This is a genomic window from Bacillus cereus group sp. BfR-BA-01310 (genome assembly GCF_022664325.1).
GTDB classification, from domain to species: domain Bacteria; phylum Bacillota; class Bacilli; order Bacillales; family Bacillaceae_G; genus Bacillus_A; species Bacillus_A paramycoides.
Genome location: NZ_JAKUHD010000004.1, coordinates 230,687 through 346,029, shown reverse-complemented (window position 1 = coordinate 346,029; position 115,343 = coordinate 230,687). Strand labels below are relative to the sequence as shown.

Here is a 115,343-nt window from a genome sequence, read left to right as displayed (position 1 = left end):
AGAAGGGAAATAATAGTATTCTCATTTTCTGTGAAATTATGTAAAATGTAACTTGAGAGAATTCATATATTAGATTACTAGATTTGGAGTGGTTACATGCAGCCATTGAGAAATGAAATTCACCCTGACATGGTCAAGGTGTGGAAAACGCGTTCCTTAATTGAGCTAGGAATTAGTATTATAGTCATTTTGGCATATCTTTTCCTTATGATTAAGTTTAATTGGTGGGCTTGGATTTTCTATGTGCTCATCGGATTAACAATCGTGTATACGCCGTTTGATTACTTTACGTTTCCGAAATTGCGTCAGCGTTATTATAGCTATCAATTAAATGAAGAAGAGCTTGAAATTCAACACGGTCTTTTCGTTGTAAAACGTGTATTAGTTCCGATGATTCGTGTACAGCACGTAACGATTGAGCAAGGGCCAATTATGAGACAATACGGATTAGCAGAACTGCATATTTCAACGGCGGCAACTTCTCATAGCATCCCAGGTTTAACGATGTATGAAGCAGAGATGCTAAAAACGAAAATCGCAGAATTAGCGAAGGTGAGTGATGAGGATGTATAAGAGGCAGCATCCCATCACGATGTTATTAGAATTAAAAGTAACAGACTTTTTACCATTAATTATTTTCATGTTTAGTTTAAACGGAAAGTTCCCATTTTGGTATTTAGTTCCCGCTGGATTCGCCTTAATTACGATTTTTTCAGTGATTGAAAAATGGTATTACACAGTATACTGGGTCGAAAATAACGTATTGCACATTAAGCAAGGTCTCTTTGTGAAAAAGGAGAGTTACTTAAATAAAGAACGTGTTCAAACGATTAATACAAGTTCGAGCGTTTTATATCAAATACTCGGTTTAAAGAAAATTAAAATCGAAACAGCTGGCGGAGGAAATGATCCGGAAGTTAGTTTAGCTGGTATTACGATAGAAGAGGCGACAGAGCTCATTGCGATGCTAAATGAGCCAGCTAAGGCAGTAAAAACAGAAGAAACAGAAGAAACATCAGAAGAAGTAGTAGAAAAAGAAATTATTACAGAGGAAAAACAAGCGACAGAATACAAATTAACTTGGAAAGAAATTTTGTTAGCATCTGTTACATCGGGCCAATTTGGATTACTATTCTCTTTAATACTTTTCGTTTATAACCAAGTGGATGAGTACATTCCGAAATGGATAAAAAATAGAGTAGAGTCGTATGTAATGGATCATGATATATATGGCTGGATTTACATGGTAGCCATTTTCCTCGTCGTTTCTTGGATTATATCCACAATCGGTTACGCGTTAAAACATGGGAATTTCACGGTGAATCGAAGAAATGATGAAGTCCGTATTTCTCAAGGTTTGCTTGAAAGGAAAGAACTTGTACTAAAGTTACACCGCATTCAAGGGATTACAATAAGAGAAGGTATTTTACGTCAACCGTTCGGTTACTGTGCTGTGCAAGTAGAAGTAATTCAAAGTGAGGGAAAAGAGGAAAAGGTTACGCTGCATCCGATCATTCGAAAAGATCGTGTGCAAGATTTACTTGCGCATTTACAATTACCATATGAACTGAATACAAACATTACATCATTACCAAAAGCAGCGTTGCGTCGTTATTTAATAGATAGTTTTCTACTCTTCGCCATGCTGGCAATTCCGATTACGGGAATAAGTATATACTTTGAAAAGTACGTCATTATGTGGGCTTTATTACCGCTCGCTATCCTCATCTTTACACTTGGATATGCAACATTTAAAACAAATGGTTACAGCGTCAACGGAGAGCAAATTACAATTGTGTATCGCAGTGTCGGGAAATATACAGGGCTTGTAAGAAGAAGACACGTTCAATCAATTGAGAAGACACAATCATATTTCCAGCGCCGAGCACATTTATGTACGTACAAGTTTTCTAGTGCATCATCGAGTTACAAATTAGAGCATATAAGAGTAAAAGATGCGGAGAGAATGCAAGATTGGTATAAGAAGAGAATAAGTGAGAGTTAATTGAATGGCTCGTCTTTCGTGGAAGACGGGTTATTTTTCTATGTAAAAATGGTAGAAAATAATGAATAATATATGTGAAGCAAAAAAGTGAGGTGAATGAGATTGAGAATGAGCAAATTTTTAATTCCGTATTCATTTTCTATATTAAGTTTATTCGTTTCAGTAATGGTACTTCAGTTATATGATAGAATGGAAAGATTTAATGAGGAGACTTCGACCATACTTGGAAATTTAATTCAAGCTACTTCGCAAATGGGAGTCCTTACATTGTATTTTGGAGCACCTATTATTTTAGGTGGATGTCTTCTTGGAGAGTTATTGTTTAGATTTATCATTTTACCATTTAAATTAAGCTATATTATATCTTTACTAGTATATCTTCTTTTAGCCTTTAGTATTGTTTTTATTTTTTGTTTCTTAACGATAGGAATTCCAACTGTATATGAAGATTCTCGTACTTTTCAAGTGATGTGTCTCATGGGGCTAACTATGATTTGCGCTGTTACATTTTTTGTGAGTCGGAATATATGGGAGAAAAAATAAGTTGATAATGGAGTGACCAAATGAAATACACTTGCCCATGCTGCGGATATAAAACATTAGAAGAAGAACCACCAGGTACATATGAAATTTGTAAAATATGTTATTGGGAAGATGATCCTGTTCAGTTTAAAGATCCTGACCTTGAAGGCGGCGCAAATGAAGCTTCGTTAAGACAAGCGCAGAAAAATTTCATTGTGTTTGGTGCTTGTGAAAAGCGATGTGCTGGATTAGTTAGAAAACCGACTAGTGAAGATATAAAGGATGCTAGTTGGAAGCAAATTTGTTAAGTAGTTTATAAATAAAAATGTTATTACTTAAATAAAGAGAAGTAATAACATTTTTTTATTTAGTGAATAAAGAATTACCGCCGTCTTATAAGGTAAAACATTCACAACGATAGAGAAAACTAGTAAGCATGTTAAATAACTAACGGCAAATTTTTTCAATGGGATCATCCTCTTACTATATAAGTTATGTAAAATGATATAAAAAAGGCATCTAGCAAAAGAACTAGATGCAAATAAAAAACACAAGGGAAGACAAAATTCTTCCCGTTTCCCGTATGTAATTATATCAAAAAATTTATAAAAAACTAGCTTTATTTTTAATATAATTTATGTGCGAGGCTATGATGTTGTAGGATTACACTATTTTTATAGTGTTTTTTATTAAAAGGAGTGAATTATAGTGCTCGAAGTAAAGTTTTATGATTGGAAAAAACAACGTCCTAAAAAACATTATTTGCGTGTGATAGAAGAAATGATTTGTAGAAAGAAGAGCTGCTATCAGCTCTTCTTTCTTTATAGATTACATCCGGCTTCAAGTGTATTCAATTAATGAAGGGAATTTTAAAGAAGTTCTTGATACGATGTAGAAAAGTATAAATTTACAAAAATGTATATAACAACTAATATGTAATTAATAAATTCATATAGTTGGAGTGATGTCATGCAACCGTTAGAAAGAGAGATTCATTCTAATATGCTTAAAGTGTGGAGAATTCACGCTTTAATTGGAGCAGCAGTTATACTAGCAGTCGTAATTGCATATTTCTTTTTTATGATTAATTTTCATTGGTGGGGCTGGTTGTTTGGATTGCTAGTAACGGGAGCCATTATATACATACCGCTTGATTATTTTGTATTTCCCAATTTACGTCAACGCTATTATAGTTATAGGTTAAATGAAGAAGAGATTGAAATTCAAAAGGGCATGTTCGTTGTAAAGCGAGTACTTATTCCAATGATTCGTGTGCAGCACGTTACGATTGAACAGGGGCCAATTATGAGAAAGTATAATTTAGCAGAATTACACATTTCAACAGCGGCAACTTCTCATAGTATTCCTGGTTTAACGAAAGAAGAAGCAGAACAGTTGAAAAGACAAATTGGAGAACTGGCGAAGGTGAGTGATGAGGTTGTATAAGAGGCAACATCCAATCACGATATTATTAGGTATTAGGGTTGCGAGTTTGTTGCCACTTATTATTCTTGTTTTATTTAAACCTGATGAACAAGTGGAACCTTGGTATTTATTTTATCTTTTCCTTTTGTTTATTTTATGCATTATGGCTATTTTTTCAGCAATTAAATGGTATTTTAAAGTGTACTGGATTGAGAATAATATTTTACATATAAAGCACGGTGTCTTTGTAAAGAAGGAAAGCTACTTAAATAAAGACCGTGTGCAAAATATCAGTACGTCTTCTAACATCATTTATCAAATACTTGGACTTACGAAGTTAAATATAGAAGTAGCGGGCGGCGGTAGTGAGCCAGAAGTGATGTTAGCGGGTATTAAGGAAGAGGAAGCAAAACATTTAATCTCTTTATTACATAAGAAAGAAATTACCGTAAATGAAGAAATAGAAGAGGAAGAAAGCAAGACGGTTTATCAGTTAACATCGAAAGAAGTTTTAGCAGCAGCGATTACATCTGGTCGGTTCGGACTAGTGTTTTCTGGACTAGTACTTCTTTACACAAAGTTTGATTATGTTCTTCCGGTAAGGTTCACAAATAAAATAGAAGCGTATGTGATGGGGAATGGTGTCTATAAACTAATTTTGATTGCAGTAATTTTAATGGCGATTTCATGGATTATTTCTACGGCTGGATATGTGTTAAAATATGCAAACTTTAAAATTGAGCGAAAAGGGGAAGAGATTTGTATCGTTCAAGGGTTATTTGAAAAGAAAGAGTTTGTCTTAAAATTGCACCGCATTCAAGCGATTACTGTGAAAGAAGGTATTCTTCGCCAGCCATTTGGTTATTGTGCTGTTGAAGTGGAAGCAATTCAAAGTATTGGAGCAGCAAGTAACGAAGTGATGCTACATCCTTTTATGAAGAAAAAATATGTACAGCACCTGCTCGCATATTTAGAGTTACCTTATGAAATCGAAGAGGAGATCGTTCATTTACCAAAAACAGCGTTGCGTCGTTATGTCATTATGGGCTGGTTAATAAGTATCATGCTCACTGTTCCAATTGTCGGCGTGAGTATATACTTTAAACAATATATTGCGTTATTCGTTATTTTACCGTTATTTATCGTGTTTTCGTTACTTGCGTATGCTAGATATAAAAGTGGCGGTTATGCAATAAGAGAAAATCAACTAACGGTCGTGTACCGTGATTTTTCGAAATATACAGGAATGATGCGACGAAGACATGTTCAAGCAGTAGGCTATAATCAATCGTATTTTCAAAGAAAAGATAAATTATGTACAACTCCCGTAGCGGTAGCTGGGCGCGGTTATGAAGTAAAGCATATGCGAAAAGAAGATGCACTTCGTATATATAATTGGTACAAAGAAAAAGGAAACACCGGTGTGTAATGGTGTTTCCTTTTTGTGTGTCGTGATTTGTTGATAAGTCGATATATTCGAAAAATCGCTAATATAATTTCATGTACCGCGGTCTCTGTACCCCAAATCACGTACTCAAAACCTAAACTAACACATCAAAAGTAGTCACGAAAGATGGGCGAGAGAAAATGCTTTTTTGCTGCTCGGCATGTGGATGCGTCTGTGCTTCTGCTTGTGCAGGGCGTTTTTTATGAGCATTTTCGAATGAACGTGATTCTGTCCAGTCTTTAAAGTTTTGCTCTGTTTCCCACATCGTTAAAATGACATATGTATCATTACTTAATGGGCGAAGAACGCGGATTGCTTGGAAACCAGGTTCGTTTTCGATAAGGCCTGCGCGATTTTTAAAACGGTTTTCAAATACAGGGCGACCTTCGTCTGTTACAGAAATGTTGTTACAAACGATAAAGCCAGGTTGTCCTTTAAATTCTCCAACAGCGTCTAATACGTCATACTTAAGTGAACCTTCTACAGATTCTTCTGTATTTTCTTTATAAAACATATCTTTTTCATTATTTTTTGCAGTGAAATGTGCTTGTTCTAGAGGTGTTTCGTATGAAATAATAGCCTTCATTTTAATGCCCCCTTTTTGGTTTGTCTCTATTATATCAATTCCCTTAAAAAACTTCGAAGATTATATACATAAAGATAGTCCTTTTTCAAATAATAAATGTACCATCATTTGGAAAGAAGGCCGATGTATGAAGAAAGTAAAGTGGACTTTATTAGGCGGGGTAGCAACGTTTGTAGTAGCAATTGTACTCTATAAACTTATTGTGTTAGCTGGTGGCTATATGATGGATGAAAAGCAGCTCGTTTTCCACTCTTCATCACGTATCGTTGACCAGAAAGGAAAAGAAATTACGAAATTATATGTAGAGAATAGAGAGCTCGTACCGATTGAACAAATTCCAAAGTACGTGCAGCAAGCATTTGTGGCTGTGGAAGATTCTCGTTTTTATGAGCATCAAGGAATTGACTATCCTTCTATATTTCGGGCGCTCTATAAAGACACGTTAGCTGGAGAGAAGGTAGAAGGCGGTAGTACGATTACGCAGCAACTAGCTAAAAATGTCTTTTTAACTCGAGAAAAAACATTTACGCGCAAATTGAAAGAGGTCGCAATATCTCTTCAATTAGAGCAAAAATATACGAAACAGCAACTTCTTGAAATGTATATGAACCATATTTATTTCGGCCATGGAGCTTACGGTATTCAAGCGGCGGCCAAATTGTATTTTAATAAAAATGTAGAGGATTTAACAGTAGAAGAAGGGGCGATGCTTGCTGGGCTTCCGAAAGCACCAAATGGCTATTCGCCGTACTTATCTCTGGAAAAGAGTAAAGAGCGCCGTGATCTTGTTTTGTCACTTATGCATAAACAAGGCTATTTAACAGCGGAAGATAGTGTTCGTTATCAAGGGAAGACAATCGCTCTTTATAAAAATGTAGATGAACGCGAACTTGCATATATGCCGTATATCGATATGGTTGTCGATGAAGCGGCACGTATATATGGTTTGTCTCATCAAGAAGTACTGCGCGGAGGATATACATTTGTTGTACCGATGGATGAAAAAGTTCAAAAGGTAGCATATAACCAGTTTCAAGATGTAAGCAATTTCCCTGGTAAAGAAAACGGGGCGCAAGGTGCATTTTTATTAATGGATAATCGGACTGGCGGAATTAAAGCGGCGATTGGAGGAAGAGAGTATGTTCCGAGAGGGTTTAATCGTGTCTTTGCAAAGCGGCAACCTGGTTCTGTTTTAAAGCCGCTTATCGTATATGGACCAGCTTTAGAGACGAAAAAATATAATCCGTATTCTTTATTAACGAATGAAAAAAATTCTTTCGAAGGCTATGAACCTCGAAACTATAATCATCAATATACGAAAGAAATGACGATGTATGATGCAGTGTTAGAATCGGCCAATGTACCAGCTGTATCTTTATTAAATGAGCTAGGGGTAGAAGAAGGAAAGCAATATTTAGAGAAAGGGAATGTTCATATTGCGGACTCTGGTTTAAGTACAGCACTTGGTGGATTGAAAAATGGCGTTTCTCCATTTGATCTTGTTAAAATGTACCGCTCTTTTTTAGCGAATGGGAATATAATCGAACCGCACGTTATTGATAAAGTGCTAAATAGACACGGTGCAGTCATTGGTGAATCATCAAAATCTGAAACGAAAGTCTTTTCAAAGCAAACGGCATGGTATATGACAAAGATGCTTGAAGGAGTTGTGAAAGAAGGTACAGCGAAAGCAGGTGTATATAACGGAGCGCTAGCAGGAAAGACGGGTACAACTTCGCTTCCGAATGACGATCATGGCGCAAGGGATATGTGGTTTGTTGGATATACGCCGAATTTAGTTGGAGCGGTTTGGATTGGCTATGATCGCACTGATAAAGAGCATCAATTACAAGATGGAAATGCATCTGCAACGATTTTATTTAAGAAGATTTTAACGAAAGCCAACATACAAGATACAGCAAGTTTTCAAAGGCCAACAGGCGTTGAAACAATCGGACTACCGATTCGCTTACATAAGATTAAAAACGTGGAAGCAAAACTATCATTTAGTCCTTTCGGTTTATTTGCGATGAAACTAAGCTGGACACCGCTTCCTGATGAGCGAATTATGTATCGAATTTATAAAGTGGAAAAAGGAATTCATACTCATGTTGGAACAGTAAAAGGAGCGGGGAAATATGAGGAAAAGTTTATTAATATATTCTCAAAACCGAGTTTTTACGTTGTGCCATATAACACACAAACGAATCGTGAAGGAGAAAAGTCAAAAGTAGCTAAACCGTAGTTTTTCTCTGTGCTATAATAAGAATGTTGTGAAAATAGTAAGCGGTTTTACGAACGTTTGTGTCAATTTAATGAACAACGTACATAATATTATGCATTTTGTTTTTACAAGCTGTATAGTAAAAAAAGATAAATATCGGAATAGAACATATTTAAAGTAAAAGTATCGGTAAGGAAGGGAGCAAGGGTCTTGGTAAGAAATATAAATGAGACATTTTTAAAAGCATGTAGGGGGGAACGCACAGAGTATGTACCAGCATGGTATATGCGTCAAGCAGGTCGTTCACAGCCGGAATATAGAAAGATAAAAGAGAAATATTCTTTATTTGAAATTACACATAATCCAGAGTTGTGCGCTTATGTTACAAAATTGCCAGTTGATCAATATAACGTAGACGCAGCAATTCTATATAAAGATATTATGTCACCACTACCTGCAATTGGTGTTGATGTTGAAATTAAATCTGGTATTGGCCCAGTAATCGATAAGCCAATTCGCTCTTTACAAGATGTAGAAAAATTAGGGGAAATCAATCCAGAAGATGACGTACCGTACATACTAGATACAATTCGTTTATTAACGACAGAAATGTTAGATGTTCCGTTAATCGGTTTCTCAGGAGCTCCATTTACGTTAGCGAGCTATATGATTGAAGGTGGTCCTTCACGTAACTATCATAATACGAAAGCGTTCATGTATGCAGAGCCGAAAGCTTGGTTCGCTTTAATGGATAAGCTTGCAGATATGGTTATTACATATTTAAAAGCGCAAATTAATGCAGGAGCAAAAGCTGTTCAAATTTTCGATTCTTGGGTTGGAACAGTAAATGTAGCAGATTATCGCGTATTTATTAAACCAGCGATGGAGCGTATTTTTGCGGAAGTTCGCACGATGGGTGTTCCAATGATTATGCACGGTGTTGGTGCAGGACACTTAGTGAATGAATGGCACGACTTACCTCTTGATGTAGTAGGTTTAGATTGGCGTTTACCGATCGAAGAAGCACGCGCACGCGGTGTTCATAAGGCGGTACAAGGAAATATGGACCCTTCGTTCTTACTAGCACCTTGGTCTGTCATTGAAGAACATGTAAAAGGTATTTTAGACCAGGGGATGAAACAACCAGGTTACGTATTTAACTTAGGTCATGGTGTATTCCCAGAAGTAAATCCAGATACATTAAAACGTTTAACTACATTTATTCATGAATACTCTAAAGAACAGTTAGCGAAGTAAAGGAGAATAGCTGTATGAAAAAGAAAATTGGTTTGCTTGTAATGGCATACGGAACGCCATATAAAGAAGAAGATATTGAGCGTTACTATACACATATTCGTAGAGGAAGAAAGCCAAGTCCTGAAATGCTAGAAGATTTAACAGAGCGTTACCGTGCAATTGGTGGTATTTCTCCTTTAGCTACTATTACATTAGAGCAAGCTAAGAAGTTAGAGACGCGTTTAAATGAAGTGCAGGATGAAGTGGAATTCCATATGTATCTTGGTTTGAAACATATTGAGCCGTTCATTGAAGATGCAGTACAAGCTATGCATAATGATGGAATAGAAGATGCAATCGCATTAGTTCTTGCGCCTCACTATTCTACTTTTAGCGTGAAATCGTATGTAGGACGAGCGCAAGAAGAAGCAGAAAAACTTGGAAACTTAACAATTCACGGCATTGATAGCTGGTATAAAGAACCGAAATTCATTCAGTATTGGGTCGATGCAGTGAAGGGTATATATAACGGTATGTCAGAAGCAGAACGTGAAAAAGCAGTGTTAATCGTATCTGCACATAGCTTACCAGAAAAGATTATCGCACTCGGCGATCCATATCCAGATCAATTAAATGAAACAGCTGACTATATTGCACGTGGTGCAGAAATAGCAAATTATGCAGTGGGATGGCAAAGTGCCGGAAATACACCAGACCCTTGGATTGGTCCAGATGTACAAGATTTAACGAGAGAACTAAATGAAAAGTACGGCTACAATTCATTCGTATATGCACCAGTTGGATTTGTTGCTGAACATTTAGAAGTTTTATATGACAATGACTTCGAGTGTAAAGTTGTAACAGACGAAATTGGCGCGAAATATTATCGTCCAGAAATGCCAAACGCATCAGCAGCATTTATTGATTGCTTAACAGATGTTGTATTAAAGAAAAAAGAAGAAGTATTGTAATACTAAAAGGGAAGGGGAAACTATTTTGAGGAAAAAAGTTGTGATCGTCGGCGGTGGCATTACAGGCCTATCGACAGCGTATTACTTACAAAAAGAAATTCGCGAAAAAAACTTGCCGTTCGATACATTGCTTATAGAAGCATCGGGTAAACTTGGCGGAAAAATTCAAACCGTTCGAAAAGATGGATTTACAATTGAACGTGGACCGGATTCTTTCTTAGCGAGAAAAGAGAGCGCAGCTAGGTTAGTGAAAGAATTAGGACTAGGCGATGAACTTGTAAATAATGCGACCGGTCAATCGTTCGTTCTCGTAAACAATCGGTTACATAAAATGCCGAGCGGATCAATGATGGGAATTCCAACGCAAATTACTCCGTTTCTATTTTCCGGATTGTTCTCCCCAATTGGTAAATTAAGAGCTGGTTTTGACTTATTAATGCCTAGATCAAAACCAGTTTCTGATCAATCACTCGGGCAATTTTTCAGACACCGTCTAGGAAATGAAGTGGTTGAAAATTTAATTGAGCCATTATTATCTGGTATTTATGCAGGGGATATTGATGAAATGAGTTTAATGTCAACATTCCCTCAAATTTATCAAATTGAACAGGAGCACCGTAGTATTTCACTCGGTATGCGTACGCTCGCTCCGAAAGAAGAGAAGGCTGAGCTGAAAAAAGGAATCTTCCAAACTGTAAAAACCGGTTTAGAATCTTTAGTAGAATCTCTTGAAGGGAAGATTCATGAAAGTACGATAATGAAGGGAACGCGTATTGAGAAAGTTGCAAAACTTGGTGATGGCTATACGATTACTCTTAGTAACGGAAAAGAAATGGAAGCAGATGCGATTGTAGTCGCAGCTCCGCATAAAGTATTGCCGTCTATGTTTGCGCAGTACAAGCAGTTTCGTTTCTTCCGTAACATTCCGTCTACATCAGTTGCGAATGTGGCATTAGCCTTTCCAAAGTCTGCAATTCAGCGTGATATTAACGGAACGGGATTTGTCGTATCACGTAATAGTGACTTCTCCATTACAGCATGTACGTGGACTCATAAAAAGTGGCCGCATACAACACCAGAAGGAAAAGCACTCCTTCGCTGTTACGTCGGACGCCCTGGTGATGAAGCAATCGTCGAACAAACGGATGAGGAAATTGTGCAGCTCGTATTAGAGGACTTACAAAAGACGATGGATATTACAGCAAATCCAGAATTCACAATTGTGAGCCGCTGGAAAGAAGCGATGCCTCAGTATACAGTAGGCCATAAAGAGCGAATGAAAAAGCTCACAACATTTATGGAGAAAGAATTACCAGGTGTATACTTAGCCGGAAGTTCTTATGCTGGTTCTGGTCTTCCTGCGTGTATTAATCAAGGAGAATTAGCGGCAAAGCATGTATTATCTCATTTGGAGAAAGTAATGGAGACTGAATTAGTCGCACAGTGAAATATTTCAAACAAAACGCCTTCAATTATATTGAAGGCGTTTTGTTTATTGAATAAAATACCTGTTAGCCAATAAACATATATAAGTTATTTGGTTTTATAACTGCATCTCCAGCATATATAACCCACTCAGTTAAATTTTCAAAATCTAAATGATAAGAATTACCTTCGTTCATATCTTCAATAAAATACGGTTCATTAATGAGTATTCCTTGAATCATATCTTCCGTAATGTCTTGTATGTCAAACCACATATGTTCACTTTTTCCCTCTTCGTAGGAGACACCAAACTTAGCGAGAAAACGAAAATCTTCATTCGATTGCTCAATGTGAAAAATGTTGCTGAAATACCCGAAAGTATTTTTCGCATTATAAGCCATACGATCCGTTTCACTATTTGTTTTATAGAACATGAGCCCTGTAGCTTCCTCGTGTTCTTTGAAAAAGCTTTCGATATATTCTTCGGTAGTATTACATTTAAACAAGAGAACAGATGGAGATTGATGGTATTCATCTCGGTCATCCATCCCCCCGAGAAATACGTTTTGTGCATCGATTGGCTGTAGCTTCACTTCTTCATCCTCAATTGAAGATAAGTGATCCATACTCGTTTTATGTCCAATGTAAGGTAAACCTTTTTCCCACGGAACGGCTACTGTATGTATGGAACCTTGCTGACTATGTGCGATAACGATAGGCTCATTCATTGGGACTTGGCCATTCTCAACGGCATTATTAGCAAATGTTTGAAAAAGATCGCCAATGCCGTAGTAGGAAGAAATGCGATTTGGAATAATTAATTCTATTTCTGTTACGCCTGCTCTTAAAAGGCCGTGTGTATGAAACCAATATTGCGTAGGCTCGCCTTCTGTATCGTCTTCATAAACAGAATGAATAACGTATAAGTCAGGAATGTCAGGTAATAATTCATTCTCAACGTGATATTCAATATAGTTTCTAGATATGACCTTCATGGCTGCACTAGAATCGATTACAAATAACAAGTCCGGTGCAAGGTGCCATAAAAATTGCAACTGATGGAAAAAGCAGCTGAGTACATCGCCTACAAATAGTGTACGTGTGAAAATCTCAGTGCCAAAAGCAGCATCTTCAAAAGTATGATCTACGATTGTGGAATCTTGTCTATTGTACATTTTATATTCTTCTGGATCATCCGTTTCATCTATGTGTAGCTCATATGGTATGACTTTTTCATTCAGATGTAACTCTACAATAAGGCTTGTCTCATCACTATAGACAATTTTTAACTCATCAACTTTAGTAGAGATAGTTTCTAGCCGTTGTTTTAACTGATCAATTGTAATTCTAGTTGGTATAACAGCAATCATATCTGAAAAATGACGTTCTAATGTTCCATTCATAGCTGCGCGGTATGTTTCGGTTTGTGCTTGCATCCAATCACTCCTCTTCAAATGAATCCATTTTACATGCCAATGAACTTTCGATATTTTCTGCTTTTTATCTCTTTAATATTATAAATCGCATTCGTGGAAGGTGTAAAATTATTATTTTGTATTATAGTTTGAAAACTTGTAAATTAAATAAATTTTTTGTAAAACTTGTCGAAATATCATTCTATATAACGAATCATTTGTTATGATAGAAATGCTGAGAAAATATGAATTAAGGAGAGGAAAATGGCTGTGAAGAAACTCTTAAGTGTCTTTTTATCATTGATACTATTGCTTTCATTTACTGGAACTTTAGCGCAAGCAGAAGAAAATACTTCTATGTCGGTAGAAAAAGCAATTCAAGTATTTAAGCAGCAAGGGAAAACGAAGGGGATAGTGGAAGGATATATTGTCGGATATACGCAAAGTCCTTCTAAATACACCAAGGACCCGGCTAAGTTTGACGACACAAATGTGGCAATTGCCGATTCGCCAAACGAAACGAATCCAGACAAGATAATGCCTGTTCAATTGCCAAAAGGCGATGTGAGATCGGCAGTAAATGTGAAAGATCACCCTGAAAATATCGGGAAGAAAGTTCAATTAACAGGGACTCTTGAATTATATTTTAGTAGTCCAGGTTTAAAATCAGTAACAGCTTATAAGTTTCAAGGGGAAGAACAAAACCGTGTTAGCGATGTAGTGGCTTCACCAAACGGCGGGGAAGTTGCAAAAGGAACAGCGGTAACATTAACAACGAATACAGAAGGAGCAACAATCTACTATACGTTAGATGGGGCTAATCCTACAAATAAAAGTGTTCGTTATAACGGACAAATTATAGTGAATGAAAATAGTGTAGTGAAAGCAATCGCAGAAAAAGAAGGGCTTACTTCTTCAGCGGTTTCGACATTTTCGTTTATTATCGTAAAAAATGAACCAGTTCGTATTCATGATATTCAAGGGAAATCACATATTTCTCCTTATAACGGGAAGAAAGTAAACAATGTGGAAGGCGTTGTCACAGCGCTTGATAAAAATGGTTTTTATATAGAAGATAATCAACCGGATAATGACCCAGCTACGTCAGAAGGTATTTATGTATACAAAAAAGATACGAATGTAGCGGTAGGAGATCTTATTCAAGTTGATGGAGAAGTAGAAGAATATGTTGGACCTGGATATGCAGAGCGATTTGAAACAGATTTAACGACGACAGAAATTAAGGCGAGTCGTATTTCAGTACTTGCAAATAATCAAGAACTACCAGCACCGATTGTACTAGGGGAAAATGGTGTGAAAATCCCTGATCAAATTATTGATAATGATGGATTTGGTTTATTTGATCCGAATGAAGATGCGATTGATTTTTATGAGAGCTTAGAAGGTATGCGTGTGACGATGCCAACACCAAAAATTATCGCTCCTCAGAAAAATGGTAACTTATACGTAACGGTTAAAAATGGTGGCAATAAGGTGGTAACACAATTTGGTACACCACTTTTAGATGAAGATCAATTAAACCCAGAACGTCTTTCTGTAAAGGTACCTCGTGATTATGTAGCGAAAGCAGGAGATACTTTCACTGGAGATATAACAGGAGTAGTAGGATATGACTACGGTTCATACCGCATTTCGCCAGTAACGGAATTACCATCTGCAACGGACGGTGGATTTAAGCAAGTAGGGGCAAATATTCAGCCACGTCTTGATAAGTTAACAGTTGCTACATATAATATTGAAAACTTCTCAGCGAATAAAAAAGAAACATCAGATGAGAAAGTAAAAGCGTTAGCTTATTCTATTAAATACAATTTAAAAATGCCAGATATTATCGGTGTAGAGGAAATGCAAGATAATAATGGAACAATAAATGACGGTACAACAGATGCTTCTTTAAGTGCAAAACGTATCATTGATGCCGTATTAGAAATTCGTGGACCGAAGTATGAGTATGTAGAAGTTGCGCCGAAAGACAATCAAGACGGAGGAGCACCTGGAGCGAACATTCGCGTCGGTTTCTTCTATAACCCATCACGTGTAAAATTAGCGACAGTACCGAAGTTATTAGATAAAAACGTAGTTCGCATCGGAGACGAAAATGCATTATTTGAAAGTACACGTAAACCATTAGCGGCAGAATTTACGTTCCAAGGACAAAACATCGTTGTAGTTGCAAATCACTTAAATTCAAAATTAGGAGATGCAACGCCATTTGGAAAAGTACAGCCGCTCGTATTAAAGAGTGAAGAGAAACGAGTACAATTAGCACAAGAAGTGAATCGTTTTGTAAAAGGTATTCAAGAAAAGAACACGAATGCGCCAGTTGTTGTCCTAGGTGATATGAATGATTTCGAATTCTCAAAACCACTAAAGGAACTGCAAGGAACGATATTAAAAGATATGTTAAATACAGTGCCGAAAGAGAACCGCTACACGTACATTCATGAGGGGAACGCACAAGTGCTAGATCATATTTTAGTAACGAATAATATCGCACCGCACACAATTATAGACCCTGTACACTTAAATTCAAACATTATGAAAGAACATGGACGTGTAAGTGACCACGATCCAGTACTTGCTCAAATTGATTTGAAGAAGGCTTCTTAAAGTGAGAGAACGCTTAGGTATCTAAGCGTTCTTTATTTTGTGGAAAGAGGCCCGAGCAATAGTATATAACTAATTTTTAGGATTATATATAGAAAATCCTTTTTTTGTAAGTTTTATGATAAAATTAATTGAATATTTATTTTTTTGTGGGGGGAGGGGACAAAAGATGTTAGCTCGATTAAATGGGAGATTAATGAATCAGCTTGGTATTTTTTTCAGTCTTGTTGTACTGTTTCAGTTTGTAGCAGATATAACAGGGCTTATGCAACATTTAGATACGTTGTATTTTGCAATAAACAACGCAATTTCTTATATAACCTTTGGTTTGGCAGTTATCTTTACTGTATTAGGTGCTAAAGAGGAATTAAGTAAATACGCAATTATTTTATTATGTTTAGTAGTAGGTGCTAGAGCAATTTATTATGCAGCTATTGTTATTCTGTGGAGTTTGGCTGGTACACCTTAAAAGTGCAGTATCGCATTTAGTTTTTTTAAAATAATAAAACCTAATTTCCTATGTAACATAAGGAAACTAGGTTTTTATAATGGCTGAAACGCCTTTCTACATCGATCGCGCCTTTGAAGTCTTCTCATATACCTTTTTTTGTCCCGTTGTAAACCTTTTATATACATGAATAAGCCGATAAGGAAGAAAAATGCACATTGCATAATTAAAATGTACGGTGACATTCCCTGTAATGGTTGTTTCGGATCATACAAATGAATAGGTGCTCCGCCAATTGTAGGGAATATTGTATTTATTAGGACGTAAGGAATGGAAGTAACTGCAAATGGAAACAGAATTGCCATGTAATCCTTTTGTGACCATGTGGACGCTGCTAAACCTAAGAGGGCCATTAAACCAGCGAATAAAAAATTAATCCCAATATATATAGAAATATAAGTAAGGGGAGAAGAATAATATAACTCTGCGAACATCCCGTTGTCGTTTATCATGCCAGTACCGGCGGTTGGTTCTCCATTTGGAATTGTTAATTTGCAAAATAATAAAGAAAGAATGAATGGTAAAGTATAAAGAAATCCCCCACAGAAAAATGTAGCGATATACTTTGTAAAGGAATACGAGAAGATGGAAACGTCGTTACTTATAAAAGCTTTGAAACCATCGGATTTATCGGAATTATAACTTGTACTAAATGGTAAACTTGCAATAACTGGCATTAATAATAAATAAACATCCATTTCATTATCCCTAAATCCAATCCATTTAACAGCTGTTGTTATCGACCCATTCGCTACATCTCCTAAATAACGAATAACATAATAATAATGATAAATAGAAATAAGAGCTAATCCACTAAACATAATAATTAAAGAAACACGATTACCAAAAGCTTGCTTTATATTTAAACGAAGCGCACGCACCATGACTGAAAAAGCCTCCACTATTTTTATAAATATGTCTATGTTCTATATTACTATTAATTGTAAAGATTTTCTTGTTTTTTTATTTGATTATTAGAAAAAGAGAAATTTATGTGCTGTTAAGTAAGGTTTCACCGTAGAAGAGGATTGTCAGAGTGAAAGGAAAAGAGAGGGCATATTGAATTCTAGTTTAGACAAACTAGAAAAAGCACTATTCGATCATATACATAAAGAAGAGTTAGAGAGAATTATGCTTTCTATGTTGAAATAGTAAAACGGTGATGTTGAGATTTATATCTTAAGATCACCTTTTCTTTTTCTCTTTTCTTCTGATACACTATGACAGTATTATATAAATTGACTGGAATTTTTTCATACTGGGAATAACTAAAAAAGAGAACTTGTATAGAATGTAAGCGTGTGGTAATATCAAATATGTACCGGTTGACTATATTATCCAATTGGTCATTTTTGGAGGTGACGATGTGGCTATAGATCGAAAACGTTCTATTATTGAAGCTGCAACAAAGTCTTTTTCAGCATTCGGTTATAAGGCGACGACGATGGATCAAGTTGCGAAGTTAGCGAATGTAGGAAAAGGAACAATTTATACTTTTTTCAAAAATAAAGAAGAACTATTTGGCGAAATTATTTCTAATTTAATTACAGAAATGAAGCAAGTTGCAAAAGACGCAATTCGTTCAGATATTTCATTTTTTGAAAATGTGCATAAGGCATTATATAGCATTTTAGAATTTAGAAAAGAACATCAGCTCATGATTAAACTAATTCAAGAAGAGCGTGATATGGGAACGAAAGAAGTACAAGAAGTGATGCAACAAGTAGATGTGGAAATCGTTTCTGTCATTCAATCTTATTTAGAGATTGCGATTGAAAAAGGTGAAATTAGCAAATGTGATCCAGAAATTACAGCATTTATTATGCTTCGCTTATACGTATCCCTTATTTTTGATTGGGAAAAGAATCATGAACCGTTAGAAAAAGAAAAAATCGCAGAATTATTTGAACTTTATTTACTAAAAGGATTGTCAAATTAAGATAATCCTTTTAATTTTATAAAAAATGACTAAATGAACAAATTGGTCATATGTTTAATTTAGGGGGATAATAGAAAATTTACAATTATATTGAGAAAAAGTTGCATAGTAATAAATTCGGGGATAAGGCATATGTATGAACAGAATATAGCCTTTTTGTTTGTGTAAAAATGACCGAATTAAGATTTTGGTCATTTTGAAAAGGGGGAGAAATTATGAGAGGGTATAAGTTGCTTAGTAAAGAATTTGCAGAGATTATAAAAAGTAAAAAAATATTAATCCCAATTATTGCGGTTTTATTTGTGCCGATTTTATATGCGGGTATGTTTTTATGGGCTTTTTGGGATCCGTATGAACAGTTAGGAGATTTACCGGTCGCGGTAGTCAATTTAGATAAAGGTGCAGTATTTGATGGGAAACCAATTGAAGTTGGGAAAGGGCTCGTTGATAACTTAAAAGATAATAAAAGTTTTAAATGGGAATTTGTAAGTGAAAAAGAAGCGAAAGAAGGAATGGAAAACAGGAAGTACTACATGTTAGTACGTATTCCTGATAACTTCTCTAGCAATGCTACAACGTTATTAAAAGACGATCCGAAACCATTAAACTTAGAATATATTCCAAATGAAAGTTTAAACTTCTTATCTTCACAAATTGGCGGAACAGCAATCGAAAAAATTAAAGGTGAAGTATCAAGTACGTTAACGAAAACGTATGCAGAGAAAATGTTTGATTCCATAAAAGATGTTTCAAAAGGATTAGCAGATGGAGCGGATGGAGCAAATAAGTTACATGACGGAGCAAGTGAATTGCATGACGGTTCAAGTAAAGTGACGGATGGACTCTATACACTTCAAGGGAAATCTGGTGAGATGAAGGATGGAGTTGGAAGGTTAGTAGATGGATCTAATAAATTAATAGATGGGTCTGGAAAAGTAACAAATGGTTTAAATACGTTAAATAGCAAAACGGGTGAGATGCAGACAGGTATAGGGAAATTAATAGATGGATCTGGAAAAGTAACAGCAGGTTTAAATACGTTAAATAGCAAAACAGGTGAGATGCAAAAAGGAATTGGCGAATTGCGAAATGGATCTGAGCAAGTAACCAACGGTTTGAACACATTGGTAAGTAAATCAGGTGAATTAAAAACGGGAACAACTGAACTATCAAATGGTATGGAAAAACTTGTTGGGGGACAAAGTCAATTAGAGAGAGGGTCCCAAGAGATTCAAAAGGGTTTGCAGGAGTTAAATAATAAAGTACAAAATTCTGTTGCAGGTCTAGAGGAAATGCAGTCGAAAGTTCCTTCTATATTAAATACAGTAAATCAGAAAATAGATGGAGCTGGAGAAAATGTAAATCAGTTAAATGAACTCACTCAATCCACAGCAGGGGATGCAAAAAATGCGGCACAAGATGTAGCTAATTTGCAAAAGCAAATTGAGAGTTTACCAAAAGAATATCAAGAGCAGTTACAACCATTTATAACAAGTGCGGCAAAAAGTACAGCGACAGTGCAACAGAAAGCCATTGGAGTAGCAGGTGGAACAAATAAATTAAATGAAGAAGTAAAACAATTAAAAGGTGAAATACATCAAACGACAAGTGGAATGCAAAATAAACTACCGAATCCAAAAGAGTTTAAAACTTTAACGGGTGGTATTGAGAAATTAAAGGATGCACAAAACGAATTTGTTAGTAAGTTTCATGGATTTGGTGAAGGGTTAAGTGATGCTAAAGTAGGTGTAGATAGGTTAAAGAATGGCTCAAGTCAATTAATTGATGGAGTAACTCAATTACAAAGTGGATCTGGAAAAGTAACAGCAGGATTAGGTCAATTATCTGTAGGAGCAAATCAACTGTCAGGTGGAGTAACTCAATTAGCAGAAGGCTCAAGCCAAGTAACAGGCGGTTTAGGAACGTTATCTGTAGGAGCAAACCAAATGTCAGGTGGAGTAACTCAATTAGCAGAAGGCTCAAATCAAGTAACAACTGGCTTAGGCACTCTAAATGGTGGTCTAAATACAATGTCAACTGGCTCAACCCAACTAATCGACGGAGTAAATAAACTAGCTGACGGATCAGGAAAAGTGACAGATGGACTCGTAAAAGTAAACGATGGATCTAGTGAACTTGCTGAGAAACTTGGTGAAGGGGCAGAAAAAACAGGTGCAGTAAAAGGAACGGATAAAACGTATGATATGTTTGCAAGCCCAGTAAAAGTGAAAACAGAGAAAATGGCGGAAGTACCAAACTACGGAACAGGATTTACACCGTACTTCTTATCGCTCGGTTTATTCGTTGGGGCACTACTATTATCTATCGTATATCCATTACGTGATACAGTAGGCGTTCCGAAATCAGGATTTAGCTGGTTTATTAGTAAGTTTGGGGTTTTACTATCAGTAGGGATTATTCAAGCAATAGTAGCAGATTTCATATTATTGTTCGGATTAGGTGTAGAAGTACAAAGTATTCCATACTTTATACTCTTTAGTATTGTTACGAGTTTAGCATTTATTTCATTAATTCAGTGTTTAGTAACAGCGTTTGGTGACGCAGGGCGTTTCATCGCTATCTTAACATTAATTATGCAGCTTACAACAAGTGCTGGAACATTCCCGCTAGAATTAATTCCGAAGTTTTTACAACACTTTAATGCCTGGTTACCGATGACATACTCTGTATCAGGCTTTAAAGCAGTAGTATCGAGCGGAGATTTTAACTTCATGTGGCAAAATATAGGGATATTAATGATCTTTATCGTTTTATTATCACTCGGTACAATCGCTTCGTTAACTTGGATGCATAAACGACAATTTAGAAATATTGCTGAAAATCAATCGGTTGAAGCTTAAATAAGGAAAATAAAAAAAGGCACCGAAATGGTGCCTTTTTTTATTTGTCTTGTTTTATTGGTTGAGAAAGTTCATTTGTTTTTCTATTTTTCCGGAACAAGTATATAACAATACTTATAAGAATAATTGTAGCTACAATCCAAATAAATGGGCCATATCTTTCAGCAAAAGTATATAGTTTCATGTTGCTGGCAATGTCCTCTTTTGTTTTTCCTATTAGAATTTCAGAGCCACTATAACCTTCAAGTGTATCTCCTTTTTTTATACCAAAAATAAGAGTGTCTGATTTGTTTTCTATTCCTGTGTATCGGTATCCTTTACCTTTAATTGTTAATTGAGTATCATCTTTTTTTAGTGTGTAGTCTTCGGCGGAAATATCTTTGCCTGACAGTGTAATTGGTTCCATTGAGAAGCGGATTTCTTTTAATGCAGGAAGAGCTTCATTGTTTAGTAAGAGCTGCTTTGCAATATGCTGCTCGGTATCAATGTTTTTCCAATTTGCCTTTCGTCGTTTATATGTATTAATTTCAAGAAGTGCGAATTCTTTATTTTGAAGTTTTTCCTCTGTAATAGGTTGTGTAGTAGTTAACGTGCCTTTTAATAAAATCACACCGTCTTTTGCAGATTGAAAGGAAGAGACTTCCTTCGTTTCTTTTAATGTATTGATAGCACCTCTATAATCTTCTTTTCCTAACAGAACAGCTCCTGTATGTACAGTTAAAATAAGATATAGGATGCTTAATACTATAATAGCTTTTTTCACTATTTCCCCTCCAAAATATGTATAAGTTAATTATAACATAATTTTCCATATGGGTTTTTTCAATTTGAATAATAGGTTACAGACATAAGAGTGATAAGTAAATTAAGAGAAGTGTGGATGAAAGGAGTAAAAATGAAAAAGAAATACAGTTGTAAGAAAGGTGAACTGTACTTCTCTTTTAGCTGAACAGTATTTTATTCCGTAAAAGCCCGAATGGTGTGGGCTAATAATCAGTGGGGGATGAATGAACCCCCACCGATGAAAGTTTCACTTTATTGAATTCTTTTTCTCTGTATTACATTTAAAAACCCTTCAATATTCGAGCTTAAAATTTGTCCCACCGTTATATAATCGTCTTCATAGTAAAATATTAGTTTTTTATCAAAGAATGTTTTTTTCGTCTCTATGGATAGGATTTTTTTATATTCAAATTCCGCAATCAATGCATTTTTACAATATTTGAATGATTGTCCATAAAAAATAACCCTCCTATTAGTGGCAAGTAACAATCCGGAACGAGGGACATTATGCGTAATAATATAGCCAGTAAGTGAACATCTTAAAGTGGATAAAATGTTTTCTTCATGATGTAATAGTTGTTTTGCATCCTCTAAAGTTTGATTCATTGCATATAATCCTTTTTTATTTAAAATACAATCTATATGGATATTATTATAGCAAGAAAGACCATACACCAAATATGCAACATTGCATATTTGGTGTATGGTCTTTTGAATATTACGCAGCATTGTTATTACTTTCCAAAGAATATCTTTTCCTTAATTTTACTATATTTTATGTGTAGACTAAACGAAAGAAAGGAATCACAACAATTTGGATAGAATCATATTACAGGGGAGTGGATATGATGAAAGGAAATCTTACGTATTATTTTATCCCGCATTAACGGGCAGTAAGACTCCCCCTCAAAATTCGGCTGAAGCAAAGAAGTTAGGTGGGAGATCAACTGCCCGTAAAAGCCCGATTGGTTCAACTAATAATCAGTGGGGGATGAACAAAACCCCCACTGATTAAAGTTTCACTTTATCTTATATCCACTGATCTTCTTTCTTGTTTTCGCCCTATCACCTATATTGTTTAATAAAAAAGAATATACAAGTATGAAAGATATATTTGGAATGCTTGCATTCTACTATGTGTTAATTAGTGGATATTACCTTATTGATATTTTAAGTGAAAGAATAAAGAAAAACGGTAAAGAAAAATAGTAAAGTTTTATTATATAAAAACTGATGGAGGGTAACAAAATGACCGAAAGCGAAATGAAATTTCGAGATACGACCATTCGTAACTTTTTTGATAAAGAGGATCGTTTAAAATCGATTCCAGGTCAAAAAAAGAAAAAGTTAGTGTTATTAGAGCATTTAGTTAGCAAATTAAATACAGAGAATCAATATACAGAGAAAGAAATGAATACATTCATTAAACAATATCATGAAGATTTTTGTACAATTAGACGAGAGTTTATCGTGCATGGGTTTATGGATCGCGAGGATAATATGTATCGTGTAAATGAGAGAGAAGTGTGGACGAAGTGGGAAGAGTTATAAATGTAATGAGGAAGGGGAATTTTCTTGCAAGCTAGTAGTCTTATGCATGAAAAGATTTCGGGAAAACCATCGGTTTTTGGGATATTCACTTCGCCAACACTGCAATTCGAAAGGATGAAGAATCAAAGAAATATGTTCTTTCCATTAGCTCTTTTAATTGTACTTATTATAATTTCAAGTGCCTTAATGTCTTGGAATTCTTTAAATAATCCCGTACTTAGTATGTTTCATGATAAAACGGGATTTACTGTTCCAAAATACATAACTTTCTTTACTACATTTGGAATTTCAGCAGTCAGCGGAATCGTAGCTATACTTTTTGCACCTATATTCTATAAGAACATTATGATTTTCTTTGGAGTTGATATTAACTATAAAGAAACATTCCCGATAATTATTTATGCTTCGTTTATATTAAGATTAGGGATGATTTTAAACGGATTAATTGCATTTTTTCTAAGTGGATATGAGATATCTTATACAGGTTTAGGTGCAATAGCAACAGATAATATGATTTTACATACAATCGCTCAAAGAATAGATATATTTAATATTTGGTATTACGTTTTATTAGGGATAGGTTTAAAAACGATAACTAATTTAAAAAAAGACAAACTGATTCCTCTTATTCTTGTACTTTTCGTTTTTACTAGCTTATTAGCGAGCATGGCTGGATTGATGCAGGAAATATCTAAACCGTAAAGATATGTGGGAAGTATAATTATACGCTTATATGAAAAAGGTGGTTTGGGTATGGACAAACCACCTTTTATCCCGCTATTTGTGGGCAGTAAGACTCCCACCTCAAAATTCGGCTGGAGCAAAGAAGTTAGGTGGGAGATCAACTGCCCGTAAAAGCCCGATTGGTGAAGGCTGATAATCAGTGGGGGATGAACAACCCCCCCACTGATTAAAGTTTCACTTTATAATTCTTTACACTAAAACTTTTGTCTCCAATCTTTCTTTCTGACGAAGATGATGTGCAAAATGCATAGAAATAAGCTGGAACCATTCTGCCGCATTTAAGTAACCAAGCCCGGGGTGCTCTACTTTACAATCATTTGGAATAGAAGTAAGTGTTGGCTCAATGTTTTTAACAACTGTAATTAATTCCAGAAAACGTTCTTGTACTTCCTCTTTGTTAGTTGGATTTTCGGGTGTATATCCCGGATGATCTGGTAATTTTATTTGTATGTCAGGGAAAGCACCCATTATATATACCTTTTCACCCATATCCGTTTTTTTGTTAGTTACAGATGGCGTTTCAGTTTTACATTTCGCGATTGCATCTAACTGCATATATGTAGCCGAAAGCAAATGATTATACATTTGACCAAGAGACCATTCTTCTGTAGAAGGTTTCATTCTAAATTGTTCGAGAGAGTACTTTTCTAATTCCTCAATGTAATACGTCGCTAAATCCTCAAATTTGTTCATATTGTTAGCTCCTTTTTATGAAAATGTATTTGTTGATACTTACTATAAAGGAGGGATACTGACAACATTATGTCAGTAGTGAAATAAAAAAATTAAAGTTTTAACATTTTTTTTGCTTCCTCATGTATTTTCTCAGAAAGAATTTTTGGCTCTAGTACTTGCACTTGGCTCCCCCAGCTTAATACCCATTGAAAGACTTCATCTATATTTCTTGATTTCAAAAAGACATGAAAACTATTATCTTGATGTTCGTATGAATCTATAAAAAAGTACCGTGATTCAATAATTTTATGTGCAATATGGGGTGGGAATAATAAATGAATCGTAACAGTTCGATTGTTTTCAGGTTGATAGTCTTGTAAGGAAAAGTCTTCAGGTTTTGTAAAGAAGGCTTGTTCTTGTTGCAATTCATCCATTCGATCTAAACGAAAATTACGTATTTGTTTTCGAAGTAAACAATGAGCAACGATGTACCAAATTCCTGAAATGTTGACTAAGCCATAAGGGTGAACAGTTCGTTTTATTTTCGTAGTTTCACGCGGCTTAAGATAAGAAAAAGAGATAGCTTGCTCTTTCTGAATAGATTCTTGCAATAAGAAAAGTAGGTTTTCTAGTTTTTCTCGCTCAGGTTGCTGATGTGAAAATATAGGAGAAAGGAAACGGAAAGTTTCTCTCAGCTCTTCAATTTTCTTTTGTTGATCAGTAGGGAGGACAACCTCAAGTTTTTCTTTTGCTGATTGCGCATGTACAGAAAAAGAAGAAGTGAAAGTTTTCACAATATAATCACCGCCTAATAAAAGAGTAACGGCTTCTTCGGGCGTAAGCTGAATGGGTGGTAAGAAATAACCATCCATTAAGGAATAACCGTGACCAGGCATTGAAAAAATGGGAACGCCGGATTCACTGAGTGCGTCCATATCTCGATAAATTGTTCTTTTACTTGTCTCAAATTTTTCGGCTAAACTATGTGCTGTAACAGTTTGTTTTCTTTGTAGTTCAATTAATATAGCTAATAAACGATCCATCCGATTCATGAAATATCATCCTTTATTTAATAAATATTTTAATTGTGAAATTCTAAAAGTAGTATATATCTTTCTGCAATTAACAGACTTTTTCCTATGTATAATATTAATATAGTAAAATCATAAGAACCCATATTGCAGTTTCCAATAATATACTATATAATCAGGATAAGAAAACGTTTTCATGCAAAGGGGGAGAATTTCGTGTCGACTATCGAGGACGTGGCGAAATTAGCGGGGTTATCAAGGACAACGGTTTCTAGGGTGATCAATAATCATCCATATGTTTCAGATGAGAAGAAAAAAAGGGTTCAATTAGCGATGAAGCATTTAGGCTTCGTTCCTAATTCTGCGGCGAGAAGGCTTCGTAAACAAAAAACGGAAACAATTGCGGTGCTAGTTCCAAGGATTACAAATCCTTTCTTCAGTAGATTTATTGAAGCAATCGAGATTGCTGCTTCTGAACATAAATATAAACTGATTATTTGTCAAACAAGATATTTACCGGAAAAAGAGATGGAGTATTTACAATTATTATCTACGAAACAAGTAGATGGGATTATTCTATGTTCACTAGAAAATCCGTGGGAGGATGTAGAGCCATACTTACAACACGGTCCAATCGTGTTATGTAATGAATATATTGAGGAAGCAAATATTCCAACAGTGAAATTTGATCATGCGCAAGGAGCATACATAGCGGCCAATCATGTGTTAGAACAAGGATATCGTAATCTTATTTTTTGCCGTGGTAACGAAACGAAAGTAGTGAGCCAACAGCGAAAAATGGGCTTTTTACGCGCTATTACTGAAAAGAGTAGAGAAGTGGAAGCGATTGATTTTCTTGAAAACGCTTTCTCTTGGGATGATGGAAAAAGAATATTCCATGAAGTATTAAAGGACAAAAAAAATCCTACCGCGATATTGGCAGGAGGCGACGAGGTTGCAGCTGGAATTATCTCAGAGGCGAAACGCCATAACTGGAGCATTCCAGAGGATCTCGCTGTTATCGGTTTTGATAATCAAATTTTATCACAGATTACAGAGCCAGGTATTACGACAATTGAACAGCCAATTGATGAAATGGCCCGAAAAGTTGTCGACTTAATGATGGATAAAATCCATACGAAAAATTATCGAAAAAAAGAATTGTATGAGTTTGAACTGGAGCTCTTGGTGAAAGGTTCAACGATGAAGGATAAGATGTTATTAGCCTAGTAGACTATGTCTGCTAGGTTTTTTTATGTTCACAAACTACTATTCTTCGTGAACGCAATCGTCACATTTGTTATGGTATGCTTCGTGTTGCTCATCAATTTCCTTCCCGCAATGAGCACAAGTTTTCGTCGGTAAATTTCTGAAAAACTCCATTGGTTGATCGATCATGTCAATCCCTCCATTTCCATTTCTTACTATCATTGTATTAGTACAAAAAATAAAAGTCAATAACTGTTTTATAACAAAATTGAAAATTAATGAAAAAGTTTAGGAAATGGATTATAGTTAACAATGTGGGATGTAAGTAAAAAACTTTCTCAAGTACGGAGAAAAACTGCATTGCTACTCGGTTTTAGAAAGGATGGATACATATGAAAATGACTGTTGTCGGCTTTTGGGGCGGCTTTCCAGAAGCGGGAGAAGCAACGTCGGGGTATTTGTTTGAACACGATGGTTTTCGTTTACTTGTTGACTGTGGTAGTGGTGTACTAGCACAGCTTCAAAAATATATAACACCATCTGATATAGATGCAGTTGTACTGTCGCACTATCATCACGATCATGTTGCAGACATTGGGGTGTTGCAATATGCGAGATTAATTACGAGTGCAACGAAAGGACAACTACCGGAATTACCAATTTACGGTCATCCGTTTGATGAGGATGGATTTAATTCTTTAACGCATGCACCGCATACGAAAGGAATCGCATACAATCCAGAAGAAACACTTCAAATTGGACCATTCTCCATTTCATTCTTAAAAACTGTTCATCCTGTTACATGCTTTGCGATGCGTATTACAGCTGGCGATGATGTCGTTGTATACAGCGCTGATTCAAGCTATATTCCTGAATTTATTCCGTTCACAAAAGATGCTGATCTTTTCATTTGTGAGTGTAATATGTATGCACATCAAGAAGCTGCGAAAGCAGGGCATATGAATAGTACAGAAGTAGCAAGTATTGCAAAAGATGCGAATGTAAAAGAACTTTTATTAACGCACTTGCCGCATACTGGCAATCCATCTGATTTAGTAACAGAAGCAAAACAAATTTTCAGTGGCCACATTACGCTTGCACATAGTGGTTACGTTTGGAATTCATGAGGTGATACGATGTTATTTATTGATAATAAAGGGATTACAGATCCTACTATAAATTTAGCTATTGAAGAATATTGTGTGAAGAATTTAGATATTAACGAAACATATTTACTGTTCTATATTAACGAACCTTCCATTATCATTGGTAAAAATCAAAATACGGTGGAAGAAATTAATGCTGATTACGTAAAAGAAAAAGGCATTCACGTCGTTCGTCGTCTATCAGGCGGAGGTGCAGTATATCACGATTTAGGAAACTTAAACTTCAGCTTTATTACGAAAGATGATGGAGATAGTTTCAGCAACTTCAAGAAATTCACAGAACCTGTAACGAAGGCGCTTGGTAAATTAGGTGTAAATGCAGAGCTAAGTGGTCGTAACGACATTCTAGCTGAAGGTAGAAAAATTTCAGGTAACGCGCAGTTCTCAACGAAAGGTCGTATGTTTAGTCACGGTACGCTACTATTTGACTCTGAAATCGATCACGTCGTATCAGCACTAAAAGTGAAGATGGATAAGATTCAATCAAAAGGAATTAAATCAATCCGTAGCCGCGTTGCGAATATTACAGAGTTCTTAAACGAAAAAATGACGACAGAAGAGTTTAGACAACTTCTATTAGAGACAATTTTCGAAGGTGAAACAGAAATTCCAACGTACGAATTAACAGAAGCTGATTGGAAAGAAATTCATAAAATTTCTGAAGAGCGTTATCGCAATTGGGATTGGAACTACGGAAAATCTCCGAAGTTCAACTTGCAACATTCACATCGTTTCCCAGTTGGACAAGTTGACGTTCGTCTTGAAGTAAAAAAAGGAACAGTAACAGAATGTAAAATTTACGGCGATTTCTTTGGCTCACTAGATGTTCATGATATTGAAGAACGTTTAACAGGCATACAATTTGATAAAGATGCATTCGCTGTAGCTTTAGAAGGTGTAGATATCGCACGCTATTTCGGTAATATAACAACAGAAGGTTTCCTACATTTATTCTTCTAAAAGTGAAGGGGCTGTCATAAAAGACAGCCTCTTTCTTTTTGTATAGATTGTCGTCTTTTGTCGGTAAATCGATATATTTAAGAAATCGCTGATAAAAATTGAGTTACGGTCGATATATCTGAAAAAGCGAGTGCATATTATCCTAAAATGATTTCAGCAATAGCTTAACTATATGCTTGCACCCTTTTCTTGTATAGATAATTCCCTTATCCTTCCAAAGTGTTCTGGGAAAAGTAGTCATTGTATATTCAGTTAATGGAATATCACTTGCTACTTTAATTTTCTTTTAATATAATTAATTTAGAATTTTTAAATATTCTAAATTTTATAAAGGTGGGATTTATGTGAATCTCGTTCAATCTTTGGCTGAAACGGCAAAAAAGAAGGGGGATAAACCGGCTTATATATTTATGGATCAGTCGGTCTCGTATGACCAATTAAACAAAATGGTCACAAGGTTTTCTAGCAATTTAGCAAAAATGGGCATTGGAAAAGGGGACAATGTCGCATTAGCTGTCGGCAATTCGCCACATTTTTTAGTAGGCTTATACGGAACGATGAAAGCTGGCGCAACTGTCATTCCGATTAATCCAATTTATACAGCAGATGAAATGCATTATATTTTACAAAATGGAGATGTAAAAACAATCATCGTACTCGACGTCCTTCTACCTGTTATACAATCTCTTACAACAAGACTTCCTTCACTTGAAAATATCATCATATGCGAAACCTCATCAGATTTTACTCATACAGAAACGGAAAAAATGAAAACGTTTACTAGTTTTATAGGAACTGGAGATTTAACTTACGAAGGCCCTCAACTAGATGAAGAAGATGTTGCCGTTATTTTATACACTTCAGGTACAACAGGAAAGCCAAAAGGTGCTATGTTAACGCATAAAAATTTATATAGTAACGCTAACGATGTTGCGTCATATTTACAATATACTGCGGATGATCGCATCGTTGCGGCACTGCCGATGTTCCATGTGTTCTGTTTAACTGTTGCGGTAAATGCGCCAATTGTGAACGGTGCGACCATTTTAATGTTACCAAAGTTTAGTCCGAAAGAAGTATTTCGCATTTGTCGTACGTATGGGCCGACGATTTTTGCGGGTGTACCGACAATGTATAATTACTTATTTTTATTTGAAGAAGCAAGTGCAGAAGATGTGAAGACGCTTCGTCTTTGTATTTCAGGTGGTGCATCTATGCCTGTTGCGCTTCTGAAAAACTTTGAAAAACGTTTTAACGTTATCGTTTCAGAAGGATACGGTTTATCAGAAGCATCACCTGTTACTTGTTTTAACCCGTTAGATCGTCCTCGTAAACCAGGATCAATTGGTACAAATATTTGGCACGTAGAGAATAAAATTGTGAATGAACTTGGTGAAGAAGTATCTGTCGGTGAAGTTGGTGAGTTAATTGTTCGCGGGCCTAACGTTATGAAGGGATATTATAATGCACCAGAAGATACAGCGGCGACACTTAGAGACGGCTGGCTTTATACAGGGGACTTAGCGAAAATGGATGAAGAAGGTTACTTCTATATTGTTGATCGTAAAAAAGATATCGTCCTCGTTGGCGGTTATAACGTATATCCTCGTGAGGTTGAGGAAGTGTTATATGGCCATGATTCGGTAGCTGAAGTTGTCGTAATCGGTGTTCCGGATGAGAACTTAGGAGAAGCAGTGCGAGCTTACGTCGTTCTGAAACAAACTAACGTAACAGAAGAGGAACTTATGCATTACTGTACGTTACATTTAGCGAAATATAAAGTACCAAAGAGTATTGAATTTTTAACAGAGCTGCCGAAGAATACAACTGGTAAGTTGTTAAGAAGAGCTTTGAGAGAGAAAGCATTGCAAGTATAAAAATAAAGATATCCATCTCTATGACTGTATGTTATAGAGATGGATATCTTTTTGTTTTTTAGTATTGGCTAAGCTATAAGTCCATATAAAAGAGTTTGCTGATTTAAAAGATCATTGGGGCACGAAGTATACGAATATTTTAATCCAAGAAAATATTTCAGTTGGAACAGATAATGGATGGGCTCCAGATAAATCGATAAGCCGCGCAGAAGCAGCTCAATCTATTGCGAAGACAGATAAGTTAAAGAAATAAATCGAAACTAAAATCAGTGGGACGCCATTCCCGCTGATTTTTAGCGTGTATGGCGTTTCTTATATAATAATTTTAAATTCCGAGTTGACACATGTGAATTGCGGAATTAAAATGAAAAGAAATCAAACAGAATACAATAGAAGCTAATCAGAGAAACTGAAGGCGCACAACGTTCACTTTTGTGAATGGATTGTGTGCCTTTTTCTATTGTACAAACTAAGGGGGCTTTATATATGAAACAGTGGAGTAAGGCATCATTAATGAAAAGTACAGGTGTTTTATTATCAGCATTTGTCCTTTTGGCGGGGTGTGGATCGGCAACATCCACTAACAATTCTGAAGGAAGTGCAGATAAGAAGACAGTTGAACTTTTAAATGTTTCATATGATCCAACGCGTGAGTTATATCAAGATTTCAATAAAGACTTTGCGAAGTATTGGAAAGAGAAACATGGGCAAACAGTGAATGTAAAACAATCACACGGCGGATCTGGAAGCCAGGCGCGTTCTGTTATTGACGGGTTAGAAGCAGATGTTGTAACGCTAGCACTCGCTTATGATATTGACGCAATTAGTAAGAAAAAACAGTTAGCAGAAGATTGGCAGAAAAGACTGGCCGATAATTCAACTCCTTACACATCGACAATTGTATTTCTCGTTCGAAAAGGAAATCCAAAAGGGATTAAAGATTGGGATGATTTAACGAAAAAAGGTGTGTCTGTCATTACACCGAATCCAAAAACATCTGGAGGAGCACGCTGGAACTATTTAGGAGCGTGGGGATATGCGCTGAAGAAGTATAACAATAGTGAAGATAAAGCGAAAGAGTTTGTGGGTCAAATTTATAAAAACGTAGAAGTACTTGATTCTGGTGCGCGCGGGGCAACGACAACTTTCGTTGAAAAAGGAATTGGTGATGTGTTAATTGCTTGGGAAAATGAAGCATTATTATCACAAAAAGAGCTTGGAAAAGATAAATTCGAAATTGTAACGCCTTCGATTAGTATACTTGCAGAACCACCAGTAGCTGTTGTAGATAAAGTAGTTGATAAAAAAGGAACGAAAAAAGTAGCTGAGGGGTATCTTGAATATTTGTATTCAGAAAAAGGGCAAGAAATTGCAGCGAAAAACTTTTATCGCCCTCGTAATGAAAAAGTAGCGGAAAAGTACGCATCACAATTTCCGAAAGTTCAATTATTTACAGTAGATGAACTATTTGGAGGCTGGAAAAAAGCGCAAGAAAAGCATTTTAATGATGGAGGCGTATTCGATAAAATTTATCAAAAATAAGGGGGGATGAGGTGAAGGATTGTGAGGAAGAAGAAGCGTGTTTTACCGGGGTTTGGATTATCTCTTGGATTTACAATGTTATATATGAGTTTATTCGTACTTATACCACTTTCTATCGTATTTATTCAAACTTCACAGCTAGGCTGGAAGAAGTTCGCACAAGTTATAACGAGTGAGCGCGTGTTGCATTCCTATCAAGTGAGTTTAACGACTTCACTTGTAGCAGCAGTTGTAAATGCTATTTTCGGTTTATTAATTGCATGGGTGCTCGTTCGCTACACCTTTCCAGGGAAACGATTATTAGACGGACTAATTGATTTACCATTCGCTCTTCCGACTGCTGTAGCTGGTATTACACTGACGACGCTTTATGCGGAAAATGGTTGGATCGGAAAAATATTTAGTGTGTTTCATAGAAAAGTAGCTTTTACACCGCTCGGAATTATTGTTGCACTTACGTTTATCGGCTTACCATTTGTCGTCCGAATGGTGCAACCAGTACTGCAAAGTATTGATAAAGAAGTAGAAGAAGCAGCTTCTAGTTTAGGAGCCTCACGCCTTCAAATATTTGTGAAAATCATTTTACCAGAAATATTCCCAGCTCTCCTTGCTGGTTTTTCACTCGCTTTTGCGCGGGCGTTAGGGGAATATGGATCTGTCGTTTTCATCGCTGGTAATATGCCGATGAAAACAGAAATCGCACCGCTGATGATTATGACGAAACTAGAACAATATGATTACGCCGGAGCAACAGCTGTAGCGGCTGTTATGCTTATTATTTCTCTCCTTTTTCTTCTCCTTATTAATATGATTCAAAATTGGAGTAGAAGGCATGAACTGAGAAATGAATAGGAGGGGAGAAAATGGAACCAACATTACTAGAGAAGAAAATAGTAAAAAGCATATCGGCTAAAAAAGAATCTAAATTTGTACCGGGTCTATTAATTACGATAACAGTTTTATTTTTATCTCTCTTTCTATTACTCCCGCTCGTGACAATTTTTATGAAAGCTTTTGAACGGGGGATTGATGTATACATTGCTGCCGTAACAGATCCAGAAGCATTTTCGGCGATTCGATTAACGCTTCTCGTTGCTTTAATCGTTGTACCGCTTAACACGATATTCGGAATAGCAGCAGCATGGCTTATTACGAAGTTTCAGTTTAAAGGAAAGCAGTTATTATTATCACTTATTGAACTGCCGTTTGCAGTGTCACCAGTTATCGCAGGGTTAGTGTTCGTTTTACTTTTCACACCGAGAGCCGCATTTGGCGGATGGCTATTGGAACATGGTGTGAAACTTATTTTCTCTGTCCCAGGCATTATCATTGCAACGATATTCGTAACGTTCCCGTTCGTTGCACGTGAATTAATCCCGGTTATGCAAGCACAAGGGAAAAGTGAAGAAGAGGCAGCTCTGTCACTTGGTGCAAGCGGATGGAAAATGTTTTGGCGTGTTACGCTTCCGAATATAAAATGGGGTCTTTTATACGGCATGATTTTATGTAATGCCCGTGCCATTGGTGAGTTCGGAGCTGTTTCCGTTGTGTCTGGTCACGTACGCGGCGTTACAAATACGATGCCGCTTCATATTGAAATCTTATACAATGAATATCAATTTTCAGCTGCGTTCGCTGTGGCGACTTTAATGTCATTCATCGCAGTTCTTACGCTCGTTATAAAAAACTGGATCGAATGGAGAATGGAAAAACGACAATAAGGGGGGATTGCGATGAGTATTCAAATTCACGGCGTATCAAAACAATATGGTACATTTCAAGCGTTAAAAGACATTCGTTTAGATATTCCAAAAGGAGAACTTGTTGCCTTATTAGGCCCGTCAGGTTCTGGAAAAACGACGTTATTACGAATTATTGCAGGGCTAGAAGAAGCGGATGGAGGTTCTATTTCATTTGATGGGGAAGATTTAACAGACATTCACGTGAAAAATCGGCAAGTCGGTTTCGTCTTCCAGCACTATGCGCTTTTTAAACATATGAATGTGTTTGAAAATGTCGCTTTCGGTTTAAAAGTAAGGAAGAAAAGCGTAAGGCCTTCAGCAGAAGCAATAGAAGAAAAGGTAACAGAATTATTAAAGCTTGTAAAAATGGATGGCTTTGCAAAACGTTACCCGGCGCAATTATCTGGCGGACAACGCCAACGTATTGCATTAGCCCGGGCACTTGCAGTAGAACCGAAAATTTTATTGCTAGATGAACCGTTTGGCGCACTTGATGCGAAAGTACGGAAAGAATTACGAAGATGGCTCCGGAAATTACATGACGAATTTCAAATTACGAGCGTATTCGTAACACATGATCAGGAGGAAGCGTTAGACGTTGCGGACCGCATCGTTGTGATGAATGAAGGACGAATTGAACAAATGGGAACGCCAGAAGAAGTGTATGAAAATCCAGCAAGCCCGTTTGTATATGACTTTTTAGGAAACGTAAACTTATTTCATGGCCGTGTTCATAAAGGAAAACTAGATTTAGGCTCTGTAGAACTAGAAGCACCAGAGCATACACACGTTTCTAACGTAGACGGAGTAGCGTATGTAAGGCCACATCATTTATCGATTTCTCGTACGGAGCAAAGTGTAGAGGCAATCCCGGCGAAAGTAACATATTCTCATGTAGTTGGCCCTGTCGTATATGTAGAATTAAAACGAGAGGGAACAGAGGAATATTTAGAAGCAGAAATTAGTAAAGAACGGTTTAGACAACTGAACATTCAAACGGGTGAGTCTGTATACGTACATCCGAAAGAAGTAAAGGTGTTTATTCCGGAGGATTTTGTGATTTAAATAAAAGCCGAACCGTCATAGAGTGGTGGTTCGGCTTTCCTTATTACGGTTATAAAAACTATATATTCCTCTTCATCAATTCCCCAACCTGCGTCGCAACATATTCAACATCACTATCAATTTCTTCTAACACGTAAGATTCTAAAATCCCCATTACAGCGGCCCCTAAAAATTAAAAAACAATGTGTTTATCAATAATCTGTAAAAATAATTGTGTTTTGAATTGCACCTCTAATTGTTAGGTTTGCATCTAGCAATTAGGGGTTTTTATTGTGAAGATTGATGTGCTTAATATTTACGTTAAACGTGCATAACAAGATATAATAGAAGAAATCAATAAGGAGGCTGGCTGTGAAGAATCTTCGTTATTTCAATATATTTACTATGTTAATTGTTTACACACTACTTATGTTTTACATCGGCTGGAACGGATGGGTTTGGCTTAGTACAGTATTCGGCTGGGAGTCTTGGGGCTATTACGCTTTCGTAGTCGGGTTTATCTCATATGCGTATATTCTCGTGCAAGTATTTAAGTTTCTTCCATTTCTACGAACGATTGGTTCGATATGGTTTGCGGTTATACAATATGCGCTTATGTTATTGCCGTTAGCCGATATTGCTGTCTTATTATTACAGTTTTCAGTGGAGAAAGAAACAGCAATTATTTGGACAGGAATGGTCGTTTTACTCGTGTTCGTCTTGATCTTCGCATATGGGGTATTTAATGCATATAGCCCGGTTGTAAGAAAGTATGATGTACACATACCGAAAAAAGTAGAGGGTCGTAAAAGTTTACGCATTGCGATGGCTTCTGATATGCATTTCGGTAAACTATCTGGTGTTTCTCATTTAAAGAGACTAGTCCACCATGTAAATGAAATGAAGCCAGATATTATTTTACTGCCAGGTGATATCATTGATGACCACCCAGGTGTGTTCATTCAGAAAAATATGGGACACATTATGAAACAAATGAAAGCTCCATTAGGCGTATATGGTGTATTAGGGAACCACGAATATTACGGACGAGCGATTCCTGAATTTTTGCAAGAAATGGATAAGATTGATATTCGTATTCTTTTAGATGAAGTCATTACAATCGAAGATAATTTTTATCTCGTTGGGAGAAGAGATAAAACAGAGCGAGATCGTCAAAGCTTTGAAAACTTAATGAGTACGGTGGATTTATCGCTTCCTATTATCGCAATGGATCATCAACCATTTGAATTAAAGCAGGCAGCGGATGCCGGCGTTGATATACTATTATCCGGTCACACGCACCGCGGACAAATGGCGCCGAATCATATTGTAACGAGAAGAATGTACGAACTAGACTGGGGATACGCACAAAAAGGTGCATTCCACGCCATTGTTTCTTCTGGATTCGGATTTTGGGGACCACCTCTCAGACTTGGAAGTAGATCTGAGATTGTGCAGGTGGAAGTTACGTTTGAATAAGTGTATTTAATAGAGAGCTAATGGCTCTCTATTTTTTAAAAAACAGAACGTTCGTATTTGGATTGCAAAATAGTATATTTACTCTCCCTGGAAAAAGAGATACTATAAGAAGATTCTGCTTGAAAAAGGGGGATTATAAGTGGTCATATCAGATGTAATATACGGTGAGTTTAAAGTAGATCAAGTGTTAGAAGAATTAATTTTAAGTAAACCTGTACAAAGGCTGAAAGGGATTCATCAGGCCGGAGCGAGTTACTTAATGAACGAGAAATGGAATGTAACGCGTTTTGATCATTCAGTTGGTGTTATGTTGTTAATTAAAAAACTTGGTGGTTCAGTAGAAGAACAGATTGCCGGTTTACTGCATGATGTATCGCATACTGCTTTTTCTCATGTGATTGATTACGTTTTTGATAACGAAAATGAAAGTTATCATGAAGAGATATTTAGCTCTGTCGTTAAAAACTCAGAAATTCCGGCGATTCTTTCAAAACATGGATATCGCTATGAAGATATTTTATTAGATGATTCAAAGTGGACTTTACTTGAAAGATCAGCACCAGAGTTATGTGCGGACCGAGTGGATTACACATTGAGAGATATGTATACATACGGATATATTTCGTTAGAAGAAGCTCAAGATTTTTTAAAGGATTTAATCGCAGTAAATGGGAAAATGGTTCTTCAAAACATTGAAATTGCAGAATGGTTTACGAAGACGTATTACAAAGAAGTAATCGATTTCTTTATGAAGCCAATTAATATTTATGGAAATGATATGTTAGCTAAAACGTTAAAATTAGCTCTTCATAAAAAGATAATCCATCCAGATGATTTCCTTCTTGAAGATCATGAGCTTATATCGAAATTACAGCAATGTAAAGACCAAGAAGTCGATGCTTTATTAAGTAAAGTTCATCCAAGTGTAGAAGTAAAAGAAGATAGAAATGATTATGATTTATATCAGAAAAATAAAGTGCGTCTCATTGATCCGCCGTTCCTTCTTGAAGGGGAAGTTGTTCAATCGTCTGTCGTATCAGAAAACATAAAACAGATGAGTGATATCGCTTATGAAAAAGCGGTGAGAGGGATGTATGTGAAAGTGATTTCGAATTAAAAAAGAAGTAGCGCACTGTTTTTAATGCGCTACTTCTTTTATTAATTGTCAAACCAATTCCAAATTTCAATATCTCCAAGAGTCGCATAACGTACGTACGGTGAATTTTGTAATTTTAATAACTCTTTCGACGGTCCAGTAATGACAATACCATATACTTTTACTCCGTTATCCTTTACATATTCATAGCGTTTATCTAAGTTTAGTTCGCTCTCATGAAGCATAGAGACTTTGCTTACCGTTTTTTTATGTGTAGAAAGAATGCGCATCATTTCTATTACTTTATCTTCTGGCGTTTTCTGCCTATCTGTTTCATTATCAAGGAATCTTACATGTTCTGGAAACCCTATAGCTTCCCCGCCATGTAGGATGTAGTCTTCTACATTTGTTTTTTCTTGGCCCGTATCTAAAGCGTACCATACAGGAGTTGGAGGGAGTTCTTGTGCTTCAAATACGCTATATAAAAGTGGTTCTAATTCTTGTAAAGTGTAGGATTTATCGAAGGATATTGCTACTTCAGCAACGGTTCCATCGTGTACTTTTGCGAGTGTATCCCATACTTTTTTTGAAGCTTCTTTTAAATAATCGCCCTGTTTTGTTTTTGGATGAACAAAGAAAAGTTTTGGCTGATAGAATGTATTCATCCAAGATTTGTTCGTGACCTCTACAGATGACAAGAAGCTTTTTGTTTCTACTGTCCCGAGTGACTTTTCTTTTTTACCGACGGTTTTCACTAAATCAAAGTGGCTGTTCGTGCGGAAAAAAGCTTCTACACTTGTTCCGCCCCCCATAACACGGCTATTTGGGATAGTCGCTTCAAGTGCAAGAGAAGGAACATCTCTTATTTCTTTTAGTCTTTTATCATTATCAGCTTGAAAATAAAAGGCGGATAATACCCCGCCGATCATATATATAACGATACAAATTGCTAGTATAAAACCAAGCGTTTGTAAACGGTGTTTCCACTTAATTTTCCAAAAAGGAACTTTAAGATCTTTTGGTGGTAACTTTTTCTTAACTAGTTCTGTTTTTGCTAACAATTCATCCAAATGAGCTTCACATTCTTCACATGTCTCAATATGACTTTCTAACTTTTCTTGTTCATCATGTGTGAGCGTTCCTTTTTCATACTTCTCCCATAGTTTTTTAAACTCTGCACAACCCATCTGTATCACTCCTTTATGCTTCGCGTTTCTTTTCGCCCGCGGTGTAATTCAATTTTCACCTTTGCTAACGAGAGACCGATCATGTCTGCTATTTCCTTATAGGAGAATCCGTAGTAATCTCGTAGTAGTAACACATTTCGTCTTTCGAGCGGAAGAGAGGATAAACTTTGTAACCAACTAGTAATCTCATGTTTTACGAAATATGCATGCTCTGTACTTGGCACGTTTGGTAAATGGAATTCTTCAACTGTAGTTGTTTTATATTTCTTTTCTTTTCGGTGCCAATCGATAAAGGCGTTATAGGCGATTGTAAACAACCACGGCCTAATTTCTTCTCCTTTATAATAGTCAATGTGGACGAGCATTCGGTAAAATGTTTCCTGCATGAGATCTTCTGCACAGTAGAAATCTCCGGTTAGGGAGAGAAGATAGCGAAATAAATCGTGCATATGTTGTGAGTAAATTTCTTCAAGTGTTTGACTTTGTTTCACTACATTTCCCTCCCTTCATAAATAACAACGAAATACATATAAAAAAGTTACAGTTTTTTATGGAATTATAGTAAAAAACGTCAAGAATTGGATAGAGTTCTCTTTTATCATAATACATATAAGGCGGGTGAACAGAGATGGAAAGCTATGAAACACAAATTCAAAGGTCAATTGATTATATTGAAGAAGATGTAATGGAAAAACAAACGCTGCGTAATTTAGCTCGTATTGCAGGTTTTTCTGAATCACATTTTCATCGTGTATTCCAGGCGTTAGTAGGTGATACAGTAATGGAGTATGTTCGGAAGAGGAGGTTAGCCCGGGCAGCTTATCAACTTTCTCATACGGATGAAAAAGTTATTGATATCGCATTTGAGCATGGCTTTCAATCTCATGAAACGTTCACGAGAGCCTTTAAAAAATTATTTCAAATGACACCAAGTGAGTATCGAAAACAAGAAATTGAAACGCCGATGTATTATAGAGTCAATGTAAAACAACGAAAATTAAATCCATATTTAGGAGGCATACAAATGGAATATCGTATTGTAAATAAACCGGAATTTTTAGTTGCTGGATATGAATTGAAGACAACGAGTAAAGAAGGGAAAAATCATCAAGATATCCCGGTCTTTTGGCAGGAATATTTACAAAAGGATCTTGGAACGACGATTCCGAATCGTAAAGATACGAGCCAATGGGTAGAGCTTGGACTATGTACAGATTTTAATTTAGAAACAGGGGACTTCACATATATTATCGGAATGGAAGTTACAGATTTTGAGAATGTACCGAGTACAATTGCACAGCGTACTTTCCCGGCAGCAACATATGCAGTATTTACAACACCAAAAGTTCCTCATGAAGAAATGGTATCTTCTATCCATCAAACATGGAATGCAGTATTCTCAGAATGGTTCCCGCACTCAGGATATGAACATTGTGGAGTTACAGAGTTCGAACTATACGATGAGCGTTGCCACGAAGATAAGAGTGAGTTTGCTCAAGTAGAGCTTTGGATACCGGTGAAGAAGAAATAATAGGAGAAGAGCGAATCATTGAGAGATGGTTCGCTTTTTTATAAGGGGAGAATGGGGATGGGACATAGTGAAAATTAGATTAGAACTTTGTCAAAAACTTGAATGTATGAAAAGGAAATTAGAAATTCCATACCCATCAGAAGATATAGAAAGAATTGAAGAGGAATATAAGACAGAGTCTTTTGCGGATGATTTTTATAATTATACGTCATTAATAGATGGAAGTTTGAGTTATGTTCTTGCTTCTAAAAAGATTCCGAAGTTTCAAAGAGAGTTGTTGTATGAAAGCTTTTTACAAACTTATCAGGAATATTTGTTTTTGGGTAACACGGAACAATATGCGGAGCTGACTCGTCAACTTAATATATATGAACAGGCGCGGAAGCTGTTAATTGTAGTTATAGGAGAAATATAAAAAGGCACTATATAGCGCCTTTCCTACGAATGAAACGGAAACACAATAATAATAGTCGTTCCTTTCCCAAGCTCACTATCAATGGAAATCGTTCCGTTATGAGCATGAACGAGTTGCTTTGTAATGGCTAGGCCAAGCCCGGTTCCTATGTTGCTTTCTTCTGTATTTGTTCCTCTGTAATATCTTTCGAATAAAAGTTCTTTCGTTTTATCATCCATTCCTTTTCCGTTATCTGAAATAGATAGTGTAAATGAATTTGCATTTTGCGAAAGTTTTACGATTACGTTTGTCGTTTCATTATTATGTTTTACAGCGTTTGCTAATAAGTTTTCGATAATACGCTGGAACCATTTTTCTTCAATAAAATATTGGATTTTGCTTGAACTTGGCACAAATTCAATGTTTTGATTTTGTAGTGTCGGGTTATTAATAAATTGTAATAGTACTTTTTGGACGAACTGATTAATTTCAACATTTGAGTGTTGCGCAGGAAGAGTATCATTTTTTAGTTGATACGTTAAGCTTAAGTCGTCAATTAACGTAGTCATATATTGAGATTTTTCTTTCATTACATGACCAAATTGTTGAATGTCTTGATCAGTCCAATTGTATTGCTTCGATTCTAGTAATAATGCATAGCCGTATATAGAGCTAAGCGGTGTTTTTAAATCATGCGTCAAACCAGTAATCCATTCTTCACGTGTTTGTTGCAGTACTTCTCTCATTGCATCGTTCTTTTTCAAAGTAATAGAAAGGTGCTCTAGCGAGTTTGTAACATCTTTAAATATGCGGAATGACCATTTCTCTTTACCTGAGCGCCGGAATCGAATAGGTTTTCCTTTTTTACTAACAGGCTCTTCATATTTTCCTCCGGCTATGTTTTTAAGCCAGCGCATCGTGTGTAATAAAGGCTTTCCAAACTTATTTCCATACCAAATTGAAAGAATGACTAAATAAACAAACACAATAAGGAGGATTAAGCTGCATCCGATTAGAAATTTCTTAGTAAATACATCATCTATTTCATCATCTGGATAGTAATGATCATTTTTTGCTGATATAACGGCGAGATGACCGCTATTTGAATCGTAAAAACTAGATGTCCTTTCTTTATGATTCCACGGTTCTTTTTCATTAAGAGCAGTTTTTATCGCTGAAAATGTTTTTTTCTTTCCATCTGGATAGGAAAAAACTTCTTCGCCATTGTTATTAAATATTTGCAGTGTTGCTTTTTCTTTAGAAAGTAATTGTTTTTCTTGTTCAGTTAATGCAAATTCATTTAATGATAAAGAAGGATGTCCTTGTTGTATCGTTTTTAGTAATGTATTACTTTTTAGTTTGGCACCGTAAATAATGAGTACTGGTTTCTCTTCTAATTTAATTTCCCAATAAGTAAATTTATAAGGATTCTCTATACTATTTTGTAAATATGCAACTAAGGATGTCTTTGTATAAGAGGTCGGAACATCACTAGGTGTATTGAAGTTGTAAAGGACCTTTCCATCCTCACCTACAATTTGAAGCCAATCATTTTTTTCTACTATTAAATCTTTCACCTCAGATTTTAAGGTTATGTCATTATTTTTGGAAGAAATATATTCGGAAATTGTAAAGCTATCAGAATCAGAAATGTTAGGTGCATATAAAGTGCTAGTAAGAAGGAAAATTAAATAAGAAAGAGAAGCAACTACAGCGATAAGGAGCGTAAATAAAACGAAAACGTGTTGTAAGATAAACTGGATTATAAGTCGCTTATTAAAATTCATATCGTTAACCTACTTTGTAATGAACTTATAGCCAAGTCCACGAACTGTTTTTATGTATTCTGGTTTACTTGGATCTTGTTCAATTTTTTCACGTAGTTTTCGAATGTGAACCATAACAGTATTATCATCTCCATTATAGGCAGGCGCTCCCCAAACTTTTTCATATATTTCTTCCTTCGAAAATACGTAGTTTGGATTCTCACAAAAGAAGAGTAGTAGTTGAAAGAGTTGAGCGGAGCATTCGACAATGCTACCATCTACTGTTAGTTCCGCAGAATGTTGATCGATTTCAAACCTCTCAAATGAAATGGAGTGTGTTTTTTGTTCTTGTATGCTTTGTTTCATATGTCTTCTAAGTTGGGCTTTCATACGAGCCACTACTTCTAGCGGATTAAATGGCTTCGTAATGTAATCATCCGCACCGTATGAAAATCCAGATATTTTATCTAAATCAGATGTTTTCGCTGTTAGGAAGAAGATAGGACAATCTGTCTTTTGGCGAATGATAGGACAAATATCGAAGCCGGACTGTCTAGGAAGCATTACATCTAAAATAATTAAATCATATTCATTTTGTTCAATGAGAGATAAAGCTATTTCCGCAGATGTTGCAGTTGTAATATGAGAAAACCCTTCTCTTTCAAGAATGGTAGTTAGTAATTGTAAAATTGCTGTTTCATCATCAACGAGTAAAATGTTTGCATGATACATATGAATCCCTCCTAATTTCCTCGAATATCATATCATCTTTTTGTAACTTATGGAATTTTTAAGGAAAATTTAAGGTTTTCTTTCACAAAAAATTAAGATTCAAATGATATGATAAAAGTAACATGGGGAGGAGATGAGTGTGAATCCGTTTCAAACGATGCGAGCTAGATATTTTTTAATTGTATTTGCACTATTAATTTTGGTAGCACGAAGTAGTAATGAATTGCTAGAAAGTACATTTCATATACAGAATTCTTCTTTTATAAGTATTCTTATATTTTATATCCTTCCGATAATGTGGCTCTTTTATGAGTATAGAAAGCACCGTGTTTCATTTGTACACTTTATTAATAAAAACGAATCATTTAACCTGATGCAAGTTTTGTATATCGCGATTATGCTATGTGTTTTTAGTTATGGCTATCTTATTTTGTACATGTACAGCTTTGCATGGATTACACCAGATTTTATTATGAATGCACTACATGAACCAATTATAGATAGTACAGGGGGATATTTATACCAAGTTATTATGGTTGTATTTATTGCACCTATTATTGGTGAATTTGTTTTTCGAGGATTTTTACTTCAGCGTTTTGCAGCAAAATGGGGAACTAGCATAGCGATGATTGCTGTAGCACTTTTATTTGCTTGTTTACATGTTGATTTCCTCGGTGCAGTCGTGTTTAGCATCGTACTATCAATTGTATATATTCGTACGAAAAGCTTACTCATGCCAATTGTTATTCATATGTTAAACAATGCGTTTGTGCTCGGTGCTTCTTTTCTAGTAAGCAGAGAAAATATAATGAGTTTTGCAGATTTTTCGAACTATACGACATTCTTTCCGGGACTAATTATTTTTATAGCGGGATTGAATTTAGTACTCATCTTTTTATTTGTTAATCGAAAATATTGGAGTAAAGAAGTTCCGGCTATATATGCGGAGAAGGCAAGAAGTTTTTCAAACGTAGTGGGAGATAAATAAGATGAAGAAGACGTTTGAGAAAATATTGAAGGAAATGTAAAAGCTTTTGTGAAGAGATCCTGTAGTAGATACAATCGTCTTCCAGGAGTCTTATTTTAGGGACATTAATAATAGTCAATTTTATTGTAGAAGAAATGATGAAGCGCATCTTCAGACAGTATGTGAAAAATGAAGAGAAGTATGTTAGGGTTCATAAAATTTTTGAAAAGTAATGGGGGATTTCATTTTGTTTTATTTTATGAAAACTAAAGCATCATTAATTCGAAATTTGAAAGGGATGTATAAAATTATATGAATGAAACGATATCGTCAAATAAGTTTTTTTATTTGATTCTACTTAGTTTAGTATTGATTACGACAGTAAATGTTGTTCTTCGCTGGGAGGAAGCTTACTTTTTCATGTATTTAGCGCTCCATTTATTAGGGGTTTTATGTATAAGTGGTGGAATAGTTGCTCAGAAAAAGCAAGAAGAAAGTATTAACTACATGTGTGTGACAGGTCTTATTTTACTTTTAGCTGTACAAGGTATTATGAAATATAGTTCTTTTTCTTTGCAAGATTTTAGTTTATTAATAGATGTGCTTCCTTAAGGAGGATAATTATCTATGTTATCGAAGAAGCAAATAGGATATATATTTGTTTTAGTCGATTTTATTACGATTATTATAACGACGCTATTTTTCCAAGACTATGAATATGTACGTTATGTAAAAGGTGCTGGTTTGTAAGTGCGTTTCTTATACCAGATTATGAACCGAAGAAAGTGTCTAAAAATAGGTGAAACTCTTCTTGTAATAGAAGAGTTTTTTTATGTAAATAGAAGGAGCTAGAACAATTCTAACGATTAGCTTGTTCTAATTTAGAAAGTACGAACTTACAATAATAATAGACAGGCAGCATAGGGGAGGGAATAACGTGAGGAAAGTTATTCGGTGGTCGCTTTTTTTGTACGTTGGTTTTGCGCTATTTATATACTGGTATTTATTTGGATGGAATCATGAAATTATTCCGGATATGTATAAAGGAACGAGTGCAGATCCACAAACATTTATGAATGCAAGAGAGCTTACGCTAAGCCAAGATTATTCGCGCGTGAAAAATTTACTTTTCTTTTTAGCAACACCTCTTGAATGGATTATTTTACTGTTTGTGCTCGTGCTCGGTATTTCAAGACGATTTGAGAAATGGTCGAAGGAAACGACTAAAATAAGCGTCTTGCAAGTCGCGATTTATTTCTTTTATTTATCGTTACTTACAACAGCACTATCATTACCAGTACAATGGATCGGGCGTAAAGTATCTGTTGATTACGGAATTTCAACGCAAAGTACACAAAGCTGGATAAAAGATCATGTCATCGATTTTTGGGTGAATTATGCTACGATGTTACTCATTGTTTCTGTTCTTTTATGGCTCATCCGTAAATTCCCGAAGAGATGGTGGTTAGCAGGATGGGCACTCTCTGTACCGTTTACAATCTTTTTAACATTCATACAGCCTGTTATTATTGATCCACTTTATAACGACTTCTCGACGCTGAAAAATAAAGAATTGGAAACGAAAATTTTAGCTATAGCAGACAAAGCAGACATTCCAGCTAAACACGTATATGAAGTAAATATGTCGGAAAAAACGAATGCGTTAAATGCATATGTAACAGGAATTGGCCCTAATGCTCGCATTGTAATGTGGGATACAACACTTCAGCAATTAAAAGATAAAGAGATTTTATTTATAATGGCCCATGAAATGGGACATTATGTGATGAAACATATATATTGGGGCGTTGCGAGTTATGTCTTGATATCGTTTATAGGTATGTATTTAATTAGTCGTATTTTAAATATGTGTATTCGAAAATGGGGAGATACATTGCAAATTTCAAAATTGGCGTGTTTCTCAATTTTACCTTTATTTTTCTTAATTTCTTCTATATTATCTTTTGCGGTAAGCCCTGCATCAAATTACGTATCTCGTATAGAAGAACGAGCGGCAGATCAATACGCTTTAGACATGACGAAAGATGGTAAATCAGGGGTGAAAACTTTTCAATACTTATCAAAAACAAGTTTAAGCCAAGTAAATCCGCCGGCATTAGTGAAGTTTTTCTTATACACGCATCCGCCGATTTTTGAAAGAATTCATACGTTTGAACAATATGGAAAACAAAGCAAAAAGAAGTAGCGATTATGCTACTTCTTTTTTATAGAAATATAAGTTTGATATTGGGAATATTTATCATTGCTTTTTATTGTGATTTTGTAAATAATAAGCTATAAAATTCTAAAAATCTGTATATAAAGGAATAAAGGTGGAAATATGTATTTTTTACAAAATTTAAAAGTGAAGTATAAATTATTCTCGCTTATCTCATTAGCCGTTTTGGGCATGGTAATTATGAGCCGTGTAGCAATTAATTCTATTAATAAGATTAAGCAGGATACAGAGGTTGTAGTAGATGATTATCAATATTCTGCAATTTTATTAGAAGGAATGCTTCGTACACAAAATTCTTTAGAATATAACTTACTAGAATTAATTACAGTGTCACAAAATGAGGGGGCGAATAAAGAAGGAATTATTGGTAATATTGAAAAGGATCTTAAAAAATATGATTCTTTATTAAAAGAATATGATGATGGCTTCGATTTAAGTAAGCAAGAGGATGAGCTGTTCCAAAAGATGAAGAAGTCTTTACCAAGTTATATGGATACATATAAAAAGTTGTTTGAAAAAGCGAAGGTAACAAACGAATCTCAAATGGTAAACGAATTTCAAAAGGAATTAAAACCAAAGGGAGTAGAGCTAGCTGGTTATGCTGTAGATTTAGAAGCGTATGTTTCAAATTTAGCTGACCAAGTATTTAAAGATTCTCAAAAAATGATAGATCGATCCATTATTGCTTTTATAATTCTTGTAGTAGTTATCACAATCGTTATATGTATAGTAAGTTATATTATTAGCAAGCTTATAGTTGCTCCTTTACAAACAGTTAGTCGTATGATGGAAAGAGCGAAAGAAGGAGATTTAACTGTATATGGTGATTATAATGCTAAAGATGAATTAGGTGTATTAGTAAGTGATTTTAACGAGATGATTGCAGGGTTAAGAGCAAATATGCAAGAAGTAGAAAGTAATATTCAGCTTTTATTCCAACATGTAGATGGAGTAGTATCTGCATCAGAAGTATCTAGCAGTGCGGCGAAGAAAATCACTATAGATATTGAAGAAGTTGCAAATGGGGCAGAGAGCCAAAAACAAGCAATGGAACAAACGGCGGGTGCAATGGAAGAATTGACACAAGGAATGCAAAATATAGTGAATACATCCTCCTCTGTAAATGAATTATCTGCACAATCAGCATTAGACGCAGAGAGTGGCAATAAGTTAATGAAACAAATGATTCAACAAATGGATACAATTCAAGTTTCAGTATATAGTGGTGTTAAGCAAGTAGAGGCTATGAAGGAACAATCAGAAGAAATTGTCAAAATCATTGATGTTATGCAAGGTATTACATCTCAAATTAATTTATTAGCATTAAACGCCGCAATTGAGGCTGCACGTGTTGGGGAAAGTGGAAGAGGGTTTGCAATTGTAGCGGATGAAGTACGAAAATTAGCAGAACAATCTAGTGATTCTGCAAAACAAATTGAGAAGCTTATTACTCAAGTTATGGGAACAACGAATCATACGGTAGACATGATGGGAAAAGTAGATAATGAGGTACAAGCAGGTACACAAGTAGTAATGCACACAGAAAAAGTATTTGGAAAAATCACAGAAAAAGTGCAACAAGTATCTGAACAAATTCAAACGGTATCTATGTCTACAGATGAAATTGCAGCGAGTAGTGAGGAGATTTCTGCTTCTGCAGAAGAAATGACCCGAATTTCTCAAAGATCATCTGATCGAACCGATAGGGTAAAAGAGTCTATTCAACAACAAGAAAAATCTGTTCAAGAAATCTCGGTTTCAATTGAACATCTGCACAGCGTAGCAGGGGGATTAAAACAGATTGTTTCCCAATTTACTCTTCAAAAGTAGTAATGTATTTAAGTATATATATTGGTGAAACTCCTCTCAATAAATAATAAAAGATCATCCTTTGTAAGAAAAAAAGGATGATTTTTTCATGAGATTTTTTATAGATTCTACCTTTGACATTCTCTTTTTTTACAGTTTTTTAATTGTAATATATAATAATATGTAATGTTTTTAGAATTTTTAGTTTATAAAAAGCAATTGGAGGAGGAGAAGGTTGTTTAATAAAAAATCAATGCCGGCTATAAAAATGATTCTTTCGATGTCTATTTTCGGATCGATTGGATTTTTTTCAGTACAAACAGGTTTACCTTCCTTTGAATTAGTGTTTATTCGCTGTATTTGTGCGACTTTATTTTTAACATTATGTTGGTTCGTAACGGGGCAATATAAAAGTGAGAAATGGAACAAAAAAGAAATTATACAAATATTAGCTTGTGGTGTATTTCTCGTTTTTAACTGGGTATTTTTATTTAAAGCATTTGAAGTAATGTCGATTACAATTGCGATTTCTATCTATCATCTTGCCCCAATCATCGTATTAATGATTGGCAGTATCGTATTTAAAGAGAGGCTAACAGTATTTGCGGTTATGTCGATCGTTATTTGTTTTATCGGCACAGTTTTAGTAGCTGGTGTAGATGGGAATGTACCGTTAGAAAAGTTAATGTCATCTGGAATGGTGTGGGCACTTCTTGCAGCGTTATTTTATGCTTTTACAACGTTGCTAGGAAAAGGAATTAAGCATACGAGTGCATATGCGATGACATTTTTACAAACATTTTTAGGTATATTTTTATTATTACCATTTATAGATTTCGGGGCGTTTCAAGGACTATCACAAACTAACTGGACAATGATTCTCGCAACAGGACTTATACATACAGGGTTCGTGTATTACTTATTTTTTGACAGTTTAAGAGAGTTACCGACGAGACTTATTTCTGTATTAGTATTTTTAGATCCTGGCGTCGCAATTTTATTAGATACCGTCTTTACTGGATTCAAACCGACTAGTATGCAAATTGTAGGGATTGTTCTTATATTTGTAGGAATGGCGCTTACTTTCTGGAAGCCGAGAGATGAAAGAGTGAAAGTGTACTCAGAAGCATGATTTATTTTGATAATTGAATAAGATTATAAGATTTTGGAGTTTTCGATATAATCAAAAAGAGGTAAAAAAAGAAAAAGGTGGATGACTAAGATGAGGAAGATTAAGCGGAACTTTTAAAAAATTAACGTTATAATTATATTAATATATTATTTTTTTGGAAAAAGTGCGAAAATCTCGCGCTTTTTTCTTGTTTTAAATCGTTAATTTGTATATTTATTCGATTGTCCCTAATTCAAAGTGTGGAAAAATAAGGTAAAAAATAAGGTGTATAAAGTTACTTTTTATAAGAAAAATATACGGTTTAGTAACTTTATTATTAATGATGTGTAAAGGGAAGTATGTGAAATATAGTTCACAGATTAGACAAATATTATATAGATAAGTGTATTGTTACTTTTTCGTGAATTCTTTATATTAGAAAAAAATATATTTTTTTAGGGAGAGAATACAGTGAAGAAAAAGTTTTTAAAAGTAGCAACAGCTTTAACAATTATGGGTGGAGTTGTATTAAGCGCAGAAGGTAGTACAGCGAATGCTGAAGTAGCTATGAAACAACAACAAGCTGTACCTGGCACATTTAAAGATGTACCAGCAGGACATTGGTCTTATGAAGCAATTCAAAACCTAAAAAACTGGGAAATTATTGCTGGTTATGGAGATGGAAGATTCGGTTTTGGTGATAATGTAACACGCGAGCAAGTAGCGGCGTTAATTTACCGTACGATTGATGGGGACCAATACTTTGATGAAGATCATGAGTTTGTAAGTACATATAACGATATCGTTGATGATAACTCAACAATGTTCCCAACTGAAATTTTAGCATTAACAGAACTAGAAATCTTTAAAGGTGATGATAGTGGAAACTTCAGACCAAAAGATACGTTAACACGTGCAGAAATGGCACAAATTTTAACGGAAACATTTGAATTACAAGTAAAAGGTACACCAGGATTTAAAGATGTACCAGCAGGACATTGGGCAGCTAAGGCAATTAATGCAGTAGGTTCAAATGGTATTTCAGCAGGTGACGGTTCAGGTAACTTTGCACCAGGTATGAAAGTAACACGTGAACAATATGCACAGTTCCTATACAAAGCAATTTTAAATGATCAGCAACAATAATTTATAAAAAAGAGCCAGTGTTATACAACACTGGCTCTTTTTTATGTTGAAATCATAATGGATAAACACAGTTTTGTAAAAAAACATTAAATTTTCAAAAAAAACTTCCTTTTCTGAAGATTTGTTATATAATATAAAACATAAAATCAAATCTGTTATAAAACAGTTTAAGAAGGGGATGCTAATATGTCGACGCAAACTTCACGGGTTACACTCGTCGGAGAAATATTACCAGCGTACAACGAAATATTGACACCTGAGGCGCTTAGTTTTTTAAAGGAGCTACATGAAAATTTCAATGAACGCCGCACGGAACTTTTGCAAAAACGTGTGGAGAAACAAAAAAGAATTGATGCAGGGGAGTTTCCGAAGTTTTTAGAAGAAACAAAGCATATACGAGAAGGGGATTGGACAATCGCCCAGCTTCCGAAAGATTTAGAGGATCGTCGTGTGGAGATTACTGGACCGGTAGATAGAAAGATGGTCATTAACGCTTTGAATTCAGGAGCACATCTTTTTATGGCAGACTTTGAGGATTCGAATTCACCGACTTGGAGAAATGCTGTCGAAGGTCAAATTAACTTACGAGACGCTGCTAAGGGAACGATCTCACATAAAAATGAAAACGGAAAAGAATATCATTTAAATAGTAAAACAGCTGTATTAATTGTGCGTCCGAGAGGGTGGCATTTAGAGGAAAAACATATGCAAGTTGACGGGAAGAACATGTCTGGCAGTTTAGTAGATTTTGGTCTGTACTTTTTTCATAATGCGAAGGAGCTTTTAGCAAAAGGAAGTGGCCCGTACTTTTACTTACCAAAAATGGAAAGTTACTTAGAGGCAAGATTATGGAATGACGTTTTCGTATTTGCGCAAAAATATATCGGCATTCCGAATGGAACGATTAAAGCGACTGTGTTAATAGAAACGATTCACGCTTCATTTGAAATGGATGAAATTTTGTATGAACTAAGAGATCATTCTGCTGGTTTAAACTGCGGACGATGGGATTATATATTTAGTTTCTTAAAAAGCTTCCGTAATCATAATGAATTTTTACTTCCGGATAGAGCGCAAGTCACGATGACAGCGCCATTTATGCGCGCGTATTCTTTGAAAGTTATTCAAACGTGTCATCGTCGTAATGCACCAGCAATCGGAGGGATGGCAGCACAAATCCCAATTAAAAATGATCCGGAGGCAAATGAAGCAGCTTTTGAAAAAGTGCGTGCTGATAAGGAGCGCGAAGCTTTAGATGGTCATGATGGGACTTGGGTTGCCCACCCGGGACTTGTACCGGTGGCGATGGAAGTATTTAATTACATTATGAAAACGCCAAATCAAATTTTTAGAAAACGTGAAGAAATACGTATAACAGAAAAGGACTTATTAGAAGTACCAGTGGGAACGATTACAGAAGAGGGCCTTCGCATGAATATTAGCGTTGGTATTCAATATATTGCATCTTGGTTAAGTAAACGGGGAGCAGCTCCAATTTATAACTTAATGGAAGATGCGGCAACAGCGGAGATTTCAAGAGCACAAGTATGGCAGTGGATTCGCCATGAGGGTGGAAGGCTAAATGATGGCCGTAATATTACTTTTAAATTGATGGAAGAATTAAAAGAAGAAGAATTAGCGAAAATAGAAAGAGAGATTGGTAAGGAAGCGTTTAAGAAAGGGAGATTTGAAGAAGCTACAAAACTGTTTACAAACCTTGTTCGTAACGATGAGTTCGTACTGTTTTTAACATTACCGGGTTATGAAATTTTATAAAAAAAAGAAAAGGGGATGGAACATATGAAAAACGAAAGAATCGAGAAATTACAGGAAAGCTGGGAGTTAGATGAGCGCTGGAAAGGGATCGTGCGCCCGTATTCAGCTGAAGATGTAATTCGTCTGCGCGGATCTATTGATATTGAACATACGTTAGCATGCCGCGGTGCAGAGAAGCTTTGGCAATCACTTCATACAGAAGATTATATTAATGCACTTGGGGCATTAACGGGAAACCAAGCAATGCAACAAGTGAAGGCTGGATTGAAAGCAATTTATTTAAGCGGTTGGCAAGTAGCGGCAGATGCGAACCTTTCTGGACATATGTATCCTGACCAAAGCTTATATCCAGCGAACAGTGTACCAGCTGTTGTAAAACGAATTAACCAAACACTTCAACGTGCTGATCAAATTCAACATATGGAAGGAAGCGGTGATACAGATTATTTCGTACCAATTGTGGCTGATGCAGAAGCGGGATTTGGCGGACAATTAAACGTATTTGAGTTAATGAAAGGTATGATTGAAGCGGGTGCATCAGGCGTGCATTTTGAAGACCAATTATCTTCAGAGAAAAAATGCGGACATCTAGGCGGTAAAGTACTATTACCGACGCAAACTGCGGTTCGTAATTTAATCTCGGCACGTCTTGCAGCGGATGTAATGGGGGTACCGACAATTATCGTCGCAAGAACAGATGCAGATGCGGCAGATTTAATTACGAGCGATATCGATCCTGTTGATCAAGAGTTTATTACAGGGGAAAGAACGCCAGAAGGATTTTATCGTACGAAAGCAGGACTTGATCAAGCAATCGCGCGTGGTTTAGCGTATGCACCGTATGCAGATCTCGTTTGGTGTGAAACGTCTGAGCCGAATTTAGAAGATGCAAAACGATTTGCGGACGCAATTCATAAGAAATATCCAGGGAAGCTACTCGCTTACAACTGTTCTCCTTCATTTAACTGGAAACAAAAACTAGATGAAAAAACAATCGCGAGCTTCCAAAAAGAAATCGCATCATACGGTTATAAATTCCAATTTGTAACGCTTGCTGGATTCCATGCATTAAACTACGGCATGTTTGAATTAGCGCGCGGTTATAAAGAGCGTGGTATGGCTGCATATTCTGAATTACAACAAGCAGAGTTCGCAGCAGAAAAACACGGTTACTCTGCAACGCGCCATCAACGCGAAGTTGGAACAGGTTACTTTGATGAAGTAGCACAAGTCATTACAGGCGGTACTTCATCAACCACAGCTCTAAAAGGATCTACGGAAGAAGCGCAGTTTACGAAATAAAGATAGAAATAGGTGCCGATTATAGGCACCTATTTCTATTTAAAACATCCAATTTAATATAGTGAATATGCCAGTAATAGCAGAAAAAAGAAGGAATGCGAATAATGCTAGACAGCCCCATTCAAATAGTTTGTCTTTCCATGTTTCTTCATTATCATCAATTAGTTCTTCTACCACTTTTTTCTGCAATGGTTGTAAAGGATGTTCGGTGTATAATCCTGTAATAATGTCATGACCTCCTTTGAATTTTAAAGCGCGTACAATATGATAAGGATCGTTTCCCATCGATTTTTCAAATTGTCGACATGCTTCATGCATAACATCGGTTTTGTCTTTTTCAAGATACCAATATCGTCCGGCCATTTCTGGGTATTGCAATGTATAGTAAATATCCCCGAGTCTTTTTCGAAAACTTAACTCATTAGGATAAGTAGCGATTAATCCGTGTAATCGATCTCTTGCTTTTCCAAGATTATTATTTTCAATATCGTTTTCGATTTTCTTTAATGTTTTTTCAGGAACTTTGTATGTCATGTATTCCTCCTTATTGAAATTGATATGGTTCTATTTTATAAGAAATACTAAAATTTTGAAATTTTATTTTCAAAAAAGCTTGTACATTTTATTTTAAGTATGCTATGATAATTTCAGTTGAATAGTTAAATTAAGCAATCCATATATTATCAAGTGCCGAAAACGAACGAGAAAAAGTATGTGAGAACTAGTTTATGTTTCGTGTTTGATAATGTGTGGATTCTTTTTTTATACAGGAAGACTAAAAAAATTGTATTTTCTTAGGAGGAAATAATCATGGCAGTAACAGGACAAGTAAAATGGTTTAACAACGAAAAAGGCTTCGGTTTCATCGAAGTTCCAGGCGAAAACGATGTATTCGTACATTTCTCTGCAATCGAAACTGAAGGTTTCAAATCTTTAGAAGAAGGTCAAAAAGTTAGCTTCGAAATCGAAGAAGGTAACCGTGGACCTCAAGCTAAAAACGTAATCAAACTATAATTTTATAGTTTATGATGGAAAAAAGGATGGCTTATGCCATCCTTTTTTTTATTGAGATATATGTACGTGACTATTATATTGGTAATAAAGGCGAACCTTCTGGTGAATAAAGGAAGGGGGATATGTATGATTGAAAAGCATAAAAATAAAGTTATACTTGATGTTTATCGTGGTAATGAAGAAAGTTTGCAGAGCACGATTGAAGAGATAAAGGCGTATTCGAAAACTTATGAAAATGATAAAGTGACGGTAATTGATTTGAAGAAACCACACTCTAATTTTTTGGATGAAGAACAATATATAATCATATTACAAGTTGAAAGAGACACAGAGAATCTCGGAAGAAAATATGAATATGAAGAAGAAAAAATAGTAGGTTTTTTTGAGGATGAAGAAGAGTGAAGGAAATGGTAATCGGTATGTAAAAAGGCTTTCCATAAAGGAAGGCCTTTTAGTGTTCTTTTACAGCTTTTTTCTTTTCACGTTTCTTACATTCAGGGCATTTAGATTTACGAAAAGGTTTCGCAAAGAGCAGCAATATAAAAAATAAACCAAATATAATACTAGCTGAATTTTTTACGATAACAATGCTGCTATTTTTCATTTGGATCGTTGGATGATTGTGTTTTTCTTCCATGAGAAACCTCCGCATATCGAATTTATACTTCAATTATAGCAAAAAGAACTACTGTGATTATATGAAAAAAGGAATGTATTGCATATTACAAATGGCATGAATTCTTTTTTTTTACATATAGAATCCTCTTTTTATATAGGTTGTTTCGTTATTATCTGTATATTATTATTAATTAATTTGTAGTGTGTTTGATAAATTATAAGTATTTGTAAAGAATTTTAGAATGTAAACCATTTCCTTTTTACAGCTGCTACAATTATTTATGCAGCTGCTACTATAAATGGAAAATGAAAAAGGAGACAGTAGACTATGGAAAGTAAAGTAGAGCGTTATGTCGAAAACTATGTTGTAAGCAAAAATACGATGGCCTTACTTCCTGTTGTTCTAAGTGAAAAAAAGGTTGTTACGCGAATTGTTGAAATGGAAGATTCTTTTTTCGTATTTCAAAAGCCACTTGATATTATAGAAAGAAGTTGTCGGAAACATGGTTCTAGTTTTTTTGGTAGAAAAGAAGGAACGAAAGAGTTAACTCGTATTACACATAAAGCTCCTATCGCAATTAGCCCGACAGATCAACTTTATTTTTTCCCTACGTATTCTTATTCTAGAAAAGAGTGTGCGTGGTTGTCTCATTTTCATATTGAAAGTAATAAAGAGCTAAAGGATGGAAATCTAATTATTAGATTTATTAATGGTTTTGCTGTGAAATTAGAAATATCAAAAAGTAGTTTTGAAAATCAGCAAAATCGTACAGCGAAATTGCGAACAGAGTATGAAGATCGTAAGAAAAAACAAGGAAATCCTTGCTTTAAAGAGATTGATAAAAGGGATGAATCAACATTAAGGCCAGCTTATGAGAAAGTGTATTTTGTTAGGGAAGAGGAGGTGTAAAAGGAAAGGGATGGGGGGACTCATCCTTTTTTGATTTCCTTATATATTCCATTTAATTACCGAATTATTGAATTATTAGTTCTCTAATAATTTTAAATGGTGTAAAATTACAATATAAAGGTTATTTTCCTATATATAATTAATGTAGTGTGATTGTATATCATTTTATATTCCAGGCATACATGATAGTTCTTTCCTTATAAATTTCGAATGCTACCTATTCAGAGTACAGTATTAATACTATCTTTCTTATATTTATTAATACTTATCGTGATTGATAGTATACGCTTGCTAAAAAAGTTTTTTGTAAGAACTAGCCAGTAGAAATAACCTTACGCGTAGTAAGGTTATTTTTTTGGAACATACGGATTATCACTTTCTATATATTCTTCTTTTTCATAATCTGTACGTGGTGTCTAAATTATCTTCATATCCTGTCGAATATTGAAAGATTATTATAGTTTAATAAGGAAGGAATTCTAACGAAAGATATGGAAACTTTATAATTACATCTCCATATGTCATATCTACCATTTCCTCTTTCCTATAAGCAATGATACAGTAGAGGGAGTAATTAGAGTAAAGGGGTAAAGTGTAGAATGGATTTTCAGACAATCAAAGAGTATTTTTCACCAGAAAATATGGATCATATTGTTGAAAGTTATAAAGCGTTCGGACCACTTCTTGGTATTGGTTTACCGATGATAGAGGCGCTCATTCCAGCATTGCCACTCATTGTGTTTGTGTTGGCGAATGCTGTTGCATTTGGCTTTTGGTATGGATTTCTTTATTCATGGCTTGGATCAGTAATAGGAGCGTTACTTGTATTTTTCATTATCCGCCGCTTTGGAAGAAGTCGTTTTTTCTCTTTTGTAAATAAACATGAGAGAGTACGAAAAGCAATGGGGTGGATTGAAAGGAAAGGGTTCGCACCAATTTTCGTCATATTTTGTTTTCCATTTACACCGTCTGCGCTTATTAATGTTGTAGCTGGTTTATCACGTATTAGTGTGAAACAGTTTGGACTAGCATTAGCATTCGGAAAGCTTGTTATGATCTTTATTTTAACTTATATCGGTCATGATTTAACTTCGTTTATTCATAATCCGGTGAAATCAATTATCGTTGGGATTGTTATTTTTATTTTATGGTATGTCGGTAAAAAAATTGAAGTGAAATTAGAACTACATTAAGAATAGTCTTCTTGTAAAGGCAAGCTTCATTATTAAAGGGCGAGGGGAGAAGCGAATGAAGAAAACTTTGAAAAAAGAAGGCCTAGAGTGGATGAGAACAATCTTAATAGGTGTACTATTAGCTGTATTTTTTCGAACGTTTTTCTTTTCAACGTACGTTGTAGAGGGGAAGTCTATGATGCCGACATTGCAAGATGGCAATATGCTTGTTGTGAATAAGGTGAGTTATCAAGTAGGGGACTTGAATCGATTTGATGTTGTCGTTTTTCATGCGAATAAAAAAGAGGACTATGTGAAGCGAATTATCGGTTTGCCTGGTGATCATATTGAATATAAGCATGATAAATTATATATAAACGGACAATTTGTGGATGAACCTTATTTAGAGACATATAAAAAGCAAGTGAATGGACGACAACTAACAGGTGATTTTAAATTAGAAGAATTAACGAATGAAAAATTTGTGCCACCCGGATATATTTTTGTAATCGGTGATAATCGTCTTGGTAGCTGGGATAGTAGGTATTTTGGTTTTGTGAAAGCTGATACAGTTGTCGGGAAAGTTGATTTACGATATTGGCCAATTCACGAGGTACAAACGAATTTTTCGAAAGGTTGATATAATAAATAGAAGTATAGAAGAAGACAAACAGCTCAGTTTGTCTTTTTTCGTGTCCTATAATACAATTATGATAGCAAACTAACGTTCGTTATGTAAGTGAAAGGTGGGGTTACATGTCACTTCGATTTGTGATTGGTAGAGCTGGAAGTGGAAAAAGTGCACTTTGTTTACGTGAAGTGCAAGAAGAGTTAAAACAGCGTCCACGAGGGAAAACAATATTATATCTTGTGCCAGAACAGATGACATTCCAAACGCAGCAGGCGTTAATTGGGAGCGAGGATGTAAGAGGTTCTATTCGGGCACAAGTTTTTAGTTTTTCGCGATTAGCGTGGAAGGTGCTACAAGAAGTGGGCGGAGCAAGTCGTCTTCATATTGATGAAGCTGGTGTGCATATGTTACTTCGTAAAATTGTAGAATCCCGTAAAGATGGACTATCTGTGTTTCAAAAAGCAGCAGAGCAAAACGGTTTCTTTGAACACCTTGGTAGTATGATTGCGGAGTTTAAACGTTATAATGTGACGCCGTCTAACGTATATGAAATGTGGCAACAATTAGATGCGCACAGCAGTAGTGCAGAGCAAAAGTTGCTCGCGAATAAAGTGTATGATTTACAGTTATTATATGATGACTTTGAACGTGCTTTAATTGGAAGATATTTAGATTCAGAAGACTACTTACAATTATTGGTTGAGAAGCTTCCAGACTCTGAGTATGTAAAAGACGCGGAAATTTATATAGATGGATTCCATTCATTTTCTCCTCAAGAGCTAGAAATTGTTAGAGGATTAATGAGATTAGGAACTAGAGTAACAATAACATTAACGCTGGATGAAAAAACGCTAGCACAGCCAGTGAATGAACTGGATTTATTTTATGAAACGACGTTAACGTATGAAAAAATAAAACAAGTAGCGCGTGAAGAGAAAATGGAAATTGAAAAAACGGTTCCACTTATGGAACAGCAGCGTTTTCATTCGCCAGCATTAGCGCATTTAGAAACTCATTATGAAGCGCGTCCAAATGAAAAGTTTCACGGAGAGGCGAGTGTAACGATTAGTACAGCGGCTAATTTACGAGCTGAAGTAGAAGGCGTTGCTCGTGAAATTCGAAGACTTGTGGCGGATGAAGATTATCGTTACCGAGATATCGCAGTACTTCTTCGTAACGGAGAAAGTTATTACGATGTAATGCGAACTTTATTTATGGATTATAATATCCCGCATTTCATTGATGAAAAACGCCCGATGTCACATCATCCGCTAGTAGAATGCATTCGTTCTGCTTTAGAGATCATTAGCGGGAATTGGCGCTATGATGCGGTGTTTCGCTGCATAAAAACAGAGCTTTTATATCCATTAGACGTAAGAAAAGAAGCGATGCGTGAAGAGATGGATGAATTTGAAAACTACTGTTTAGCGTACGGTATACAAGGAAAGAGATGGACTTCTGAAGATCCGTGGATGTATCGACGTTATCGTTCACTTGATGATGCAAGCGGAATGATAACAGATAGTGAGCGTGAAATGGAAGAGAAAATTAATCGCCTTCGTGACATTGTAAGAACGCCAGTTATTCGTATGCAAAAAAGACTGAAGCGTGCTGGAACAGTTATGCAAATGTGCGAAGCAGTATACTTATTTTTAGAGGAGCTTGACGTTCCGAAAAAGTTAGAAGAGTTACGTATTCGTGCAGAAGAAAGCGGAGATTTCTTATTTGCGACAGACCACGAGCAAGTGTGGGAAGAGGTGATGAGTCTTCTTGATACGTTCGTTGAGATGCTTGGCGAGGAGAAGATGTCCCTTTCTATGTTTACTGATGTCATGACGACAGGTCTTGAGGCGCTTCAATTCGCGAACATTCCACCGTCACTAGACCAAGTGTTAATTGCTAATATTGATCGTTCTAGATTATCAAATGTTAAAGCGACATTCGTTATTGGCGTAAATGAAGGAGTGATTCCAGCAGCACCTATGGATGAAGGTATGCTTTCTGATGAAGAAAGAGATGTTCTTACCGCTGCGGGTATCGAATTAGCACCAACAACGAGACAAACATTATTAGAAGAACAGTTCGTTATGTACCAAATGGTGACGAGAGCATCTGAGAAATTATATATATCTTGTCCGCTTGCGGATGAAGAAGGCAAGACGTTACTTGCTTCTAGCTTTATTAAGAAAATAAAAAGAATATTCCCTGATGTGAAAGAAGCGTTTATAACAAATGATGTAAATGACTTATCACGTTCGGAACAAATCTCATACGTAGCCACGCCAGAAGTAACGTTGTCTTACGTAATGCAGCAACTGCAAACGTGGAAGCGCTACGGATTTGAAGGCAATTTAGATTTTTGGTGGGACGTATATAACTTCTACGTTACTTCAGATGATTGGAAGCAAAAAAGTAGCCGTGTGTTATCAAGCTTATTCTATCGAAATCGTGCACAGAAATTGAGTACAGATGTAAGTAGAGATTTATATGGAGATACAATTAAGGGAAGCGTCTCTCGTATGGAGCTATTTAATCGTTGTGCGTACGCTCATTTCGCACAGCACGGTTTATCGCTAAGAGAGCGTGATATTTTCAAACTTGATGCACCAGATATTGGTGAACTATTCCATGCGGCGCTGAAGAGAATTGCAGACAAGCTATTACGTGAAAATCGTACTTGGGCGGATTTATCAATAAAAGAGTGCGAGCACCTTTCTGCTTTAGTAATAGAAGAAATTGCACCGTTATTACAAAGACAAATTTTATTAAGTTCGAATCGTCATTTTTATTTAAAACAAAAACTACAACAAATCATTTTCCGTACGTCACTTATTCTTCGTGAACATGCGAAGTCGAGTGGATTTGTACCAGTTGATTTAGAAGTTCCATTCGGTATGGGTGGTACTGGATCACTTCCACCAATGGAATTCGCATTGCCAAATGGTGTGAAGATGGAAGTAGTTGGCCGTATTGACCGTGTTGATAAGGCGGAAGATGAGAGTGGTACGTTCCTTCGTATTATTGACTATAAATCAAGTTCAAAGGCGTTAGACTTAACAGAAGTGTATTACGGATTAGCACTTCAAATGTTAACGTATTTGGATGTTGTTACTTCAAATGCACATACGTGGATGAAAAAGAGTGGTACTGCATCACCTGCGGGCGTATTGTATTTCCATATTCATAACCCGATCGTTGAGATGAAAGGCGATGCATCTGAAGAAGAAATTGAAAAAGAAATTTTAAAGAAATTTAAAATGAAAGGACTTGTACTAGGAGATGCTGACGTTGTTCGTTTAATGGATAATAAACTTTCAACAGGAAGCTCTGATATTATTTCTGCTGGTCTGAAAAAAGACGGTAGTTTTAGTGCGCGTTCTAGCATTGCAAGTGAGCAAGAGTTTAATGTACTTCAAAAATATGTACACCATACGTTTGAAAATATCGGTAAGGACATTACAGAAGGTGTTATTGATATTGCTCCGTACAAAATGGGGAATAAAGCGGCATGTACGTTCTGTAACTTCAAGTCTGTTTGTCAATTTGATGAATCACTTGAAGATAATCAATTCCGTACGTTAAAAGATATGAAAGATAGCGAAGCGATGGAGAAAATAAGAGAGGAGGTCGGCGAAGAATGATAGAGAATTGGCCTAAAAAACCAGAGGGTAGTCAATGGACAGATGACCAGTGGAAAGCGGTTGTAGCGAATGGACGTGATATTTTAGTTGCAGCAGCAGCTGGATCAGGGAAAACAGCGGTATTAGTTGAACGTATTATTAAAAAGATTATTAACGAAGAAAATCCGGTAGATGTCGACCGCCTGCTCGTTGTAACGTTTACGAATGCAGCGGCGCAAGAAATGAAAAACCGAGTTGGGGAAGCGTTAGAAAAAGTATTGATTGATGAGCCAAGCTCACAGCACATAAGAAAACAGCTTAGCTTATTAAATAAAGCTTCCATTTCGACAATTCACTCCTTTTGTTTACAAGTCATTAGAGGATATTATTACATGCTTGATGTCGATCCTCGTTTTCGTATTGCGAATCAAACAGAAAATGAGTTATTAAAAGAAGAAGTGCTAGATGACATATTAGAAGAAGAGTATGGAATCGAAGATAATCATATTTTCTTTGAACTCGTTGATCGTTATACGAGCGACCGTAGTGACGATGACTTACAACGAATGATTTTAGCACTTCATACAGAATCAAGAGCGCATCCAAACCCAGAGAAGTGGCTTGATAAATTAGTAGAAGCATACGACGTTGAAGGAAAGACGATTGAAGATTTAGTGTATGCTTCTTACTTATTAGAAGATGTGAAATTCCAGCTTGAAACGGCGGAAGAGCATATTCGTAAAGCAACTGAACTAGCAATGCTTCCTGACGGTCCAGCACCTCGTACTGAAACTTTACAAGCAGATTTAGCTTTACTTGGAACGTTATCAGGCGCAGCTCGCGAGTCGTGGACAAGCGTTTATGAAGCGATGCAAAATGTATCGTGGCAAACATTAAAGCGTATTAAGAAAAGTGATTATAATGAAGATGTTGTAAAACAAGTAGATTCTCTTCGTAATAAAGCGAAAGATGAAGTGAAGAAATTACAAGAAGAACTATTTAGCCGCAGACCAGAAAGTTTCTTACGAGATTTTCAAGATATGCATCCTGTATTAGAAAAGCTTGTTCAGCTCGTAAAAGTATTTACAGGTCGTTTCCAAGCGATAAAACGAGATAAAGGAATGGTCGATTTCACGGATTTAGAGCATTTCTGTTTACAAATTTTAAGTGAGCAAAATGAAGATGGTGAAATGCGTCCATCAGCAGTAGCACTTCAATATCGTAATAAATTTGCTGAAGTATTAGTCGATGAATATCAAGATACGAACTTTGTGCAAGAATCGATTATTAAATTCGTAACGAAAGATTCTGAGAGTGAAGGAAACTTATTTATGGTTGGTGACGTAAAACAGTCAATCTATCGTTTCCGACTAGCAGAGCCAGGCCTATTCCTAGGGAAATATAAACGTTTTACATCAGAAGGATTAGACGGCGGAATGAAGATTGATTTAGCGAAAAACTTCCGTAGTCGTCATGAAGTGTTAGCTGGTACGAACTTTATCTTCAAACAAATTATGGGCGAAGAAGTTGGGGAAATCGATTACGACGCTGATGCTGAATTAAAGCTAGGTGCTAGCTATCCAGAAGGTGAGGATGTAGCGGCTGAACTATTATGCATCCAGCAAACTGAAGAAGAAGTAATAGATGGAGAAGAAGGTGCAGAAGTAGAAAAAGCGCAGCTTGAAGCTCGTCTTATTGCGCAGCGTATTAAAGCGATGGTCGATTCAGGTTATGAAGTGTATGATCGTAAAAATAATAGTATGCGCCCAGTACAATACCGTGATTTCGTTATTTTACTTCGCTCAATGCCATGGGCCCCGCAAATCATGGAAGAGTTAAAGTTACAAGGAATTCCGGTATATGCTGACCTTGCGACTGGTTACTTTGAAGCGACAGAAGTAAATATTATGATGAACGTATTCCGCGTTATTGATAATCCGATGCAAGATATTCCGCTTGCAGCTGTACTTCGTTCGCCAATTGTTGGACTAAATGATGAAGAACTTGCGACGCTTCGTGCTCATGGAAAGAAAGGCTCGTTTTATGAAGTGATGAGTTCATTCTTAAAAGGAGCACCACTTGAAGAAGAGAAAGAACTACATGATAAATTAGAATGGTTCTATAATTTACTGCAAGGATGGCGTGAATTTGCACGCCAACAATCTCTTTCCGATTTAATTTGGAAAGTGTACGGTGAGACAGGTTATTATGATTTCGTTGGAGGTTTACCAGCTGGAAAGCAAAGACAAGCGAACTTACGTGTACTATATGACCGCGCAAGACAATATGAAGCAACATCGTTTAGAGGATTATTCCGTTTCTTACGTTTTATAGAGCGTATTTTAGAACGCGGTGATGATATGGGAACGGCGAGAGCTCTCGGTGAACAAGAAGATGTTGTACGAATTATGACGATTCATAAAAGTAAAGGGCTAGAGTTCCCAGTCGTATTTGTAGCTGGACTCGGTCGTCGTTTTAATACACAAGACTTAATGAAGCGCTTCTTACTTCATAAAGATTTCGGTTTCGGTTCACAATTTATCGATCCTCGTAAACGAATTAAATATACGACATTATCGCAACTTGCAATTAAGCGTAAAATGAAAATGGAATTAATTGCGGAAGAAATGCGCGTACTATACGTAGCTTTAACCCGTGCGAAAGAGAAGCTAATTTTAATTGGAACGGTTAAAGATGCCAATAAAGAAATGGAAAAATGGCTTGATGCACGGGAACATGGAGAATGGTTATTACCAGACCACATACGTGCTGGAGCGTCATGTTATTTAGATTGGATTGCACCTTCATTATATAGACATCGTGATAGTGAAATGCTTCTTGAATTAGGACAAGGAAGCATTCCGGGTGAAATTTATGAATATGACACTAGCTGGAAAGTGGAAGTTGTTGACGGCAAAACATTACTCGCACCAGAACCAGTTCAAGAAGAGAAACAAGAATTGTTAGAAGCACTTCGTGAGAAAAAAGCTGTTCCGTTAGAAAGTGAACGGAAAGAAGAAGTGTACGACAGATTAATGTGGGAGTACGGATACGAGGAAGCAACATCTCACCGTGCGAAACAATCTGTAACAGAAATAAAGCGAAATTATCAATCTGAAGAAGGCAGCGATAACGCCTTTATTAAAAAACTTCGTGCCCCAATTAAAACACGTCCACGCTTTATGGAGAAAAAAGGATTAACGTATGCCGAGCGAGGAACAGCAGTCCATGCCGTTATGCAACACGTAGATTTGAAGAAACCGATTACGATTGAAGTTCTTCAGGAACAAATTGCAGGAATGGTAAATAAAGAATTATTAACATTCGAACAAGCTGAAGAAATAGCAATCGAAAAAGTGATTTCATTCTTTGAGAGCAATCTTGGTAAAAGGGTATTAGCAGCAAAAAGTGTTGAACGTGAAGTACCATTTACGATGATGCTTTCAGCAGAAGAGGCGTATCAAGATTGGCAAGGTAAGAGCGAAGAAACAATACTCGTCCAAGGGGTTATCGACTGCATGATTGAAGAAGAAGAGGGAATTACTTTAATCGACTTTAAAACAGATACGATTGCAGGAAAGTTCCCAGGCGGATTTGATCAAGCGAAACCAATCTTAGAAGACCGATACAAAGTGCAGCTTTCACTATATGCAAAAGCGTTAGAAAAAAGCTTGAAACATCCTGTGAAAGAAAAGTGTTTATACTTCTTTGATGGGAATCATCTTGTAAATATTGATGAATAGAGTTTGGAAAGGGGTTATGGAGTATGGCAACGTTAAGAACTTGTGATCAAGGACACGAGTACTATAAAAGTAGCGATTGTCCAACTTGCCCGACTTGTGAGAAAGAGAGGAAGCCGAAAGAAGGCTTTCTCTCTCTTCTTTCAGCACCAGCAAGGCGAGCGTTAGAGCACCATGGGATAACGACTGTAGAAGAACTTTCAAAGTATAGTGAAAAAGAAATTTTGAAACTGCACGGTATGGGACCTGCGTCTTTGCCGAAGCTTAGAGATGTTTTGGAGGAGAGCGGATTATCATTTAAATAAAAGGTGATGTGATGAATAGTTTTAAAAGAAAAGACATGAATGTAGAACCTATTCATGAAAAATTAAATGTATTGCGTAATGAAATAAAAGAGATGGATGGTATAATCGATCTCGATTGGTGCGGTAAATTATTGTATCCGTATTATGAACATTTTAATGATAATAAATTGAGATATCGATCAGGTTCATTGGTAGCATTTTGGGGACTTCTCAGGGAGTGGGAAGATGAAAGTGGATTTCCATTTTATACAGGTACTCAGGATTATGATTGTCATCACTTTGATATGTACTTAACAGAGTTTTTAAAATATGCAGCTAAGGTTAAGAGGCAATTTCCGAATACTTATCTTGCTATTGTTAAATCACTGATGGACTTGGATGAAAGAGAACGATGGGAAAGTGAATTTCCTAACATACGTAAGGAGCTATTTGATAATGTTAGAGAAGAATTGTTCCATAAGGATGTTCAAAATATAGATTATGATAAGGTATACCAAGAAGGGCGAATGCTTTATTAAAACAAATATCGGTTACTATGTCACGTGAAAAAGAGGTGTCACCTAGTAGGGGACACCTCTTTTATTACGCTGTTGCAATTTGATCTTGGTCTGCAACGTCCGAATCAAATGTATTTGTTGCACTAACGCCGCTAAAAGTATTAACGACAAATCCAACATTGGAAGCCCCAGAACCGTTATAAGCTTTCGTATTTTCTTTCGGAGATACGTTATAAAAATCCCCTAAATTGAAAGAGCCATTACTATTTTGAACGACGAGATTCCCCACAACTGAAGGCATACCATTCACCTACTTCACTAAGCTTTTTAATTACTATATGAATTATTTAGAAGAAGGTTCATCAGTAATGTATTGGCGGATTTGCATAATCCGAGAGTTATTAAAAGCATAATCAACATTTCCAATTTGAAAGCAACCAGAAGTTAAAAGTGTTCGCACTTCAACGTTGTTTACTTCAATAAAAGGACGTTCATTTATAATATTTACTTTTACATCTGTTGTTCGCTTTGGCATAGTAATGTATTCATCTGTGAAAACTTCAAAAGCATCAAAATGACCTTCTCCTTTTAAATAATAAGGAATTTCCCGATGAACCAAAAGCGCCCTGCTTTTTAATTCCATTTGATTTGCATCACCAACTTGAAATACTGCAGCAATCCCCAAAGAAATAATAGAAACATTTTGGACAACTGGAACATGATGTAACATAATTTTGAGTCTCCTCAACCTCGAGTCGCAGGGACAGCTGATATTAATGGTACAAACGGTCCCTCTGTAACGGATTCGAATGGCGTATCAAGAATAGAAGTAAGGATGAGAAGGTTTGCATCTCCAATTAAAAATAATGCGGAAGAAGAAACCCCGTTCATTTTAATTTGCCCTACTTTTAACTCACGGTTTACAACATTTAAATTCATCCATACTCACTCCTTTCGGAAATTGCCCGGTATGTGTTGAATAAAAGATAGGAAGGCTTTGTCAATATCTTGTTTCATCGCTTGAATAATGACTTCGCGCAAATACTCTGGATCTGTTGAAATACCTTCATATGACTGAACTTGTGATAAATAATAAGGGAGTCTATGTTCCATCTGTTTTTTTATGTCATCAATCATCATTTGTCGATACATCTCATCAAGCGGTGTTCGCTCTTCGTGTTCAAAATGGAGAATTCGATTATATGCTTCTTCATCTAAGTAGCGATGCATTTCTTGAAGGATCCCTTGATAAAAGTCTGGATTTGTTTCTGTTTCAGGATTTACTTTCAGCGTTTCTGTATCCACTTCAAAATCTTCAATTTGCTGCCCTTTTTTCGCAAATGGATTCAAGCCAATATTTAAAGTACCATTTAAGTTTTCTACTTTTAATTGATCGAATTTATATTCCACTTTTCCTATAGAAGAGGAGGGGCGACTTTTTAATTCATTAAGCTCTTCTTGTAATAGGCGAACTTGATTTTCAAGATTGAGAATGGTTTCTTGCTGCATTTGGAGAGCTTGCTGAAGTTGGTGTAAATAAGTATATATATCTTGATTCATTTTGTGAAACCTCCTTTTCAATAGGGAGGGTATATTACTACTATATATTTATGATAAGGATGGCCTAAGAAGAACTAGTGAAAGGCTTAAGGGAAATAATTTGTCCTTTTGCATTTAAAGGGCGAAGAGGTGCTGTAAACCCGCCGGTATTTGAGAATTTAGAAAGAGCCTTAATACTACCTGCAGTTCCGATTTGGAAAACAGAAGATGTCGTAATGCTATCGATTTTAATACTATTAATGATGATACTTTGGTTTACATAGAAATTCAATGTAATCGCCTCCTTTAGGTAGAACCGATTATTGCTTGATCGATTACATCTGAATCATTTACAGTCGTTGAACTTTGATAATTGTAGACAGAAATATTATCACCAACATTAAAGGAGCCGGCTCCGGCAAAAGCACGTGAATAACTAATAGGTCTAATCGCAAATACATCTCCAATATGAAAAATACCACTTGATCCAATATTAACGATACGAATATGTCCGACCATAGCTGGCATACAAAACACCTTTCATTTTTAAAATTTTCTTTTCTACTATTGTATGGGCGTTTTCAATAAAATGTGTACTTTTTTGAAATAAAAGAAACACACACGTTATTACGTATGTGTTTCGAGCGTTTGAGTGTACACGTAATCCGTATGTGTATGCCAAATAACATTTAAGAGCCTGTCCAGTTCCTGGCTACAATCCACTGTTTTTTGAGAAGTCATTCCGTAGCGTTCAGCAAAATAGATCATTTTTTCGCGTTTTTTTTCGATTGCTTGCTCAAACATTGAAATCGGCTCCATCTCTCAATAGATTTTAAGTATATATGTAGTACATATTATACAAAAATTCCATAAAAAAGAAACATCTTCGCTAAAAAAAGTATAATTTCTACATTTTATGTCAAATCACGGATGAGGAACGAATATAAGAAGAGAGGAATATTGTAAAAATTAGCGTGTATGAGAAGGTTTTTTTCTTAAGGATGCGAATACAATTAAAGGGTATGAGTTTTAGGATGGAGAGTGGAAATATTGCGTTTTGTAACGGCGAAGAAGGAAGAAAAGGTATTTGTTGGTATTGTGGATGAAGAGGAAGAAAGAGTATTACATTTAAGAGAAGCGCAAAGACAAAAGGGTGAAAAGGTTACCATTCCGATTACAATGTTAGAATGCATTGAAAGAGGAAGCGAATGTCTTGAGAAAGTGTGTGATATTGTAAAGTGGGCGAAGAAAAATGCGGGAGCGGCGTATTATCCGTTAACAGAGGTGAAAATTTTAGCGCCGATTCCAAGGCCGAGAAAGAATATTTTGTGTGTTGGAAAAAACTATCGTGAGCATGCGGTAGAAATGGGTGGAGTAGAGTCTATCCCAGAAAATATAATGATCTTTACGAAAGCGCCAACAACAGTTATTGGAATTGATGAGCAAATTAATGGTCATCCTCATGCAACGAATGAACTAGATTACGAAGGAGAACTAGCGATCATTATTGGTAAGCGAGGAAAACAAATTAAAAAAGAAAAGGCTCTTGACCACGTTTTTGGATATACGGTTATAAATGATGTAACTGCTCGGGATATTCAAAGGAAACATAAACAATTTTTCCTAGGGAAAAGTTTCGATACATTTTGTCCGATGGGACCGTATTTAGTCCATAAATCATTAATTGAAACGCCGAATGCATTACACATTGAAACAGTAGTAAACGGAGAGGTAAGACAAACTTCAAATACGAAAGAAATGATTTTTTCAGTAGAAGAAATTATTTCAACTATAAGTAAAGGCATGACATTAGAGCCAGGCGATGTCATTGCGACGGGGACACCAGCCGGTGTTGGGAAAGGTTTTACGCCACCGAAGTTTTTGCATGCTGGTGATGAAGTTGTTATTACGATAGAAGGAATTGGTACGCTGAGAAATATAGTGAAGTGAAGAAAAGAGCTATCTTGTGAAAAGATAGCTCTTTATTATGGGCGTGGATTATTGGAATAATCTAAAATAGCGAAAATATACAATCCGATTAGTGCTAAAGTACAAATCCCAATTAGCATTACCGCAAGTGCGCTTCTTTCGCGACCAAAACCGATAATTGTAAGAAAAACAGCAGTCCAAAATGGCGCTTTAAGTAGTGTGAATGTATGAGGAGTTGAATAGTGACTGAGTAACGTTGTGGATAATATGAAGCCGATGAATGTAATAGAAATAAAAATTGTAGCTAAATGGTTAATGTGTTTACCATATTTCAACAGCATACAGTTGTCCTCCTCTTGGTAAAAAAACAGAATATTCGATTTTATTTTACTTTAAATTATTGAAAAAGGAAAGAGGCTGTCCTAAAATATAGGACAGCCTCGCTATTATTAAGATAATACAGCTTTAATTTTTTGGAATGCCCACTCTAAATCTTCTTCAGAGATTACTAGAGGTGGTGCGATACGAATTACGTTTTCATGTGTTTCTTTACATAATAGACCAGCTGCTTTTAGTTGTTCACAGTAAGGACGAGCTGGCTCGTTTAATTCGATACCGATGAATAAACCTTTACCGCGAACTTCAGTAATCATTGGGTTATCAATTTCTTTTAATTGCCCAACTAATTTTTCTCCTAATTGAAGAGAACGCTCTGTTAATTTTTCTTCTTCTAATACTTCAAGAGCTGCGATAGAAACAGCACATGCAAGTGGGTTACCACCGAATGTAGAACCGTGAGAACCTGGCTCGAATACGCCTAAAATGTCGCGGTTTGCTGCAACACAAGAGATTGGGAACACACCGCCGCCAAGTGCTTTACCAAGTATGTACATGTCAGGAGTTACATTGTCCCAGTCGCAAGCAAATACTTTACCAGTACGGCCTAAGCCTGTTTGGATTTCATCTGCTACGAATAAAACGTTTTCTTTTTTACATACTTCAAAAGCTTCTTTTAAGAAACCAGCTGGTGGAATGTTAATTCCTGCTTCACCTTGGATTGGCTCTAAAATGAATGCAGCTGTATTTGGTGTAATCGCAGCTTTTAACGCTTCTAAATCACCGTAAGGAATTACAATAATGCCAGGAAGCATTGGACCGAAGCCACGCTTGTACTCTTCGTTTGATGACATAGAAACAGCACCCATCGTACGTCCGTGGAAGTTATCTTCACAAACGATGATTTCTGCACGGTTTGCTTCTACTTTTTTCACATCGTAAGCCCAGCGACGAGCTGTTTTAATTGCAGTTTCAACAGCTTCTGCACCTGTATTCATAGGAAGTACCATATTTTTATTAGTTAGTTTCGCAACTTTTTCGTACCAAGGACCTAATTGATCGCTATGGAAAGCACGAGAAGTTAACGTAACGCGATTTGCTTGATCGATTAAAGCGTTGATAATTTTTGGATGACGATGACCTTGGTTAACTGCAGAATATGCACTTAGTAAGTCCATATAGCGGTTTCCTTCAGGATCTTCTACCCAAACACCTTCTGCTTTAGAAATAACGATTGGAAGTGGATGATAGTTATTTGCTCCGTATGTGTCTGTAAGTTCGATAATATCCTTAGTTTGAATCATGATTGTTCCCCCTTTTGTTATTACAAGAAGTTTGTAAATACTCTAAATATTATAGCATTTAAATATAAAAAAGCGAAACATTTCCTGAAAATAAATGAACATGTTATCATATAGAGTGAAAAAGTGTGAAAAGAGGAGGTAGGGATACGATGATACATATGCATATTACAGCATGGGCGTTAGGGTTAATTTTATTCTTCGTGGCGTATTCACTTTATTCGGCAGGAAGAAAAGGTAAAGGTGTACATATGGGACTTCGTCTTATGTACATTATCATTATTGTGACAGGTTTTATGTTATATATGAGCATTGTGAAGACAGCAACAGGTAGCATGCACATGTGGTATGGCTTAAAAATGGTAGCTGGTATTTTAGTTATCGGTGGAATGGAAATGGTTCTTGTAAAAATGAGCAAAAACAAACCGACAGGGGCGTTTTGGGGCTTATTTATTATCGCACTAGTAGCGGTATTTTATCTTGGACTGAAATTACCATTGGGCTGGCAAGTATTCTAATAAAGAAAATAAAACCACCTTATGATCTCAAATATTTGGGAGATAAGGTGGTTTTTTATTTTATGTTGCATCGATATGTAGCTCTTCTCCGCTTACTTTCGTAAATCTTAAAATATTTTTATTAGAGGAAGAGTAGCGCACGAAATGATGTTGCAATGTACAAATCATTTCTTCGTTATCGAACAAAAGAATATTTACTCCTTCGCACGGTCCATCTTTCGGTAAGAATGATAAATAATTATGACAATACATGCAATCATATAAAGAGTAATTAAGCGATTGCAATGAGTCGGTTAACAATGTAAAGACAGAGTCGGGTAACTCCTCAAGCCATTCATTATAGCTAAGAAGTAATTTTTTTCGAATTCGTATCATTTCCCCGTTTTGAAGAGGGTGTTGTTCATTTGCAATTTGTAATATGTTTTGTTCATAAAAACGCGCTGGTAGCCAATTGTTGTTATATAAAATTTCAAAACCATCATCGGCGATATCTTCTAATAAAAAAGCTTCATCATTTTCATCATCAAAGAATACCCATTCATTGTTTATATATTCCACATTACCGATTGTATGGGCGCGCGGTTGGTTATACAAAATATGTTTACGTTGTGCCATAGTTCATTTCTCCTTTTATAGAAGTAGTTATTCTTGTTATGGACAGTTCGTACGTTCTTTATAACTAGACACACCTAAAGATAGATGGGCATACAATAAAACACGCTACACACAGTGAAACTGCTATTCCATATATGGATAGTTAGTTATCGTCAAGTTTGTTGTTTTTATGTATCCGCACTCATAGGGTGGGGATTACTGCACGTTCAGAAACTGATATTAGATTAGGAAGGATGATTCTTATGTGCGGGATTACAGGATGGGTGGATTATAAACGCTCATTAGAAGGGGAAAGGGACGTCGTGACGAAGATGGCGGAAACGCTAGCGAAACGTGGACCAGATGATAACAAAGTTTGGATTAAAGGGAACGTCGCATTTGGGCATAAGCGGTTAATCGTTGTAGATCCTGAAGGTGGTAAACAGCCAATGACTTGTTTAAAAGACGAAACGAGTTATGCGATTTGCTATAACGGAGAGCTCTATAATACAGAAGATATTCGGAAAGAGTTATTAAGAAGAGGTTATACATTTAAAGGGCATTCTGATACAGAAGTACTATTGGCATCTTATATTGAATGGAAGGAAGAATGTGTCGATCATTTAAACGGTATATATGCGTTTGCAGTATGGGATGAGAAAAATGAAAGAGTCTTTATTGCCAGAGATCGATTAGGTGTAAAGCCACTATTTTATAAATATGATAGCGGCCGATTATTATTTGGTTCAGAGTTAAAAGCGATATTGGCACATCCAGATGTAAAGACTGAAGTAACGTTAGAAGGGTTGTCAGAAATATTCGGTTTAGGGCCATCTCGAACTCCTGGTCACGGTATATATGCTGGTATTCAAGAACTGCGCCCGGGCCATGCAATGACGTTCTCAAAAGACGGTTTATGTATATGGAGATATTGGAATGTGGAAAGTAAAAAACATGAAGATTCATTTGAAGAAACAGTAGAGAAAACACGTTTTTTATTACAGGATGCGATTACGAGACAATTAGTTTCTGACGTACCGCTATGTACATTTTTATCAGGTGGTGTAGATTCAAGTGCTATAACAGCAATTGCCGCAAATGAATATGAAAGATCAGGGAAAGGGCAATTGCACACGTATTCTATTGACTATGAAGATAACGAAAAATATTTTAAGGCGAATGCATTTCAGCCAAATTCAGACGCACCTTTTATCAATTTAATGACGGAAACGTTTCGAACGACCCATCATCGTTGCGTCATTTCAAATGAACAACTAGCACAGTATTTAACAGAAGCAGTGCTCGTTCGCGATTTGCCTGGTATGGCAGATATTGATTCTTCATTATTATGGTTTTGCCGTGAAATAAAACAAGATTTTGTCGTTGGTTTATCCGGAGAATGTGCAGATGAAATATTCGGTGGTTATCCATGGTTTTATAGAGAAGATGATTTACAGTCAAGTGCATTCCCATGGATGCGCTCTACAGAAGCGCGTGAACAACTTCTAAAGAAGGAGTGGAGAAGTAAACTAAATTTGCAACAATATGTACAGCGTCGCTATGAAGAATCCATTCAAGAAGTACCGATTTTAGAAGGGGAAAGTGCGCTAGAAGCGAAGAGACGACAGTTATTTTATTTAAACATGGTTTGGTTTATGACAACACTATTAGACAGAAAAGACCGTATGAGTATGGGGGCAAGCTTAGAAGTACGCGTTCCGTTTGCGGACCACCGACTTGTCGAATATGCTTGGAATATTCCTTGGGAAATGAAAATGTATAAAAACCGCGAAAAAGGTCTATTGCGTAAAGCGTTAGAGGGATTACTTCCAAATGATATATTGTATAGAAAGAAAAGCCCGTATCCGAAAACGCATAATCCGCACTATACGAAAGCAGTAACAGTATGGCTCCAAGAGTTATTAACGGATAAAGGATCAATTTTACATGAACTGTTCGATAAAGAGCAGCTGAGTGGATTGATCGAGTCTGGCGGAAGTGCATTTCAAACGCCTTGGTTCGGTCAATTAAACCCAATGTAACTACATTAAAAAAGTATAGTTGACCTGGGTTTAATATTTCCATTGTAAGTCCTTAATCTCTATTACAGGTGCAATAGGGTTTTTCCCTGTTCTCGCTGGTTTTATTACCTCGACAGATATAGACGATACAAATGAATTTACTGCAGCTTTCTTAGACTCATTGTTTAAATGGAACCATTCATCCTTTAATCGACTTAATAATTCTTTTATTTCAACGGAAGAAACGGTGTCTTCTGTATTAGCAAGTTGTTTTTGGATTGTGGTTTCTTCTTGTATAATTACAGCCATTTCTTTTTTATATTCATTTTGGGAAATGTCACCTTCTATGAATAAAAACTTTAGACGTGACTTTTTATCTTGAATTCTATTATATTGTTCTTGTAAATTACTTAGTTCTACAGGTTGATCTACAGTGTCATCAAGATCGATAATTACATCTTCTAATAAACTTAAAAATTCTCTTTCAATTACATCCTCTGAAATTTGAGGCATGTCACACATTCCTTTATGTTGTCGTGAACTACATCGATAAGACATTACGATTCTATTATGAGCCCTTACCTGTTTATGTCCCAAAAAGTGTTTCCCACATCTTGCGCATCTTAAAACATTGGAAAATACGAAAAAATTTTGCAATCTAACTTTTCCTATCTTTCTACTATTTTGGATTTGTTGAATGGTATACCATGTGTTTTTATCAATAAATGTTTCAAAGTCCTTCTGAGCGATATCTGTTAAGATATCATCTCCCCAGCGAATTTTACCAATGTAAATAGGGTTGTTTATAATATAACGTACAGCATCATAATTAAATATCTTCCCTTGTTTGGTCTTTATTCCACGACTGTTTAATGATTTTACAATACTCGTTACGCCTTTTATTTTATACGTCTCGAATATGAATTTTACAATTTCAGCTTCGGCATGATTTATATACAAGTTACCTTTCTTTTGGTCATACCCCATAGGTGATTTAGCCCCATTTCTAAGACCCAATTCAGCTTTTTTTTGCATGGAGTCTCGTACACGCTCTGCTGTTGTTTCTCGCTCCCATTGTGCGAGTGTCGCAACTAATGTGATAAACATTCTTCCGGTAGCAGTTGTTGTATCAAATATTTCTGTACTACTCTTAAATTTAACGTTATATTCGTCCATTGTTTTTAGAATGGAATGTAAGTCTGAAACAGAACGGGTGAAGCGATCTAATCTGTAAACGAGAATAATATCGAATTGTTTTTTCTTCATATCTTTTATCATTTGTTGAAAAGCAGGGCGTTCTGTATTTTTTGCACTGTACCCTTCATCACAGTAATCATCTACAACTACCCAATCTTGTGATTTGGCATATTGTTCAAGACGAAGTTTTTGCATATCTAATGAAATACCTTCTTCAACTTGCATGTCAGTGGATACACGTCTATAAATGACACATTTCATTAGTTAAGCTCCCTTCTTAATTAATTTATATTTTATGTATAGTCTTTATTTATTAGACGAATACAATGTGAAAATGCAGATTGTATTAAGGCTAATTATGAGTCGTAGTCAAACAAGTAGTTGACTCTTACTTACAGTGAGAATAACTCACTGCTATTTAGACTGAATGAATTCATATAGATCTTCCATATTTATATTAAGTTGAGACGCAATATTTTTAGCGGTTTGATAAGACATAACCCTATCGTTGTTTGCGTAAGAATGTATTTGTTGTTTAGCCATGCCGAGTTTCATTGCTAGTTCTACTTGAGTTAATTTCTTTTCTCTTAATATTTCATTCAGTCGACATTTGCCGACTACATACACCTTTTCACCGCCTAATTATTGAATTATTGGGCTTACGCTATATAAAAACTTTCCTATAATCTTTATATCTTCACAGTTATCTCGTGAGTATTGTTGGTCTTTAAAGCTTTCATCATGTGAACAAGGTTCTAAAATCATTAAATCCGTAAATTTATAAACCTTTTTTAAAGTTGCATAATGTCCATTTACAATTACAGCCGCTATTTCTCCATTTTCTACACCAGGTTGTTTTTTTATTACTGCGTAATGACCATTAGGAACAATTTTATTCATGGATTCACCATGAACAACGAGTCCAAACATTTCATCTATGTTACCTATTTGATATGGAGGAGTAATTCTATCAACTATATCTTGTACAGCTTCTATTGGTGTACCAGCCGCTATTTTACCGATTACAGGTATTTCACGTTTTTTTATTGGTCTTTTATTCGTGGTAGATGCTTTGTCACTAACAAATTGAAGTTCTCCGTTCACGACTTCAACTTTAACGTTTCTATAAGTTGTATCAATATCAGCTTTTGTTACACCGAATACAGCAGCCATTTTCTCTAAAACACCTGAGCTTGGTTTAGCCCTGTAATTCATATAATCACTTAATGTACTTCTTGCGATGCCGATTTGATTAGCTAAGTCAGATTGAGTCATATCCTTTTCTTTTAAAAACTTTTTTATGTTACTTACTATAGTTTGTTTTTGTAAATCAGTCATAACGTCACCTCCTATATTGACTACGTTTTTAATATATCATATTACGAATTGTTCGTAAAGTGTACGTCTTGTATGATTTTTTCGTACTTTTGTATTGAAATTACATAAATTTAGTAATACAATAAATCTCGAAGGAAGGGGGTTGCACAATGGATTATTTCAAAAGAACATTGAATGAACTTAGGGAAAGTGCAGGGTTCAATCAAGCAGAACTTGCGGATATATTAGAAGTATCCCCAAAAACGTTATGGTTATATGAACAGGATTCAACTAACATGCCAGATGAATTAATCAAAAAGTATATGTACTTATTTGATATTCCTTACGAGGATATATTTTTTGGACCTAAGTACGAAAAATTCGTACAAGTAAAAGAACGTGTTAAGGAAAGAGCGAGCGTTTTAAAAAAAATCGTTTCATGAAGTTGTATTTTAAATGGATAGTCCTACTGTCCCACATACATATAAATGCATTGAGGTGATAGAGGATGAGTGGGGGACAAATCATTCGTGATGAAAAAGGAAATGTTGTGAAAATAATACCTACAAAAGAACAGTGGAAGAAGTTTTTAACACCGTTAATACCAGCTGCACGGGAGCTCATTTTACAAAGGAAAATAGAGCAACGAAATAAGCAAAATGAAAGTAAATAATTTTTTTATCATATTTGCGAAATTTGACGATAAATGTTTGTTCTATAAATCAAAGGGGAGTGAAAAAAATGAACGGAGTATTATCCGCAAGTAAATTAATGAAAGCATCTGATGTTGTAAAGAAATGTGCTGAAATGCGCAAGAGTCCAGCGTTGTTACTTATTACTGAATTAGAAGCAAAGTGTCAGCTAAGGGAAATGAACCGTAAGGTTCGTACTCGAAGGGAGGTGAGTTGATTGATTAAGGTAGCGGATCATCAAATTGAAGACTTTTACGGTATTGAGATTAGGAAAGATGATACTTACTACATGTTCGGTCAAGATGCAGTGTTGGAGCATAACTTGAAAATGTACTTAATCGAAAAATATGAAGTACCATGCTTTCAAGCTCAATAAAAAAACACCTGCGCCAACAGGTGATTTAGAAAAACAAAATTCACAGTCATTATAGCATGAAATCCGATTGAGTAAAGGAGCGTTTTAAATGAATGAACAATTTGAAGTGAAGACTTCATATCTGGTAGTGGTGGGGAAAATGTTTGTTGCTAATGGCCTGTTTATTACAAACTTCTCTAAAAATATAAATGATGCTACGGAATTTGATTACGATACAGCAAAAGAACTGGCTTTCCAATTTGGTGGTATGGCAATTAGAAAAACCATTAATTATGAAGTAGTTGGTGCCTGAAATGAATATTAAAGAAATTGCAGAATATGTACAAGCTATTAATTTGGCTAAAAATAATGGAATTTTGAATGTCTTTGGAAACGAAGTGCAAGTAACCGATGAATTGTTTGAAGAACTTTTAAACGAAAAAGGAAGTTTAGAAGTAGTAACAAGAGATTGTTCTGATTATCCTTTTCGAGCTAACTTCAAGACAAACGGAATAACCTATTATTCTATCCACACTGAGGAAGCAATTAAAAATATATTTGGAGGTAATATCAATGAACTCATTACAAGCAATTGAACTAGCGGAAGTTGATGATTTACAAGTAGCGGAGCAACAATTTGAAATTACGGATATGAACGGATTGAATTGGGCTTTCCGTAAAATTTCAGCTCTTAAAGCACAAGAAAAGGAAGTTACAACGTTAGCAAATGTTGAACGTGATCGTATTACTGAGTGGGAGCAAAAAGAATTAAATCCCATCCACAATAGTATTTCATTCTTTGAAACTCATATCCAACGTTACCATGCGGAACAACTTGCAGCGAATCCAAAGCAGAAAACTATTAGTACGCCTTACGGTAAAACAAAAACTCGTAAGAGTAGTGAAGCGCCAGAGCAAAAAGATAAAGCCCAGGTACTTCAATATGCTATTGAAAACCATCTTGATGATTGCTTAAAAACAGAAGTTAAATGGGGTGATTTGAAGAAGAAATTCAAGATTGAAGAAATTAGCGGTGAAAAAGTAATTGTGGATGAGGATGGACAAATTGTTCCAGGGGTGACGGTTAAGCCTGAATCTATTTCTTATAGTGTGGAGGTGTAACAATGCAAATAACTAATGCGAGTGAAATTACAAATGTACAAAAAACATATTTGATTTATGGTCCTCCTGGTATGGGAAAAACAACATCAATTAAATACTTTCCTGGAAAGACACTTGTACTAGATGTGGATCGTACATCAAAGGTTCTAAGAGGTCAAGAAAATATAGACATAGTGTATGTAGAAAACACGAATACATGGGAAGCGTGGGAAAAGTTAATTCTTGATTTAGATAAGAATTATAAAAATGTTTACGACAATATTGTGGTAGACAACATAAGTGAATTAGAGCGCTGCTTATTATCTGATCTTGGAAGTAAAGGGAAAAACAAAGGCGTTCCATCTCAAGGAGATTATCAATATATGCAATTCCGAGTGGTTAATAGTTTGCGATATTTAAAGAATTTGGGTGCAAATCTGATATGGACCGCTTGGGAAACAGATGATTTATACATTGATAGTAGCGGTCAACAATATAACCGTAGCTATCCACAAATCAATAAAAAAATCATGAACAACGTTCTTGGATTATGTGATGTTGTAGGGCGTTTAATGGTTAAAAGCGATGGTGAACGTGGTTTTGTACTAAGTGCGACCAATAGCACATATGCGAAGAATCAATTAGATGACCGTCAAGGTTGCGTACAAGAAGAATTAATAAAGGCATCAACAAACTAAAATAAAACAAAGAACAGGGAGAGATTAATATGTCATTTTTCAAAATGGATGAAGTAGAAGAAGTAAAAGGATTTTCATTAATTGAGGTAGGAAATTATGAAGTGGTTGTATTAAATGCGGTCGATGGTTTAACGGAAAAAGGAAAACCTAAATTAACAATAGATTTTGAAATTCGTTCAGATGTTCCTCAAGATCATCAAGGTCAAAAAGTTAGATATACAACATTTACTTTTGAACATCCAACAGCTAAGGGGATTGCAAAGTCATTCTTATTAGCTTGTGGTATGCCTAAAAATTACAGTCCACAAAGTCCTGCACAAATGGCGAAAGATGTTTTCAATAAGCATTTAAATGTCTATATCACACATGATAAAAAAGATGATGGGCGTGTATTCCCAAAAGTATCAAGTTATAGCGCATCAAAGGTGAACCCACCAATGCAAACAAGTGCACCGGTTACTGTTGGTGATGATGATTTACCATTCTAAAGAACTAAATAGAGAGGTCGTTTTTTCGACTTCTCTTTTTTATACCCTAAAAAGCTAATTGGAGGGCGCAATGAAAGAAAATCCATACAATTTTAATGAAATTTCTACAGAGTTAAAAGCCCTTCCGCAATGGATTTTATGGCGTAAGGAAAAAAGAAACGGCAAACCAACAAAAGTACCGTATCAAGTAGATGGAGAAATGGCGCAAGCAAATAACAGACGTACTTGGTCAACGTTTGCAACAGCAGTCAAATTCTATTTAGAAGGTGACTATGACGGAATAGGATTTGTATTTAGTAGGCAAGACAATTACATCGGAATAGATATTGATAGGTGTGTTGTAGATGGGAAAACAAATACCTTCTCAACAGAAATTATCGATACATTAGATAGCTATACAGAGTTTTCACCATCGGAAAAAGGCATTCACATCATTATCAAAGGGAACCTTCCACAATCTGTTTTAGGTACTGGACGGAAAAATACAAAGCATGGTTTGGAAATTTACTCATACGGTCGTTTCTTTACCTTCACTGGAAACCGTGAAAATTCCAATGATGTATATGAGCGCACGGATGAACTAGCTGAGGTATTCGAAAAATATTTTGATGATAGCGACATTCAGGGGCGTGTGAATCTAGCGGAATTTGAAAAAGACGAAATCAAAATTTCAAACGATGCTTTATGGGAAAGAATGTTTAGAAGTAAAAATGGTGATGAAATTCGTTCGTTATACAATGGCAGCTTAATAAATGATGATCATTCGGCAACTGATCTTGCTTTATGTAACCACTTAGCTTTCTGGACAGGTAAATCAGCAACTCGAATGGATACGATGTTCCGTGAGACTAGTTTAATTCGTGACAAATGGGACGTTATCCATTTTAGCGATACAAATGAAACATATGGAGAAAGAACGATAGGAACAGCCATTTCATCTACTTCCACAACTATTTTAGATAATAAGCAACAATTCGAAGAATTTTCTTTTGATTTCATTAATGAAGATGCTGTTGAAGTTGTGGAGGACAAGCCGAAAAAGAAATTCCGTCTAACTGAACTAGGAAATGCGGAACGCATCGCATATGAATATGGGCATGTAATTAAATTTGTTAGTGATATCGGATGGTACATATGGGACGGTAAACGATGGAAGTTGGATACGAAAAAAGAGATTGAAAGAATAACGGCAAAGGTGCTTAGAAGCCTTTATAAATCAGAAGATGAAGCTGAAGTAAAATGGGCGCGGATGTGTGAAAGAAGAAATATCCGAATGAATAGCATTAAGGACCTTATGCCACTTGTACCAGGAGAACGTGAGGACTTTGATAAGCATAAATATTTGTTCAATGTTGAGAACGGCATTGTTGATTTAAAAACAGGAAAGCTGCAGCAACATGATCGGGAACTTGGTTTAACTAAAATAACCAATATTACGTTTGATGAAAATGCAAAATGTCCAGAATGGATTAATTTCTTAGAGCAAATTTTCCAAGGAGACAAAGAACTGGTTGAGTACATGCAACGGTTAATCGGCTACTCGCTAACAGGAGAAATCACGGAACAAATAATGGTTTTCCTAATTGGTGGAGGTTCCAACGGAAAATCGACCTTTATCAATATTATTAAAGAGATTATGGGTGACTATGGAAAACAAGCTAAGTCAGACACTTTTATCAAAAAGAAAGAAACTGGAGCCAATAATGATATTGCTAGATTAGTGGGAGCCCGTTTTGTATCTGCGATTGAGAGTGAAGAGGGTGAACAACTCTCGGAAGCTTTTGTAAAGCAAATAACAGGCGGTGAGCCAGTGCTTGCACGATTCCTTCGACAGGAGTATTTCGAATTCATACCAGAGTTCAAGGTGTTCTTTACGACAAACCACAAGCCAGTAATTAAAGGTGTAGATGAAGGAATTTGGAGACGAATTCGCTTGGTTCCATTCAATCTACAGTTACCAAAAGAAAAACGTGATAAGAAGTTACCAGAGAAACTAAGCCTAGAAATGCCAGGTATTCTAAATTGGGTGATTAAGGGTTGCTTGAAGTGGCAGAAGTCGGGGCTGAATGATCCAGCGACGGTAATGAAAGCGACAGGCGATTACAAGGAAGAAATGGATATACTTGGTCCCTTTATGTTTGAATGTTGTTTCAAAAGAGAAGATGTTCAAATTGAAGCAAAAGAATTATATGAAGTTTATTCCAATTGGTGTTTCAGAAATGGTGAACACCAATTAAAAAATAGAGCGTTTTATAGAATTTTAGAATCACAAGGTTTGAAGAGAGAACGAGGTAACAGAAATAAGTATTTCATCAAAGGTGTTACTTTAGTGGAGCGAAAAAATACTTTTACACAGCAAAAGTTACTGAAAAACGATGGAAATAGCGAAAGTGTTACTAAAAGTAACACATTTAAAATCACTTAAAACCCTTGGTATATAAGGGCTCAAGGTACTTTTTATACTCTTTTTGTTACTTTTGTTACTAAAAATATATATAAACAAAAAAATAATATATATATAAGTATTCTATTAGGGGGCTTAATGCTCAAAATAGGTAACAAAAGTAACAGAAGTGCTTCAATCCTTTGTGGCTCTAAGGATGAACCGTGTTACTTTTTAGTAACACATGCGGATTTTCGGTGTTATTTAGTAACACTTATAAGTAACTTTTGATAACAGGGGTGGTAGATTTGCAGGTTTTATTAATTTTAAGTGCGATTTGGAAATCAGGTGCAAATATCTATCTTGATAAAAATGATGATCAAGTTGCGATAAAAAAAGAGAATTTAATTCCAACGGAAGTCATGCAAGCTGCCGAACAAAACTATCAAGCTATTTATGATTGGTTTAAATCTTGGAAAGATGAAAGTGCGGAGGAAATCACGCTAATGAAGATATTTCATCATTTTTGTGGGTGGAAACATAATCAAAAATTACACGCTTGGTTACTTGATGAAGAAGATTCATTGCAACTGTTCTATGAGTGGACGATTGTCCTTGCTAATAACGGTTGGATAGATGTTTATGATGATCATCGTCAATTTGAAAATGATGAATCGAATGTAATGGCAAGAAAGATATATGAACGTGCGGTTGCATATGCGAAGAAAGGAGCATGAGAATGATTCGTTTTCATTACACAGATAAAGAAATAAACAACATCCTTAAAATACTAACAATCGTGATTGATACTCGTGAAAACGTAAATGGTCATATCCTTGATTATTTAAATCAAAAAGATATACCGGTAAAGATTCAAAAGCTAGATACGGGCGATTACGGTTGCATGATTCCAAAAAATGAAGAGTTGGGAATACCACGTGATATTTATTTAGATAGCCGAGTAGAACGGAAAGCCCACATGGATGAGATTACAGGGAACTTACAAAAGGATACGCAAACAGCGTTTGAAAATGAATTGATTCGTTCGAAAGACATTCCATTCACTTTAATTGTGGAAGACCCTAAAGGCTATGAAAAAATGTTAAAAGGTCAGTATCGTTCGAAATACAGCCCGTTAGCATTACTTGGAAGACTCAATACATTTAAAGCGAAATACGGTTTTGAAATTGTGTATTTAGATAACAAGTACAGTGGTAACTGGATATATTATCACTTTTATTATCAAGCAAGACACTATCTGAAAACAGGAGCTTTTTAATATGACTTATTCTCGTGAAGAACAAGAAACTACACTGGTTTTTGATAATAGTACAGGTCAGTGGAATGTATACTCTATCGTTCCGAAACACATTAGAAAACTAGCTAATCTATGTGAATTACAAACCTTAGAAGAAGAGGATGGAAGACCAACAGCTGTTAAAGGCATTCTTCAAGAAAAACAAGTAACAATGAAAAATTTACGAGTTATGACGGAAGAACAAAGACAGAAAGCGGCTGAAAGACTTTCTAAGGCTAGAAACGTACAGAAATAACAGAAAAACTTTAGTTCTAATATCAATCTAATACAAAAGGAGCCTGAACCATGACAAACGTAAAATTGAACGTATTATTCAAGAAAATGCAAAAGGACGATAAAAAGGAAGTTTTAATGTTTCATGTATTAAGTGATGAACTTCCACATGCTGATGATCTATTAAAAATGCCAGGTACTATTGTTTACCTAACTGTGGAGAAGAGTGATGTTGAACCAATTGGTGCTGAATTTGCTTCTATTCAACGTGATAGTAAAAAAACTGCCCTGAAATTCAATGTAAAAGGTGATATGAAAGATAAAATTAATAAACTTTATCCGTTTGCTGGTGAAAATGTTTCTATCATTCTTGAACCTTCACAAATGTCTATTGATGAATTTTATGAATGATTTATAACGAAAGCGTTATTTGGTAGATAACAAGCGGATGAAATGTTCAAGTAATTATCAAGGTGTATACGTTTGGTTTAAGGGAGAGCAAGACCTGGTATGAGTGTCAAGTTACTTGGTGATACAGAAAAACTCTTAAGTTTATATTGAACTTAAGAGTCAAATTTTTAATTATGCAACTGTTCACGAAGTGTTCTCATGTAAGTTAGGATTGAGGTTTTAGCAATGAAAGATAAAAGTCTGTAGTTTATAAGAAGTTTTTCTTCAAACCCTTTTTTATCATTCCACATGCTTACTTTCTCGAAAAAACGTTCTGAAGTGTCAGGAGAGGTATGAGGAGGTGCTTTTCCTTCATGAGTAAATTTAGAACGGTACCTATATGTATCCTCAACGATTTTTTTCAGGTCTTTTGTTTTTAAATCGTCTGGGTAGACTTCATACCATTTTTTTTCTGTTAACCAACTGAAATCTCCTGTGTCTCCATAGGACGCCAATCTGTCTTCATCTTGATGTTCTAATTCAAACCATTGTGAACTTGGGCAATACTGTGAAACAAACTTGGTAAACCGTTTTGTTAGTTGGTCACTATTATTTCTGTAATTCCTAAATTGATTTAACAAGCTTTTAATTGGTTTATGTTCTTGCGCTAATTCTTCCCATTTTTTTTCTTGTGGATCTTCTGTTATTTCAGGCAGTATCGCAATTTGGGCAATGGCTTCAATAGCAGATACAAGTAGATAGTAAGCTAATGCAAAGTCATCTCTTTTGTTAATATGAGCCAAATTTATTAAGCGAATGGCTTGCATAAATTTTTCATAATCTTCGTACGGCAGTTCGTGAAGTATATTGACAATTTCATCTAATTCTGAGGTGAACTGCTGAATTTTCTTCTCAGGAATAGTTGTACTTACAGCTCCAGTTCCAGCAACTTTATTAGGAAGTATTAGAGCTAGAGCGTCATAATTTAAAAGGCCTGGGTATGAATCTCTAGGAGCTTTAGCTGGGCGAGAAGTGACAAAAGATATTAAAGAACTTAATGCAATAGTGTATAGATGACTATTGAAGCGCACTGTATAGTCTAAAAAAGTTACAGGAGCAATAAAACTCCTATAAGGAGAACTACCAAAATTTATACTTTTTGTAGGGTGAATTTTAAAGTTTTTAAAGTTTAGTTCGTACGGTAATTCAAAGTCCAAAACAATATGTTCTATTTTCTCCGAATTGTCTTTCATGACAATGTGAGAAGTATTTTCGGGTCGAAAGATATTAATGCACTCTTGAAACATAATATGGTCAGCAGAAACAGGCCTTACCATATAATCCCTCCTTTTTCTAAATATAGTAATAGACTAGCATATAGAAGTAGTATTAGAAAAGAATATTGTTTTTTAAAGTTTTCACAATAACGCGTTTACTTTATGGAATTTATAAATGACCAGAATCGAACAAATGTGGAAAAAATATTAACTGTTTAATAATTAATTCTTCTATTAGAACAAATAATAATTATGTAAATATCAGACATGTTCAATATTTAATTAATATAATATTTTAGTTTAAGGTGCTAAATGAATAAAAAAGAAATTTTTAGACAGTTTTTGAGTTGTATAAAAGGAGGTGAATCATCATTTGTTTGACTGGCTGAAAGACTATCAGAAATTAGAAGAAGATATTGCTTATTTAGATTACAACTTAGACAAAACAAAAGCTGAATTAAAACGCTGGATCAGTGGTGATTTGCAAGATGTACGTTTAACTGCTGAATCGGAAGGTGCAAAAGTAGAGAAGCGTATAGAAGCGATTGAATACGAATTAGCACATAAGATGAATGAAATGCACAATTTGTTAGAACTAATTAGTAAGTTTAAAGGATTAGAAAATAAAGTGTTAAAAATGAAGTATGTGGACGGAATGACATTAGAAGAAATAGCTGAGGATATGAATTACAGTTCTAGTTATATCTATAAGAAACATGCTGAAATAATAAGAAGAATAAAGTTCGCTGAAGAACTTGCACTTTACTGACACCCAGTTTTATGAATGTTAACTCTTGAAAATATCGATTATAGTAATAACATAAGATTTTGACGAAAGGGCAACTGGTGCATGGTTGCTCTTTTGTAATGTCGTAATTTGACGAAGGTTTTTTGTAGGTGAATCTCATTTTTTGTCGAAATTGATATTTAGTGGATAAAAGTGAGGTGGAAAGAATGATTGATTTTCGACTAAAAAATGTATTTAAAGAAATTGAGAACGCTATTGAAAAAAAAGGATTAGCCCACTCGATTAAATTTGAAGATACAGATAGTAAAAATATTAAAGTTTTAGATGTTGAGGGAATTAGGGTTGGGAAATTAGTTATAACATATCCAGATGACAGAAGTGAGTCTATTGATTGTTGCAATGCTTCGATAAACTTTGAATTTTACTTAAAAGAAGATGAAGGTAATTTTGATTTTTTTATAGACAACCTTTGTTCATTTTCAAAAGCTAGATTTAATTCTTAGTATTTATAGCATCCTTTTAATGGTGTTTTCTTTATTGCAGGAAAATACCTTCCTTTTGTCGAATATTCAGATTTAAGGAGAGTGTAATTCGTGGTTATAGATTCTAAACAAAAAGCGCCTTTAGGAAACTTACGAATCATCAGAGATGAATTAAAAAAAAGAAATTGGGCTGTAGAAGCTTTTCTATTCCAGTATAAAAAGCAAGAATTTGTTGTTCTTGTGAAAGTCTTATCCGATAGAGAAAAGAAGGAAAATAAATACGCAATTGTAAACCTAGAGTTTATTAAAATGGGAAATGGGAACGAAAGTTATTGTGCATATGCAGATACGACTAAAATACATGTTCCTAATTTGACATCTTTTAGAAATTTTTTCGGGATTGAATATAAAGATAATTCAGGTGATATTACTAAACAATTTACAGAATATTTTTCTGCTTTTATTCCAAATCGAGTAATTAAAAATAAAGCGCCATTATTAAAAAATACTATTATAAATTACTTGAATAATAATAGAGAGGCAGGAATTGGTCGATACTGTTTTGATTTTAAAAGAAATGGAATGAAAAAAGATGGTACGCCTAAGCAAAGAAGACCTGAAAATAACCAGAAAGCAGAATCTCTGCGACCAGATTTATTTGAGAAACTGAAAGATTATATTGAATTCAGTTTTTGTTTTTCTGAGGATCCTTTAAAAGAGGAAACTGATGAAGGTATCTATCGCCGATGGGCAGCAAGAAACAATATTTTGTAAAATGTTCTTTCAAACATATAGTTATAAGATAAAGCATCCATTAATTTGGATGCTTTTTAATGTATAAAAAAAGAACCAAGCAAATTAAAGAAGACGGCATAAAAATAGTTAAATCAAGTTGACTAAATATTTTAAGCATCCTTTCGATGGTGTCTTTTTATTTTGGAGTGATTGCATGAATTTCTACAAGACACAGCAATGGAAGAGTAAAAGATTAAAAGTTTTAAAGCGTGATGAGTATCGATGCCAGGAATGTAAACGATATGGCAAGAACAAAGAAGCTACAACAGTACATCATATCCATCCATTAAGGAATAGGCTGGAGTTACGTTTAACAACGTGTAATCTGGTTAGCCTGTGTGGAAGGTGTCACGATAAGATGCATGACCGAGTGAGTGATGAGTTAACTGAGTTGGGTAAGCAATGGGTAGAACGTACGGAAAGGATGATGGTGAATGGAACTGTCTAAGCTTGAGATAGCAATTGTTATTGGTGCATTCGTTCAAGGGCTAGGTGATGAAGTACTTAATAACAATAATGATAATGATTTATTCAAACAATTAGATGAAGAATTAGAGAAGATTGTTAATAATTCAACACTAAAGCAAATGAAAGAAGCTGGTGAAAGTGTAGTTGGTAAATTCATTTATAGTTTATTTGAAAATAAAGAACAATGAATGAATACAAAACCAAACAACAGAAGCGTAAGTTCTATGATAGTGGTGAATGGAAACAGTTAAGAGAACAAGTAAAGAAGCGAGACAACTATGAGTGTCAGGAATGTAAACGTAACGGTCGCGTTCAAACAGACACCAATGAGTACAGTGAGAGTGCAAGGCGTAAGAAGATACAGTTAGTTGTCCATCATATAAAAGAACTCGAACATCATCCAGATCTTGCATTAGAGAAAGATAATCTTGAAACGGTTTGCGTTGATTGCCACAACAAAGAACACGGAAGAACATTTAAAAAGAAACCGAATAAATGGGAAAGCGATGAAAAATGGTAAAAATGATTTGAAAATAACACCCCCCTAAAATATTTCACTCTTTTTTCGTCTAAGGGGCACCGGAGGAGGGGGTCGATTTTCCAAATTTATCACTGTTTTCGCGCGTTATATTAAATTGGAAACTAATGTAAATCAGGAGGGAGGGGATCTAGTGGCTACAATCAGTCGTGAAACCTTGAGAGAACGTATTGAAAAAGACTTATACAGCCAATTGAAAAAGAAAAAAATCATTGGAAATCATTATGAAGATTTAGTTCAAGACTATTTATCATTGTGGGATTTAAAGTGTGAGCTTATCGATGATATTCAAGATACCGGAATAAAAATATCTGGTATGCATGGCCCAAAATCCAATCCTTCCATCAATGATTTACATAAAACCAATGATCGAATGATAAAGATTTTAGGCGCGCTTGGTTTGGAAGCATCTGCTGAAGTAAGTAATGTACCTCAAAAAAATACGCGCTCAGCTAAAGATTTAACATGATTCAAAATCAATACGTTGATGAATATATTGAAATGTATAAGACAGGGAAAATTAAGCTAAATAAAGAGCGCATAATGCTAATTGAGTACCTGGAGAAATACATTTTAATACGAGATGACCTGTATTTCGATAATGAAATGCATGAAGATTATATAAAATTCACTGAGAAATGGTATTTTGAATTGCAGCCGTTTCAAAAGTTCCTAACGGCATTTAATTTCTTGTTTTATAAAGAAGACGATTCTATTTTTTACGAGCAATTTCTTATTATGATGGCTCGTGGTGGTGGTAAAAATGGTTTGATTTCATCGTTATGCCATTTCTTCATTAGTCCACTACACGGAATAGATCGATACAATGTTTCGATTGTGGCCAACAATGAGAAGCAAGCAAAAGTATCGTTTCGTGAAGTGTATGATGCAATTGAAGGTAAAGAAGTATTAGAAGATATGTTTTATCGTACTAAGGTTGAAATCCTTGGTAATGATACGAAAAGTATTATGCAATATCACACATCAAATGCAAAGTCTAAGGATGGACTTCGTGACGGTTGTGTTATTTATGATGAAATACATCAATATGAAAACTTTGATGTAGTAAATGTATTCTCTAGTGGACTTGGAAAAGTGCCAAATGCTAGAGAATTTTTTATTGGTACAGATGGTTTTGTTCGTGATGGTTTCCTGGACAAGACGAAAGAACGAGCTATGAATATTCTAAAAGGAAAAGATTTAGAAGATCCATTATTTCCTTTCATCTGCAAAATTGATAATCCAGAAGAAATTGATAATCCTGATGTGTGGGAAAAAGCGAATCCGATGTTTAGCGAGCCGAGAAGTTCTTATGCTAAACAATTATTTAAAAAGGTATTAACTCAATATAAACAATTAGCAAATAATCCTTCAAACCGTGAAGAATTCATGACAAAGCGTATGAATTATCCCGAAACAGATTTAACAAAGTCTGTAGCTTCATGGGAAGAAATAATGCGTACTGGTTTTGAAGAAGATGGAGAAACACTTAGAGAAATTCCAGATTTAAAACACAAAGTAGCTGTGGGCGGCCTCGACTTCGCCAGCATCAAAGACTTCGCGGCGGTTGGTTTACTGTTTAAACATGATGAGGATTACATTTGGAAAACTCATTCCTTTGTCCGTAAAGGATTCTTGGACAAAGTTAAATTAAAAGCTCCTATCCAGGAATGGGAAGAACAAGGTTTGCTCACTATTCTAGATGAGCCCGTAATTAATATCTCACATATTGTAGATTGGTTTGTAAAAATGCGTGAGATATACGGATTCAATACAATAGTAGCCGATACATTCCGTCTTGATCTTGTTAAAACAGCACTTGAAGCTGAGGGATTCATATTGTTGTATATTCGTAATCCGAAGGCGATTCATTCTTTATTAGCACCAAGGGTTGAAACATTATTTGCAAACAATCGTATTATTTTTGGAGATAATCCATTAATGCGTTGGTACACCAACAACGTCTACGTCCACATCAAAAAAGACGGCAACAAAGAATATCTGAAGAAAGATGAATTTAAGCGCAAAACAGATGGATTCCAGGCTTTCATTCATGCATTATGGCAAGCGGATAATATTCTTGTGGATGAATTCGACTTTATGCTAGATGAAATTGATTTTTAAGGGGGTGATTACAATTGGATGGCTTGATAATGTCTTTAATAGGAATAAAGAATTAGATTATATGTACGATGATGATATAGTTTCAGAAACATCGAATAGGGCTCATATGAAGCGATTAGCTATTGAAACATGCGTCTCTTTTTTAGGTAGGACAATTAGCCAATCAGAATTCAGGGTTAAAAATAGTGAAGAATTTTTAAAAAATGAATTGTATTATCGCTTGAATGTTAGACCGAATAAGAATATGACAGCTAGCACTTTTTGGGAAAAGATAATTCGTAAACTTATCTATGAAAATGAATGTCTAGTAATCCAAGCTGATGATGGAGACTTACTTATTGCGGATTATTTTCACCATAATGAATTTGCTGTGTTTGAAGATACTTTTACAAATGTAGTAGTAAAAGATTATGAGTTTAAGCGTTCATTTAAACAAAGCGAAGTTATTCATTTGAAATATCGTAATGATAAGTTGTCACCACTAATTGATGGGCTGTTTATTGATTATGGCGATCTATTTGGACGAATATTAAGTTCTCAAAAACGTAAAAATCAAATTCGCGGTGTAGTAGATGTAGAAGCTCAGATGGCAAAGACTGAAGAAGGTCGAGGGAAATTGCAAAAGTTCGTTGAGAAAATGTACAAAGCATTTGGAGAAAAAGATATTGCAATTGTACCTCAACAACCAGGTTTTAAATTCAGTGAGACATCATCTGGTGGTGGGAGTTCTGGACAAAGTGTGGAAGAAATCAATAAAGTAACGAATGGTTTTTTAAATCAAGTAGCAATGGCTATTGGTATTCCTACGGCTCTATTGTATGGAGAAATGGCTGATGTAGAGAAACAAACAAAGAATTACATGTTGTTCACAGTGAATCCTTTATTAAAAAAGATTTCAGATGAAGCAAATGTTAAATTTTTCGAAATGAATGAATATCTTTCAGGACAAAAGATTGAGGTTAAAGCTGTTTCTTATCAGAATATATTCGATCTTGCAACAAGTATTGATAAACTCATTTCTTCTAGTGCATTTACAGGTAATGAAATGAGATTAGAAGCCGGATATGAAGCTTCTAATGATCCAAACTTGGATAAACATTATATTACAAAGAACTACGCTGAAATGAATATCGATAAAGGAGGTGAGAATAAAAATGACGGTGAAAATTGACGTTAAAGGGCCAATTATTTCTAATGATGAGGCCTGGATTTATGACTGGTTTGAAATGGATGCTGCAAGCCCAGGTAAAATTTCAAAAGAACTAACTAATGCCAATGGTGATGATTTAATCGTATCAATTAATAGTCCTGGTGGTTATGTACACGAAGGGTCAGAAATTTATACAGCATTAAAAAATTATCCTGGTAATGTGGAAGTTCAAATTGTTGGTTTGGCTGCAAGTGCGGCTTCTGTTATTGCGATGGCTGGTGATAAAGTCCGAATTTCACCTACAGCACAAATTATGATTCATAATGCTTCTATGTGGAATGGTGGCGATCATCGTGACATGGAAAAGGCGGCTGAGATGTTAAAAACAACAGATCGAGCAATTGTAAACGCCTATGTCATTAAAAGTGGTAAATCAGAAGAAGAACTACTTAATATGATGGCTGAAGAAACTTGGATGGGTCCACAACAAGCATTAGAAAATAATTTTGTGGATGAAATCATGTTTATGGATAATCAGGTTAAAATGACAGCTTCAGCTTCTACTACTGCCATGCTTCCACAGAAGGTAATTGATGGCTTTAGAAATGGAACAATGAACAAAGGTCAAGGAATTACAAAAGAAGATTTAAATGCAGCATTATCAGGATTAAAAAACGAAATCCTGAATGATTTACAAACAAATACAAATCCAAAAGAGCCTATTCAAAATCCTGTTAATACAAAACAGAATTTGAGTACGCTCTTTTTAACTTTAGGAGGAAAATAAAATATGGTAATTAAATTCAATAATTTTGAAGAGAAGAAATTAGCTTTTGCGAAAGCGACACAGGAAGGTACAGCGGAAGAACAATCTGTAGCATTAAACTCCATGATTGAAGCACTTGCTACAGATGTTCGTTCAGATATCTTAAATCAAGTGAATGAATCAATGGTAGATCGTTCTATTATGCAGTCTCGTGGCGCTAATGTACTAACAAGTGAGGAAATGAAGTTCTTTAATGCAGTTGTTCAAGATGGTGGATTTAAAGATACTGAGATTCTACCTAAAACAACACAAGAGAGAATCTTTGATGATTTAGTGAGTGGACATCCATTCTTAGAACATATTGGATTAGAAAATTTAGGAGCCGTTACAGAACTTATCTATGGAGATCCAGAAGGCGCGGCTGTATGGGGACCATTATTTGGTGATATTCAAGGTCAACTAAATGCTACATTCCGAAAAGAGCCTATTACTCAACTTAAATTAACAGCATTTATTCCATTATCAAATGATATGTTAAATTTAGGACCAGTATGGGTGGAACGTTATGTTCGCACAATGATTACAGAAGCAATGGCAGTTGGATTAGAGCGAGGATTTGTAGCTGGCACAGGTAAAAATGAGCCTATTGGATTATTAAAAGACCCAAGTGGAAGTGTTACGAATGGAGTATATCCAGATAAAAAGGTTGCTGGTACTTTAACTTTTGAGCCAGGTCGTAAAACAATTAACGAATTGAAAAATGTTGTTAAGTTACTTGCTAAAAAGTTAAAAGCTGATGGTAAAGATGCAGATCAGCCAAAGAACATTGCTGGAAAAGTGGTTATGGTGACGAATCCGTTTGACACATTTGACGTTCAAGCAAATGCGACAACTTTAAATGCGGCTGGTGTTTATGTGACGAGCTTGCCATTCAATCCAACGCCTACAGAATCAGTGTTTGTACCTCAAGGGAAAGTGTTGTTTTTTGTTAAAGGACAGTATATCGCAGCGATGGGTGGAACGGAGCCGATTAAAAAGTTTGACCAAACGTTAGCGTTAGAAGACGCAACACTTTATATTGCTAAACAATATGCTACAGGTAAGCCAAAAGACAAATATGCAGCACAAGTTTATGAATTAAAAGTTGCAGAAACATCAACTCCACCAGTTCAAGGGTGATATGAATGGAAATAGAAATTTCAAATGAAATATTGCAGCAATTCAAGGAGCGGATGCACTTAGGTGATGAGGAAGATGATAACCTAAAGCGCATCCTTTCTACGTCTAACAAGGCATTACTTAGGGTTTGTGGGGATTATGATTTAAATAATAACGAGGAGTTCAAGGAATTAGTCTTTGAACGTTCTCGTTATGTCTATAATGATGCTCTTGAGTATTTTGATAAGAATTTTTTAAGTCAGATTAATAGTTTAGGCATTGATAAAGCATTAGAAGAAATCAAACTGGACGGTGATTAATATGCGTCCTTTTCAGTATAAAAAACCGCTTAATACAGGTGATTTTAGAAATCGAATTATCATTGAACAACCTGAAGTAATAAAAGATGAATTGAATCAGCCAATTGAAACAGATTGGAAAGAAGTAAAAAAAGCTTGGGCGATGATAAAAACGGTGAAGGGTTCTGAGTATATTGAAGCTTCAGCTTCACAGGCCACACTGATTTATCGATTTGTGATTCCATACACTTCTGGTATTACAGAAGAAATGCGAATTAATATGAAAGGTCGTATCTTTGATATTATCGAACCGCCAATGAATGATGATGAAATGTATCAGACATTGACTATTATCGCAAAGGAGCATGTTTAGTATGAACGATTTTGCGAGTGAGATTGCTAGAGAATTACAAAGATATGCAAATGTTGTGGAAGAAGACATGGAAGCCGCGAAGGAAAAGGTAACAGACAATCTTTTGAATGAATTAAAGCAAAAAAGCCCTAAAAGTAAACGTACCAGTGGACGTAAATATGCAAACGGATGGCGTAAGAAAAAAGATGGCGATGCAATCATCGTTCATAATGCATTGAAACCACAGTTAACACACTTGTTAGAAAAGGGACATGCTAAAGCAACTGGTGGAGGGCGTGTGCCAGGTAAAGTTCATATTGCTCCAGCTGAAGAAAAAGCAATAAATGAATTTACTGAACTTGTTGAAAGGGCGATTCGTCAATGACATTAGGTGAATTAACAAAAATTCTTGAAGCTACAGGTTATCCTGTGGCTTATTCACATTTCACAGCAACACCAGGTAAACCGGTACCAAAACCGCCATACATTTGTTTCCTTGTGGATGGATCATCAAACATGATGGCTGATAACAAGGTTCATCACCAGATAAGTGATGTAAGTATTGAACTTTATACAATAAAAAAAGACTTGGCTGCAGAAGCCAAATTAGAAAAAGCCTTAGATGATCATGAGATACCTTATGAATCATTTGAGGCTTTTATTGAATCTGAAAAAATGTATCAAAAATCATATGAAACGAGGTTGTTATAAATGAATGAAAATAAGGTAACATTCGGTTTAAAAAATGTACATTATGTGCCATTAGATATTAAAGATTTTTTAGTGACATTCGGAACACCAATTCCATTACGCGGTGGGGTTGAACTAACATTTGAGCCACGCGGTGATTTAATTGAATTCTATGCGGATGACATGCTTTATTACGCGGCAAGTAATAACCAAGGTTACGATGGAACATTGAATATTGCCACTATCCCAGAGCAATTTGCTATCGATGCACTTGGTGAGGTATTAGATGAAACTGATGGTGTATTAAGTGAATTAGCTGATGCAAAAGGAAAACCATTCGCCTTATTATTTGAGTTTGATGGTGATGTGAACGCGACTCGACATGTTATGTATAACTGTGCAGCAAGTCGTCCAACAATTGCATCTAAAACAAAAACAAATTCAGCTGAGCCAAATACAAATGAATTGAAGTTTGTTTCTAGTCCAATCGTTTTAGCGCCTGGCGGACGACCAATGGTTAAAACAAAAACAACAGCTAAAACAACACAAGCAATTTATAACGACTGGTACAAAAAAGTATATGTAAAAACACCAGAAGTACCAAAAGGAGCGTAAGTAAATGGAAAAAACAATTACTGTAGATGGAAAAGATATTCGTTTAAAAAGTACAGGAGGCACACCAATCCGATTTAAAGCGCAATTTGGTAAAGATTACTTCGCGCAGCTACTTAAATTAGCACCACTTGGGAAAATTGATATGGAGCATTTAGATCCAAGTAAGTTAGATAGTGTGGATTTTGAGGTGTTCTATAATCTCGTTTGGACGATGGCGAAAACAGCAGATAAAGACATACCGGAGCCTATGGTGTGGTTAGATTCATTTGATGAATTTCCAATCATTGAAATCTTAGAAGATATCCAAGATATGATAGCTTCCACAATTCAATCTAAAAAAAAGTTGTAGATAGCAAGAATAGTAGTTCACAAGGAGCGAATCAGGGTGATGTTTTCACGACTGAAACGTTCCTTGTTTTGTGTTATAAATGCAAACTTACAAAAGCTGATTTAGAAGATATGACAATAGGTATGTGCCTAGATTATATCGATGAATATTTAGAAATGCAAAAACCTCAAAAGGAAAAGGTACGAAAAGCAACTCAAGAAGACTTTAATTCCTTCTAAGGAATAGAGGTGAGATTATGACCGGAAGAATTAAAGGAATTACGATTGAAATTGGTGGAGAAACGACTGGACTTCAAAACGCTTTAAAAGATGTAAATAAACGTAGTAATGATTTAACAAAAGAATTAAAAGATGTTGAACGTCTTTTGAAGTTTAACCCAGGTAATGTTGAAGCACTTGCTCAGAAACAAGAATTACTTACACAAGCAATTGAAAATACAACACAAAAGCTAGATAAGTTGAAGGCTGCGGAGCAACAAGTCCAAGCTCAATTTCAAAATGGTAAAATTTCTGAAGAACAGTATCGTGCGTTTAGGCGTGAAATTGAATTTACAGAAGGATCGCTTAATGGGTTAAAAGGGAAACTAGCCGGATTAAAAGCAGAGCAAGATAACGTAGCAAGTTCAACAAGACAATTAGAAACCTTATTTAGTGCAACAGGAAAAAGCGTTGATGATTTTGCAGGAGCATTAGGAAATCGTCTTGTGAATGCAATAAAAAGCGGTACGGCAACAAGTAGACAGTTAGATCAAGCGATTGGTCTTATTGGAAGAGAAGCATTAGGAGCAGAAGCAGATATTGAGAAGTTACAACGTGCGCTTCGTTCTGTGGATGATGGCAATTCAATACAACAAGTTCGAAATGATTTAAGAGATCTTTCACGAGAAGCTGAAAGAGCAGGTAAAAGCTTCAAAGAGTTAGACATCGGTTTGGAAAATATGTTAGGTGGAGCAATGGCAGCTGGCGGTATATCAGGAGTAATTGAAAAGGCTCTTGATACTTCTAAATTAAAAACGAAAATTGATGTAACTTTTGAAGTCCCAGCATCGTCTAAGAAATCAGTTGAACAAGCTGTTAGAGGTATAGAAGCCTATGGTGTTGATGTGGAAGAAGCACTGGAAGGTACACGGAGACAATGGGCATTAAATCAAAACGTCAGTGATAAAGCGAACGCTTCAATTGTAAAAGGAGCAGGAGCGGTCGCAAGTGCTTATGCAGGTATAGATTTTACTGAGTTAATTCAAGAAACAAATGAAATTGGCAATGAATTAGGAATAACCAGTGATACGGCATTAGGTTTAACGAATCGACTGTTGAAAATCGGGTTCCCACCTGAGCAATTGGACATTATCGCTGAGTATGGTGGACAGCTAACGAGAGCTGGTTACAATGCTGAAGAGGTACAAGCGATTATGGAGGCTGGTGTTGAAACTGGTACTTGGAATATCGACAATCTATTGGATAAACAATTGTCCCTATGAGTGGTGACATTCATAGCAAACTCCTCTAATTCGGTGGAACTCTCACACAAGAGACAATACCGAGCCAATCCTATAAATAGGAAGTGTGTAACGACTAGTCGAAAGACGTAGGGTGTAAGCCAATGACATCCGAAACGGGGAGCATCTTTTACAAAGATGATGATATAGTCTGGTCTTGCTGGTGACAGTAAGCTGTCCTTAGAGGACGGGTGAAACTTTGCGAGTTTCACTGAACATTACGGGTCTGAAAGAAGGTCGTATTAAAGCGGCTGAGTTCGGTCAAGGTGTCGATAAAGCAATGACAGAAGCCATTCAAGGTACTAACATTTCAGCAGAACAGTTGCAAAAATGGGGACAATCTGTAGCAAAAGGCGGTAAAGAAGGTTCAGCCGCTATGACAGAGATTGCTAAAGCATTAGTAAGTATTGAAGATGAAACAAAGAGAAATGAGATTGGCGTTAAACTTTTTGGGACAATGTATGAAGACCAAGGACAGAATATCACTAATACATTAATTGGTGCCCAAGATAAAGTTATAGATTTAAACAAGAATCAAGAACAGCTAAATGAAATGATAAAGAAAATGGATGCAAGTCCAGCTATAAAGTTTCAAAAGGCAATGGGTGATTTAAAAATGGCCCTTGAACCACTTTTAGGTGTAATAGCCAATATAATTGGAGCCTTTGCAAGTTGGATTTCAGCACATCCAGCATTAGCCGCAGCATTAACAACTATTGTTGTCACACTGGGAATATTAATTGGAGCATGCATGGCTTTAGCCCCGGTATTTGTAACCTTATCCAGTATTGCTGGAATAGTAGGTGTAAGTATTGGGGCTATTGCTGGTCCAGTTGCGTTAGTTGTAGCTGGATTCATAGCCGCCACCGCAGCTATAACAGGAATAATCGTGTGGATGAAACATTTATGGCAGACTAATGAAGGCTTTAAAAATAGTATTACTGGCGTGATAAGTGGTATACAGAGCTTTATAGATATACTCGTTTCATTAGGGAAGTATCTATTCTGGACAGCAGCAGATGGCGATCACTTAAATGATTGGATTACCCATTTACCAAAAGGATTCCAAGATGCAGCTGAAATAATAGGATTAGCAGTTAGTAAAATACGTGAAGCTTGTCTTCATCTTTTTGATGCAGTAAAAGCTGTTTTTTCAGGAGATTTTAGCCAATTGGGTGAAATCTTTAAGATGATTGGTCCTACTATAGCAGGTGCAATTATCGGTGGACTTCCTGGCGTTCTCGTCTCTGTATCTCGTTATTTACCAGCAATTGCAGAGTATCTGAATGCAAACTCAGGAATTATCATTGAAACGATCACTAATAATTTTAATAACATAGCTAATTTTGTAACAACAGCTTTACCACAATTTCTTGAAGCTGGATCGCAAATGATTTCAAATCTTGTGAATGGATTAGTGGTAGCAGCTCCAATCATACTTGAAGCGATAGTGGGGATTATAAATACAATTTCACAAATGATTGCTACTTATCTTCCTATGATCGTTCAAACGGGAATCCAAATTATTCAAACATTAATCTCTGGAATTGTACAAGTCCTACCTACGCTCATAGAAACAGGACTTCAATTAATTATGACTTTAATTAATGGCATTATGTTGATGATTCCACAGCTAATTCCAATAGCTGTAACGATTATTCAAACCATTATTAATGGGATCATGTCATTTTTACCTCAATTGATTGAAATGGGTATAAATTTACTAGTTTCGTTAATTACGGGAATTACACAAGCTTTACCTATGATTGCATTAGCAATTATTACTGTTATAACTACTTTAATAAATGCTATTACTCAAAATCTTCCTATGATTATTGAAGCTGGTGTTAAAGTTTTAACTAGCTTAATAGATGGGATCATTAAAATGCTACCGCAGTTAATTGATTTAGCAATAAATCTTATAACAAAAGTAGCGGATACACTGATTACGAATCTACCTAAAATAATCGATGCTGGTATTAAAATCTTAATGGCAATAATTAATGGTATTGTGCAAGTTTTACCACAGCTTATTAATGCAGCATTAGATTTAATTGTTAAAATAGCGTCCACATTAATTGCAAATCTACCAAAGATACTTGAAGCAGGTATCAGAATTTTGCTTATGTTAATTGCAGGTATTGTACAAGTTATACCTCAATTAATAGGGGCAGCGCTTAATTTAATCGTTACTTTAGCTGGAGAATTAATTAGGAATTTACCTAAAATCCTTGAGGCTGGTGTGCAATTAATTTGGGCTTTAATAAAAGGCATTGTAAGTATGGTGGGACAATTAGGTTCTACAATTGTAACAGACATAATACCTAAAATAGTTGATACTCTTAAACAGATAAACTTATTAAGCATTGGTAAAAATATAATCCAAGGTTTAATTGATGGTATAGGTTCAATGGCTGGTGCGGTTTGGGATAAAGTAGCCTCAATCGGAAGTAGCATTAAAGAAGGATTCACGGACTTCTTTGACATCCATTCTCCTTCACGACTTATGCGTGATGCAGTTGGTAAGCAAATTGGCGCTGGACTTGCTCTTGGTATGGAAAATTCAATTGGACTAATAAATCAAGCATCTAATGCAATGAGTGAAGCAGCAATACCAACAGTAAATGTGGGTAATATAGGTGTACAAGCTAATGGACTATATCAAGCTCAAGGAGTAGACGGTACATTCCCAATGCAGGGAAGTGGATTAGCAATTGAAGTTCCTGTAATTCTAGAAGGAAGAGAAGTTGCACGTGGTACGTACCGATATACAACCGAGTATCAAGATAGAGAAGCAAAAAGAAACTCAGCCTTTTAGGTTAGGGTTTCTTTTATTTTATTGAAGAAAAGAGGTGTTAACATGAGTTCTTTTACATTTAACAATCAACGAAAAAAATTTGTTCAAATAGAAAAAGGATGGAAAAGACCAACATGGGCACCATTGAAACGGAATTTTCTAAGTGTTCCAGGATATCCAGGTGCAAGATTATTAAACACACAAACGGAAATGCGTGTTTTATCTATTCCTGTAGGTATTATAGTTCCTGATGGTGGGGACTTGGAATTATTAAAAGAAGACATTGCAAGTTGGTTAATTACAGAGCAACCAGCAGAGCTTATTTTTGATGTAGAACCAAATAGAACGTATTTAGCAATTGTGGATGAAGAATTTGATCCTGATGAATTTGTAACCCTTGGTAAAGGTACTTTAAAGTTTATTTGTCCAATGCCTTATAAATTAGGACCAACCCGAACAGTAGATTTTAAGTTAGACAGCCAAGGGTTATTAGCAAACATTCAAAACAAAGGCAGTGTGGAGTCTAATCCAATTATAGAAGTTGAAGTAGCGAAGCCTTCCACATTTCTTGATGTATGGAATGGAACGAATTATTTTCGCATTGGATATCCACTTAAAGCTGATCAAGTTCCTGTCGAAAGGAATCAGCGTGTATTATGGGATGAAATGTCAACTACTGTGGGATGGACAAATGTTCCTAAAACAGAAGATATGACGGGTGGAGGGAAGTTTAAAACAGATGGATATCGTTTTATGGCTGAATACCTGGGCGAACCTACAGTAAAAGGGTGGCATGGTTGTATAGCCAAAAAGAATATTCCACAAGGACCACTACAGGATTTCATCATGCAGGCCTATGTACACATTAATAGTTATCATTGGGACCAAATGGGACGGATTGAAATAGGATTGTTAGATGAAAATAGCGATTATGTAGCCCGTATATCTATGTCAGATGTTCAATGGGAAGCGGAGCAAAATAGTGGATTTGCTTCTGTTGGGAATAGTAAAAAACCAGGCGGACGAGTCTTTATCAACGAGCATGGAGATCATCCAGATACTTGGACAAATTTTAGGGGCCGCTTATGGCTTGCTAGAACCGGGAACAGATGGGAAGCATATATTTCTAAATTCATATTAGGCACGGAGATCGATGATGCTGAAAGGTTTGTGGTGTGGGTAGACGAAAATAACGTCAATATGAGTAAGGTCGCTCAAGTTCAAATCAGTATTTCTCAGTTTTCAAACAACATGTTTTGTTCGCAAATGTCCATTGATGACTTGAAAATTTGGAAAGTCAACATGAATACGCAAAGCAATCCTCCTTATATCTTTGATGTTGGTGACAAAGTAACCATTGATACCGAACGAAGTATTGTAACGATAAATGGTAAGAGAGCTATTAATCTAAAAGATATTTTTAGTGATTATCCTGTTGTTCAAAAAGGTTCGAATAAACTAGAAATAATGCCTTCAACTGTCGGGGCAGCAAAGGTAACGTATAGGGAGCGATTCAGATGAGAACACCAAGTGGCATATTACATGTTGTTGATTTTAAAACGAGTCAAATCGTTTCAACTATACAACCAAAAGATTATTGGGATGATAAACGACATTGGGAGATTAAAAATAACATTGATACTTTAGAATTTAAAGTATTTGATAATACAGAACATGCAGCAACTCTGATGCAACAGAATTTAGTGTTAAAAGAAGTAAGAGATGGCCGTATAGTTCCTTATGTAATCACCGAAGCTGAAAAAGATTCAGACGATAGATCGGTAATTGCTTATGCATCTGGCGAATGGATTCAACTTGCAAAAGCTGGAATTATTCCCCCACAAGAATTAGAAGTCAAGACAGTTAATGAACTTGTAGATATGGCGCTTGTGGGTACAAATTGGAAACGTGGCCAAACAGAGTATTCTGGTTTCCATTCAATGACGATTGATGAATTCATTGATCCGTTGAGTTTCTTAAAGAAAATCGCTTCTTTATTCGAATTAGAAATTCAATATCGCGCTGAAGTTGTCGGATCTCAAATAGTCGGCCGTTATGTAGATATGGTAAAAAAACGCGGTCGAGAAACAGGAAAAGAAGTAACTCTTGGTAAAGATTTGATGGGCATTAAGCGTATTGAAAACTCACAAAACATTTGTACAGCTTTAATCGGTTTTGTCAAAAAAGAAGGCAAAGAAGTTCTCACTATTGCAGATATAAACAATGGCGTCCCCTATATTGTGGATGTCGATGCATTTCAGCGATGGAATGAGCGCGGTCAACATAAATTCGGTTTTTACAGTCCTGAAACAGAAGAGGCTATTACACCGCAACGATTACTAACTCTTATGAAAACGGAGATAAAAAAGCGTGTTAATACATCTGTTTCTTATGAAGTAAATGCACAAAGTATCGGCCGAGTTTTCGGACTGGCTCATGAGCTTATTAATGAAGGCGATACAATTCGTATTAAAGATACAGGCTTTACACCTAAATTGTATCTTGAAGCTCGTGCTATTGCTGCTGATGAATCATTCACGGACCCTACACAAGATAAATATGTGTTTGGTGACTATCGTGAAATTGTTAACGTAAATGAAGAATTGCAAAAATGGTACAGTAAAATCCTTAGTATTTTAGGTAGTAAAGCGAACAAAGAATTATTAGATAAGCTAGAAGAGCTAGTACAAGAGAATGATAAGAAAACAAATACAGCTCAAAAAGAATCCGAAGCAGCAAAGCAGTTAGCTGAACAGGTAGTGGAAAACCTAAAGAACTATCAAACAACTATTTATGAAGGGGTTAACCCTCCTACCAAAGGATTAGAGCCTGGGAAAAGCTTATGGCTGGATATCTCTCAAGGTAAACCTGGAATATTGAAAAAGTGGAATGGTACAGAATGGGAAGTCTTGGTGAAGGATTATGGAAAAGATGTAAAAACTCTTGATGAACGAACCGCAGAAGTTCAAAAATCAGTAAAAGGTTTAACAAGTACAGTTGACCAACTTACCATCACTACAACAGATCAAGGCAAACAAATACTTGAAGCTAACACTAAAATTGAACAGACATCACAAAAAATTGAAGCAAAAGTTGATATTAAGCAAGTTGAGGACTATATCGGTGGAATCGGACCAACTAATGAAATTAGAAACACTAGATTTACCCAGGGCACAAAATATTGGGGACTCGGATCTAAGTTTCCAGCAGTTGTAGACAAAGATACAACATTTTTAGGTGATTCCAGCATAAAATTGACCGTTACTGGAGAAACCGCGCCTGCTTATAATAGTTTTACATCTAATAGAATTCCAGTCACACCAGGTGAAAATGTTGTTGTTTCAGCATATTTTATGACTAAAAATATAGATGAGCATTACAATAAGAAAATTAGAATGGTTGCTGTGTTTTGGAAAAGTGATGGTACCCAGTTTTCTGCTGGCACCTATGATTTTACTATAAAAAATGATACTTGGACGAGACAGGAATTTACAAAAGTAACTCCACCCGAAGCTGCTCTTGTCGGGCTCAGAGCGTATGTCCTTCAAAACGGTACATTCTGGATGGCACACCCGATGCTGCAAAAAGGAACTAAAGCAAGTTCTTTTATCGAAAATCCAAATGATATGGTCGATAAAGACAAAATCATCGATGATTTGGCTGATAAGGTAGCAACAGCAGACTATAACCAAAAGGTCACAGATATAGAACGTAGAATTTCAGCAACTGAAAAAGGTGTTGAAATCAGTGCAAAAAAAGAAGAAACATACACAAGAAAAGAAGTAGATGGCACATTTGCGACAGGTGCATATGTAAAAGCGATGGAAGGACGCATTGAGGTTACAGAAAACGGTATAAAAAATACAGTTCAAAAAGGTACTGTAATCTCATCTATCAATCAATCAGCAGAAGCAGTTGACATTGATGCAAAACGAATAGGATTAAAAGGATTTGTCACAGCTGAACATATTAAAGGACAAGTTTTAGAAGGGGTAACACTTAAAACTACTGGCAGTAGATTCGTTGAAATGAACAATCAAGACTTTAAAATTTGCGATACAATCAAACCGCGTGCTTATATGGGGTTTGCGGAAACAACAGACGGAAGCATTAACCCTACATTTGTTCTTGGTTCTGATAATACCAAATTCAATGGTGCAGGTTCATTCTATATTTACCAAACGACTCCACGAATTAATGGATTCGAACAACCTTCTAAAGCTTGGGCTACGATTGGAATCTCTAAAGGAAACAATGCGGAAGGGAATAATAGATGGTCAACATTTATTCAAATGCAAAATGACGGTGGCCATTTATATACGTATGCGGATGGAAGATTGTACTTTGATTGCTTGAATGATATTGTTTTTAATTCTGTTGGATGGGCTCCAGGATACGGTAAATTTTCAGTGACCACAACGGAACCACATTATTTTACAAATAACTATGGTGAGTTTAATTTCCAAAGAAAAGGAAGTGGTAACAAAATATACTTTTCCAATGGCGCCAACGATCATGATTTAGTCATGGGTAGAGTAATGATAAGATCCAGTCTCGCATCAGGTTATGACACTGGATTACAGATTAAAGATACGTTTGGCAATGCATGGCGGGATATGGAGTTAAGAACATTAAAGGCAAATGGAAACATTACAGCAACTGGGGGCGTGTGGGGCAGAGAATTTATTCCTAACTCATCTCGTAAAATCAAAACAAACATTGAAGATTTGGAGTTCTCTGCGCTACAAAAACTCAACTCTGTACGTATTAAAAAATACAATATGATTTCTGACGTTGAAAAGTACAATGCAGGTGAAATTGATGTATTGCCTATATACTACGGAATGATCGCTGAGGATTCTGATGATGTATTTACAACTCCTGAAAAAAATGCAGTTACATTATATAGCTCTGTTTCTATTACAATGCAATCGGTACAAGAATTAGACTGGAAAGCAGACAATATGCAGTTTGATATTGGAATACTAAAGCAAAAGTTTGAAGCAGAAAAACGTGAGAAAGTTTCCGTCCAGGATCAACTTGACGAATTAAAGGATTTGGTAGTTCGTCAAGAAGACCGAATCGCAAAGTTAGAAGAATTATTACTAAAACAATTAATAAATGAGAAACCAGAGCAGCCATAAGCTGGTCTTTTTTATTTTGCATAAAGGAGTGGGAAAATGGATCGTATTGATGTATTAATTAAATCATTTGTTTTTACCTTCGGTGGCTTTTGTGGGTACTTTTTGGGAGGGTGGGATATGACATTGCAGGTTTTAATCACAATGGCAATTATCGATTACGCTACAGGAATGATTGCTGCAACTGTACTCGGAGAATTAAAAAGTAAAATCGGCTTTAAAGGCATCGCTAAAAAAGTGGTGCTTTTTTTATTGGTCGGTGTAGCTGCTCAAGTAGATGTTGCAATTGGCAGTAATAGCGCTATCCGTGAAGCAACAATCTTCTTCTTCATGGGTAATGAATTGTTATCACTTTTAGAAAACGCTGGACGTATGGGAATTCCACTTCCACAAGCTTTGACAAATGCAGTTGAAATTTTAGGTGGTAAACAAAAACAAGAAGAGAAAAAGGGAGATGTTCAATAATGAAAAAACATATTATCGATATTTCAAAATGGAATGACAGTATTAATTGGGATGTATTAGCTCCTCAAGTTAGTTTAGCGATTTGCCGTGTTCAATATGGATCAGATACAGTAGATGGATTATATAAACAACATGTAGCGCAGTTAGAGAAAAGTGGCATTCCACATGCTGCCTATGCGTATGGATGCTATGTTTCTGTTAATGATGCAATTGTGGAAGCGAACGATTTTATGAAAAGAACAAATTCAAATGCTAAATTCTTAGTGCTGGATTGTGAGGATGATACATTAAAAAGTTGTGGCCCCGACAATCTAGCAGCTGCTTCTCAAGCTTTTATTGATACATGTAAAGCGGCAGGTTGGAAAGTCGGATTTTATGTATCACATCATATGTACAATCAATATGGTTTAAATAAGGTGAAAGCAGACTTTTTATGGATTCCTCGTTATGGAAGTAATAAACCTGCCTATGCGTGTGATCTATGGCAATATGCAGACGGAGAAACAGGCGGTTGGCTTGATGGTGTAGGAAAAGTTGACTTAAATGTTCTAAATGGAGACAAGCCATTATCTTGGTTTATTGGTGGTAATGAACTAAATCCAATTAACCCAATTGATCCAATTCAGCCTATTCAAAAAGAGGGAATTGGACATGCAACATCGAAATACGATGATGGTTATGGTGTGAATCTATATGAAAATCCTGCGGATCCTATTTTTGCTGGACGTATCACACAAAAAATCCCTTACTTAATCCAGAAAGGATACTGGGGTGGTGGAGAAAAAGACATGATCTGCCTTGGGAATGAAAAGCAGTGGGCTTACCTAAAACATTTTGATGTGAAATGGTTCTATGCGCATTCTAAATATCCTGTAGGTTGGGGGATTGCAGTTCATAGTGAGCCAGAATGTATTAACCATGTTGGAAATATTGACGGTTCTACTCCTTATCGTATTTGGGGAAGAGTTGGCGACGCAATAGATATTGGTGGTAATCGTTGGATTCGTGAGGAACATGTAACTATTAAGTAAAAACAAGAGCCGTCATTATGACGGCTTTTTTTATTTATTACAAATCAGATATTCTTCTAACTTGTTTTCCCTTATTCTTTAAACTTCTCTTATATTGTTTGAAGTCTTGTTTCTCCACATAGAATTGTTCGCCCGTTGCAACGTTTTTCACTAAATATGTTTTCAACGTAAATTCCTTGATTGAAAAATAAGTGGCCCATATCCATATTGAAAGTGTAAGTGTTGGAACAGCTAATAGAAAAGTAATAACTAAAATAACAATATCTACTTTAGGAGTTACTCGTTATAAAACTAAACGTTTCCCAGGTGCAGCTTGAGCTTGCTCTAATTGCTCCATACGTTGTAACGAAGCAATAGTATCGTAACTCATGTAATGACCTCCTTGAAGTGATACCTAAATCATACCAATTTTACGTAATAACTGTAAGTATTACATTTTTGATGGATAATTACATAGATCAATAAAAAAGAAGAACGTTACCTCAATACAAGGAGTTCTTCTTTTTTATTTAGATATTTACATTTCTTTTAAATAAAAAATTTATCTTTTATAATGTTATTCATAACACATCAACTTAATGTATTACAATAAATTATGATCTTCTAGTAATTGATACCAATCATCATCTTTACTACCTACTGTGTCACTAATCCCTCCAGATTGAACAAACTTATTACCTAATTCACAATATTTTTGTCCTAAATAATAATTTTGTAAGAAATTATTAAAATCACCATATGATTCAATAACAAAGTTTTGATCAATTAAATCTCCAAACAAACAAGATATTTCTCCATTAATTTTATCAATAAATAATGGGTAATTTTCTATTGTCCCTATACAAAGCCATTTATCAGCACCACCTGGCATGTCTTCCGTATAAAACTGAATACTTTCAAGTTTTTGATGACCATATATAGTGATTACTCCACCATTCAATATTTTATATTTGCTTGTAATGAAATAATAATCTTTTAAAATAGTCTCTTCTAATTTTTTATCAATTATTTTTTCTTCTTCCACAATTTCACCAATAACCAAACTAAATGGGTCATCGCCTAAAATATTCTTAACTAATTCTATTTTTTCTAATACTGATTTATCCATTTTTTATTCCCTCTCGATATTTATTTTTACTCTCGAACCATAAGGAGCATCTTTTAATTGTACTCCTAAAAGTCCACCAATTCTTCTATTTGTAAATTGATCCATAAATTGAAGGTTACTCCTAATATCTTCTCCATTAAGCCCTAAATCCCATCGATGATCTGGATCCATATCATATTTTACTTTATCAATTAATTTTTTTGCTAATTCTTTATCTCGTGGATAATATATTTCAATTGTAGGGAAGCGAGTTGTTTCGAAAGTTAACAATCTACGTTTTTATGATGCTCTTTCTTGGCAGGATAAAGATGTTGCTGGTACTTTAGATGCAGGAGTAGGATTTACAATCGACGCAAAGGTAAATGTCAATGGGTATCCGCAGTATCGTGTTTATAATTCGAAGGGGCATAAGTACTATATTACGGCTAGTGATTTTTATGTAAGTTGGCTTAGATTTAGATAATGAAGAAAGCCGCCCATTTTTAGGTGGGCAGCTTGTCCTTTAATATTTTATTTCTCTTCTTTTTCTTTGTAGTTCAAAGCAATCTCTACTATTTCTTCTGGCGTTAAGTCTCTAAAATCCCAAAAAATCAAGTCACTCGGAGCTGGGTGAGGCACATTCGCCTTTAAGATATCAATATACTTACTACCCAACTCATCTGGTAATTTAGGATCACATATTTGTTCTACAAGTTTAATAAGATCATCTTTAGTCATTTTACTGTTCATGTTATCTTCCCCTTATAAATTTATAACCCTTTTTTTCCAAAATGATAAGCAGGGTCTAAGATGGTTTGGTGAGTCTTAGGAGATACAATGATTAAGTTATTATTGTGCATCTTGACTCATATTCATAAAAAACAATGACATTTCTCTATCTCTATGCCAAGTTCCTAAAATACGGTCAAACAAACGATGGTTTTGATTTTTCCATACATGAAAATCCTCTTCTACTTGTTCCTGTGTTTGAATCGCAGATTGATTCCGATTCTGTTCGTCAAATACACTTCGTAATTTTTGATTTAATTGATTCATTTGTTTTTCAATATCTTGACTCATCTTTTTCCTCCTACCGTTTTACTTTACGTAGGTTATTACATTAGCGAAAAGTATTTTGAAGTTCGTTATCCATTCTCTCAAACTCGTTAGCTACCGAATGAATATTATTAACCGCTTGTTGAAAGGCGGCAGAAAATTGTTTTGTCAAATCTAAAACTTGTTGGTTCACTTCTTGTGCTTTTGAATTAACAGCAAGCGTAGTACGCGTCGCCTTTGTTATAGAACGACTTGTTGCACTTTGGATGGTATCCGAAGCTGCCCTCATCTGCGTAGCGATTTGTTGTGCCGATTGAAAATTACTTTGAAATTGTCCCATCGTATAACCCCTTTCTATATTTCTATGAACGTATTTAAGAAGGGGAGTGCCCAGTATGTATGTCCAATTATCCTATTGTTTTTTATAGGAACCCTCCTGGAAAAATATTGCGGATATAATTATAACAATAAATGGATAAAGTTTCCTCAAAAAGATATATTTTACAACATATGTGTTTGTTATAGTTCTTAAAAGGTAATGTAGTATAACATAGAGGTAAAACACGAATGGGAAAGTAATAAATTGATGCTAATGATTTATATTATGCTGTATGGGCTGAAAAGGGTGGTTGGTTAAATCTTGGCGGTGAACAATGGATTAAGAACAGTCCATCTTATGTGAAGTTTAGTAAGAAAAGCACAGTAGATTCCTCTATTATAGGGAAGCGTGTTGTTACTAAAGTGGACAACCTACGTTTCTATGAATCTCCATCTTGGCATGATAAAGACGTGGCTGGTACTTTAGATGCAGGACTAGGTTTTACAATCGATGAAAAAGTAACTGTCAATGGATCACCACAATATAAAGTACACAACAGCAAGGGTAAAACATATTATGTAACAGCAAATGAAGCCTATGTATTTATGAAGTGAAAATCCGGCTCTTGTGAGTCGGATTTTCTTTTTTTATATTTAAGATAAAATTGCCTTTCTTAAATATAAAATCATGAATAGATAGGGATTAATTCTCGTTTAAAATCTTCATACATTTCAAAGGCGATTTTCATAATTTCTTTTAGTTCTTCATAACTGTGGAAACATACTGCTGGCAATCTTTCAGTACCATTTGATAATACTTTTACAAACATATCCCATGAACTACCAACCCTTACTTCACCATTGTGTCTTGCAGACCAAATGAACTCAACAAGTCCATATTTTAAACTGAGGTTGAATCTAAAAGTGTATATATCTTTGTTCTTTACTTCTCCTATAATAAAAAAGTCTTCTTTTTTCATATAACGAGCTTTATAACCAAGTGATTCAAATACCTCAACTGCTTTTTCGTTTTCATAGTTTTCAAATGAATTTTCACTATTTGATGAAAATCTTTCTGACAACTCTCTATATCTCTTCATAAAATCAATTTTCTCAAATACTTCTTGTATTTCTGGCTTTAATGCGTATGCCATCAATTATTCCTCCCTAAATCTTAATGTTACACCGTATTCTTCAGCTATTTCTTTATACTTTTCTATATTTTTAATGTTTTTATTAGATGCTGGCACCTCTAAAATATAGTCTCCGTTAAGTTTTAGGCCATCTAACTCAGGATACTGATTTGATCTTATTATCATTATTCCCTACCCAAAAACTCCCATGATTTTCCCCTTTCTTTTTAAATTATTATGTATATCTTCATTTATTTAGGTACCTTAACATATTATCATTTTTATTGGAATGAATATTCTGAAAGTTATTTATCAACCACACTCGAAGAAGGGATTTTATTGTTATTTTGTGGAATTATGATAATCATAGATAGAAACGAGGAGGATGGGGTAGCTATGAGCACACCTGTAGTAACTAAAGAACAAATTAAAAATTCGTTAGATATTTGGTATCAATTTATGTTAAATCAAGATTTTGTGCAATCAAAAACATTAAAAGAAGAAATCGAATCGAAAATAAGTCATATCGAAGAAGATCAACAAATATTATTTTATTATTCATTATTAGATTTTAGATATAAAGTATTAAGCGATAGTATGAATATTTCACATGATGAATTTGCTAAAATTGACTCAATTGTTTCGTTAAGATTGTAAAGAAGTGTACTTAAGCCAACGTGGCAGTTTAGTTGAAAAAATATTATAATATTATTAAAATTTAAGAAATGAATGGATTTACTTTTAGCAAAGTTTTGCAGTTAGCTATATAAAAAGCCACAAGAGCACTAAATTCTTGTGGCTTCACTTTTAATATTCATGTTAAAAGTCTAAATCTTTTTCATTACCATCATAATCTACTAGTAATGATCCTTCGTCTAAGGTATCCATTAACCATTCCACCAAGCCATTCCATGATCTAGAAACGCTGTGAATCTCCCTATCCCATTGTATTACCGTTGCATCGTATCCATTGCTTGATTCTAAGTCTATACAAATCGAGTCACCATAGTTTAAATCTGCGATGATTAAATACGTGTCTGGCATGTTTGTCGGTCTTCGTTCTTTTTTAAACGAATCATTTAGATAGGAGCCACCACGCTGTTTTTGGCCCCGAGCAGCTGTATGAATTTCTGACAGGACTGTTCCAGGTATAAATAATTCTCCACCATTACACACTTGGAGAAAATCTTTATATATATCAGGAATTTGAATGTTAAGTTCATTTTGAAGGCTTGTTATATCTTCTACGTTAATTCCATTGTTTAGGGTGTGAATGCCATCTACATATTTATTAACTTCCTCAAAAAATGGCTGTAAATTATTGTTTTTTGAATAATATTTTCTTAGCATAAAACCATCTCCCTCTATTCATGTTTCCAAGGCACAGCGTCTCCAAAGTCAGTCATACTATCATTCTTAGGGGTATAGTAGCCATTTGTAGGATTGTGATAATTTCCACGATGGGCGTCAAAGTGTTCGTTTACATCCATATTCCTTCCCTTTAAAAATTGAATGTTATCTGGTTCACCAGCAAAATCAGGATATTCATTAGCAGATTTCATATGCTGTCCCTCGTAGCCTTTCACTTTTCCTGTTTGTAATAACTCTAGTTTTTCTGCAGGGGTCCAATCTCTTGTTCCTTTTCCAGTTTTTTTAATCAATTCTTTCTCTTGTCTCCATGCGTGGCGAACAGCTTTCTGACGAAGAGCTGAAAATTGTTTATCTGTTACCCATTTTCCGTTTACATTATATTGTTTTTTTCCATCAACAATCCGTATTTTTTCTGTATTCTTAACACTATTACCAACCTCGCTAGAAGACTGGGATTTTTGAATGTTGTTAGCATCGACTTTCTCCTTTATTCTACCACTAGTTCCATTAGAAGAAGACTGGAACTTTTGAAGAGTATCCTTACCATTTTGAATTGCATTACCCCCAACAAATACACCATGTCCAGCAAGACTAAGCCCAGCCGCTGTAGCAGCTGCATCTAATGGAAGAACAATTGGTGATGCTAATCCACCAGTTCCTACTTCTGCGACGAAGGTTAAGAAATTAGCCCCGCCTATGACGGTAAGACCTTCTAGAATTTCTATAATGGATGCCGCTCCTGCTACAACATTTCCGGCAAATCTTCCCGATTGATAAGTTAACTTGCTTTCTAATTCATCATTATCAGGTGATTCTAATCCAATAACGCTTTCGAAAGCCGCACTACCAGCGCCTTGAAAAAATTCTTTCATAAATTCCCAAGTACTGATAGCTGTTTTTTCATACCATGGTCTATTGGCTTCTTGTTCTCGTAAAGCAATTGCTTTTTCAATTTGTGCTTCACGAGCTTTACTTTCTCTAATTGCTTGAATAGGCCCCGTCCACTCCATATTCAATTCTTGTATGCTAAATGTTCCACTTGCGGGGCTGAAACCTTTCCCACTTTGTACTTCCGCAAGACCTTGCGCGATACTCGCAGCTAATTGAAGTGCAGTATCATAATTACTACTAGAAGTATAATTGAATTCATGTAAGTGTTCTAGTTTTTCTTGCAGTTTCTTCCTCATGACAGTAAAAAGATTCGCCAAAGCGTCTATACCCGGGATTGGCATAGCTTGACTGATGGCTTCCATACTTGTTTTCATTCGGTCAATTTCGCGAATTTGTTCTAATAACTCTTGTTCAATGACATCAGTTGAAGCTACCTGTGATTGAAATTGACTTGGAAAGGCATCATTTTGACGGATTAATTCTTCACATAAGTAAATGATTCCTTGTGCTAAAGGACGAAAGGTTTGTACAAAAAATGATTTTGCACTGCTATAAGTTTGTCCTTGTAGAACAGTATCAATTGCAAAAGCGTCAATCGACTGAATGGCTTGTTCCATGCCTTGAATGGTAGCGGTACATGCAGCGTTCATGCTTTGAGTTTGGTTCTGGACTTCCCCTAGATACATATTTAAACTCATAAATAATCCCCCTTAACAAGTAAATATTACCAGTCTAAGGAGGATGCTGTAAATATTACATTTCCATAAACCCTTTATCAAAGTAAAACTTGTCCATTAAGTTATTTACAATCCCGTTGAAATAAGCAAATTTCCCTTTATTCATTTTCGTACCAGATTTAATCTTCATAACGAACTCTTTAATAGCTTTTAAGCCGATAGTAAGCTCCTGAGCTGTATTAAATGCTTTATCACCTGTCGTATGGTTAATGGTTTTATTGCACTGTCTTATGACCTTCCACAGTTCTTGAATTGTCTTAGATTCAGAATAGAAAGAGCTAACTAGGGAAATAAAACGTTCTGGTACCCAGTGAGCTACGAAATCAGCTTCTTTAATGTTTTCCTCAGGTGTAGTGTTATTCTCAGTATTATTACGTTTGTTTATATCTTTTATATTTTGTTTTAAGGAAACAGGGGTTGTTTTAATGGTAGGACACTTTGTAGGACTATTTGTATCTACCTTGTCGGACATTTCTTCCACAATAGGTTGAATGATAATTGCATTAGAAGTTTGAAGCATATCTTTAGTTCTCTTCATAGAAACTTGTTTAATCATCTCTAGATCTACAAGTTTCTTCATTAAACGTTGTACAGTTTTATATGAAACTTCCATCTTTGCAGCAATTCTATTTTTGCATAGGAAACTAACACCTACATATTTACAACTGTGGCGTTTTAAAATTTCAAGTAATGCAATTAGTTTAGATTGTACGTCAGTACGTTTAATAGACATACGGATAGACTCACGATATGCACGTACAGTTTTATTTAGTTCTTCTACTTCTTTAAATGTAGAAAGGTTGTGGAAGGATTGTTCACTTGCGATAACGTTGATACGTTTCTTCATTATATAGGCCCCTTTGTATAAACAAAAAAGCAACAGAATGCCAAGTGTAAGCAAACTGTTGCTAAGGAGCCCTTACGTACTGTAAAATAGTCCGTAAGAGTACAGCAAGTGTTTGCCTATCCAGAGTAGGCGGACGGTATATAGAGTGTTGGTAGCACTTTATATACACGCTGTGCTCTTTTATTTTTGTTGTAGTTAAATGGTGTTAGGTC

At 35.5% G+C, this 115,343-nt stretch carries 123 protein-coding genes and 14 pseudogenes (2 of these 137 running past the window's edge); 96 read left to right on the top strand and 41 right to left on the bottom strand.

Going from position 1 to position 115,343, the window contains the following annotated elements:
- From MR109_RS12270 to MR109_RS12235, 8 genes and pseudogenes are all read left to right on the top strand, one after another.
- On the top strand, positions 1-13 hold the 3' portion of the coding sequence (locus tag MR109_RS12270) for a hypothetical protein (protein ID WP_048369833.1). 167 nt of this gene lie to the left of the window's left edge; only the last 13 of its 180 coding nucleotides appear in the window; its start codon lies off the left edge, out of view; it ends in the stop codon at positions 11-13.
- Between the two features lie 83 nt (positions 14-96).
- A complete protein-coding gene (locus MR109_RS12265; RefSeq protein WP_242272230.1) occupies positions 97-573 on the top strand; it encodes a PH domain-containing protein in 477 nt (158 codons plus the stop codon).
- A complete protein-coding gene (locus MR109_RS12260; RefSeq protein ID WP_098304538.1) occupies positions 566-2,005 on the top strand; it encodes a PH domain-containing protein in 1,440 nt (479 codons plus the stop codon). Before MR109_RS12265 ends, MR109_RS12260 begins: the two co-directional genes overlap by 8 nt.
- A gap of 108 nt (positions 2,006-2,113) precedes the next feature.
- Positions 2,114-2,548, top strand: a complete 435-nt coding sequence (locus tag MR109_RS12255; RefSeq protein ID WP_048369826.1) for a hypothetical protein — start codon at positions 2,114-2,116, stop codon at positions 2,546-2,548.
- 20 nt (positions 2,549-2,568) lie between these two features.
- Positions 2,569-2,835 (top strand): CPCC family cysteine-rich protein, encoded by a 267-nt coding sequence (locus tag MR109_RS12250; RefSeq protein ID WP_098475468.1) that lies wholly within the window; start codon positions 2,569-2,571, stop codon positions 2,833-2,835.
- Positions 2,836-3,350: 515 nt separating this feature from the next.
- Positions 3,351-3,422 (top strand): annotated as a pseudogene (locus MR109_RS12245) (protoporphyrinogen oxidase); the annotation flags it as partial.
- A 74-nt stretch (positions 3,423-3,496) separates the two neighbouring features.
- Complete coding sequence (locus MR109_RS12240; RefSeq protein ID WP_242272228.1) at positions 3,497-3,973, top strand: PH domain-containing protein; 477 nt, start codon at positions 3,497-3,499, stop codon at positions 3,971-3,973.
- Positions 3,966-5,381 (top strand): PH domain-containing protein, encoded by a 1,416-nt coding sequence (locus tag MR109_RS12235; protein ID WP_242272226.1) that lies wholly within the window; start codon positions 3,966-3,968, stop codon positions 5,379-5,381. Before MR109_RS12240 ends, MR109_RS12235 begins: the two co-directional genes overlap by 8 nt.
- Positions 5,382-5,493: 112 nt before the next feature.
- Here the strand turns inward: MR109_RS12235 and hmoB are convergent, their stop codons facing one another.
- Positions 5,494-5,985 carry a heme-degrading monooxygenase HmoB gene (gene hmoB, locus MR109_RS12230; protein WP_242272225.1) on the bottom strand — a complete coding sequence of 164 codons (492 nt, stop codon included), beginning with the start codon at positions 5,983-5,985 and terminating at the stop codon, positions 5,494-5,496.
- A 127-nt stretch (positions 5,986-6,112) separates the two neighbouring features.
- On the opposite strand from hmoB, the gene MR109_RS12225 reads away from it, so the two are divergent.
- The 4 genes from MR109_RS12225 (at position 6,113) to hemY (ending at position 11,863) form a co-directional block, all read left to right on the top strand.
- On the top strand, positions 6,113-8,230 hold the full coding sequence (locus MR109_RS12225; RefSeq protein ID WP_048369814.1) for a transglycosylase domain-containing protein: 2,118 nt from the start codon (positions 6,113-6,115) through the stop codon (positions 8,228-8,230).
- 189 nt (positions 8,231-8,419) lie between these two features.
- Positions 8,420-9,466, top strand: a complete 1,047-nt coding sequence (gene hemE / locus MR109_RS12220) for a uroporphyrinogen decarboxylase (protein WP_002170724.1) — start codon at positions 8,420-8,422, stop codon at positions 9,464-9,466.
- A gap of 14 nt (positions 9,467-9,480) precedes the next feature.
- Positions 9,481-10,416 (top strand): ferrochelatase, encoded by a 936-nt coding sequence (gene hemH / locus MR109_RS12215; protein WP_048369810.1) that lies wholly within the window; start codon positions 9,481-9,483, stop codon positions 10,414-10,416.
- A gap of 25 nt (positions 10,417-10,441) precedes the next feature.
- The gene (gene hemY / locus MR109_RS12210; RefSeq protein WP_242272224.1) at positions 10,442-11,863 is read left to right on the top strand and encodes a protoporphyrinogen oxidase; all 1,422 of its coding nucleotides are present in this window, start codon (positions 10,442-10,444) and stop codon (positions 11,861-11,863) included.
- Positions 11,864-11,927: 64 nt separating this feature from the next.
- Here hemY and MR109_RS12205 read toward each other — a convergent pair whose 3' ends face one another.
- Complete coding sequence (locus MR109_RS12205; protein WP_242272222.1) at positions 11,928-13,277, bottom strand: DUF4026 domain-containing protein; 1,350 nt, start codon at positions 13,275-13,277, stop codon at positions 11,928-11,930.
- A gap of 243 nt (positions 13,278-13,520) precedes the next feature.
- Here MR109_RS12205 and MR109_RS12200 point away from each other — a divergent pair, with 243 nt between their 5' ends.
- A complete protein-coding gene (locus MR109_RS12200) occupies positions 13,521-15,887 on the top strand; it encodes a DUF6359 domain-containing protein (RefSeq protein ID WP_242272221.1) in 2,367 nt (788 codons plus the stop codon).
- 166 nt (positions 15,888-16,053) lie between these two features.
- A complete protein-coding gene (locus MR109_RS12195; RefSeq protein WP_071717693.1) occupies positions 16,054-16,353 on the top strand; it encodes a hypothetical protein in 300 nt (99 codons plus the stop codon).
- A 74-nt stretch (positions 16,354-16,427) separates the two neighbouring features.
- Here MR109_RS12195 and MR109_RS12190 read toward each other — a convergent pair whose 3' ends face one another.
- Positions 16,428-17,276: a hypothetical protein gene (locus tag MR109_RS12190; RefSeq protein WP_242272220.1), complete on the bottom strand. Its 849-nt coding sequence runs from the start codon at positions 17,274-17,276 to the stop codon at positions 16,428-16,430.
- Between the two features lie 482 nt (positions 17,277-17,758).
- Between MR109_RS12190 and MR109_RS12185 the strand changes: the two genes are divergently transcribed.
- Both MR109_RS12185 and MR109_RS12180 read left to right on the top strand, forming a co-directional pair.
- Positions 17,759-18,331, top strand: a complete 573-nt coding sequence (locus tag MR109_RS12185; protein WP_002170730.1) for a TetR/AcrR family transcriptional regulator — start codon at positions 17,759-17,761, stop codon at positions 18,329-18,331.
- Between the two features lie 215 nt (positions 18,332-18,546).
- Positions 18,547-21,192, top strand: coding sequence for a YhgE/Pip domain-containing protein (locus MR109_RS12180; protein WP_242272219.1), 2,646 nt, complete (start codon positions 18,547-18,549; stop codon positions 21,190-21,192).
- A gap of 40 nt (positions 21,193-21,232) precedes the next feature.
- Here the strand turns inward: MR109_RS12180 and MR109_RS12175 are convergent, their stop codons facing one another.
- Complete coding sequence (locus MR109_RS12175) at positions 21,233-21,955, bottom strand: hypothetical protein (RefSeq protein WP_048369797.1); 723 nt, start codon at positions 21,953-21,955, stop codon at positions 21,233-21,235.
- A 272-nt stretch (positions 21,956-22,227) separates the two neighbouring features.
- Positions 22,228-22,581: a PH domain-containing protein gene (locus MR109_RS12170; RefSeq protein ID WP_242272218.1), complete on the bottom strand. Its 354-nt coding sequence runs from the start codon at positions 22,579-22,581 to the stop codon at positions 22,228-22,230.
- Positions 22,582-23,001: 420 nt separating this feature from the next.
- Between MR109_RS12170 and MR109_RS30205 the strand changes: the two genes are divergently transcribed.
- Genes MR109_RS30205 through yknW form a run of 3 tightly spaced genes read left to right on the top strand, consistent with a single transcriptional unit; the run spans position 23,002 to position 24,228 of the window.
- Positions 23,002-23,184, top strand: coding sequence for a hypothetical protein (locus tag MR109_RS30205; protein ID WP_242272253.1), 183 nt, complete (start codon positions 23,002-23,004; stop codon positions 23,182-23,184).
- A gap of 39 nt (positions 23,185-23,223) precedes the next feature.
- The gene (locus MR109_RS12160) at positions 23,224-23,526 is read left to right on the top strand and encodes a DUF2087 domain-containing protein (RefSeq protein WP_025148724.1); all 303 of its coding nucleotides are present in this window, start codon (positions 23,224-23,226) and stop codon (positions 23,524-23,526) included.
- A gap of 24 nt (positions 23,527-23,550) precedes the next feature.
- Positions 23,551-24,228 carry a YknW family membrane protein gene (gene yknW, locus MR109_RS12155; RefSeq protein WP_242272216.1) on the top strand — a complete coding sequence of 226 codons (678 nt, stop codon included), beginning with the start codon at positions 23,551-23,553 and terminating at the stop codon, positions 24,226-24,228.
- Positions 24,229-24,459: 231 nt separating this feature from the next.
- Here the strand turns inward: yknW and MR109_RS12150 are convergent, their stop codons facing one another.
- Together MR109_RS12150 and MR109_RS12145 are read right to left on the bottom strand one after the other, a co-directional pair.
- Complete coding sequence (locus tag MR109_RS12150) at positions 24,460-24,963, bottom strand: DinB family protein (protein ID WP_242272214.1); 504 nt, start codon at positions 24,961-24,963, stop codon at positions 24,460-24,462.
- Positions 24,964-25,055: 92 nt separating this feature from the next.
- Positions 25,056-25,997 carry a helix-turn-helix transcriptional regulator gene (locus MR109_RS12145; RefSeq protein WP_242272213.1) on the bottom strand — a complete coding sequence of 314 codons (942 nt, stop codon included), beginning with the start codon at positions 25,995-25,997 and terminating at the stop codon, positions 25,056-25,058.
- 195 nt (positions 25,998-26,192) lie between these two features.
- Here MR109_RS12145 and MR109_RS12140 point away from each other — a divergent pair, with 195 nt between their 5' ends.
- Complete coding sequence (locus MR109_RS12140; RefSeq protein WP_071717684.1) at positions 26,193-27,206, top strand: LacI family DNA-binding transcriptional regulator; 1,014 nt, start codon at positions 26,193-26,195, stop codon at positions 27,204-27,206.
- A 39-nt stretch (positions 27,207-27,245) separates the two neighbouring features.
- On the opposite strand, the gene yhfH is transcribed toward MR109_RS12140, so the two are convergent.
- Complete coding sequence (yhfH, locus tag MR109_RS12135; protein WP_000567010.1) at positions 27,246-27,374, bottom strand: protein YhfH; 129 nt, start codon at positions 27,372-27,374, stop codon at positions 27,246-27,248.
- A gap of 203 nt (positions 27,375-27,577) precedes the next feature.
- Here yhfH and MR109_RS12130 point away from each other — a divergent pair, with 203 nt between their 5' ends.
- The 8 genes and pseudogenes from MR109_RS12130 to MR109_RS12095 all read left to right on the top strand — a co-directional run bounded on the left by MR109_RS12130 (position 27,578) and on the right by MR109_RS12095 (position 35,537).
- Complete coding sequence (locus tag MR109_RS12130) at positions 27,578-28,312, top strand: MBL fold metallo-hydrolase (RefSeq protein WP_242272211.1); 735 nt, start codon at positions 27,578-27,580, stop codon at positions 28,310-28,312.
- Positions 28,313-28,321: 9 nt separating this feature from the next.
- A complete protein-coding gene (locus MR109_RS12125) occupies positions 28,322-29,311 on the top strand; it encodes a lipoate--protein ligase (RefSeq protein ID WP_242272210.1) in 990 nt (329 codons plus the stop codon).
- A gap of 344 nt (positions 29,312-29,655) precedes the next feature.
- A complete protein-coding gene (locus MR109_RS12120) occupies positions 29,656-31,188 on the top strand; it encodes a fatty acid--CoA ligase family protein (RefSeq protein WP_242272209.1) in 1,533 nt (510 codons plus the stop codon).
- Between the two features lie 88 nt (positions 31,189-31,276).
- Positions 31,277-31,441 (top strand): annotated as a pseudogene (locus tag MR109_RS12115) (S-layer homology domain-containing protein); the annotation flags it as partial.
- Positions 31,442-31,674: 233 nt separating this feature from the next.
- Complete coding sequence (locus MR109_RS12110) at positions 31,675-32,730, top strand: sulfate ABC transporter substrate-binding protein (RefSeq protein WP_242272208.1); 1,056 nt, start codon at positions 31,675-31,677, stop codon at positions 32,728-32,730.
- Positions 32,731-32,751: 21 nt separating this feature from the next.
- On the top strand, positions 32,752-33,582 hold the full coding sequence (gene cysT / locus MR109_RS12105; protein ID WP_308197274.1) for a sulfate ABC transporter permease subunit CysT: 831 nt from the start codon (positions 32,752-32,754) through the stop codon (positions 33,580-33,582).
- 11 nt (positions 33,583-33,593) lie between these two features.
- On the top strand, positions 33,594-34,451 hold the full coding sequence (gene cysW, locus MR109_RS12100) for a sulfate ABC transporter permease subunit CysW (RefSeq protein ID WP_002170751.1): 858 nt from the start codon (positions 33,594-33,596) through the stop codon (positions 34,449-34,451).
- Between the two features lie 12 nt (positions 34,452-34,463).
- Positions 34,464-35,537: a sulfate/molybdate ABC transporter ATP-binding protein gene (locus tag MR109_RS12095; protein WP_242272206.1), complete on the top strand. Its 1,074-nt coding sequence runs from the start codon at positions 34,464-34,466 to the stop codon at positions 35,535-35,537.
- A 58-nt stretch (positions 35,538-35,595) separates the two neighbouring features.
- Here the strand turns inward: MR109_RS12095 and MR109_RS12090 are convergent.
- Positions 35,596-35,733: pseudogene (locus MR109_RS12090) on the bottom strand (TetR/AcrR family transcriptional regulator); the annotation flags it as partial.
- 155 nt (positions 35,734-35,888) lie between these two features.
- On the opposite strand from MR109_RS12090, the gene MR109_RS12085 reads away from it, so the two are divergent.
- Entirely contained in the window at positions 35,889-36,995 is a 1,107-nt protein-coding gene (locus MR109_RS12085; protein WP_242272205.1) for a metallophosphoesterase, read from the top strand.
- 139 nt (positions 36,996-37,134) lie between these two features.
- A complete protein-coding gene (locus MR109_RS12080; protein ID WP_242272204.1) occupies positions 37,135-38,112 on the top strand; it encodes an HD domain-containing protein in 978 nt (325 codons plus the stop codon).
- Positions 38,113-38,153: 41 nt separating this feature from the next.
- Here the strand turns inward: MR109_RS12080 and MR109_RS12075 are convergent, their stop codons facing one another.
- A complete protein-coding gene (locus tag MR109_RS12075; RefSeq protein WP_242272203.1) occupies positions 38,154-39,278 on the bottom strand; it encodes an anti-sigma factor in 1,125 nt (374 codons plus the stop codon).
- A gap of 5 nt (positions 39,279-39,283) precedes the next feature.
- Positions 39,284-39,769, bottom strand: coding sequence for an RNA polymerase sigma factor (locus MR109_RS12070; RefSeq protein WP_048369767.1), 486 nt, complete (start codon positions 39,767-39,769; stop codon positions 39,284-39,286).
- 137 nt (positions 39,770-39,906) lie between these two features.
- Here MR109_RS12070 and MR109_RS12065 point away from each other — a divergent pair, with 137 nt between their 5' ends.
- Both MR109_RS12065 and MR109_RS12060 read left to right on the top strand, forming a co-directional pair.
- Complete coding sequence (locus tag MR109_RS12065; protein ID WP_002170763.1) at positions 39,907-40,809, top strand: AraC family transcriptional regulator; 903 nt, start codon at positions 39,907-39,909, stop codon at positions 40,807-40,809.
- A 67-nt stretch (positions 40,810-40,876) separates the two neighbouring features.
- Complete coding sequence (locus tag MR109_RS12060; protein WP_242272202.1) at positions 40,877-41,224, top strand: YxiJ-like family protein; 348 nt, start codon at positions 40,877-40,879, stop codon at positions 41,222-41,224.
- A gap of 23 nt (positions 41,225-41,247) precedes the next feature.
- Here the strand turns inward: MR109_RS12060 and MR109_RS12055 are convergent, their stop codons facing one another.
- Positions 41,248-42,990, bottom strand: a complete 1,743-nt coding sequence (locus MR109_RS12055; protein ID WP_242272201.1) for a sensor histidine kinase — start codon at positions 42,988-42,990, stop codon at positions 41,248-41,250.
- A gap of 9 nt (positions 42,991-42,999) precedes the next feature.
- Positions 43,000-43,701 (bottom strand): response regulator transcription factor, encoded by a 702-nt coding sequence (locus MR109_RS12050; protein ID WP_242272200.1) that lies wholly within the window; start codon positions 43,699-43,701, stop codon positions 43,000-43,002.
- A gap of 139 nt (positions 43,702-43,840) precedes the next feature.
- Here MR109_RS12050 and MR109_RS12045 point away from each other — a divergent pair, with 139 nt between their 5' ends.
- The 10 genes and pseudogenes from MR109_RS12045 (at position 43,841) to aceA (ending at position 54,051) form a co-directional block, all read left to right on the top strand.
- Positions 43,841-44,689 carry a CPBP family intramembrane glutamic endopeptidase gene (locus MR109_RS12045; protein ID WP_242272199.1) on the top strand — a complete coding sequence of 283 codons (849 nt, stop codon included), beginning with the start codon at positions 43,841-43,843 and terminating at the stop codon, positions 44,687-44,689.
- A gap of 89 nt (positions 44,690-44,778) precedes the next feature.
- Positions 44,779-44,984, top strand: a pseudogene (locus MR109_RS12040) (hypothetical protein); the annotation flags it as partial.
- A complete protein-coding gene (locus MR109_RS12035; RefSeq protein ID WP_242272198.1) occupies positions 44,981-45,280 on the top strand; it encodes a hypothetical protein in 300 nt (99 codons plus the stop codon). The pseudogene MR109_RS12040 and the gene MR109_RS12035, both read left to right, overlap by 4 nt.
- Positions 45,281-45,295: 15 nt before the next feature.
- Positions 45,296-45,418, top strand: a complete 123-nt coding sequence (locus MR109_RS12030) for a Trifolitoxin immunity domain protein (RefSeq protein ID WP_165615143.1) — start codon at positions 45,296-45,298, stop codon at positions 45,416-45,418.
- Positions 45,419-45,605: 187 nt separating this feature from the next.
- Positions 45,606-46,874 (top strand): M48 family metallopeptidase, encoded by a 1,269-nt coding sequence (locus MR109_RS12025; RefSeq protein WP_025148745.1) that lies wholly within the window; start codon positions 45,606-45,608, stop codon positions 46,872-46,874.
- A 135-nt stretch (positions 46,875-47,009) separates the two neighbouring features.
- Positions 47,010-48,737, top strand: a complete 1,728-nt coding sequence (locus MR109_RS12020) for a methyl-accepting chemotaxis protein (protein ID WP_242272196.1) — start codon at positions 47,010-47,012, stop codon at positions 48,735-48,737.
- A 214-nt stretch (positions 48,738-48,951) separates the two neighbouring features.
- Complete coding sequence (locus MR109_RS12015; protein WP_242272195.1) at positions 48,952-49,848, top strand: DMT family transporter; 897 nt, start codon at positions 48,952-48,954, stop codon at positions 49,846-49,848.
- A 450-nt stretch (positions 49,849-50,298) separates the two neighbouring features.
- Positions 50,299-50,973, top strand: a complete 675-nt coding sequence (locus MR109_RS12010; RefSeq protein ID WP_242272194.1) for an S-layer homology domain-containing protein — start codon at positions 50,299-50,301, stop codon at positions 50,971-50,973.
- 186 nt (positions 50,974-51,159) lie between these two features.
- Positions 51,160-52,749: a malate synthase A gene (gene aceB, locus MR109_RS12005; RefSeq protein WP_242272193.1), complete on the top strand. Its 1,590-nt coding sequence runs from the start codon at positions 51,160-51,162 to the stop codon at positions 52,747-52,749.
- Between the two features lie 24 nt (positions 52,750-52,773).
- Positions 52,774-54,051: an isocitrate lyase gene (gene aceA, locus MR109_RS12000; RefSeq protein WP_048369751.1), complete on the top strand. Its 1,278-nt coding sequence runs from the start codon at positions 52,774-52,776 to the stop codon at positions 54,049-54,051.
- A gap of 39 nt (positions 54,052-54,090) precedes the next feature.
- On the opposite strand, the gene MR109_RS11995 is transcribed toward aceA, so the two are convergent.
- Positions 54,091-54,585: a DUF6584 family protein gene (locus MR109_RS11995; protein WP_242272192.1), complete on the bottom strand. Its 495-nt coding sequence runs from the start codon at positions 54,583-54,585 to the stop codon at positions 54,091-54,093.
- 276 nt (positions 54,586-54,861) lie between these two features.
- On the opposite strand from MR109_RS11995, the gene cspA reads away from it, so the two are divergent.
- On the top strand, positions 54,862-55,065 hold the full coding sequence (cspA, locus tag MR109_RS11990) for an RNA chaperone/antiterminator CspA (protein WP_000301522.1): 204 nt from the start codon (positions 54,862-54,864) through the stop codon (positions 55,063-55,065).
- A gap of 126 nt (positions 55,066-55,191) precedes the next feature.
- Positions 55,192-55,467: a hypothetical protein gene (locus MR109_RS11985; protein WP_071717660.1), complete on the top strand. Its 276-nt coding sequence runs from the start codon at positions 55,192-55,194 to the stop codon at positions 55,465-55,467.
- A 49-nt stretch (positions 55,468-55,516) separates the two neighbouring features.
- Here the strand turns inward: MR109_RS11985 and MR109_RS11980 are convergent, their stop codons facing one another.
- Complete coding sequence (locus MR109_RS11980) at positions 55,517-55,702, bottom strand: hypothetical protein (protein ID WP_242272191.1); 186 nt, start codon at positions 55,700-55,702, stop codon at positions 55,517-55,519.
- Positions 55,703-56,011: 309 nt separating this feature from the next.
- On the opposite strand from MR109_RS11980, the gene MR109_RS11975 reads away from it, so the two are divergent.
- From MR109_RS11975 to MR109_RS11945, 8 genes and pseudogenes are all read left to right on the top strand, one after another.
- Complete coding sequence (locus MR109_RS11975) at positions 56,012-56,593, top strand: competence protein ComK (protein ID WP_002170779.1); 582 nt, start codon at positions 56,012-56,014, stop codon at positions 56,591-56,593.
- 192 nt (positions 56,594-56,785) lie between these two features.
- Positions 56,786-56,917 (top strand): annotated as a pseudogene (locus tag MR109_RS30545) (DUF4306 domain-containing protein); the annotation flags it as partial.
- 275 nt (positions 56,918-57,192) lie between these two features.
- Positions 57,193-57,786 (top strand): TVP38/TMEM64 family protein, encoded by a 594-nt coding sequence (locus MR109_RS11970; RefSeq protein ID WP_002170780.1) that lies wholly within the window; start codon positions 57,193-57,195, stop codon positions 57,784-57,786.
- Between the two features lie 55 nt (positions 57,787-57,841).
- Positions 57,842-58,405: a signal peptidase I gene (lepB, locus tag MR109_RS11965; RefSeq protein WP_071717658.1), complete on the top strand. Its 564-nt coding sequence runs from the start codon at positions 57,842-57,844 to the stop codon at positions 58,403-58,405.
- A 116-nt stretch (positions 58,406-58,521) separates the two neighbouring features.
- Complete coding sequence (addB, locus tag MR109_RS11960; protein ID WP_242272190.1) at positions 58,522-62,037, top strand: helicase-exonuclease AddAB subunit AddB; 3,516 nt, start codon at positions 58,522-58,524, stop codon at positions 62,035-62,037.
- Positions 62,034-65,759: a helicase-exonuclease AddAB subunit AddA gene (addA, locus tag MR109_RS11955; protein WP_242272188.1), complete on the top strand. Its 3,726-nt coding sequence runs from the start codon at positions 62,034-62,036 to the stop codon at positions 65,757-65,759. Before addB ends, addA begins: the two co-directional genes overlap by 4 nt.
- Before the next feature lie 23 nt (positions 65,760-65,782).
- Positions 65,783-66,061 (top strand): RNA polymerase alpha subunit C-terminal domain-containing protein, encoded by a 279-nt coding sequence (locus MR109_RS11950; protein WP_025150334.1) that lies wholly within the window; start codon positions 65,783-65,785, stop codon positions 66,059-66,061.
- Positions 66,062-66,072: 11 nt separating this feature from the next.
- Positions 66,073-66,579, top strand: coding sequence for a hypothetical protein (locus MR109_RS11945; protein ID WP_242272187.1), 507 nt, complete (start codon positions 66,073-66,075; stop codon positions 66,577-66,579).
- 64 nt (positions 66,580-66,643) lie between these two features.
- Here MR109_RS11945 and gerPF read toward each other — a convergent pair whose 3' ends face one another.
- From gerPF to MR109_RS11910, 7 genes are all read right to left on the bottom strand, one after another.
- Entirely contained in the window at positions 66,644-66,859 is a 216-nt protein-coding gene (gerPF, locus tag MR109_RS11940; protein ID WP_002170786.1) for a spore germination protein GerPF, read from the bottom strand.
- Between the two features lie 42 nt (positions 66,860-66,901).
- Entirely contained in the window at positions 66,902-67,288 is a 387-nt protein-coding gene (locus MR109_RS11935) for a spore germination protein GerPE (protein ID WP_071717655.1), read from the bottom strand.
- Between the two features lie 14 nt (positions 67,289-67,302).
- A complete protein-coding gene (locus MR109_RS11930; RefSeq protein ID WP_098304579.1) occupies positions 67,303-67,497 on the bottom strand; it encodes a spore gernimation protein GerPD in 195 nt (64 codons plus the stop codon).
- Between the two features lie 6 nt (positions 67,498-67,503).
- Positions 67,504-68,118: a spore germination protein GerPC gene (gerPC, locus tag MR109_RS11925; protein WP_048369736.1), complete on the bottom strand. Its 615-nt coding sequence runs from the start codon at positions 68,116-68,118 to the stop codon at positions 67,504-67,506.
- 64 nt (positions 68,119-68,182) lie between these two features.
- Positions 68,183-68,389: a spore germination protein GerPB gene (gerPB, locus tag MR109_RS11920; RefSeq protein ID WP_025150339.1), complete on the bottom strand. Its 207-nt coding sequence runs from the start codon at positions 68,387-68,389 to the stop codon at positions 68,183-68,185.
- A gap of 14 nt (positions 68,390-68,403) precedes the next feature.
- The gene (gene gerPA, locus MR109_RS11915; RefSeq protein ID WP_002170791.1) at positions 68,404-68,625 is read right to left on the bottom strand and encodes a spore germination protein GerPA; all 222 of its coding nucleotides are present in this window, start codon (positions 68,623-68,625) and stop codon (positions 68,404-68,406) included.
- A gap of 99 nt (positions 68,626-68,724) precedes the next feature.
- Complete coding sequence (locus MR109_RS11910) at positions 68,725-68,901, bottom strand: aspartyl-phosphate phosphatase Spo0E family protein (RefSeq protein WP_242272186.1); 177 nt, start codon at positions 68,899-68,901, stop codon at positions 68,725-68,727.
- A gap of 246 nt (positions 68,902-69,147) precedes the next feature.
- Here MR109_RS11910 and MR109_RS11905 point away from each other — a divergent pair, with 246 nt between their 5' ends.
- Positions 69,148-70,047 carry a fumarylacetoacetate hydrolase family protein gene (locus MR109_RS11905; RefSeq protein WP_002170793.1) on the top strand — a complete coding sequence of 300 codons (900 nt, stop codon included), beginning with the start codon at positions 69,148-69,150 and terminating at the stop codon, positions 70,045-70,047.
- Positions 70,048-70,082: 35 nt separating this feature from the next.
- Here the strand turns inward: MR109_RS11905 and MR109_RS11900 are convergent, their stop codons facing one another.
- Together MR109_RS11900 and rocD are read right to left on the bottom strand one after the other, a co-directional pair.
- The gene (locus tag MR109_RS11900) at positions 70,083-70,367 is read right to left on the bottom strand and encodes a hypothetical protein (protein ID WP_242272185.1); all 285 of its coding nucleotides are present in this window, start codon (positions 70,365-70,367) and stop codon (positions 70,083-70,085) included.
- A gap of 108 nt (positions 70,368-70,475) precedes the next feature.
- Complete coding sequence (gene rocD / locus MR109_RS11895) at positions 70,476-71,666, bottom strand: ornithine aminotransferase (RefSeq protein ID WP_071717650.1); 1,191 nt, start codon at positions 71,664-71,666, stop codon at positions 70,476-70,478.
- Positions 71,667-71,815: 149 nt separating this feature from the next.
- Here rocD and MR109_RS11890 point away from each other — a divergent pair, with 149 nt between their 5' ends.
- Positions 71,816-72,181: a YisL family protein gene (locus tag MR109_RS11890; protein ID WP_178940569.1), complete on the top strand. Its 366-nt coding sequence runs from the start codon at positions 71,816-71,818 to the stop codon at positions 72,179-72,181.
- Positions 72,182-72,241: 60 nt separating this feature from the next.
- Here the strand turns inward: MR109_RS11890 and MR109_RS11885 are convergent, their stop codons facing one another.
- A complete protein-coding gene (locus MR109_RS11885; protein ID WP_002170797.1) occupies positions 72,242-72,796 on the bottom strand; it encodes a DUF2777 domain-containing protein in 555 nt (184 codons plus the stop codon).
- 242 nt (positions 72,797-73,038) lie between these two features.
- On the opposite strand from MR109_RS11885, the gene asnB reads away from it, so the two are divergent.
- Positions 73,039-74,817, top strand: coding sequence for an asparagine synthase (glutamine-hydrolyzing) (gene asnB / locus MR109_RS11880; protein ID WP_242272184.1), 1,779 nt, complete (start codon positions 73,039-73,041; stop codon positions 74,815-74,817).
- Between the two features lie 30 nt (positions 74,818-74,847).
- On the opposite strand, the gene MR109_RS11875 is transcribed toward asnB, so the two are convergent.
- The 3 genes from MR109_RS11875 to MR109_RS11865 form a co-directional block, all read right to left on the bottom strand.
- The gene (locus MR109_RS11875; RefSeq protein ID WP_242272183.1) at positions 74,848-76,254 is read right to left on the bottom strand and encodes a recombinase family protein; all 1,407 of its coding nucleotides are present in this window, start codon (positions 76,252-76,254) and stop codon (positions 74,848-74,850) included.
- A 153-nt stretch (positions 76,255-76,407) separates the two neighbouring features.
- Entirely contained in the window at positions 76,408-76,620 is a 213-nt protein-coding gene (locus MR109_RS11870) for a helix-turn-helix domain-containing protein (protein ID WP_242272181.1), read from the bottom strand.
- A gap of 15 nt (positions 76,621-76,635) precedes the next feature.
- The gene (locus MR109_RS11865) at positions 76,636-77,331 is read right to left on the bottom strand and encodes a LexA family protein (RefSeq protein ID WP_242272180.1); all 696 of its coding nucleotides are present in this window, start codon (positions 77,329-77,331) and stop codon (positions 76,636-76,638) included.
- 149 nt (positions 77,332-77,480) lie between these two features.
- Between MR109_RS11865 and MR109_RS11860 the strand changes: the two genes are divergently transcribed.
- The 14 genes and pseudogenes from MR109_RS11860 to MR109_RS11795 all read left to right on the top strand — a co-directional run.
- A complete protein-coding gene (locus tag MR109_RS11860; protein ID WP_242272179.1) occupies positions 77,481-77,753 on the top strand; it encodes a helix-turn-helix transcriptional regulator in 273 nt (90 codons plus the stop codon).
- 65 nt (positions 77,754-77,818) lie between these two features.
- Positions 77,819-77,983 carry a hypothetical protein gene (locus tag MR109_RS11855; RefSeq protein WP_176535355.1) on the top strand — a complete coding sequence of 55 codons (165 nt, stop codon included), beginning with the start codon at positions 77,819-77,821 and terminating at the stop codon, positions 77,981-77,983.
- 68 nt (positions 77,984-78,051) lie between these two features.
- On the top strand, positions 78,052-78,219 hold the full coding sequence (locus MR109_RS11850; RefSeq protein ID WP_242272178.1) for a hypothetical protein: 168 nt from the start codon (positions 78,052-78,054) through the stop codon (positions 78,217-78,219).
- Positions 78,220-78,378 carry a YqaI family protein gene (locus MR109_RS11845; protein WP_374202574.1) on the top strand — a complete coding sequence of 53 codons (159 nt, stop codon included), beginning with the start codon at positions 78,220-78,222 and terminating at the stop codon, positions 78,376-78,378.
- 88 nt (positions 78,379-78,466) lie between these two features.
- Positions 78,467-78,670: a hypothetical protein gene (locus MR109_RS11840; RefSeq protein ID WP_242272177.1), complete on the top strand. Its 204-nt coding sequence runs from the start codon at positions 78,467-78,469 to the stop codon at positions 78,668-78,670.
- 1 nt (position 78,671) lies between these two features.
- Positions 78,672-78,953, top strand: a complete 282-nt coding sequence (locus MR109_RS11835) for a hypothetical protein (protein WP_242272176.1) — start codon at positions 78,672-78,674, stop codon at positions 78,951-78,953.
- Complete coding sequence (locus MR109_RS11830) at positions 78,931-79,479, top strand: host-nuclease inhibitor Gam family protein (protein WP_242272174.1); 549 nt, start codon at positions 78,931-78,933, stop codon at positions 79,477-79,479. The genes MR109_RS11835 and MR109_RS11830 overlap by 23 nt, the downstream gene beginning before the upstream one ends.
- 2 nt (positions 79,480-79,481) lie before the next feature.
- On the top strand, positions 79,482-80,156 hold the full coding sequence (locus MR109_RS11825; protein WP_242272173.1) for an AAA family ATPase: 675 nt from the start codon (positions 79,482-79,484) through the stop codon (positions 80,154-80,156).
- A 29-nt stretch (positions 80,157-80,185) separates the two neighbouring features.
- Positions 80,186-80,644 carry a DUF669 domain-containing protein gene (locus tag MR109_RS11820; protein ID WP_242272172.1) on the top strand — a complete coding sequence of 153 codons (459 nt, stop codon included), beginning with the start codon at positions 80,186-80,188 and terminating at the stop codon, positions 80,642-80,644.
- 70 nt (positions 80,645-80,714) lie between these two features.
- Positions 80,715-83,069, top strand: coding sequence for a phage/plasmid primase, P4 family (locus MR109_RS11815; protein WP_242272171.1), 2,355 nt, complete (start codon positions 80,715-80,717; stop codon positions 83,067-83,069).
- A 266-nt stretch (positions 83,070-83,335) separates the two neighbouring features.
- The gene (locus MR109_RS11810) at positions 83,336-83,764 is read left to right on the top strand and encodes a hypothetical protein (RefSeq protein ID WP_242272170.1); all 429 of its coding nucleotides are present in this window, start codon (positions 83,336-83,338) and stop codon (positions 83,762-83,764) included.
- Between the two features lie 2 nt (positions 83,765-83,766).
- Entirely contained in the window at positions 83,767-84,306 is a 540-nt protein-coding gene (locus MR109_RS11805; RefSeq protein ID WP_242272169.1) for an ERCC4 domain-containing protein, read from the top strand.
- 1 nt (position 84,307) lies between these two features.
- Entirely contained in the window at positions 84,308-84,580 is a 273-nt protein-coding gene (locus MR109_RS11800) for a hypothetical protein (RefSeq protein WP_242272168.1), read from the top strand.
- A 50-nt stretch (positions 84,581-84,630) separates the two neighbouring features.
- A pseudogene (locus MR109_RS11795) lies at positions 84,631-84,966 on the top strand (hypothetical protein); the annotation flags it as partial.
- A 170-nt stretch (positions 84,967-85,136) separates the two neighbouring features.
- Here the strand turns inward: MR109_RS11795 and MR109_RS11790 are convergent.
- Complete coding sequence (locus tag MR109_RS11790) at positions 85,137-86,285, bottom strand: hypothetical protein (RefSeq protein ID WP_242272166.1); 1,149 nt, start codon at positions 86,283-86,285, stop codon at positions 85,137-85,139.
- 313 nt (positions 86,286-86,598) lie between these two features.
- Between MR109_RS11790 and MR109_RS11785 the strand changes: the two genes are divergently transcribed.
- From MR109_RS11785 to MR109_RS11675, 23 genes and pseudogenes are all read left to right on the top strand, one after another.
- On the top strand, positions 86,599-86,994 hold the full coding sequence (locus MR109_RS11785; protein ID WP_242272165.1) for a sigma factor-like helix-turn-helix DNA-binding protein: 396 nt from the start codon (positions 86,599-86,601) through the stop codon (positions 86,992-86,994).
- A 185-nt stretch (positions 86,995-87,179) separates the two neighbouring features.
- Positions 87,180-87,476, top strand: a complete 297-nt coding sequence (locus MR109_RS11780) for a hypothetical protein (RefSeq protein WP_242272164.1) — start codon at positions 87,180-87,182, stop codon at positions 87,474-87,476.
- Positions 87,477-87,566: 90 nt separating this feature from the next.
- Positions 87,567-88,229, top strand: coding sequence for a DUF6037 family protein (locus MR109_RS11775; RefSeq protein ID WP_242272163.1), 663 nt, complete (start codon positions 87,567-87,569; stop codon positions 88,227-88,229).
- 175 nt (positions 88,230-88,404) lie between these two features.
- Positions 88,405-88,608, top strand: a pseudogene (locus tag MR109_RS11770) (HNH endonuclease); the annotation flags it as partial.
- Positions 88,609-88,684: 76 nt separating this feature from the next.
- On the top strand, positions 88,685-88,906 hold the full coding sequence (locus MR109_RS11765) for a hypothetical protein (protein ID WP_242272161.1): 222 nt from the start codon (positions 88,685-88,687) through the stop codon (positions 88,904-88,906).
- Positions 88,903-89,238 (top strand): HNH endonuclease, encoded by a 336-nt coding sequence (locus tag MR109_RS11760; protein WP_242272160.1) that lies wholly within the window; start codon positions 88,903-88,905, stop codon positions 89,236-89,238. The genes MR109_RS11765 and MR109_RS11760 overlap by 4 nt, the downstream gene beginning before the upstream one ends.
- A gap of 151 nt (positions 89,239-89,389) precedes the next feature.
- A complete protein-coding gene (locus MR109_RS11755; RefSeq protein WP_242272159.1) occupies positions 89,390-89,725 on the top strand; it encodes a P27 family phage terminase small subunit in 336 nt (111 codons plus the stop codon).
- A complete protein-coding gene (locus MR109_RS11750) occupies positions 89,722-91,380 on the top strand; it encodes a terminase TerL endonuclease subunit (protein ID WP_242272158.1) in 1,659 nt (552 codons plus the stop codon). Before MR109_RS11755 ends, MR109_RS11750 begins: the two co-directional genes overlap by 4 nt.
- Positions 91,381-91,384: 4 nt before the next feature.
- Positions 91,385-92,551: a phage portal protein gene (locus tag MR109_RS11745; RefSeq protein ID WP_242272157.1), complete on the top strand. Its 1,167-nt coding sequence runs from the start codon at positions 91,385-91,387 to the stop codon at positions 92,549-92,551.
- Complete coding sequence (locus tag MR109_RS11740) at positions 92,535-93,317, top strand: head maturation protease, ClpP-related (RefSeq protein WP_242272156.1); 783 nt, start codon at positions 92,535-92,537, stop codon at positions 93,315-93,317. Before MR109_RS11745 ends, MR109_RS11740 begins: the two co-directional genes overlap by 17 nt.
- Before the next feature lie 3 nt (positions 93,318-93,320).
- Complete coding sequence (locus MR109_RS11735; RefSeq protein WP_242272155.1) at positions 93,321-94,475, top strand: phage major capsid protein; 1,155 nt, start codon at positions 93,321-93,323, stop codon at positions 94,473-94,475.
- 5 nt (positions 94,476-94,480) lie between these two features.
- Positions 94,481-94,774: a hypothetical protein gene (locus MR109_RS11730; protein WP_242272154.1), complete on the top strand. Its 294-nt coding sequence runs from the start codon at positions 94,481-94,483 to the stop codon at positions 94,772-94,774.
- Position 94,775: 1 nt separating this feature from the next.
- A complete protein-coding gene (locus MR109_RS11725; protein ID WP_242272153.1) occupies positions 94,776-95,126 on the top strand; it encodes a phage head closure protein in 351 nt (116 codons plus the stop codon).
- Positions 95,119-95,490 (top strand): HK97 gp10 family phage protein, encoded by a 372-nt coding sequence (locus tag MR109_RS11720; RefSeq protein WP_098619280.1) that lies wholly within the window; start codon positions 95,119-95,121, stop codon positions 95,488-95,490. The genes MR109_RS11725 and MR109_RS11720 overlap by 8 nt, the downstream gene beginning before the upstream one ends.
- Complete coding sequence (locus MR109_RS11715) at positions 95,487-95,816, top strand: hypothetical protein (RefSeq protein ID WP_242272152.1); 330 nt, start codon at positions 95,487-95,489, stop codon at positions 95,814-95,816. The genes MR109_RS11720 and MR109_RS11715 overlap by 4 nt, the downstream gene beginning before the upstream one ends.
- Positions 95,817-96,410 (top strand): major tail protein, encoded by a 594-nt coding sequence (locus MR109_RS11710; protein ID WP_242272151.1) that lies wholly within the window; start codon positions 95,817-95,819, stop codon positions 96,408-96,410.
- A 4-nt stretch (positions 96,411-96,414) separates the two neighbouring features.
- Positions 96,415-96,759 carry a hypothetical protein gene (locus MR109_RS11705; protein WP_242272150.1) on the top strand — a complete coding sequence of 115 codons (345 nt, stop codon included), beginning with the start codon at positions 96,415-96,417 and terminating at the stop codon, positions 96,757-96,759.
- 235 nt (positions 96,760-96,994) lie between these two features.
- A pseudogene (locus MR109_RS11700) lies at positions 96,995-98,221 on the top strand (hypothetical protein); the annotation flags it as partial.
- A 493-nt stretch (positions 98,222-98,714) separates the two neighbouring features.
- Positions 98,715-101,075: a phage tail family protein gene (locus MR109_RS11695; RefSeq protein WP_242272251.1), complete on the top strand. Its 2,361-nt coding sequence runs from the start codon at positions 98,715-98,717 to the stop codon at positions 101,073-101,075.
- A 42-nt stretch (positions 101,076-101,117) separates the two neighbouring features.
- Positions 101,118-102,575: a distal tail protein Dit gene (locus tag MR109_RS11690; protein ID WP_242272149.1), complete on the top strand. Its 1,458-nt coding sequence runs from the start codon at positions 101,118-101,120 to the stop codon at positions 102,573-102,575.
- Positions 102,572-106,198 (top strand): phage tail spike protein, encoded by a 3,627-nt coding sequence (locus tag MR109_RS11685; RefSeq protein WP_242272148.1) that lies wholly within the window; start codon positions 102,572-102,574, stop codon positions 106,196-106,198. Before MR109_RS11690 ends, MR109_RS11685 begins: the two co-directional genes overlap by 4 nt.
- A 36-nt stretch (positions 106,199-106,234) precedes the next feature.
- The gene (locus MR109_RS11680; protein WP_242272147.1) at positions 106,235-106,660 is read left to right on the top strand and encodes a phage holin family protein; all 426 of its coding nucleotides are present in this window, start codon (positions 106,235-106,237) and stop codon (positions 106,658-106,660) included.
- A complete protein-coding gene (locus MR109_RS11675) occupies positions 106,660-107,691 on the top strand; it encodes a GH25 family lysozyme (protein ID WP_242272146.1) in 1,032 nt (343 codons plus the stop codon). The genes MR109_RS11680 and MR109_RS11675 overlap by 1 nt, the downstream gene beginning before the upstream one ends.
- Before the next feature lie 37 nt (positions 107,692-107,728).
- On the opposite strand, the pseudogene MR109_RS30055 reads toward MR109_RS11675, so the two are convergent.
- The 3 genes and pseudogenes from MR109_RS30055 to MR109_RS11665 all read right to left on the bottom strand — a co-directional run bounded on the left by MR109_RS30055 (position 107,729) and on the right by MR109_RS11665 (position 109,069).
- Positions 107,729-108,061: pseudogene (locus MR109_RS30055) on the bottom strand (hypothetical protein).
- Between the two features lie 213 nt (positions 108,062-108,274).
- Positions 108,275-108,799, bottom strand: a complete 525-nt coding sequence (locus tag MR109_RS11670; protein ID WP_048517219.1) for a hypothetical protein — start codon at positions 108,797-108,799, stop codon at positions 108,275-108,277.
- Between the two features lie 3 nt (positions 108,800-108,802).
- Complete coding sequence (locus MR109_RS11665; RefSeq protein WP_242272145.1) at positions 108,803-109,069, bottom strand: hypothetical protein; 267 nt, start codon at positions 109,067-109,069, stop codon at positions 108,803-108,805.
- Between MR109_RS11665 and MR109_RS11660 the strand changes: the two are divergent.
- A pseudogene (locus MR109_RS11660) lies at positions 109,032-109,262 on the top strand (N-acetylmuramoyl-L-alanine amidase); the annotation flags it as partial. The gene MR109_RS11665 and the pseudogene MR109_RS11660 overlap by 38 nt on opposite strands.
- Positions 109,263-109,309: 47 nt before the next feature.
- Here MR109_RS11660 and MR109_RS11655 read toward each other — a convergent pair.
- The 4 genes and pseudogenes from MR109_RS11655 to MR109_RS11645 all read right to left on the bottom strand — a co-directional run bounded on the left by MR109_RS11655 (position 109,310) and on the right by MR109_RS11645 (position 110,174).
- A complete protein-coding gene (locus MR109_RS11655) occupies positions 109,310-109,528 on the bottom strand; it encodes a bacteriocin immunity protein (RefSeq protein ID WP_105588409.1) in 219 nt (72 codons plus the stop codon).
- Between the two features lie 20 nt (positions 109,529-109,548).
- Positions 109,549-109,629 (bottom strand): annotated as a pseudogene (locus MR109_RS30405) (HNH endonuclease); the annotation flags it as partial.
- 1 nt (position 109,630) lies between these two features.
- Positions 109,631-109,858 (bottom strand): annotated as a pseudogene (locus MR109_RS11650) (DUF3958 family protein); the annotation flags it as partial.
- A 40-nt stretch (positions 109,859-109,898) separates the two neighbouring features.
- Positions 109,899-110,174, bottom strand: coding sequence for a TIGR04197 family type VII secretion effector (locus tag MR109_RS11645; protein ID WP_242272144.1), 276 nt, complete (start codon positions 110,172-110,174; stop codon positions 109,899-109,901).
- A gap of 263 nt (positions 110,175-110,437) precedes the next feature.
- Here MR109_RS11645 and MR109_RS11640 point away from each other — a divergent pair.
- Positions 110,438-110,767: pseudogene (locus MR109_RS11640) on the top strand (N-acetylmuramoyl-L-alanine amidase); the annotation flags it as partial.
- Positions 110,768-110,838: 71 nt separating this feature from the next.
- Here the strand turns inward: MR109_RS11640 and MR109_RS11635 are convergent.
- Together MR109_RS11635 and MR109_RS11630 are read right to left on the bottom strand one after the other, a co-directional pair.
- A complete protein-coding gene (locus MR109_RS11635; RefSeq protein WP_242272143.1) occupies positions 110,839-111,306 on the bottom strand; it encodes a hypothetical protein in 468 nt (155 codons plus the stop codon).
- A gap of 3 nt (positions 111,307-111,309) precedes the next feature.
- Positions 111,310-111,471, bottom strand: coding sequence for a hypothetical protein (locus tag MR109_RS11630; protein ID WP_242272142.1), 162 nt, complete (start codon positions 111,469-111,471; stop codon positions 111,310-111,312).
- Between the two features lie 210 nt (positions 111,472-111,681).
- On the opposite strand from MR109_RS11630, the gene MR109_RS11625 reads away from it, so the two are divergent.
- A complete protein-coding gene (locus MR109_RS11625) occupies positions 111,682-111,942 on the top strand; it encodes a response regulator aspartate phosphatase (protein WP_242272141.1) in 261 nt (86 codons plus the stop codon).
- A gap of 162 nt (positions 111,943-112,104) precedes the next feature.
- Here the strand turns inward: MR109_RS11625 and MR109_RS11620 are convergent, their stop codons facing one another.
- From MR109_RS11620 to MR109_RS11610, 3 genes are read right to left on the bottom strand one after another with little or no spacing between them, the layout of a single operon-like run.
- Complete coding sequence (locus tag MR109_RS11620) at positions 112,105-112,635, bottom strand: SMI1/KNR4 family protein (protein WP_103458436.1); 531 nt, start codon at positions 112,633-112,635, stop codon at positions 112,105-112,107.
- Between the two features lie 14 nt (positions 112,636-112,649).
- The gene (locus MR109_RS11615) at positions 112,650-114,245 is read right to left on the bottom strand and encodes a T7SS effector LXG polymorphic toxin (protein ID WP_242272140.1); all 1,596 of its coding nucleotides are present in this window, start codon (positions 114,243-114,245) and stop codon (positions 112,650-112,652) included.
- Between the two features lie 55 nt (positions 114,246-114,300).
- The gene (locus MR109_RS11610) at positions 114,301-115,131 is read right to left on the bottom strand and encodes a helix-turn-helix domain-containing protein (protein ID WP_242272139.1); all 831 of its coding nucleotides are present in this window, start codon (positions 115,129-115,131) and stop codon (positions 114,301-114,303) included.
- A gap of 208 nt (positions 115,132-115,339) precedes the next feature.
- Between MR109_RS11610 and MR109_RS30400 the strand changes: the two are divergent.
- Positions 115,340-115,343: pseudogene (locus tag MR109_RS30400) on the top strand (aspartate--ammonia ligase) (its annotated part continues 86 nt past the right edge of the window); the annotation flags it as partial.

Excerpts from the sequence above, each read along its gene's own strand:
- MR109_RS12110 (WP_242272208.1), top strand. The coding sequence starts at position 31,675 with ATGAAACAGTGGAGTAAGGCATCATTAATGAAAAGTACAGGTGTTTTA.
- MR109_RS12050 (WP_242272200.1), bottom strand. The coding sequence starts at position 43,701 with ATGTATCATGCAAACATTTTACTCGTTGATGATGAAACAGCAATTTTA.
- gerPF (WP_002170786.1), bottom strand. The coding sequence starts at position 66,859 with ATGCCTTCAGTTGTGGGGAATCTCGTCGTTCAAAATAGTAATGGCTCT.
- MR109_RS12055 (WP_242272201.1), bottom strand. The coding sequence starts at position 42,990 with ATGAATTTTAATAAGCGACTTATAATCCAGTTTATCTTACAACACGTT.
- MR109_RS11655 (WP_105588409.1), bottom strand. The coding sequence starts at position 109,528 with ATGAACAGTAAAATGACTAAAGATGATCTTATTAAACTTGTAGAACAA.
- MR109_RS11800 (WP_242272168.1), top strand. The coding sequence starts at position 84,308 with ATGACTTATTCTCGTGAAGAACAAGAAACTACACTGGTTTTTGATAAT.
- MR109_RS11855 (WP_176535355.1), top strand. The coding sequence starts at position 77,819 with ATGAGTGGGGGACAAATCATTCGTGATGAAAAAGGAAATGTTGTGAAA.
- lepB (WP_071717658.1), top strand. The coding sequence starts at position 57,842 with ATGAAGAAAACTTTGAAAAAAGAAGGCCTAGAGTGGATGAGAACAATC.
- MR109_RS11630 (WP_242272142.1), bottom strand. The coding sequence starts at position 111,471 with ATGATAATAAGATCAAATCAGTATCCTGAGTTAGATGGCCTAAAACTT.
- MR109_RS12180 (WP_242272219.1), top strand. The coding sequence starts at position 18,547 with ATGAGAGGGTATAAGTTGCTTAGTAAAGAATTTGCAGAGATTATAAAA.
- MR109_RS11695 (WP_242272251.1), top strand. The coding sequence starts at position 98,715 with ATGTATGAAGACCAAGGACAGAATATCACTAATACATTAATTGGTGCC.
- MR109_RS12125 (WP_242272210.1), top strand. The coding sequence starts at position 28,322 with ATGTTATTTATTGATAATAAAGGGATTACAGATCCTACTATAAATTTA.
- addA (WP_242272188.1), top strand. The coding sequence starts at position 62,034 with ATGATAGAGAATTGGCCTAAAAAACCAGAGGGTAGTCAATGGACAGAT.
- cspA (WP_000301522.1), top strand. The coding sequence starts at position 54,862 with ATGGCAGTAACAGGACAAGTAAAATGGTTTAACAACGAAAAAGGCTTC.
- MR109_RS11675 (WP_242272146.1), top strand. The coding sequence starts at position 106,660 with ATGAAAAAACATATTATCGATATTTCAAAATGGAATGACAGTATTAAT.
- MR109_RS11710 (WP_242272151.1), top strand. The coding sequence starts at position 95,817 with ATGAATGAAAATAAGGTAACATTCGGTTTAAAAAATGTACATTATGTG.
- MR109_RS11740 (WP_242272156.1), top strand. The coding sequence starts at position 92,535 with ATGACGGTGAAAATTGACGTTAAAGGGCCAATTATTTCTAATGATGAG.
- yhfH (WP_000567010.1), bottom strand. The coding sequence starts at position 27,374 with ATGATCGATCAACCAATGGAGTTTTTCAGAAATTTACCGACGAAAACT.
- asnB (WP_242272184.1), top strand. The coding sequence starts at position 73,039 with ATGTGCGGGATTACAGGATGGGTGGATTATAAACGCTCATTAGAAGGG.
- MR109_RS11620 (WP_103458436.1), bottom strand. The coding sequence starts at position 112,635 with ATGCTAAGAAAATATTATTCAAAAAACAATAATTTACAGCCATTTTTT.
- MR109_RS11840 (WP_242272177.1), top strand. The coding sequence starts at position 78,467 with ATGAATGAACAATTTGAAGTGAAGACTTCATATCTGGTAGTGGTGGGG.
- MR109_RS11980 (WP_242272191.1), bottom strand. The coding sequence starts at position 55,702 with ATGGAAGAAAAACACAATCATCCAACGATCCAAATGAAAAATAGCAGC.
- MR109_RS11615 (WP_242272140.1), bottom strand. The coding sequence starts at position 114,245 with ATGAGTTTAAATATGTATCTAGGGGAAGTCCAGAACCAAACTCAAAGC.
- MR109_RS11885 (WP_002170797.1), bottom strand. The coding sequence starts at position 72,796 with ATGGCACAACGTAAACATATTTTGTATAACCAACCGCGCGCCCATACA.
- MR109_RS12160 (WP_025148724.1), top strand. The coding sequence starts at position 23,224 with ATGACCGAAAGCGAAATGAAATTTCGAGATACGACCATTCGTAACTTT.
- MR109_RS11860 (WP_242272179.1), top strand. The coding sequence starts at position 77,481 with ATGGATTATTTCAAAAGAACATTGAATGAACTTAGGGAAAGTGCAGGG.
- MR109_RS11705 (WP_242272150.1), top strand. The coding sequence starts at position 96,415 with ATGGAAAAAACAATTACTGTAGATGGAAAAGATATTCGTTTAAAAAGT.
- MR109_RS12065 (WP_002170763.1), top strand. The coding sequence starts at position 39,907 with ATGGAAAGCTATGAAACACAAATTCAAAGGTCAATTGATTATATTGAA.
- MR109_RS11890 (WP_178940569.1), top strand. The coding sequence starts at position 71,816 with ATGATACATATGCATATTACAGCATGGGCGTTAGGGTTAATTTTATTC.
- MR109_RS11760 (WP_242272160.1), top strand. The coding sequence starts at position 88,903 with ATGAATGAATACAAAACCAAACAACAGAAGCGTAAGTTCTATGATAGT.
- MR109_RS11850 (WP_242272178.1), top strand. The coding sequence starts at position 78,052 with ATGAACGGAGTATTATCCGCAAGTAAATTAATGAAAGCATCTGATGTT.
- cysW (WP_002170751.1), top strand. The coding sequence starts at position 33,594 with ATGGAACCAACATTACTAGAGAAGAAAATAGTAAAAAGCATATCGGCT.
- aceA (WP_048369751.1), top strand. The coding sequence starts at position 52,774 with ATGAAAAACGAAAGAATCGAGAAATTACAGGAAAGCTGGGAGTTAGAT.
- MR109_RS11970 (WP_002170780.1), top strand. The coding sequence starts at position 57,193 with ATGGATTTTCAGACAATCAAAGAGTATTTTTCACCAGAAAATATGGAT.
- hmoB (WP_242272225.1), bottom strand. The coding sequence starts at position 5,985 with ATGAAGGCTATTATTTCATACGAAACACCTCTAGAACAAGCACATTTC.
- MR109_RS11635 (WP_242272143.1), bottom strand. The coding sequence starts at position 111,306 with ATGGCATACGCATTAAAGCCAGAAATACAAGAAGTATTTGAGAAAATT.
- MR109_RS12255 (WP_048369826.1), top strand. The coding sequence starts at position 2,114 with ATGAGCAAATTTTTAATTCCGTATTCATTTTCTATATTAAGTTTATTC.
- aceB (WP_242272193.1), top strand. The coding sequence starts at position 51,160 with ATGTCGACGCAAACTTCACGGGTTACACTCGTCGGAGAAATATTACCA.
- MR109_RS11790 (WP_242272166.1), bottom strand. The coding sequence starts at position 86,285 with ATGGTAAGGCCTGTTTCTGCTGACCATATTATGTTTCAAGAGTGCATT.
- MR109_RS11825 (WP_242272173.1), top strand. The coding sequence starts at position 79,482 with ATGCAAATAACTAATGCGAGTGAAATTACAAATGTACAAAAAACATAT.
- MR109_RS12200 (WP_242272221.1), top strand. The coding sequence starts at position 13,521 with ATGGCTGTGAAGAAACTCTTAAGTGTCTTTTTATCATTGATACTATTG.
- addB (WP_242272190.1), top strand. The coding sequence starts at position 58,522 with ATGTCACTTCGATTTGTGATTGGTAGAGCTGGAAGTGGAAAAAGTGCA.
- MR109_RS11670 (WP_048517219.1), bottom strand. The coding sequence starts at position 108,799 with ATGGATAAATCAGTATTAGAAAAAATAGAATTAGTTAAGAATATTTTA.
- MR109_RS12205 (WP_242272222.1), bottom strand. The coding sequence starts at position 13,277 with ATGCAAGCACAAACCGAAACATACCGCGCAGCTATGAATGGAACATTA.
- MR109_RS11690 (WP_242272149.1), top strand. The coding sequence starts at position 101,118 with ATGAGTTCTTTTACATTTAACAATCAACGAAAAAAATTTGTTCAAATA.
- MR109_RS11935 (WP_071717655.1), bottom strand. The coding sequence starts at position 67,288 with ATGTTACATCATGTTCCAGTTGTCCAAAATGTTTCTATTATTTCTTTG.
- MR109_RS11780 (WP_242272164.1), top strand. The coding sequence starts at position 87,180 with ATGATTGATTTTCGACTAAAAAATGTATTTAAAGAAATTGAGAACGCT.
- MR109_RS12075 (WP_242272203.1), bottom strand. The coding sequence starts at position 39,278 with ATGGGTTGTGCAGAGTTTAAAAAACTATGGGAGAAGTATGAAAAAGGA.
- MR109_RS11950 (WP_025150334.1), top strand. The coding sequence starts at position 65,783 with ATGGCAACGTTAAGAACTTGTGATCAAGGACACGAGTACTATAAAAGT.
- MR109_RS12195 (WP_071717693.1), top strand. The coding sequence starts at position 16,054 with ATGTTAGCTCGATTAAATGGGAGATTAATGAATCAGCTTGGTATTTTT.
- MR109_RS12095 (WP_242272206.1), top strand. The coding sequence starts at position 34,464 with ATGAGTATTCAAATTCACGGCGTATCAAAACAATATGGTACATTTCAA.
- MR109_RS11945 (WP_242272187.1), top strand. The coding sequence starts at position 66,073 with ATGAATAGTTTTAAAAGAAAAGACATGAATGTAGAACCTATTCATGAA.
- MR109_RS12265 (WP_242272230.1), top strand. The coding sequence starts at position 97 with ATGCAGCCATTGAGAAATGAAATTCACCCTGACATGGTCAAGGTGTGG.
- MR109_RS11750 (WP_242272158.1), top strand. The coding sequence starts at position 89,722 with ATGATTCAAAATCAATACGTTGATGAATATATTGAAATGTATAAGACA.
- MR109_RS12250 (WP_098475468.1), top strand. The coding sequence starts at position 2,569 with ATGAAATACACTTGCCCATGCTGCGGATATAAAACATTAGAAGAAGAA.
- MR109_RS11875 (WP_242272183.1), bottom strand. The coding sequence starts at position 76,254 with ATGAAATGTGTCATTTATAGACGTGTATCCACTGACATGCAAGTTGAA.
- MR109_RS12130 (WP_242272211.1), top strand. The coding sequence starts at position 27,578 with ATGAAAATGACTGTTGTCGGCTTTTGGGGCGGCTTTCCAGAAGCGGGA.
- MR109_RS11715 (WP_242272152.1), top strand. The coding sequence starts at position 95,487 with ATGACATTAGGTGAATTAACAAAAATTCTTGAAGCTACAGGTTATCCT.
- gerPC (WP_048369736.1), bottom strand. The coding sequence starts at position 68,118 with ATGAATCAAGATATATATACTTATTTACACCAACTTCAGCAAGCTCTC.
- MR109_RS11830 (WP_242272174.1), top strand. The coding sequence starts at position 78,931 with ATGAACTCATTACAAGCAATTGAACTAGCGGAAGTTGATGATTTACAA.
- MR109_RS11610 (WP_242272139.1), bottom strand. The coding sequence starts at position 115,131 with ATGAAGAAACGTATCAACGTTATCGCAAGTGAACAATCCTTCCACAAC.
- MR109_RS11720 (WP_098619280.1), top strand. The coding sequence starts at position 95,119 with ATGTTTAGTATGAACGATTTTGCGAGTGAGATTGCTAGAGAATTACAA.
- MR109_RS12035 (WP_242272198.1), top strand. The coding sequence starts at position 44,981 with ATGAATGAAACGATATCGTCAAATAAGTTTTTTTATTTGATTCTACTT.
- MR109_RS11680 (WP_242272147.1), top strand. The coding sequence starts at position 106,235 with ATGGATCGTATTGATGTATTAATTAAATCATTTGTTTTTACCTTCGGT.
- MR109_RS12190 (WP_242272220.1), bottom strand. The coding sequence starts at position 17,276 with ATGGTGCGTGCGCTTCGTTTAAATATAAAGCAAGCTTTTGGTAATCGT.
- hemH (WP_048369810.1), top strand. The coding sequence starts at position 9,481 with ATGAAAAAGAAAATTGGTTTGCTTGTAATGGCATACGGAACGCCATAT.
- MR109_RS12260 (WP_098304538.1), top strand. The coding sequence starts at position 566 with ATGTATAAGAGGCAGCATCCCATCACGATGTTATTAGAATTAAAAGTA.
- MR109_RS11835 (WP_242272176.1), top strand. The coding sequence starts at position 78,672 with ATGAATATTAAAGAAATTGCAGAATATGTACAAGCTATTAATTTGGCT.
- MR109_RS12225 (WP_048369814.1), top strand. The coding sequence starts at position 6,113 with ATGAAGAAAGTAAAGTGGACTTTATTAGGCGGGGTAGCAACGTTTGTA.
- MR109_RS11805 (WP_242272169.1), top strand. The coding sequence starts at position 83,767 with ATGATTCGTTTTCATTACACAGATAAAGAAATAAACAACATCCTTAAA.
- MR109_RS11975 (WP_002170779.1), top strand. The coding sequence starts at position 56,012 with ATGGAAAGTAAAGTAGAGCGTTATGTCGAAAACTATGTTGTAAGCAAA.
- MR109_RS11625 (WP_242272141.1), top strand. The coding sequence starts at position 111,682 with ATGAGCACACCTGTAGTAACTAAAGAACAAATTAAAAATTCGTTAGAT.
- MR109_RS11735 (WP_242272155.1), top strand. The coding sequence starts at position 93,321 with ATGGTAATTAAATTCAATAATTTTGAAGAGAAGAAATTAGCTTTTGCG.
- MR109_RS12020 (WP_242272196.1), top strand. The coding sequence starts at position 47,010 with ATGTATTTTTTACAAAATTTAAAAGTGAAGTATAAATTATTCTCGCTT.
- MR109_RS11820 (WP_242272172.1), top strand. The coding sequence starts at position 80,186 with ATGTCATTTTTCAAAATGGATGAAGTAGAAGAAGTAAAAGGATTTTCA.
- MR109_RS11730 (WP_242272154.1), top strand. The coding sequence starts at position 94,481 with ATGGAAATAGAAATTTCAAATGAAATATTGCAGCAATTCAAGGAGCGG.
- MR109_RS12170 (WP_242272218.1), bottom strand. The coding sequence starts at position 22,581 with ATGAATCAAACTTTAGAGGATGCAAAACAACTATTACATCATGAAGAA.
- MR109_RS11645 (WP_242272144.1), bottom strand. The coding sequence starts at position 110,174 with ATGGGACAATTTCAAAGTAATTTTCAATCGGCACAACAAATCGCTACG.
- MR109_RS12145 (WP_242272213.1), bottom strand. The coding sequence starts at position 25,997 with ATGAATCGGATGGATCGTTTATTAGCTATATTAATTGAACTACAAAGA.
- MR109_RS11995 (WP_242272192.1), bottom strand. The coding sequence starts at position 54,585 with ATGACATACAAAGTTCCTGAAAAAACATTAAAGAAAATCGAAAACGAT.
- rocD (WP_071717650.1), bottom strand. The coding sequence starts at position 71,666 with ATGATTCAAACTAAGGATATTATCGAACTTACAGACACATACGGAGCA.
- MR109_RS11865 (WP_242272180.1), bottom strand. The coding sequence starts at position 77,331 with ATGACTGATTTACAAAAACAAACTATAGTAAGTAACATAAAAAAGTTT.
- MR109_RS12240 (WP_242272228.1), top strand. The coding sequence starts at position 3,497 with ATGCAACCGTTAGAAAGAGAGATTCATTCTAATATGCTTAAAGTGTGG.
- MR109_RS11765 (WP_242272161.1), top strand. The coding sequence starts at position 88,685 with ATGGAACTGTCTAAGCTTGAGATAGCAATTGTTATTGGTGCATTCGTT.
- MR109_RS11815 (WP_242272171.1), top strand. The coding sequence starts at position 80,715 with ATGAAAGAAAATCCATACAATTTTAATGAAATTTCTACAGAGTTAAAA.
- gerPA (WP_002170791.1), bottom strand. The coding sequence starts at position 68,625 with ATGCCAGCTATGGTCGGACATATTCGTATCGTTAATATTGGATCAAGT.
- MR109_RS11900 (WP_242272185.1), bottom strand. The coding sequence starts at position 70,367 with ATGCTGTTGAAATATGGTAAACACATTAACCATTTAGCTACAATTTTT.
- MR109_RS12030 (WP_165615143.1), top strand. The coding sequence starts at position 45,296 with ATGTTATCGAAGAAGCAAATAGGATATATATTTGTTTTAGTCGATTTT.
- MR109_RS11910 (WP_242272186.1), bottom strand. The coding sequence starts at position 68,901 with ATGTTTGAGCAAGCAATCGAAAAAAAACGCGAAAAAATGATCTATTTT.
- MR109_RS11725 (WP_242272153.1), top strand. The coding sequence starts at position 94,776 with ATGCGTCCTTTTCAGTATAAAAAACCGCTTAATACAGGTGATTTTAGA.
- MR109_RS11930 (WP_098304579.1), bottom strand. The coding sequence starts at position 67,497 with ATGAATTTAAATGTTGTAAACCGTGAGTTAAAAGTAGGGCAAATTAAA.
- MR109_RS11685 (WP_242272148.1), top strand. The coding sequence starts at position 102,572 with ATGAGAACACCAAGTGGCATATTACATGTTGTTGATTTTAAAACGAGT.
- MR109_RS11985 (WP_071717660.1), top strand. The coding sequence starts at position 55,192 with ATGATTGAAAAGCATAAAAATAAAGTTATACTTGATGTTTATCGTGGT.
- MR109_RS12150 (WP_242272214.1), bottom strand. The coding sequence starts at position 24,963 with ATGAACAAATTTGAGGATTTAGCGACGTATTACATTGAGGAATTAGAA.